Raw genomic sequence first — 113,926 nt, forward strand, 5'->3', positions numbered from 1 at the left:
GCGCCAACATCGTCGTCACGGCGGCCGCCATCGGCTTTTCCACCTTCGTCATGGTGACCTTGGGCGTGATGCTGGGCCGCGTGCTGGGCACGGTGGCGGGCCGGCGCGCCGAACTGGTGGGCGGCCTGGTGCTGATCATCATCGGCTGCGTGATCTTGTACGAGCATATCGGCCATCCGGCCTGAATCTGCGGCGCGCACGGCACAGCCGCTGGCGGCGCCGTCGGCCCGCTTTGTGCTACATTGAATGCTCTGCATTCCTGTCTCGCAAGGTGACCATCATGGAAACTCTGGAGCTGCTCTTCGCCTCGCTGGTGCGCGAGACTGCCGAATCGATACGCGACCACCACATTCCCTTTGCCATCAAGCACGATGAGCGCGCCTATTACGAATGGATGGATGCGCATCCGATCAATGGCTATATCCAGGAAGCGTATCGGGAGATCGAAGAAACGGCCCAGCAGATCCGCGCCATTCGCGCTGGGTGATGACGGCTGCCGCAAGCTACTGCGCGGGGGGCTTTGCGACCTGCGATGCTCACCGTACTCATGTACGGTTGCGCTTCTCGGCCACATATCCCCTCCGCTCGCTACGCTTGCGGCAGCCGTCGAGACGTTAGTTGAACCGTGGCTTGAATTAGTGGTCTTGATCCAAATCAAATGGCCCACTATTCCAATCGAATTGATGGTTCAAAGCCGGGACAATCAGGTCTGGAGGCGGGAGACATGGATCAGCAACAAAAACACCGGATCAGGGGTTACGAATTTCATGTGGCGGGGGCGCTGGAGAAGGATGGCCGCTATCGGGGCATGATTTTGATCAGCAAGCGCGGCGATACACAGCAGGTGTATGCCAAGCCCGTGCTGATAGAAACGCCCAGCAGCTTCAAGTCCGCGCATGCGGCCTTGATCGAGGCATCGGCGTATGCCCAGGAACTGATCTATAACGGCGCCATCAAGGCGCTGCTGCCAGCCGATGCGCCGGCGGAGAACAGGCAGGTGCCGCGGCCGCCGGATTTCGTCGGCAACTGACGCTGGCCTGCCCATCCGATCACCGAGGGCGGCGCGTATAATGACGCGCTTTCCCGCATAAAAACTCAACACCATGGAATTTGTGAATCTACCGCTGGTCTTCCTGATTGGCTGCGCGCTGATTGCCTTGCTGGCCAAGAAGAATGGCTACTCGTGGTACCTGTTTTTCTTTGCCATCGCCGTGCCGGCGCCCCTGTTACTGCTGGCCTTGCCGCATCTGCTGGGCGCGGAGACCGCTTCGCTGACTCCCGTACGTCTGGGCACGGCCCTGCTGTTCCCGCTCGCAGGCCTGCTGCTGGCCTTGCGGACCCGGCGCTAGCACTGCTTCAGCGTACCGGTATTCCATCGGCAAGGCGCCAGCCGACGGACAGCGCCAGTTGCTGCGCCTCTTTTTCATTGCTGCAGTCGTCGTAGTCGCAGGTATCCGCATACGCGCCGCGCGCCTGGTTCTGGCTGATATAGGAACCGACCCAGCGGCCGTCGCGGCGCTGACTGGCCGTGGCGCTGATGATAAAACCCTTGTGGATGGTGGGATTTTCAAATGACATACTTCCTCCAATGCAACAATAGCGTCAGAACCTGACTGGCCTTCACTGTGCGCCACATGCCGCCTGCAGTCTGTACGTTTGATCACACACAGAGAGGGCGCGCGCGCCAGCCATCATGGCGCCGGGCGATCGGGTATGATTTCGCCATGTGTGGAAGATTCGATCAAAACGACACGGCGCGCGTGATGGCGTCGTCCTTCGGCTGGACCGACGCGGTGTTCGACAGCGAGGCCGAGCCGCACCTGAACGTCTCGCCCGGCACCTACCGGCCCGTGCTGCATATCGAGGATGGCGTGCGCCGCGTCGACGACGTGTTCTGGGGTTACCGCCCTGCTTGGGCCGCACAGGCCGTGCCCGCGCCCGGCAAGAAAAAAATCCCCATCGCCATCAATGCGCGGCTGGAAAAACTCGCTGGCGCCTACTGGAAACCCTTGCTGCGCGCCGGGCGCGGCATCGTCTGCGTGTCCGGCTGGTATGAATGGACGGGGGAAAAAGGCACGAAGCAGCCGTGGCACATCCACCGCCGCGACCGCGCGCCCCTGTTCCTGCTGGCGCTGGCCCATTTCGGCCCCTGGAAGCACAGCCGCGAGGAAGCGGGCTTCGTTCTGGTGACGGCCGACAGCCTCGGTGGCATGGTCGACATCCACGACCGCCGTCCCGTGGCCGTCAGCCTGGAAGACGCGCACCGCTGGCTAGCCCCCGAGCTCCCCCCCGAGCAAGCGCTGCACCTGGCGCGCAGCTGCATGCTCGACGTGGACTTGTTCGAATGGCATGCCGTGGATAATCCGCTCATACCCACGGCCAGGGCCAAGGCGCCGCCGGCTGCGGCGCAAACCGCATTTGACTGGGGAACGGATTAAGGCAGGCGCGCCAGGCGGCGCCACAGCGCCTCCATGGGACCTTGCCTGAAATGGCGCAGCCAGTAGCGGCTGAGTATCACCTGCCCCGCCATGATCGCTACCGCCAGGCCCAGCATCTCGGCCGGACGCAGCGTGGCGCCCCAGCCCAGGCCCGGCCCCTGCAGCAGCCAGGTGCCGATCAGCGATTGCAGCAAATAATTACTCAGCGCCATGCGTCCCACGGGCGCCAGCCATGACCCCAGCCAGCGCAGCATGCCGGGACCGGCCAGCATCAGCGCGGCCACATAGCCGGCCGCCAGCACGGGGCCGCCGGCGAACAGGCCCACTTCGAACAGGGCCGCGTCCAGCACGGTTTGATACGGATCGGCTACCTGCCACGCGATGGCCCCCGCCGCCAGCAGGTTGAACGGCAAGCCCACGCCCAGGCCCACCGCGCGCACGCGGCGCCACAGGCGCTGGTGGCGCCGCGGCTGCGTCAGCCAGCCGCAACGCACGGACAAGATGCCCAGCAAGAACAGCACGATGATATGCGGCAGCATGACGATGGCGTACAGCAGCGAGACGAGAAAATCGTTGGCGCGCTGCCTGGCCACGGCCCACGCGCCGCCTTGCGTATACATCGCGTGGCGCTCCGCAAAGGCTTGCAGCTCGCGCGCGATGTCCTGCGCACCGCCCTGCTGGCCCACGGGAATCAACAGGCACATGAATAATAGAAAACCGGCCGCCACCAGCCAGGCGCGGTTGCGCACGCGGCTGAGCCTGGCGGACGCCAGCGGCAGGATCAGCATGCCGGCCACCGCATACGAGGTCAGCACGTCGCCGCTCCAGATGAGGAAACCGTGCAGCAGGCCAAACACCAGCAGCCAGCGCAGGCGGCGCCGATAGGCCGCTTGCGCCTGCTCCCAACCGCCCAGCTGGCGCCGCAGGGAACGTGTCTGCAGGGCAAAGCCGGCGCCAAACAAAAACGCGAAGATGGGATAGAACTTGAATTGCGCCAGCGCCGCCACGCCGAAAATGACGAGTTGGTCCAGCACGGGCGGCTGCGCCGGCAAGGTGCCGTAACGCAAGGACAGGCTGCCCCAGGCGAACGACCAGATATTCACCAGCAAGATGCCAAACACGGCGATGCCGCGCAGCACATCGAGCTGCAGCAGTCTGCCGGGTTTGGCGCTCACAATGTTCAGGGCCGCGCCAGAGTCGGGTAGTCCGTCACCTGCAGGCTGAAGCCGGACGCATCCGATTGCAGGCGCGCCTGGCCGCCGAACGGCAAGGTGACGCGGCGGCGGATGTGGCCGAATTCCAGCCCCGTCAGCACGGGCACGGGCAAGCGCTCACGCACATACGCCAGCATGACCTCAAAGTCGTAGCCCCTGTCCATGGGGCTCAATTTATAGGCGGAAAAGTCACCGAGCACGACCGCATTCTGGCGGGCAAGCACGCCCGCGTGCAGCAATTGCAGCAGCATGCGCTCGACCCGGTACGGGTGTTCGTTGACGTCTTCCAGAAACAAAATGCCGCCGTCGACCTGGGGGAAATATGGCGTGCCCAGCAGATGCACCAGCATGGCCAGGTTGCCGCCCCACAAGGTGCCCACTGCCTCGACCTGCGGATTGCCCGCCGCCCTGCCCTCTACCTGATGCGTGGGCCCCGCCAGGCACGACCACAGCTGGTCGAGCGTAAACTGTTCCGTTTCATCGCGCGTAAAATCGTCGCAAAGCATGGGGCCGGCAAAGCTGGCGCGGCCCGTCCTGGCCAGCAAGCCCATGTGGAAGGCCGTGAAGTCGCTGTAGCCGACAAACAGTTTGCGGCTGTCGGCCATGGCGGTAAAGTCGATGTCGGGCAGGATGCGGCTGAGGCCGTAGCTGCCGCGCAAGGCGAGCACCACCTGCACGTCCGGGTCGGCCGCCGCCGCGTTCAGCTGCGCCAGCCGGCCCGCATCCGTGCCGCCGAAGCGCTGGAAGGTGTGCTCGTGGTCATAGTAATTATGGACGGTGGCGCCTTGCGCCTGCAAGCGGGCGATGCCGCGCGCCACGGCCGCGTCATCGGGCGCGCAACCGCCCGGCGCCACGATGGCGATGCCAATCTCAGGTGTTTTCAAAATGCCCGTGCCTTCAAAAATGGTCGGCGCGCCAAGTAACTTGTCAAGCTGGCTGGGAGCGCATCTGGGGCACCATCTTACCTTGCAGATGCACATCGATCAAGGCGAGCAGGCGCTCGATCAGCTGGGGCGGCATGTCGTGTCCCATGCCTTCGATCACTTCCAGCCGGGCGCCCGGAATCAGCGCCGCCGTATCGATGCCGCAGGCGACGGGGATCAAGGGGTCGGCCGCGCCATGGATCACCAGCGCCGGACAGCTGATGCTCGGCAGCAGGGCCGTGCGTTCGCCCGAGGCGGCAATCGCCACCATCTGCCGCGCCACGCCTTCGGGGCAGCTGCCCCGCTGCAGCGCCGCGTCGATGCGCTGGTACAGCAGTCTTTCCGGGACGGGATAGGCGGGGCTGCCGATGACGCGCACGGTGGCGGCCATGTGCGCCATCAGTTCGGCGCGGCTGGCATTGCGTTTCGGCCGTTGCAGCAAGGCGTTGCGCGCCGCCCGCGTGGGGCCGGGCAAGCCGCGCCGGCCGCTGCTCGACATGATGGAAGTCAGGCTGAGCACATGCTGCGGCGCGCGCGCCGCCATCACTTGCGCGATCATGCCGCCCATCGACACGCCGATCACGTGCGCCTGCGCAATACGCAGGGCCGTCAGCAAGCCCAGCGCATCGTCCGCCATGTCATCGAGGGTATAGGAAGTTTTCAGGGGCCAGCCGATGAGGTTTTTCACGTAGGCCAGCGGCAGATACGGCTTACCCGCCAGCGCCATCTTGCTCGACAGGCCGCTGTCGCGGTTGTCGAAACGCACCACCCGAAAACCTTGCTCGACGATGCCTTCGACGAAGTCCGCCGGCCAGGCGATCAGTTGCATGCCCAGGCCCATGACCAGCAGCACGCACGGATCGTCCGGGCTGCCGTGGCTTTCATAAGCTATGTTGAGGCCGTTCGCCATGATGGTTGCCATGATTGCCTCTCTTCCAGGAACCGGCGCGCAGGCACGATCTGCGATCCTGGAATCAGCATACCACTATTGTGATCGCGCCATCGTCACTCATGCGCAAGTCGAACTGAAGTGTTGCCGCGCCGGTACGCCGGGCGGCAACGGTGCTGCTACTTACTTGGCCTTTGGCAGACTGTCAGCCAGATCCACCCACGCTTGCGGCTGCGGTTTGCCGCGCTCGCGCACGCCGAAGAAGGAAACCACTTGCGTGCCATCGTTGTCGAAGAACTCGACCGAGGTGACGCCGCCGCGCTTGACGACCCAGCCGCTGCGCAGGGCCGTGTCGCGAATGTGCAGATTGAAATCCGGGTCCAGCACGTTGAAGAAACCGCCGGCGGCCATGGTTTTCTCGATCTTGCCGCTGTAGATCTGCGTCAAGCCCTCATTACCCAGGAACACCATGATGGCGACCTTGTCCTTCGCCGCGTTTTCCAGCAGGGTGCGCAGCGCTTGCGGCGTCACGCGCTCGGCCACGCCGGCCGGTGCCAGGCGCAGCGCCTGTTCGCGCGTCAGATGGAATTCGCGCATGATTTGCGCAAACTGATGTACGTCCGTCATGTCTTTCCAGGCCAGCTGGAATTCCTTGACGTCGATCTCGCTGTCGGGCTTTTCCGCCGCCTTTGGCGCCACGGCCAGCACGTTCAGCTCGGCGCTTTGCTGGGGCAGGCGGAAGTTTGCCACCAATTTATCGTAGACGGCCACGCCCGGCTCGTTGCGCAGGTAGATTTTGTGCACGGCCGTGCCGTTGGCATCAAAAAATTGCAGGCTGCGCGTGGGCTTGCCGTCGCGGCCCGCTTGCTCCACAGCAAATGCATATTTCCAGTTTTCAAAGTGGAAACGCAGGTCGATCTGGCCGCCCAGGTAGCCGCCGGCGATATTGCGCTGGCGCGCCTCCGTTTCCGGGTCCTTGGCATCGGCTTGCTCGGACTTGTCGCCCGCCTGCTTGAACTTGCTGGCGACGCCCGTCGTTTCGATGACGCCGTTTTCATTGCGCGTGATCGCTTGCACCAGGCCCAGATCCAGCGCGGCGCGCATGATTTCGCGCGGCCCGTTGCCATCGGCCTGCAATCGCGTGACGCCCATGCCGATGTTGGTTGCCAGCAATTGCGCTTCCGACGCACCCAGCGCGCGCGCCGCGTCGCGGATCTGCAGCTTCGGCTGCTCGGTGCGCAAGGTGGACCAGCGTTCCGCCAGGGTGGCTGGGGCCGCGCTTGCGTTTGCAATCAGCAGGCTGCCTAGCAGGGATAGAACGAGTTTGGATAACTTCATAGAGAGACCATTCAATCAAACATGGAAAAAAAGAGGGGCAAGGACCCCTCCCCGGTAAAAATCAGAAATTGACGCTGAGACTGGCTGCGACGTTGCGGCCGGGCTTGGCATAGCGCTCGATCTCGGCGCGGCTGGCCGCCGTGGTGCCGGCAGACAGGCTGCGCGCAGCGGCGTAGTCCCAGTACTTGCGGTCCGTCAAGTTGTACACGCCGACGACGATCTTCGCGTTCTTGTGCACGTTCCAATAGGTCGATAAATCGACGATCGTGTATGACGGCACGGTGAAACGCGGCGCGGTCGTGCCCGTCAGCAAGTCGTTCGGCGCCTGCTTGTCGCCCGCATGCACGGCCGTCAGGGCCAGGCCGAACAGCTCGTTTGCATGGTCGTAGCCGAAGGTCAGCGCCGTCTTGGCGGGCGCCACCGAGGCCAGGCCGCCGCTGTCGCCCGTCAGGGTATTGAAGGAGCGGCCCTTGGCCACGCCCGTCGCCAGGTCGACGTGGTAACCGTGCATGGCTGGCGCCCAGGCGCCCAGCTCCGCGCGCAGGGTCAGCTCGGCACCCCAGGTGCGCGCATTGCCGATGTTTTCCGGACGGAACAAGCCCTGAGTGATGGTGGGGTAGTTGACCGGGTCATCTTCCTGCATCACATACTCGATCATGTTTTTGTATTCCGTCTGGTAGACGGAGGCGTGCATGCTCAAGCCCTTGACGACGTCGCCCTTCAAGCCCAGTTCATAGGCCTGGCTGGTTTCCTTGCGCAAATTCGCATTGCCCAGCACGGCATAACCCCTGCCCGTGCCCGTATAGCTGATGGAATCATAGGTGCCCGTGCGTTCGGCCGCCGTCGGCAGGCGCGTGCCGCGCGTCACGGTGGCGTAGGCGTTCATTTGTGGCACGACTTCCACGGACAGGCTCAGGCTGGGCGTGAAATACGTGTCGCTCTGCTTGCGCACTTCCTTGGCTGCGCCCGGCACGCCGATGGCGTAGTTTTGCAGGTTTTTCGGCGCGTCCTTGCGGTAGTCGGCACGCAAGCCCGGTGTCAGCACGGCTTTCTTGCCAGCAAGATCAAAGCTGAGGTCATCGCGCGCATACAGGGCCAGCCTGGTCGTATCCATGTCGGCCATGCGGTTCTTGTTGGTGATCTGATGCTGGCCCGTGGCGATGATGCGACGGTCTTCACGCCACGGACGGCGCGTTTTCAGCTGTTCCAGTTGCGCGCCATACAACAGCGCGTTGTCGGCGTTGAGCTGCTTGAACGCTTCGGACGTGACGCCAATGCTGTCATTCTTGAAGCTCGTTTCAATGGAGCGCTGCGCCGGGCTGCCAAAGGTGTAGCGACCTTGCGTCTTGTCATCGGTGTTCGCATTCTGCAGATACACTTTCGACGTCAGGCGGTCGAACAGGGCGAAATCCTTGAGCGCCACGTCGTGGCCCAGGCTGACGCGCGTGCGCCGGGTGGTGGAATCCTGCTGCACGCCCGTCGGATAATACGTGCTGACCTTGCTGCGCAGATCGCGCTTGTTCTTGCGCTCGAACATGTCGACAGTCAAGTCGAGCTTTTGTTCGCCAGGCAAGGTCCACACCAGCTTGGACAGCAAGGCGTTCGAATGCCAGTCGTCCGGATTGACGGGCGTGGTGCCGCGGCTGTCCGTCTGCTCGCCATCGCGGTGCACATACACGGCCAGGCCCTGCAGCTGGTCGCCCATCCTGGCGGCGCCCGTCAGGGTGTGCGCATTGCTGCGGTCGGCCGTGGCGCGGGCGTATTTATAGGCGACATAATGATCCTGCCCCTCGCCCAGGTAGTCTTCGGGCGACTTGGTGATGAAGGCCACGCCGCCGCCCAGGCCCGGATTGGCGCCGCTGGCGGCCGTCGTGCCCGAATCGATGCGCACTTCGCGGAACATTTCCGGATCAAAATAATCACGGCCCGTGGCGAAGGCGTTGAGGGTGTTGCCGTCCGGCTTCGGTGCCGCGTCCGGCAGCGCAATGCCATCGAGCTCCAGGCTGACCCGGTTGCCTTCCAGGCCGCGGATGTTGTAACCGGTATTGCCCGAACCATCCCACACGCTGCCGCTGCCCGAGGCCGCCGCCGGCGCGGTAATCAAAGGCAGGTAGCGCACGATGCCGCCCATGTCCGTGACATTGCGGCGCTCCAGGTCGTCCGCCGTGACGACCGTCTTCGTGCCGGCGCGGCGTTCATAGTCCTGCTTGGCATTGACGACGATTTCCGGAAACACGGGCAGCCTGGCCGGTTCCTGCGCCGCCGTGCCCGCGTTGATGGCGGCCGTTTGCGCCATGGCAGGCAGCAGCGGCGCGGCGAACAGGCCCAGCAAGGCGGCGCGCAGCACCAGGTTGTGGCGACGGGCAGGAACGGGAGATACGACGGGCGCAGCGGAGCGCTGCAGAAGCACTGTAGTCATGATGATCCGGTTTAAGAGTGGAAGCTGGCTCTTGAACCCGGATCGATAACGATGCGCAAGGGAAGTTTGCTGGCGAAAACAATACTGTAACACGAATCATTCTCATTTGAGAATGACAAAGTGGTCTAAACAGATGTTATTTCACAACATTTATGAAATGCCAGCCGCGATGGCTGGCATGGCTGGCAAGACCAGGCTAACAAGCCGGCGGATGGGCCAGTTTGCGCGCTTCCGACTGCGCGCGGCGGCGCTCGACAAAGAAACGCTTGAGGAAGGCGCCGCACTCGTCGGCCAGCACGCCCCCGACGATCGCCGTCTGGTGATTCAGCGCCGGCTGCTCGAACAGATTCAGCACGGAACCGCAGGCGCCCGTCTTCGGGTCGCCCGCGCCGTACACTACGCGCGCCAGACGCGCATGCAGCATGGCGCCCGAGCACATCACGCACGGTTCCAGGGTCACGTACAGTTCGCAGCCGGGCAGCCGGTAGTTGCCCAGCTTTTCGGCGGCCGCGCGCAAGGCCATCACTTCCGCGTGCGCCGTGGGGTCGTGACGGCCGATCGGCTGGTTGTAGCCCACGGCGATGACTACCCCATCCTTGACGACGACGGCGCCCACGGGCACTTCGCCCAGGTCCCACGCGTGCTGGGCCTGCTCAAGGGCCAGCTGCATGTAGCGCGCGTCCTGCGCGCCAGCGTGCGTTTCAGTCATCGGTCACTTCTGCCCAGCAATTCGGCGTTTCATGCAACACCAGTTTATGCAGGTGCAAGCCGGTGCCGAAGTGGTCGGTAAACGCCGCTTTCAGGATCTCGAAGGCGATGCGCGCCAGGTTTTCCACGGTCGGGATGCGGTCGATGACGACGGTTTTATGGTCGGGCAGGCTGGCCAGGAAGTCGCGCACGGCCACATCCTTTTCATAGACGAGGAAGGCGTGGTCCCAGACATCGACCAGGTGCTGCTTGGCCAGGGTTTTCACGTCGGAAAAGTCCATGATCATGCCGTTGTCGGAATTGCCTTCCGCTTCGATGACCTTGCCGACCAGCGTGATTTCCACCGTGTAGCGGTGGCCGTGCAGGTTGCGGCACTGGCTTTTGTGGTCGGGAATGCGGTGGCCCGCATCGAATTCGAGCTTGCGTGTGATAGTCAGCATATTGTTTTGTTAAGGTATTTGCAGGAGTTTATGGGTTTGCAGGCTCAGCTTCCACTTCGGGTTGCTTTTGCACGTCTCGATGGCCAGTTGCATGTTGTGCGCGGCCAGGGGCCCGTCCATCGCCTGCACGAAGAAGTTCTCGAAGTCCAGTTGTTCGTAGGCGGCCAGGTCTTGCTGGAACTGGGGAATGACCACCTTGATTTCATTGCCTTTATGTACGACCAGTGTCGAACCCATCTTCGGGCTGACGCAGATCCAGTCCACGCCGGGCGGCACGGGCAAGGTGCCGTTGGTTTCGATGGCGATGGTAAAGCCCACCGCATGCATGGCGTCGATCAGGGCCGTGTCCAGTTGCAGCAGCGGCTCGCCGCCCGTAAACACCACGTATTTGCTGGGCGCATAGCTGGCCGGCCACAGGCTGTCGATCAGCGCGGCCAGTTCCTCGGGCGTCTTGAACTTGCCGCCCCGTTCGCCATCGGTGCCGACGAAATCCGTATCGCAGAACTGGCACACGGCCGTGGCGCGGTCGCTTTCGCGGCCCGTCCACAGGTTGCAGCCGGAAAAGCGGCAAAACACGGCCGGACGGCCCGCGTGCGCACCTTCGCCCTGCAGGGTATAAAAAATCTCTTTGATGCTATAAGTCACTGTATTTCCTAAGAGCTGGCTGGCGTCATCGCGCAAGGCGACCGCAGCGATGCCCGCGCACCGCGCCGGAACCGCAAATGCCGATTGACAACCCTCTATTATATGCCGCCGCGATACTTCCCGTGCAAATGCCGTGCCCGCCACCTGGCGCCGCAGTGTCAACAGGCAAGAAAGCCACAGGGGCAGGCATAACTGCGTAGCTTTTGCGTTTAGACAATATAAGTAACCCAAAGTTAATATATTTTCTGTAAGAACATTGCTTGTTGGAAAACATTTAGGGAGCAAGGACATGCTGCAACGCTGGATACGCCTGCCGTACCGCCTGAGCATTCTGGCCTGCCTGACGGCCTGCGCACTCGCCGCCTTGCACGCCGGCCATGCGGCCGGGACGCTGCCGCCGGCCGGCCCCCCCTCCCCTCTGCTGCTGGTCTGCGCCATCCTGCTCGTTGCACTGGCGCTGTTGCTGTGGCGACAGCACCGCCTGGCGCTGCGCCAGCGGGCGCTGGAACAGCTGCGCGCCGACGCCGAGCAGACGCGCCTGGCCAGCGGGCAGCGCAAGGCGCGCGAACAGGAACGCCTGCGCATCGGGCGCGACATCCACGACGACCTGGGCCAGCATTTGCTGACCCTGAAGATCGACCTGGCCATGCTGCAGGCCAGCACGCATGGCGCCACGCCCCAGCTGGCGCGGCAACTGGCCATGATGGCGCGCAATGTCGACCTCAGCATCGCGGCGCTGCGCCGCGTCATCCACGACCTGCGCCCGCCCGCTCTCGATGCCGGCCTGCAAGCGGCGTGCGACGGCTTGCTGGCGGACTTCCAGCGCAGCACCGGCATCGATTGCCACTGCGATTACCGGCTCGACGCCGCCGCCGGCAGCGCGCACGGCCCCCTGCTATACCACGCGCTGCAGGAAGCGCTGGCCAATATCGCCCGCCATGCGCACGCCACGCATGTCCAGCTGAGCCTGCAACAAGCGGGCGACACCCTGGCCTGCCGCATCAGCGACGACGGCGTCGGGCTGGCGGGTTCGCCGCCACGCCTCGGTTGCGGCCTGTCCGGCATGCATGAGCGCGTGGCCGCCGCCGGCGGCAGCCTGCACATCGCCAGCCACAGCGGCGCCGGCACCACCTTGCACCTGTCGCTGCCCCTGCCTGCCTTCCACGACGAGGCGCTGCTCCACCGCTGAAAATATTGCTCAATATCAACACCCTCCGCCTCGCTGCGCTGCATCATGGCCAAGGAGCCAGCTCCCCCCATTCACGCCCAGGAAGGACGCATTCATGCCGGATAGTCACGCACATGCCAGCGCATCGCCCTGCGATGCAGCCCAGGGTTTCGCCGTCAAGATGATGGAATTGCTGGTGGTGCCCACCTTTGTCCTCGATGCGCAGGGGCGGGTGATGATCTGGAACCGCGCCTGCGAGCAGCTGACGGGCGTGCCGGCGGCCGAAGTACTGGGCACGTGCGAGCCGGGCCGCTGTTTTTACAACGACGAGCGCCCCACCCTGGCCGATCTGGTGCTGGCCGGACGCGGCGGCGACATGCGCGCACTGCATGCCCAGCAGCAATACCGCAGCAGCACGGGCAGCAATCTGTGTGCGGAAAACTGGTGCGACATGCCACGCACGGGGCGGCGCCGCTACCTGGCCGTCGATGCCAGCCCCATCTATGGCAATCACGGCGAGCTGATCGCCGTGGTGGAGACCCTGCGCGACATGACGGAGGAAAAACGTGCGCAGGTGGAACTGGAACGCCTGGCCACGCGCGATGGCTTGACGGGGCTGGCGAACCGGCGCTGCTTCGACGACACCATGCTGGCCGAGTGGCAGCGCGCCCAGCGGCAGGACCAGCCCCTGTCGCTGCTGATGGTCGATGTCGACAATTTCAAGGAATACAACGACAGCCACGGCCACCAGGGCGGCGACCTGTGCCTGCGCAAGGTGGCCGGCGCCGTGGCCAGCGAAATGCGCGCGAACGACATGGTGGCGCGCTATGGCGGCGAGGAATTTGCCGTCATCCTGCCGAACCAGTCGCTCAAGGGCGCGGCCATCGTGGCCGAACGCATCCGCCAGCGCGTGGAGCGGCTGCAACTGCCGCGCAAGCGCCCCGACGGCGCCTGCGTCACCGTCAGCATCGGCGCCGCCACGGCCCTGCCCGGCCCAGGCACGCAACCGGGGCAATTGATCCACACGGCCGACTGCGCCCTGTACCGCGCCAAGCACCTGGGCCGCAACCGCATCAGCCTGCCGGAAACGACGCTGACGTAGGCCACAAGGAAGCACGACCAAATTTGGTGTATATTTGGTCCTGTCGCAGTTTATCTCATTCGGAGCCGCCATGGACCTCAAGGAACGCATCAAGCCGATCTCCTACCTCAAGGCCAATACGACCGAGATCGTCAACAGCTTTGACGCTGGCCAGGACGAGCCCATCATCATCACGCAAAATGGCGAAGCGAAGATGGTCGTGCTATCGATGCACGCCTACCAGGAAGGCAAGCGGCAGGCGCAGCAGATGCAGGAACAGCATGCGTTCATGAAGCTGATCGCCATGGGCAACCAGGACATCGCGCGCGGCGACGTGGTGTCCGAAGAGGACTTCCTGGCCAGCCTCGACCAGGCTTGAGATGGCGCGCATCGTCGTGCTGAAAAGCGCCGCAGCCGATTTCAAGGAATTGCGCAGCGACTTCCAGGCGCGCCATGCGGCAGCGCCATGCGAGCAGTTCACCTCGGACTTTCGCCAACTCTTTGCCGATCTGAAGACCTATCCCGGCAGCGGCGCGCCCATCGAAGCGGCCCGCGACCTCGGCCTGGATGTGCGGCAGCGCCTGTGCCACGACATCCGCGTCGTGTACCACCATGATCGTGCGCACGACACCGTGTACATCCGCATGTTCCTGCCGACCCGGCGCGACTTTCTGGCCCATCTCACCACGCGCATCCTGCGGCCCGACTTTTAGAGCCCCTATGCACGGCGGCACGAATATTCTATGCTGCGGCGTTGCACTTTCCACATTCCAAGAAAAGAAGGAGCCCCCGTGTCAAGAATCATGCCCGCTTTATTACCCGCTTTCGCCCTGGCGCTGTCGGCCATGGCCGCGTCGAACCTGGGCGCCGCGCCCGTCAAACCGGCCGCCGCCCACAGCGCCGCCGCCAGCAAGGCCGATTTGCTGCCGTTCAAGGCCACCGAAAAGACCCTGGCCAATGGACTGAAAATCATCATCGTGCCGACCGGCTTCCCGAACCTGGTCTCGCTGCAGATTCCCGTGCAGACGGGCTCGCGCAATGAAGTCGAGCCGGGCAAGTCCGGTTTCGCGCATTTCTTCGAACACATGATGTTCCGCGGCACCAAGGCGTATCCGCCCGAGAAATACCAGGAAGTCATCACCCGCGCCGGCGCGCGCCAGAACGCGTATACCAGCGACGACCTGACCAATTACCACACGACGTTTGCCAAGCAAGACCTGGAAACCGTGCTGAAGGTGGAGGCGGACCGCTTCCAGCACCTCGATTACGCGGAAGACGCGTTCAAGACGGAATCGCGGGCCGTGCTGGGCGAATATAACAAGAACAGCGCCAATCCCGTCTCGAAACTGTTCGAAGTGATGCGCGACAGCGCCTACACCACGCATACCTACAAGCACACGACGATGGGTTTTATCCAGGACATCGAAGACATGCCGAACCAGTACGCGTATTCGAAGCTCTTCTTCGACCGCTGGTACCGTCCCGAGCGCACCACCATCATCATCGCCGGCGACGTCGAGCCGCAGCAAGCCATCGCGCTGGTGGAAAAATACTGGAGCGCCTGGCAGCGCGGCAAGCAGCAGGCCGCCGTGCCCGTGGAACCCGCGCCGCGCGGCCCCGTCTACAAGCACGTGGCCTGGCCCACGCCGACCCTGCCATGGGTGGCCGTGGGTTTCCACGCGCCCGCGTTTTCCGTGAAGGACAAGGACCAGGCCGCCCTGGCGACGTTGCTGTCGCTGTCCTTCGGCCGCACTTCGCCGCTGTACAAACGCCTGGTGCAAAACGAGCAAAAGGTCGACCAGTTGTTCGAGATGACGCCGGACCGGGTCGACCCGTCCTTGGCCGTGCTGGGCGCGCGCGTGAAAAACATCGATGACGCCGTCTACGTGCGCGATGCGATATTGGCCACCGTGGCGCAGCTGCGCGACACGCCCGTGAGCGAAAAAGACCTGGCGGACGCCAAGTCGGCCGAAAAATATGGCTTGATCCGCTCGCTCGACAACACGGAGCAGATCGCCGGCACCCTGGCGTCCTTCGTGCACTTCGACCGCTCCTACGCGACCATCAACCAGTACTACCGCCTGATCGATACGCTCACGCCGGCCGACCTGCAGGCGGCCGCGCGCAAATACCTGACGGACGACGGCCTGGTGGTGACCACCCTGTCGCATCAGCCGATGGCGGCCGCCATCGCCACCACGCCGACACTGGCCAGCCTGATGCCGGCCGCGTCGAACGCGAAATTTGACGTCTTGGTGCAAAAGTCCGCGCTGCCGCAGATCCGCTACAAGCTGCTGTTTACGGCCGGTTCCGCGCAAGACCCCAAAGGCAAGGAAGGCCTGGCCGCGCTGACGGCCGCCATGGTGGCGTCCGGCGGCTCGTCCGAACGCAAGATCGACGAAGTCAACGCCGCCCTGTTCCCGCTGGCCGGCAGTTTTTCCCAGCAGACGGACAAGGAAATGACGACGTTTACGGGTTCCATCCACCGGGATAACTGGACGCAGTTCAACGCCATCGCCCTGCCCCTGCTGCTCTCGCCGGGTTTGCGCGAAGACGATTTCCGCCGCCTGAAGGATGCGCAAAAGAACGCGCTGCTGCTGGACCTGAAGGACAATAACGAAGAGGAATTCGCCAAGGAACGCCTGCAAACGAATGTGTATGCGGGCACGCCGTATGGTCATCCGGTGCTGGGCACGATGGCCGGCATCGACGCCATCACCCTGGACGACGTGAAACAGTTCTGGAAGAGCGCGTATGCGCAAGGCGCCGTGAAGGTGGGCGTTTCCGGCGACGTGTCGGACGCCATGACGGCCTCGCTGACGCAGGCACTCGGCAAACTGCCGGCCGGCCCAGGCTTGCCGGCCACCGTCAAACCCGCGGGCCGCAAGGCGCAGGGCCTGGAAGTGGAAATCCTCGAGAAAAACACGCGCGCCACGGCCATTTCCTTCGGCCTGCCCTTGGACGTGACGCGCACGCACCCGGACTTCCCCGCCCTGTGGCTGGCGAAGACCTGGCTGGGCGAGCACCGCGCCTCGAACTCCTACCTGTACCAGCGCATCCGCGAGCTGCGCGGCATGAACTATGGCGATTACGCGTACATTGAAGCTTTCCCGCGCGGCATGGTTCAGTTCTTCCCGAATCCGAACCTGGGCCGCAAGGCGCAGCTGTTCGAAATCTGGATACGCCCCGTGGCGCCGGACAACGCCCACTTCGCCCTGCGCGTGGCCCTGACGGAATTGGGCAAGCTCATCGACAACGGCCTGACGCAGGACGACTTCGCCACCACGCGCGACTACCTGATGAAGAACGTCTTCGTCATGACCTCGACGCAGGACCAGCAACTCGGTTATGCGCTCGACTCGCAATGGTATGGCACGCCGGAGTTCACCAAACTGATGCGTGATGGCCTGGCGAAACTGACGGTGCTTGACGTCAACCGCGCCATCAAACAGCATCTGTCGGCGAAGAACCTGTCCGTGGTGATCGTCGCCAAGGATGCGGCCGGCTTGAAGGAAAAGCTCGTCAGCGACGCGTTTTCGCCCATCAAGTACGACGGCAACAAGCCGCAGGCGCTGCTCGATGAGGACAAGGTCATCGGCGCGATGCAGCTGCACATCAAACCGGCAGCCGTCACCGTGACGCCGGCGGCGCAGGCGTTCGCGAAGTAAGCCGGCGCTGTGTCATCCCCGTCCGATGCTGGCCGTCGGATGGGGTTGCCTCCGAGGACAAGCAGGCTTGAACACATCAACGACGCTACGGTGAAGGATCTGCAGTGCCATGCTGCCATATTGACCATATCGCCATCACGGCGCCAACGCTGGAAGCGGGTGCCGAGCTGGTGCGGCTGGCGCTGGGGGTGGAACCTCAGGCTGGCGGAGCGCATGCCCGCATGGGGACGCATAACCTTCTGCTGCGGCTTGGCGATTCTGTCTACCTGGAAGTGATCGCGCCCGACCCCAGGGCGCCGCTACCGTCCAGGCCCCGCTGGTTCGCGCTTGATACCCTGGCCGCCAATGCGGCACCGGCACTCGCCACCTGGATAGCCCGCACTGCCGATATCCAGGCAAGCGTTGCGGCTTGTTCGGAGCCACTTGGTAATATCGAAGCCATGAGCCGGGGTGCCCTGAATTGGCTGATTACCATTCCCGATGATGGCGCGTTGCGCCTGAATGGCGTTGCCCCGGCACTCATCGAGTGGCAGGCGGCAGCGCACCCGGCGGCCAGGCTGCAGGATCATGGACTGTCCCTCATCAAGCTTGAACTGTTTCATCCCGAACCGGAACGCATTGCGCGCTTGCTGCTATCGCTGGGCCTTGATAGCCAGGTGGCTGTGCACCCGTCGACAGGGGAACGCGGCCCCTGTCTGGTGGCCCACATCAACACGCCGCAGGGGCCGCGCCAACTGTAAGACCGGCGGACGATCAAGCGCGCCCGCGCTTGCCAACGTCACTCGAAGGGATTGGCCACCGACGTCACCTCGGGTGGCGGCAACTGGTCGGGCAGTTCCTGCTTTTCCAGTTGCGCCACCACGTCGCCCAGCAGTTTTTGCAGCTGTTTCGCCAGGGCCAGGCCCGGCTTGTCCAGGGTCAGGTCGATGTCGCCGCTGAGGCTGATGCGGTCGATGCGGTTTTCGATGCTCAGATTGCCGATTTCCAGCACATCGCTTTCATTGGCATACGGGACGAATTTCTTTGCGCACATGATATTTCCTTTTTGACGTCTTATTTCTTGGACTTGCTATTGACCTTCGGCAAACTCAGCATGCGCAGCTTTTGCTGGCGCGTCAGCGACGGTAACAGATCGATGCCTATCCTGTCTTCCAGTTGCGCAATGCTCAGCATTTCATATTGTTTGGTATCGGCGTTTTCTATGAAGTAGGCGGCGCCGGCGCGCTGGCGCGGGCTGTACACGGCCTTGTACAGGTGGCTGGGGACAATGACTCTTCCCACCTTGCGCAGGTTGCCGCCAATGAACGCCGGCCCCGTGATCACATACAGGTCGCCCTCTTTCTTCGCCATCTTGCGCACGGCGCCCTCGATGCCGGCCCACACATAGCGGTTGTTGCGCGCATCCTGCGGCACCATATTGGCCAGGGTAAAGCTGTCGTGCTGGCTCTGGCGATCCGGCATGTCGCCGTTGGGCGCCATGTGACCACGGTCGAAGCCGCTGCGCGCATAATCGGCCAGTTCCGCGCGCTGGGCGGCGGGCAGCTTGCGTTCGGCGTGGAAGGAGTTTTCGCGCGACAAGTCCTGCGCCGCTTCCAGGTTGTTCGCCGTCAGGTGTTCAGCCGACCACAAGGGCGTGCGCGTGATCCCCGAGTGCATCACGCCGAACACGTTGTAGCACAGCTCCCTGGTTGCCACGTCCAGCTTGGGGTTGGTGATTTCCGGCTTGCGGCCATCGACATAATGGGCGGGACAGGCATCGGCATGCGCCAGGTTCGCGGCAAAGGCGGACGCCAGCAAGCCGCACGCCAGGGTCAGCCTGGCGATCAATCGTTGAATCATATTTCCCTAAGTGAAATCGTTGCAGGCCAGCATTCTAGCGGACGCCGGCCCGCACCACAAACCGGCACACCCCTGGCGTGCGCGGGTGCGCGCGGCGGCGAACGGGCGTGCAGGCGGCCCTGCGCAGAGCTGGCGCAAATAAAGGCCAGGCGGCTGCGCACAGCGATTCATATCTGCTAAGATTGCCTTGATTCGTTCGCATCGACCATTCAAGATCTGGAGAGCATATGATCAAAAAAACCCTGCTGCTGATCGTCGTCGTCGTCGCCGCCATCCTCGGCTATGCCACCACCAAGCCCGACACCTTCAGTGTCCAGCGCGAAATCACCATCAAGGCCCCGCCCGAGAAAATCGCCGGCCTGATCACGGACTTCCATTACTGGGCCGCCTGGTCGCCGTGGGAAAAACTCGATCCGGCCATGCGCCGCACCTTTACGGGCCCGGCCAATGGCATGGGCGCGCAATATGCGTGGCAGGGCAATGACAAGGTGGGCGCCGGCCGCATGGAAATCACGGAAGCGGCCCAGCCCGAACGCACCGTCATCAAGCTGGACTTCCTGAAACCGTTCGAAAGCCACAACACCACCACGTTTACCATGACACCCGAGGGCGACGGCACCAGGGTAAACTGGACCATGACGGGCCCCAGCCCTTACGTCAGCAAGGTCATGACGGTGTTTGTCAGCATGGACCGGATGATCGGCAAGGATTTTGAAAAAGGCTTGAACAACCTGAAAGCGGCGTCAGAGCGCTAAGCTTTGCTCGCAGCAAGCCGAAACAGGGCCCGCGCGGCCCTGTTTTCTATGGCGCCGGCCCCTTGCGGGGCGCCATGCTCAGAACTGCTCGATCCAGGCCGCCAGGTGGTCCGGCGTGAGCGCCGGTTCCGCCTGCACTACCTTGCCCTGCAAGCCCAGTTCCGTCTTACTGAGCTGCAAGGACCAGCCGCGCCGCGCCAGCCACAGCAAGCTGGCCAGCCAGAATGCGTGGATGGACGAGACGGGCGTGGTGGTCGGCGTTTCCAGGAATTCCGTCAGCAGGCGTCCATCGAGGAACAGCGCCGTGCCGCCGTGGTTTTGCAGCGCCGCGCCAAACACGGGCAACAGCATGTCGATCGCCTGCTCCACGCCGCGCCCCGGATGCTCGCGCTCGAGGGTGTCGAGCTGCTGGCGCACGGCGGCGGCAAAGGCGGTGCCGCGGAAGGCTTCCGAACTGACCAGATCGGCATAATCCATCAGCAGCCAGTCCGGCTCGGGCGGCGTGACGCCGGCCGTCAGGGCCGCCGACAGATACGCTTCCACGGGCAGCTGCTGTTCCGGACCGGCCAGGCTGGCGCACAAGGCGTACAGCGTGCCGATGCGGTTGGCGACGGCTTGCCGCTGGCGCACCATCAGCTTTTCGCGCAGCAACTGGGCGTGTTCATTGCGCAGCCGCGCCAGTTCCAAAGCCTGCTTGAGTTCCATGCGCAGCGCCGCGATATCCCACGGCTTCTGGATGTAGCGGTGGATCTGCCCCTGGTTGACGGCTTCCACCGTGTGCTCCAGCTCGGAATACGCGGTGGTCAAAATGCGCACGATGTGCGGATGGCGGTCCCAGGCATAGGACAGCAGCTCGTTGCCATAGGCGCCCGGCATGCGCTGGTCCGACACCAGCACGGCGATGCGCTCGGCTTGTTCGTCGAGGATGCGCTTGCCCTCCTCGACCGAGGTGGCCGTCAGCACGTTGGCCAGCGGCGCGATGGCGCGCTGGAAATATTTGAGGGCGTTGGCCTCGTCATCGACATAGAGTATCGTCGGCAAGCCTTGCGCCGGCTCAAGCTGAGCCGGCAAACGCAGATTGGCGTCAATCATGCTCGTTCCTTATATGTACTGGAAAATTCAGGGTGACCGTGGTGGCACTGCCAAATTCGGTGGCGATATCGAGGTTGCCGCCGAACGATTGCATCATGCGGTGGCAAAACACCATGCCCCAGCCCTTGCCTTCGTTGCCGCTGGCACTGACGGGGTCGAGCAACAGCTGCGCGACAATCTCGGGAGCGATGCCGGCGCCATTGTCGCGCACCGTGATGCGGCCCGCATCGATGCGGATGCCGATCGCAGGATGGTCTTGCTCGCCGGCCGAACGCAGGGCATTCGCCAGCACGGACGATAAAATCAGCGCGACGCAATTGGGCGACTCGGCAATGGCGAAATCCTCGCCCTGCTCGACCGTGATGGCGGCGCGCTGGGCCGTGCTCAAGGGATAGCTGTCGAGCAAGGCGGCCAGCAGCTGGCGCGCGCTGCCGGCGCTGCGTCCGCCCTGCATGCCCGGCCCGGCGCTGGCCAGGCGCACCGTGTCGACAAAACTGGCCAGCACGGACAAACAATAACGCGCATTGTCGTGCATCAAGGCGGCCGCTTCGCCGATCTCGGCCTGTGCTGGAGAGTCCGCCTGCGCGCGGCGCGCGATGCCGCGCGCAAAATTGGCGATGGCCGCCAGCGGCGTGTTCAATTCGTGCGCCAGGAAGGCCAGCGATTCCTCCATCGCCACCAGGCCCTGACGGCGCGCGGCGCGCTCGCGTCCCGTCTGCACGGCCAGCTGCAGCGCCGTTTGCATGGCGGCCAGGTCGAGCGGCTTTTCCAGCAGGCGGAACAAGGCGCCGCCGTTGATCAGTTCGAGCAGCACGTCCTTGTCCGCATACGCCGTCACCAGCATGCAGACGATGTGCGGATAGCGCTGCGCCACTTCCTGCAGCAGCTCGCTGCCCAGGCGGTCCGGCATGCGGTAATCGGTGACGAGCACGTCGATGTTGGCGGACTCATCTTTCAGCATGGCCAGCGCCGCATCGACGCTGTGCGCCGTCAGCACGCGGTAGCGCGCACCGACGGCGCGCGCGAAATACTTGCAGGCGAGCGCTTCATCGTCCACGTACAGCACACCGGCGCGGCTATCGTTGTCCATTAGCGGCCCTCCCAGTCGGAGCGCTGCAAGTCGAAATTCATGCTGGCCCATTGGCCCAGTTCGCTTTCGGCGGAGAGGGTGCCGCCGTGGCGCTCGATCACGCCATAGCTGATGCTCAGGCCCAGGCCCAGCCCCTGCCCCACTTCGCGCGTGGTGAAGAACGGTTCGAACACGCGCGCCAGGTTTTCCGGGGCGATGCCGGGGCCGTTGTCGCGCACGCTGATGCGCAAGCGGTTCTCGTCCCAGCGGGCCGTGATGCGGATCTCGAACGGTGGCGCATTGCCCTTGCGCATGGACAGCACGGCATTGCCCAGCAAATTGATCAGCACGCCAACGATGGCCGCCTCGTCGCCGCGCACCAGGGTGTCGACCGGCAAATCGTGGCTGATGCTGACATTCTTCGTTTCATGCCCGACCAGGCGGATGGCCGCGTCGAGCGCGCTGCGGAACTGGAAGTGTCCATTTTCCAGCTGGTTGCCGCTCTTGCGGTAGGCAAAGGTTTTTAAATCGGAAACGATGTGCTGCACGCGCAGCATGCCCTCCTTGGCGTCGGCCAGGCATTCGCTGACCAGCGCGCTTTGCCTGGCGGCCGGGTCTTCGATGGCCACCTCGATGGCCATCATGCAGAAATTCACGGGGTTGTTGACTTCATGCAGCATGCCGGCGGCCAGGGTGCCGAGAGCGGCCATTTTCTCCTGCTGCAGCATCTGTCCCTTGATATCGGCCAGGCTTTTGTTGGTTTCCTCCAGCTGGGTGTTCTTTTGCGCCACTTCCGCCTTCAGCTGGAACAGCATGAAGCGGGCACGTTCATTGAAATAGGTAAACACGGCGCTGATGCTGGCCGACATGATCAGGAACAGGCAATTGACGACAAACGTGGCCGGCAAGTCGAAGCCGTCCGCATGCCAGATGCAGGCGGCCACGTACAGCAGGCAGGAGATGGCGCCGAAGACCATGTTTTGCCACAGGCCGAAGGCCAGCACGATGCCCGAGGAATAGATGGCCAGGGTCATGCCCACGTAATAGATCGAGGTGGCGCCCTCCGTGACGGCGATCATCCAGGCGATCATGATTTGCGGCAGGATCAGCCAGACAAAAGTCAGCCCCTGGATGCGATCTTGCGCCCAGCGCGTGCGCATGGCCAGCACGACGCAAAAAATCAGCACGGACACGACGATGCGCGCGCTGGTAAACGCCGACTGCTTGTCCGGATACAGGGCCGAATCGAGGCCCATGCCCAGCAGAATCAGCACGATGCCCGTGTAGGCCCCGCCGCGGCTAAATTCCAGGCGGAAGTCGCGCAAAACGGCCGTGTAGCCGGCGTGCAGGCCTGGAGTATCCATCAAGGAATGCTCACTTCCGCAAACACATTCACGCCCGTGGCGTCGACATAGATTTTCGGCGCCGTCGCATGTTCAGGCAGCAAGGCCGACAGGCCTTCTTCATTGCGATAGATCAAATGCCACTCCAGCAAATGCTCCATGCCAAACTTGCCCGGATTGTCGGCGTGCACATTCGTCACCAGCAGGCGCCCGCCCGGCCGCACGCGCGAGGCGAAATGCAGCAGCAGGCGCGCGCACACCTTGTCGGACAGGTAGTCGAACAGGCCGGCGCAATACACGGCGTCGAAACTGCCGGGCAAGCCCGTGATGCCCGCGCCATGGCGGCGCTTGAGCAGGTTGTGCACGGAGTCGTGCACATAATCGATTTCCACCACGCTTCCCGTGCGCTGCATGATGCTGGTCAGGCGCGCGCGCGTCCAGTCCAGGGTCTCGCTGCTGAAGTCGACCAGCTCGAAGGCCAGCCACTGCGCATCGGGGCACGTTTCCAGGAAACGCTGCACCTCGATGGCGGGGCCGCAGCCCACGTTGAGCACTTTATACACGCGCCCGGCAACACGCGCCTCGGCCGCCTTGTGCGCCAAAAATTCCGTCAGGATATCGATGCGGTTGCGGTGCGCCGTGGCGACAGCCGCCTGCAGGAAGGCCGCATTGACGATCTGGAAGTAGGTGCTCGGCCCCTGGCGCGGATCGTCGAGCAGCTGGTTGACCATCTGGTAATCGCCCGCATAGCCGAGCGGTTTGGTAAACGTGCGGAAGACGAACGGCGCGCGCAGGATCAGCGGGTGCAGCGCCGTCTGGGCAAAGGCCCGGTGGGCCGGCGCCCGTTCTTCCTCGACCAGCGAGGCTTCCACCTCGAGCTGGCGCAAGTACAGCTGGGTTTGCTCCATCAGCGGCAAGGCCAGCTCGTCGAAGATGTCGGCGCGCAGGCGGCCATTTTCCTTCGGCAGCGAGTCCGACAAATCGACCTGCTCGACCCAGCGCGCCACTTCCGACAAAAAGGCGCGCATTTCGTTGACGACGATCTGGTAATCGCGGCGGATGCGGAAGCGCTCGCCCCAGCCCGCGACAAAGGCGCTGGACTCTTTCGCCACGGCGCCCTTGACGACCACCACGTCGCTCAGCTCGCGCCACTCGTCGATCAGGGTCACGGAAACGATGGCGGTCAGGCCCGTGTTGACGCTGCTGATGACGACGGCCTTGCCCACATAGGCGTTCTTTGCCCCCATGCGCACCGTCACGTCATTGAGCACCTCGCTGACCTGCACAATCGAGTAGGGATTGTAGATTTCCATGACCAGCGAATTGCGCTGCAAGTTGAAAATCGTACCGCGCACCGCCTCACCCTGGGTGTTACGGAAACTGACGACTGGATCGATCTGCGATTGTGAATACACGATAGGGCATTATCAAGTTGCCCGGCTGCCGGCGCACCACAATGGGCGCGCCAGTTTCCAGGCTGGGTTAAGGCACGGCACAGCGGTCGCCGCCGCCATACCGGAGCGCCTCAAAGCGCGTCTGTTCGCTCTCTGGTCGAGTGTACTATGGATGTAGCAGAACGGGCAATTGTTCCCACTGGAATGACTGCCCGTGGCGCTGGCGCGCAACGCCGCCATTCAACCGGCCACGAACAATGCCAGCGCATGACGCAACAGCTGCGGCGTTTGCCCCGTCCAGCGCTTGAACGAGCGGCGAAAGTTGGTGGCATCATGAAAGCCCAGGTAGGCGGCCACGGCATCGTTGTCGTAGCCATGCGCCTGGAACAGGTAGATGGCCTTGTGCGCGCGCACCTGGTCCAGCTCGGCCTGGAAATGCGTGCCATGGCGCGCCAGGTGACGCTTGAACGTGGCGGGACTGACGCCGAACTCCTGTGCCGTGCGTTCCAGCGTGGGCGCGCAGCGGATGTTGGCCAGCAGGTAGTCGTACAGTGCACCGAGCAGGCTCGTTGCCGGTACAGGTGCCAGCGCGGCCGCCCGCAAGGCCAGCGCGGCCGCCGTGGCATTGCCGCGCGGCCAGGGTTTATCCAGCCAGCTGGAATCGATGAGCATGGCGTCGACCTGGCAATCGAAACGCAGCGCCTGGCCCAGGTGCACTTCATGCTGCTCCACATGACGGGGCCGCGCGCGGTTGAAACAGAAGCGCCACGGCAACGACTCTCCCGCCAGCCAGCGGCACATGGCCGCCAGCGCCGTCATGTGCATTTCCACCAGAAACGGCAGCTGGCTGGGCGCGCCGAACGCATCGACCCAGTACAGCACGTGCAGCTCGCCCGCCTCGCGCAAGCGTGGCTGCAGGAGCGGACACAGCAAGGTGTGGAAGCCGCACAGGATGGTCAGGGCCTGGCGCAGATTCTGCGCCTGCAGCAAGGCATGGCTGGCCGCGCCGTAATGGCCGGGCAGCATTTGCTGGCCCAGCATGAAGCTGGTGTCGGCACTGTCCAGGCCGCGCGCCACATTGGCCAGCAGTTGCAGGTATTGCGCGGCGCTGACCTGGCTTTCCGCACACGGCAGCGCACCACCGTCGAGGCCCGTGCCCTTGAGCAGCGGCGCCACAGCCAGTTCGCGGCTGCGCGCGTAGTCGAGCACCAGCGCCGGCTGGTGATGGGCCGCGATGCTGGGGTCGCCTTGCTGGTTCAGCGGCATCAGGCAGGCGCGGCGGAACTGATGCCGGTACCGGCGCGCGGCGTTTCCACGGCACGGCTCAGCTCGGCCAACACCACTTCCGGCACGCCATCGGTGAGCGAGCAGGCATGCCGCAGGCTCAAACGGATTTCGCGGTTGTCGTTGGCGTGGTGGCGCATCTGCCCCACCATGGCGCACAGGTGGCGCGCCTTCACGGCCGCATCCTCGCGCGACACGCCCGGCATCAGCACGGCAAAGCGGTCGCCCGCATAGCGGCACAGCAAATCGTCATTGCGCAAGTTCAGCAGCAGCATGTGGCCCACGGCTTGCAGCACGCGGTCGCCTTCGCGGTGGCCGTATTCGCGGTTAATCAGGTGAAAGCTGTCGATATCGAGCAAGACCAGCGCGCAATCGAGACCGGGCCGGCGTTCCTGTTCCAGGCGCATCTGCGTGCGCAGATAGCTGGCGTCGGCCAGCTGCGTGATGCGGTCGAAGGCGCGGTGGTCGCGGAACAGGCGTTCGCGCTTTTGCAGGTGTTCGTTCAGGCGGAACTGTTCCTGGCGCCAGTAATACATGCCGATGGTCAGCACCAGCATGCCAAATGGAATCAGCGCTTCCAGCCAGTTGTCCCACACGGCGCTCTTGTCGACGGCAAAGAATTCATCCAGGCAATCGGCCCAGGAGCCCAGCATGATGGCGCACAGGCCGCCGGCGATCAGGCTCGTCACGCGTCCGCGTGGACGGCTGCTGAGGGTAAACAAAAACCAGATGCCCGCCATGACGGCCGTGCCGCCTTCGCAGACGATATCCATCCACTTCCAGATGGTAAACGGTTTAAGGTGGCCTAGTGTGGCGTACAGGAAAAAGAACAGGGGCAATGCCAGCGCGGCGGCAATCAGACTGTTACGGTGCAACGGCAGCATGTGGGGAACCTTTAAAAGTGGTGCTGTCGCCACGATAGCGCCCGCCCATGACGGCACGATGACATACGCCACGCCCCTGCGGCAGGTGCAAACGGCTCATCATGAGCAACGCAACTGAGGCAAATCCGGCAAGCCATTGCCCGTGCGCCCTGCGCTGGCAGGTCATTTCAGCTCACCACGCTTCATTTCCGGCCGGAAAGCGTTCACAGGCCGTTGTTTTCAGGGCGGCCAGCCCTTGCCTGTCACGCAACCGTCATATTTGCTGCCTAGAATCCGCCCGGTTCCCTCCCCCTAACCGAGCTCTTCATGAAAACCATGCACACTTCCTTCCCCTCCCCGCTGCGCCTGACGGCCCTGTCCCTGGCCATCATGGCCGTCTTCAGCGGCCACAGCAACGCCCAAACGCAGGATGCCGACGGCCAGCCGGCCGCCACCGTGGTCGTCAGCGGCCAGCGCGCCAGCCTGCGCAACGCCATCGCGGCGCAAGAGAAAGCCGACAACATCATCAGCGTCATCAGCAGCGATGATATCGGCGGCTTGCCCGATAAAAACGCGGCCGAGGCGCTGGCCCGCTTGCCGGGCGTATCGGTGCAGCGCGACCAGGGCGAAGGCCGCTACATCACGGTGCGCGGCCTGGGTCCGGACCTGAACGCGGTGACCATCAATGGCGCGCTGGTGCCGTCGCCGGAAGCGGGCCGCCGCGCCGTGGCGCTCGATATCCTGCCTGCCGGCCTGATCCGTACCCTGGAAGTCTCGAAGACTTTATTACCGGAAATGGACGCCAACTCGCTGGGCGCCACCGTCGAAGTCAAATCGCTGTCCGCCTTCGACTTGCCCGGCAAGCTGCTGTCGGCCAACGTGGGCGCCAGCCATGATGAAAAGACGGGCAAGACCAGCCCCAGCGGCGGCGCCCTGTGGGCCCAGCGCTTCCTCGATGGCAAACTGGGCGTGGCAGCCGGCCTGAGCGCGGAAAAGCGCTCGTTCGGCTCCGATGACGTGGAAACGGGCGGTGCCTGGAGCAAGGGTAAATTATCCAGCCTGGAATTGCGCGACTACCTGCCCGTGCGCAAGCGCGGCGCACTGGCCATCAACCTCGATTACCGCCCGGAAGCGGGCAACAGCTGGTTTTTGCGCTCGTTTGTCAGCGAATTTTCCGACAATGAAGTGCGCGACCGCCTGACCATCAGCAATATCGCGGGCGGCAGCCTGGCCGAAGGAGCAACAGCCAGCGCGCGCGCCGAGCGCCGCATCCGCCAGCGCAAGTACACGCAGCAAGTGCGCTCGCTGGTGCTGGGCACGCAGCAGAAATCGGGCGACTGGACCCTGGACGTGAAAGGCGGACTGAGCCGCGCCACGGAAGACACGCCGGAATCGTTGAACGACGGCCGTTTCCGCGGCACCAGCAATTTCGCCGGCATCCGTTTCACGGATACGCAAGAACCCAAGCTGAGCGGCCCCGCCTCGCTGTACGATCCAGCCAGCTATGCGCTCAACGCCATCACCCTGCAAAAGCGCTACTCGAAGGACAATGAACACCACGCGCGCATCGACCTGGCGCGCAAGTTCGACATCGCCACCCTGAAATTCGGCGCCAAAATCAGCCGCCGCGAAAAAACCAATGACACGGATCAATGGGCGTACAACAGCAGCAAGGCGTCGAGCGGCAATTACTGGGGCGCCGGTTCCACGTCGATGAACAACTTCGTGCAAGGCCACACCCTCGACTACGACCTGGGCAACATCGGCGTGGCGCTGGACCCGCTTCTCATCCGCGCCCGCGTGGCGGGACTGGACCGCGGCAAGGCGCGCCTGGCCACCGAGTCCGTCATCAACGACTACCGCATGCATGAAGACATCAACGCCATGTATGTGCAGAACAGCTATGACTTCGACGCCTGGCACATCCTCGGCGGCGTGCGCGCCGAGCGCACCAGCTTTGAAGCAAACGGCTCGCAAGTGGACAGCGCCGGGTTGGCCACGGCCTTGACGCGCGAACGTTCGTACACCAACTGGCTGCCGAACCTGCAAGCCCGTTATGACGTCGATCAACATACCAGCGTGCGGGCCGCCTGGACGCAAGCCGTCGTGCGCGCCAACTTCAGCCAGCTGGCGCCCGGCATCAGCCTGGCCAGCAACACGGAAGCCGTCATCGGCAACCCGGACTTGAAACCGCTGAAAGCCAACAACCTGGACCTCGGTATCGAGCGCGTGCTGGGCAATGACGGCGTGATGTCCGCCTACGGTTTCTACAAGGACATCAAGAATTTTACCTACACGACGAACCTGGCCGGCACGGGTCAGTGGGCCAATTACACCTCGGCCACCTCGTATGCGAACGGCGACGCGGCCAAAGTGAAAGGCATCGAACTGGCCTACATGCAGCCGCTGCGCATGCTGCCGGCGCCGTTCAACAAGTTCCTCGTCGGCGTCAACGGCACCCTGAGCACCTCGAGCGCGCAGATCGGCCGCTACGACAAGGCCAGCAAGCAGCAGATGCACCGCGACATCCGCTTGCCGGGCCAGTCGAACCAGGTGATGAACTTGATGCTGGGCTATGAAACGGGGCCGGTGAGCGCCCGCCTGGCCCTCAACTACAAGTCGCCGTACCTGCTGGAAATGGGCAACGACATCCTCGACCAAAGCCAGGACCACATCGTCGACAGCCAGAAACAGCTCGATTTCTCGCTGTCCTACCAGATCAACAAGCAGTTCCAGGTAACGTTTGAAGCGGCCAACCTGAACAACGAAAAATACTATGTCTACCAGGGCACGAAGCAATACAACGTGCAGAACGAACAATATGGCCGCACTTTCAAGGTGAGCCTGAAAGCGAGCGCCTTCTGATGATGATTTCTACTAACATGAAAAAAACCGTACTCTGCGGCGCTTTGCTGGCCGCCTTTTGCGCCACCGGTGCCGTCTTCGCCGCCTCAGCCAACACTTTGCCTTCCTTCACGCAAGAGGCCGAGGAACTGGCGCGCCTGCCCGGCGGCGGCTGGCTGACGTTGGACAAACACGGCTTGCGTTTGTTCAATGCGGCCGGCCAGGAACAAGACCGCATCGCCGTGCGCGCCAAGCAGCTCGACACGCGCATCGATGGCAATCGCGTGCTGGCCGTGTTCCTGGAAGCGGATACGCAGCGCCCTTTGCCCGTGACGGTCGATGTGCAGGCCGGCAAGCTGGTCAAGCTGGCGCCGTTTCCCGTTCCCACCTTTTCCGTGGAAGCATCGTGTTTGTACCGCGACGCGCAGCAGCTAGCCCATCTGTTCTTGATCGGCAAGGATGGGCAAGCGGAACAGTGGGTGATGCAGGGCGAGCAGCGCAGCCTGGTGCGCAAACTGGCGTTGCCGCCGCACGCGAAGCATTGCCGGGTCGACGACGGCGCCCAGCGCCTGCTGGTGAGCGAAGCGAACATGGGCGTGTGGGCGTATGACGCCGAGTCCGAAGGCATGGGCAAGCGCGAAGTGGTGGCGCTGCGCAAGCCGTATGGCCAGCTGGACGGCGGCGCCGGTGCGCTGGCCGTGCTGCCCGGTGGCGTGGCCGTGCTCGATAGCAAGGCGGAAAAGCTGCACCTGTTTGCGCATGAAACCGGCAAATGGACGGCGCAGCCAGCCCAGGCGGTCGCCTTGAACGTGCGCAAAGGCGACAGCCAGCTGGCGCTGGACAAGGAGTCGCTACTGCTGCGCGGCAAGAACGGTTGGCAGGCACGCCCCTTGAAATGGACTGGCCAAGCGGAAACACAGCCTGCGGTGGCCATCATCGCCCCGCAAGCACAGACAGAACCGATGGCGCGCCAGGGCGACGCGGCCGACGATCCGGCCATCTGGCTGGCCAGCGATCCTGCCAATGCGCGCATCATCGGCACCAACAAGAAGCAGGGGCTATTGGTCTACGACCTGCAAGGCAAGCAAACGCAGCTGCTGGAAGTGGGCCGTTTGAACAACGTCGACGTACGTCAAGGTATCCGTTTTGGCGGCAGCAAGGTCGACCTGGCCGTGGCCACCCAGCGCGACGACAACAGCATGATGCTGTTCACCATCAATGCCGGCGGCGACGTGGCGGAAGCGGGCCGCTTCCCTACCGGCCTGAAAAGCATCTACGGCATGTGCTTGTACCAGCCGGCCAGCGGCGGCGTGCAAGCGTTCATCAACGACAAGGATGGCACCTTCCAGCAATACAGCATCGGCATGAGCGGGAACCAGTTCAGTGCGACGCTGTTGCGCAGCTTCAAGGTCGCTACCCAACCGGAAGGCTGCGTAGCCGACGACGCCAACGCCCGCTTGTTCCTGGGAGAGGAAACGCGCGGCATCTGGACCACCTCGGCCGACGCCGCCAAGCCCGATGCCCTGACCATGGTCTTGCCCGTCGGCGCGAACCTGACGGCCGACGTGGAAGGCATGGCCATCTACCGCAAGCCGGGTGGCAAGGCGGACACTGGCTACCTGATCGTTTCCAGCCAGGGCGACAGCAGCTACGTGGTGCTCGACGCGCAAGCCCCGTACAAGGTGCGCGGCCGCTTCAAGGTAGGCTTCAACTTGCCCGCCGGCATCGACGGCACCTCGGAAACGGATGGCCTCGACGTCACGTCCGCCAACCTGGGCGGCGCGTATGCGCAAGGCATGCTGGTGATCCAGGACGGCTACAAGCGCCTGCCCGATGGGCCGCAGAACTTCAAGTATGTGGCGTGGGGCGATGTGGCGAAGGCGTTGGGGCTGGATTAAGTTAGAACAGCAGGGGCCGGTCTCTTTGGGAGCGGCCCCGCCACTATGTGCGCGGCATATCGATATGAAATGGCAGCCGCTTGCCGCACAAGTCCACCATGCCCGATACAAGCAGGCGCCGTGCCGACAATTCGAAAATGTTGACAGCCGATACGTCACCGTACTCCATCATGTAGATACCCGACTCTTCCGCCTCGGGATGCGTATCGAGCATCCCGATCGCCAGCGCTCCTTCCTGCCCTTGCGAAATGCGCAAGCCATGCAGGAAAAAGGCCGGCGGATACAGCGCCCACGACCATTGCGCGTCATCGGGCTCGGTCAAGCGCATGAACACATCGTCGTCCCCATGGATATCGATGTTCAGTTCCACCATGCCAGTGCCGTCTTCTTCCAGACTGATGCTTGATTTCGCGAAATCCACGTCAAAATTGGTGTCGCCGATACTAAAAACAGTCATTCAATACTACTCCCAAGTTACAGGTCAATATGCGGCGCGACAGGCAGCAAGTGGGGATTCAATCGGTGGTTGCAACACTGTAACCTGGATCTGTCGTGACAGAGAAGAGATTGCCGTGAAAACGATCTCAAAACCATTGGACCTTAGGTGCCTGGGTGAGTCTGATGGCAATGATTAACATCGACAGCTTGTCGGTCATCTTTACACTTCCCCTCGACTGCCACGGGCAATCCTGAGCAAGCCTTGATTCAAGCGCGCTCCCACGGCCTGGCATAGTTAATGCATAGCTAATCCCATGATGCCAGCCAGGGGATTTCCATGCTCAATACACTACACAAATCGTTCGGTAGCGCGCTGCTCGCACTCATACTGTTCGCGCTGGCACACAGCGCGCACGCGCTGCCGCTGCTCACGCTCACGTCAACCCGGACCACCATACCGGCCTCGGCCGGTAGCAGCATCGGAATCACCGGCAGCATCATCAACCGGACCAACACGGCGCTGGACGCGACCGACCTGTTCCTGAATTTCGGCAATTTCGATCCGGGCGCGCTGACGCCACAGCAAACGTTGGGACTGGTCCTGTTCAGCATTCCCAGTTTTTCGTTCCGGGACAATGTTGCCCTGTTCACCATCGACGTGGCGGCCAATGCGCTGCCCGGCGTGCATACGCTCGATGTGATGCTGCAGGACCTTGGCGGCAACTTCTCCGACGTCGTCAGCTTCAGCTTCGTGGTCGACCAAGTGGTGACCGTATCGGAGCCGCCCACGCTGGCCATCATGCTGGCCGGCCTGGCCGGCATGACCGGCATGATGCTTTGCCGTACTGCCTCCAACCATGGAGGCAATCATGGCTAGCAAGCCACAGATCGCCACGGGCAACGCCACGGTCATCAACACCGGCGAAGAAGTCATCGTCTCGATCACTGTCAGCAACATCGGTAGCGAGACCGCCAGCAAGGTGTTCCTGACGGGCGCCACATTGGGTGCGGCACGGCGAATCAGCCCGCAGAATTTTCCGGTGTACATCGGTAGCCTGACGAACGAAGGCAGCGGCAGCATCGGCGCCAGATTCAGCACCACCGGGCTGACGCCCGGCCAGCAATACCTGCTGACCCTGCGCGGTACCTACGAGGCCGGCGGCACGCTGGGCTTCGTCGTCAATCGCTACGTGACGATTCCGCAGCCGGCGCCGTATGCCTCGCCACGTCTGCGCTCGCATGTGAACGTACTGCTGAATAACGCCACGTGGACTTACACCATCTTCAACGACGAGCCGCTGGGCAGCTCCTTGTATATCGCCGCCTTCCACCTCGACATCGTGGCACCGACCACCGTCACCGGCACGCCACGCGGCTGGCAGTCCGAGTCCGACCTGATGACCTATGTGGGCTGGATTTCCGGTGATGCCCATATCGCGCCCCAGCAGGCGCTTGGCGGTTTCGAGATCCAGAGTCCGACCGGGCGCTCCGAGTCCACCCCCTACAGCCTGATCTCCTGGGACCATGCGACCAACAATGCCGGACCGGTGGGGCTGGACACGGTACTGTCGCCATCCAGAGCACGATAGGTGAACGACATGAAAACCTCAGACCATAGAGTACTCGACGACATCGCACGCACGCTGGCTGGCGTCACCTCGCGCCGCGCCGCACTGAAAATGGTCGTGCTCGGCCTGGGCGGCATGACCCTGGCCCGGTTCGGTATCGACAATGCCTGGGCGGCGCGCAATTGCCTGTGCAATAACCGCGTGTACGACTCCGCCCTTGCCTGCTGCACGCCCAACGGCGTGGTGCAAAAGCACCCCATTGCCAATCTGGCGGACTGCCCTTCCCGCACCGCCAACCTGGCGCATACCTGCACCGCCAATGGTTGCGGCGCGGCCGGATCGTGGGTATCGCCGCCGCAAAGCTACTTCGGCGTCAGCTTTGTTCCCGCCTGTAATACTCACGATTGTTGCTACGACAGGTGCAACCAGAACAAGACAGCGTGCGATACCAACTTCCTCAGCGACCTTGGCGCCATTTGCACCGCAGCCTTCCCCGGCACGGGCAACATACAGAACATCAAGCGCGGCGGTTGTCTGTCCCAAGCGCAGACCTATTACAACGCGGTGTCCTCGTATGGCCAAAACGCGTATGACGACGCGCAGAAACTCTCGTGCGACTGCTGCCCGCCTGAGGCTTGCCGCACCTGCGCCGGCGGCAGTTGCGGCGCCTTCCCCGCATGCGTCGGCGGCGGCGACTGCGTGTGCTTTACGACGCCGAATGGCTCGGGCGTCTGCGTGCACGGCAATACTCCTTGTGCCGGTTTGCCCACCTGCAGCTCCAACGACGATTGCCCACCGGGATACGGTTGCGCCGGCTCAAATTGTTGCGGCGGCACCGCACTGTGCGGGCCACTGTGCTCCGACCTGACGAACGCATCGATCATCTCGCCGTTTGGCGGCGCTCAACGTTACGACGGACCTACCCTGGGAGGAAAGAGATAATGGACGCGTCTATATGGCCATTCACCGTCTTGCGCCTGCTGTTGGGCGGCGTCTTGCTGATCGCCGCTGTTGGCAAGCTACTGCACCGGCAGGCGTACGCTCAAACGCTGGCGCAATTCGGTATTCCCACTGCGTTGCAGCCGCAGCTGGCGTGGCTGATGCCGACGTGCGAACTGGCGATCGCCTTCATGCTGACGCTGGCGACGTCCACGTGGTGGGGCGCCAGCGCCGGCGCCGCCCTGCTGGCGCTCTACAGCACCGTGCTGGCGTACAAGCTGCAGCAAGGCCAGCGGCCCAGTTGCAACTGTTTCGGTCAGCAGGACGCCACGCCGATCGGCCCCACCACGCTGCTCAGGAACGCGGTACTGCTGTCGATGGCGGGCGCACTGATTTACGCTGGTCCGGCATATGCGCATGCTCCTGTATGGCCGCATCTGGCCGAGATATTGGTCACAGCCCCGGCACTGTCGATATGCATCGCCGTGATAGCGCTGCAATGGTGGCTGCTGCTGCATACGCTGCGCCAGAACGGGCGCCTGATCTTGCGCATGGATACGCTGGAGCTGCGACTCGACGCCGCCAACATTCAGCCACTGCATGCGGTCGACATGCGGCCGCGCGGACTGGCAGTCGGCAGCATGGCGCCGGACTTCGCGCTGCCGGAAATGGGCACTGGCGCATCGATTGCGCTGGCGCAGCTCAGGTCCGTCGGCCTGCCGGTGCTGCTGATATTCTCCGACATCGCCTGCGGCCCTTGCGCCGAACTGACGCCGCGCATCGAGAGTTGGCATCGGCAATACCAGGGCTTGATCAGTATCGCCGTCATCCTGCGCGTCGATGCCGGACAGCTGCACCGTCCACATGCCGCCGGCTCCTGCACCACGCTGCTGCAAGAGGACCGAAAGGTATCCGAGCGCTACGACGCGCCGGTGACTCCGAGCGCTGTCCTGGTGTCCGCCGAAGGCACGATCGCATCGCATCTGGCGCTGGGTGCAAAAGACATATACGATCTACTGGAAGCAACCGCACCGCAGATCCATGAAAACCGGAACATCGCCGCTTAAATCCCCACGACAGGCAAGCCGGCTAGTGCTGACGGTCGGCACTTGCCTGCACCTGATCACCGCACTATTTCAGGCCAACGGTGGCGGCGTCGTCTTTCGGGCGGCGCTGTGCGCCTGGTCGCTGGCGCCCTACCTATTGCTGGCACTTGCGCTACAACGCAGCAAGACTTGCGGCGCTCTGCTGGCCGGCGCCCTGCTGATGCTGCTGCTGGACGCGCACACCTACTGGTCGGTGTTCGTGGCCCCGCAAAGCTCCACTGCAGCATTGGGTCTGCTCATGGCACCGTTGTTCAATCTGTTCTGCACGGCGCCGTTATCGATTGCAGCCAACATGTGGCTGGGCCACAGGCGATAATTTTTACTCATGTTGAGAATCAACATGGGAAAGGCTGTTCGATTAGCAAGGGCTACTTCTGGCCGTTAGTGAATTATTTTGCAATTTTGGCGTATTTTGCAACATGGTATCCAGAAAAGAATCCGCGCTACACCAGCCATGTCAGCAACCGCCCAGTTAAATCTCCCCTGCTTAGCAATCTGCCAGCGACTGCCAGCCTCAGGCATATTAAAATACCGCCGCATGACCTCCCCCGCCTCGACCTCCCCCCTCCCCGACAGCATCTTGCTCCCTTCCCTGGCCGTATTGGGGGGGCAGATTTCCGTCAATCTGGGGGCGGCGATTGCGAAGAATCTGTTTCCTGTCATCGGGGTCGAGGGCATTACGGCGTACCGCGTGGGGTTTTCGGCATTGATTTTGCTGGCCATCTTCCGCCCCTGGCGTTTCCGCCTGACGCGCAAGGATGTGCTGAACTTGCTGGTCTACGGTTCCGTGCTGGGGTTGATGAACTTGCTGATTTATCGCGCGTTTGCACTGATACCGATCGGCATTGCCGTCGCCATCGAGGTGACGGGACCGCTGGCCGTGGCCATGCTGTCGTCACGGCGGCCGCGCGATTTGCTGGCCGTGGCCTGCGCCGTGTTCGGTTTATATCTGTTGCTGCCCCTGCAGGGCAGTCCGGGCAACCTGGACCCCGTGGGCGTGGCGTACGCGCTGGGGGCGGCGCTGTGCTGGGCGCTGTATATCATCTTCGGCAAGCGCGCCTCGACCTTGCAGGGCGGGCAAGCCGTGGCCTGGGGCATGACGGTGGCGGCCATGGTGACGGTGCCCATCGGCGTCGCGTATTCGCGCACGGCCCTGCTGGCGCCATCGATTGCGCTGATGGGCCTGGCAATCGCCATGCTGTCCAGCGCCCTGCCCTACTCGCTGGAAATCTTTGCCTTGCGCCGTTTGCCACAAGGCGTGTTCGGCATGTTCAGCAGCGCGGCACCCGCCGTCAGCGCACTGGCCGCCATGGCCGTGCTGGGAGAACTGCTGAGCCTGACCCAGTGGCTGGCCATCGGCTGCATCGTGTTCGCGTCGGCCATGGCGGCGTTGGGTGCCCAGGGCGCCAAGCGCTAGCGGCATTCCCCCTCCTGCACCGCTGCCTGCACCGCTTCCTCGCATGCATGTCCGTGCTGGCGGGCAGGTTTTGATGTGCACCTGTAAAATGCGTCATCGCTCGCCACACATTGCATGCCCGCCTAACCGATGACATCTACCTTACGCTCTCTCGTCTCTCTTGCCTGCGCAGGTTTGCTGCTGACGCACGCCGCCATCACGCAGGCCGCCACCGCGCCCGCCAGCCTCACCGGCAATGCCGAGGCGGGCAAGGCGGCATTTCGCAAGTGTGCCTCTTGCCACCAGGTGGGGCCATCGGCGCGCGGCGGCTTCGGCCCCAAGCTGACGGGCGTGATTGGCCGCAAAGCCGCTGCCACCACCGATTACAAGTATTCGGCAGCCATGAAAAACGCGAACATCGTCTGGACCGAGCAAAACCTGGCGGCCTTCCTCAAAGCGCCCAGCGATTTCATTCCCGGAAACAACATGCGCTTCTGGGGCATCGGCAATGCGCAGCAAGTGGCTGACTTGCTGGCCTACCTGCGCACGCAATAGGCAACTCCCGATCAAGCCTGCAGCGCTTGCAGCACGCCCTTGCGCTTCTTGTGCGCCGCCCGCGAACGCCCTTCCTGCTTGACGTCCCGTTCCAGCTGCTTGGATGCGCGTTCGCGCCGGGGATGGACACCGACAGGCATGGCTTCTCCTAGGACTTGGCCGGCAGCTTGCGCACGCACAGGTAAATGGAATACAGCGCCGCCAGCCCCACCAGCACATACACGCCGCGCGACGCCGTCGTCATGGCGCCGAGGATGCGGGCCACGATGTCGATATCGAACAAGCCCACCAGCGCCCAGTTCAAGCCGCCCACGATCAGCAGGATCATGGAGATCCAGTCGACCACGTTCAGGCGCCTTGCCGTCATTTCCTCGTTTGCCGCACCGTCCGATCCTGCCTGGATATTCGCCATCTCAGCCTCCTGTAAGAAGATAGGACCCGCCGCCGGGTCTGTGAAAAGATCAGTGTAGGCGCGACACCGCCATTTGCCAGTCGGACGATGCCGGGGTTCGAGGTAGGAAGAGTCTGTAATACGGCGGGTGATTTTATCCGGCAATAAGCTCGACAATCATTGCCCGCTGTTGCTAAACAAGCAGTGACAAATTCCAATATGGAAATATTTATAGATTACTTAGTATTGCACTGCTACACTCATTTCACCCCAGCAACATCAGGGGCAACAGCGCCGCGCCGATCCGCCCGCATGGGGTGCGGCCACCATGGGACAACAGCTGAGGGGACATGAATATTTCAAACATACGCATCGGTGTACGCCTGACAACGGGTTTTTTGCTGGCATCGCTGTTGCTGGCCGTGGTTGTCGGCATCAGTACGTGGCAGCTGGCCACGGTGAGCGGGGAAATCGACAGCAGCGTGAACCAGCGCTATGCGCGCATCGAGCAATTGCAGGCCACGCGCCAGCGCACGCAGGAACAGCCCGCCCTGCGCGACATCGACCAGCAGATCGCCACGCAATCGGCGCAGATGCGCGCGGCGGCCGAGACGGCCATGGCCCGCGCGCACGATACCAGCGTGCTGATCATCGCGCTGGGCCTGATCGGCGGCGTGCTGAGCCTGGTCACGGCCTGGTACATCAGCAGCGGCATCGTGCGGCCCCTGCGGCACGCCGTCAAGGTGGCGCGCAAGGTGGCTGGCGGCGACCTGAGCGGCAATATCCGCGTCGAATCCGGCGATGAGCTGGGCCAGTTGCTGCAGGCGCTGAAAGACATGAATGCCAGTTTGATCACGATCGTGGGCGACGTGCGCGGCGGCACGCAGGACATCGCGGGCGCCTCGGGTGAGATTGCCGCTGGCAACCTGGACTTGTCGCAGCGCACGCAGGCGCAAGCCAGTTCGCTGCAGCAGACGGCCGCCTCGATGGAAGAGCTCACTGGCACCGTCAAGCAAAATGCGGACAATGCGCGGCAAGCCAACCAGCTGGCGCAATCGGCCGCCGATGTGGCCGGCAAAGGCGGCAAGGTGGTGGCAGAAGTGGTCGATACCATGAGTTCGATCAATGCTTCGTCGAAAAAGATCGTCGACATCATCGGCGTCATCGACGCCATCGCCTTCCAGACGAATATCCTGGCCCTGAATGCGGCCGTGGAAGCGGCGCGCGCAGGCGAACAGGGACGCGGCTTTGCCGTCGTGGCCGCCGAAGTGCGCACCCTGGCCCAGAGATCGGCCGGCGCGGCGCGGGAAATCAAGCAGCTGATCGGCGACTCCGTCGAGCGGGTTGACGCGGGCGCGCGCCTGGTCGATACGGCGGGCGCCACCATGCGCGACATCGTGGCCAGCGTGCACCGCGTGACGGACATCATGGGCGAGATCAGCATGGCCAGCGGTGAACAATTGTCCGGCATCGAGCAAGTCAATGCCGCCATCGTGCAGATGGAGCATGTGACGCAACAAAACGCCGCGCTGGTGGAACAGGCGTCGACGGCGGCGGCCAGCATGCAGCAGCGCGCCCAGCAACTCTCGGGCACGGTGGGCATCTTCACCTTGGGCAATGAGGTGGCGCCCCCGCACACGGCACCGGCCATCAGCCTTGTCGCGACGCATGAGAAGGCGGCACCGGCCCTGACACGCTCACGCGCCCCTGCCGTTAGAGCGCGCCTGAAAGCCTGAGTTCCCCGCATGCGTTGCCCGCCTGAATTGCTCGCTATAGCTGCTTGTACAGGATGGTCGTGGCGTCCAGCCGGTCGCCGGCAGGCGCCAGCGCATAGGCGGGGATGCTACCGGCCACCACGTAAGCGAGCGACAAATACAGCGGTTCGGCATGGTCGCCGCTGCGCGTGTCCAGGGTCAGCAGGCTGCGCGGCAAGAGGCGCGCCTGCTCTTCCAGCGCCAGCATCAACTGGCGCGCGAGGCCGAGGCGGCGGTAAGCGGGCGCGACCAGCAGCTTGCGCACTTCGGCCCGGTGCGCCTGGTTGGGATTGGTGTCCCAGTCCAGCTGCACGGCGCCGGCCACCTTGCCATCGACTTCGGCCACCAGCAGCAGGCGCACGCCGCGCGCCACGGCGGGCAGCACATTATCCGTCCAGAACGCCTGGCTGGCCGCCACGTCGAAGGGCAGAATAAAACCGATGCTGGCGCCGTCGTGCACGCACGCCTGCAGCAGCGCGCCCAGTTCCGGCAGGCGTGCACGAATATCGGCGGGTGTAAAACTGCGCAGCGATGCGGGCATGCTGACCTCAGACAAGAAAGAGAAAATAGCGGGCGCCGCTGTCTGGCGGCGTGATGAACGCGCTGGCGCCCTGCAACTGGTAGCGCAGGCTGTCGCCGGCCAGCAAATCGTGGGAGCGGCCGTCGACGGTCACGTTCAGCTGGCCTTCCTGCAGCAACAGGTGGTGTTCCATGCCGGAACGGGGCGACGCCGCGTAGGTGATCGTCACCCCCGCGCCCAGCTCGCATTCGAGCGCTTCGCCGGCCAGGGCGCGTGACGGGGGCGAGACGGAACGGCGGATAAAACCGCTGTCCGGGTCCGTCCACACGCTTTGCTCGGCCCGCCGCAGCAGCGGTGGAAAATCGTCTTCCACCATGCGCAGCAGGCGCGACATGGCCAGGCCATACGCGGCGCACAGCTTGCCCAGCACGACCGTCGTCGGGCTGACCTTGCCATTTTCCAGGCGAGACAATGTCGAGCGGCTGACCTGGCTGGCACTGGCCAGCTGGTCCAGCGACCAGCCCCGCTCCACGCGCAACTGCTTTAAACGCACCGCCAGACGCTGTTCCGTATCATTCTCTGTGCTTGCCGAATTTTCCATATACGGGAATTTATTCCTCATATGGAAAACAGTCAAGCGGTTTGCACCTTACCCCGCCATGCGTGACGCGTGGCGGCACAGTTCCAGGAAACCCGTCAAGCGGGGCGAGAGGATCTTTTTAGACTGGCGGATCAGATAAAAGTTGCGCTCCAGGGGCGGCAGCATGGTGTCCAGTTGCACCAGTTGCCCGCTGGCCAGCAGATCGGCCACGACGACCCGCGACAGGCAGGCGATGCCGAGACCGGCCGCAGCGCCATATTTGATGGCTTCCGAGTTGCTGAATTCGCCTGCGGCGCGCAGGTAGTGCAGGTACGGCACCAGTGCCTGCTCCACCGCTTCGCGCGTGCCCGAGCCCGCTTCGCGCAGCAGCCAGCCCGCCTGGTTCAGCTCCGCAAAGCTGAGCAGATGATGCAGCTGCGCCAGCGGATGCGTGGGCGCGGCCACGATCAGCATCTGGTCCGTCAGCCACGGCTCCACCAGCAAGCCCGCTTCGTGGCACGGCCCTTCGATCAGGCCGATATCGACACGGAACTCCGCCACGGCGGCGGCGATGTCGGCCGTGTTGGCAATCGTCACCTGGGGAATGCTGCGCCCGTACTGCTGCGCCGCCTGCGCCAGGATCTGCGGCAGCAAGTAGATGCCGATCGTCGTGCTGGCGCCGATTTGCAGGCTGACGGGCACGGACGGGTCGGCGCCCGCGAACTGGCGCTCGATGCTGGCGGCCCCGTCGCGCATCTGCCGCGCCTGCGGCAACAGCAAACGGCCATTGTCGTTGAGCAGCAATCGCTTGCCCACGCGGTCGAACAGTTGCGCACCGAGCAAGGTTTCCAGTTCATTCAGGGCCGCGCTGGTGGCAGATTGCGACAGCGCAATGTGTTCGGCCGCCGCGCTGGTGCTGCCCGTGTCCGCCACGGCGAGGAAAATCTGCAGTTGCCGCAAGGTCAAAGCCATCTCATCTACCTATTAAATTGGTTAAACATACAAAAACAATCCGTTTTACCATTTAATCGGCGAACTGTACAGTCATGCCATACGAACCAGGAACCATGGAGTACGGCATGTCTTCTCTCTCAACAAGCAACACAACAAATTTCAGCGACCGCTATGGCCGCCTGCTGCCCGGCCTGCTGCTGAGCGGCATGATCGCCTGGGGCGCCATTCAACTGGGCAAGCTGGAATGGATGCAAAGCCACGGCATGAGCGCCCTGACCCTGGCCATCATGCTGGGCATTGTGCTGGGCAACAGCGTGTATGGCCGCCTGGCGCCCGCCTGCGGCGCGGGCGTGACCTTTTCCAAGCAGACTTTATTGCGTCTTGGCATCATCCTGTACGGCTTCCGCCTGACGTTCCAGGATATCGGGCAAGTGGGCCTGGCCGGCATCGCCATCGACGCGCTGGTACTGGCGTCCACGTTCGGCCTGGCGATGTTGCTCGGCACCACAGTGTTCAAGCTGGAGCGCAACTGCGCCATTCTGATCGGCGCGGGCAGCTCGATCTGTGGCGCGGCGGCCGTGATGGCGACGGAACCCGTCGTCAAGGGGCGCAGCGAAGACGTTACCGTGGCCGTCTCCACCGTCGTCGTGTTCGGCACCATCGCCATCTTTTTGTACCCAGTGCTGTACCAGCTGAACCTGGGCTGGCAGGTGCTGGGCGCCACGCCCACGGCGTTTGGCGTGTATATCGGCTCGACCGTGCATGAAGTGGCGCAAGTGGTGGCGGCCGGCAAGTCGATCGGGCAAGAGGCGGCGAATGCGGCCGTGATCGCCAAGATGGTGCGCGTGATGATGCTGGCGCCGTTTCTCGTCATCCTGTCGGCGGTGCTGGCGCGCGGCAAGGCCAGGAGCGGCAGCGGCGACGGCAAGGCCAGCAAACTGGCCATGCCCTGGTTCGCCTTCATCTTCATCGGCGTGGTCGCCTTCAATTCGCTGGGCCTGCTGCCAGCGGGCATGGTGGCCACCATCACCGAACTCGACACGGCCTTGCTGGCCATGGCCATGGCGGCCCTGGGCTTGACGACGCACATGTCGGCCATTCGCCGCGCCGGCATCAAGCCCCTGCTGCTGGCCGGCCTGCTGTTCTGCTGGCTGATCGCCGGTGGGGCCGCCATCAACCACGTGGTCGCCAGCCTGTTTGCATGATGTCAAGCCGGGGCCGCCGACGCGGGAGCCAAAAACTTCGTACAATAAGCGTGTTTTGACTCTCCATCCGGCTTCGGCCCCACCCAGGAACACCCATGCATCTCTCGAACTGGCTGCTTTTCTGCAGCGTCGCCCTGCTCGTCACGTTTTCTCCCGGTCCGGCCGTCCTGCTGGCCATCTCGAATGCCATCGCCGTCGGCCCGCGCCGCGCGATGATCAGCAGCATGGGCAATGGCTTTGGCTTGTTCATCATTTCCGGCGTGGCCATGGCCGGCATGGGCGTCGTACTGGCGACCTCGGCCACCGCCTTCATGCTGCTGAAACTGGCTGGCGCCCTGTATCTGGTGTACCTGGGCATCAAGCAATGGCGCAGCAAGACCAGCATCGTGGCCGATGCGCCCGTGGCGCTTGGCGCGGCCAATCCAAATTCCTTCTGGAAACTCTTCCGCCAGGGCTTGACGGTGGCGCTGACCAATCCCAAGGCCATCCTGTTCTTTTCGGCGCTGTTTCCGCAATTCATCACGCCGGGCGAACCGGTCGCCATCCAGTTCACCGTGCTGACGACCTCGTTTGTCGCCTGCGCCATGCTGGCCCACTTGTTCTACGCCAACCTGGCGCGCCTGCTGAAAACCCAGCTGGCCACGCCGGGGCGCGCCAAGCTGTTCAACCGCATTTCGGGCGGCGCCTTCGTGCTGCTGGGCCTGAGCCTGCTGCGCCTGCGCGCCAAGACGGCGTAAGGTCACTGCGCCGATAAAAACGCCTCGATGCTGGCCGCCAGGGCCAGCGGCGTTTCATTCATCGGATAGTGTCCCGCATTGGCCAGCACTTCCAGCCTGGCTTGCGGGTACCAGGCCAGATACGTGCGGCGCATCAGGGCCGCATCGAAACGGGGGTCGTACTCGCCCACCAGCGCCAGCAGCGGCAATTCCACGCGCGCCGCCTTGATTTCTTCACTGAAATCCGTCCCGCTCCACGCGAGGAAGTAGCGTGCGAACGCGGCCGGATCCGCACTTTCCCACGAATATTGCGCCTTCCAGTCCAGCCAGCTTGCAGGCAAGCGCCCGCCCGTGCTGCGATCGATGATGGCGCGCCGCGCTTGCTGGTTGCCGCTGGCGTCGAGAAACAACGCGCGCGCCGCCGCATCCATGCTCACGCCGCAGCTGGGCACGGGCGCCACGGCCACCAGTTTGCGCACGCGCAAGGGCGCCAGCAAGGCCAGCCGTTCCAGCGCCATGCCGCCCATCGAGTGACCGATCACGCTGAAGGTGGCAAAGCCCAGCGCATCGGCCAGCGCCAGCGCGTCGCGGGCGACCTCTTCCATCGAGTAATTTCCTGCCGCGCCGCGCATGCCGCCATAGCCGCGATTGTCCATGAAAACATAGCTGAAAGCGGCGCCATCGAGGGCCGTTTCCATCGGCGCGAATGCGTGCGCGTCGCCAAACCAGCCGTGCAGGACGATGACGGCGTGGGGACCATGGCCCAGGCGATGATAGGTATTGTGCATCTACACTCCTGAAAAAGAGTGCATGGTAAGTGCGGATCAAACGGCCCGCCTCCGATGCCAGGTCAAATACTGTAGAGTACGGGCCATGGATGATTTTTATACGGAAGTGCCGCGCGAACTGATCGCCACCGCGCGCGAGCATGCTGCGGGAGAAATGTTTCCCGAGCATCAACATGCGCGCGGGCAATTTGCGTATGCGGCGCGCGGCGTCATCAGCGTGCACACGCCGCAAGGCAACTGGCTGGTGCCGCCGCAGCGCGCCTGCTGGGTACCGGCCCAGCTCTCCCACGGCATGCGCATGCATGGCGCCGTGAGCATGCACAACGTGTTTATCGCCCCAGACGCCATCATCAGGATGGGCTTGCCGTCCCACTGCCAGGTGCTCGATGCCTCGCCGCTGCTGCGCCAGCTGCTGGCCGAGGCCGTGAGCGTGGAAGCCTTGTATGCGGAAGCATCGCGCGCCGGGCGATTGATGGCCCTGCTGCTCGACGAGATCGCCGCAGCCCGCCCCCTGCCCCTGAGCGCGCCCCTGCCGCAGGAACCGCGGCTGGCGCGGCTGTGCATGGACATGCTGCGGCACCCCAGCCTGGACAGCAGCCTGGACGCGATGGCGGCGCAGGCCGGCATGAGCCGGCGCACCTTTACGCGGCAATTCCGCGCCCAGACGGGACTGGCCTTTGCCCAATGGCGCCAGCAAGCGTGTCTGCTGGCGGCCATCACGCGCCTGGCCGAAGGGCAAGCCGTCACCCGGGTCGCGCTCGACCTCGGCTATGCCAGCCCCAGCGCCTTCACGGCCGCCTTCCGCCGCGTGCTGGGCCGGGCGCCCAGCGAGTATCTGGAGCGCGCCACATAGAAAAAGCGAGACCAATGCAGAAAATTTCTACATGGCTGAGCTGAACTCGCTGTCTCAAAGAGGGACTAAGCAACATGGCAAGCAAGAAAGCTTCCATTGCTGCATCAATAAATCACGAAAATAAACATAAATATTTCCGCAAGGTAATATTTATGCATTTTTATCATATGATCCCGGTATATCCACCTTCGCGCCCAGCATGAACAAACTCAATGCAATACTGGACTTCCTGGGCCTGATGACTATCGGGCATCACACCACTTTATTAACACAGGAAAAAAAGGAGCAGGCGGCGCGGCGTTCACAGGAACAGAGAACCGTTGAACGCGAGCATGGCACGGCTTTGGCTGAAGGCAAGGCTGTGGCCTATCAGCATGGTTTTGAAGCAGGACGAGCGTATGAAGCTGACGCGCAAGCGGCGACGCTGGCAGCGGAGAGAGCGCACCAGGCGCAACTCCAACGCCAAGCCGAGGAGGCGCGCAAAAACTGGCTGGTCAGCGCCATGCCCCTCGGATTTACACCGCGTATCAGCCGTGAATTCAAGACGGAGGTGACCGCGCGCTTCCCGCATCCGCCCACAGCGGACCAGTGGAAGATGATCCTGGCCAACGACCCTGCCACCTACGTCATTGCCGGTGCCGGCTCCGGCAAGTCCACATCGCTGGTCTTGCGCGTGATCGCGCTCAACCTTTACCTGGGTATAGACCGCAACCAGCTCTCCGTGTTCACCTTCACCAAGGCATCTCGCTTCGATTTCATCGAAAAGCTGCAGGCGAGCCTGTCAAAATGGCAAATTGAGTTATCGGAACAGGAGGCAAAGCGCATCGTGCGTACCTTCCATTCCATGGTGCTGACGATGGCACGCGAAAGTATGCCGGTACGCCCCAAAGTGCTTGAGTTGCTGGATCGGGAGAAAAAGGGCGAAGTCGACGCACTCGATGTTGAAAACATGCTGGAGCTGGCAGAATCGGACGATCTGCAAGACGAGAGCGACAGTGAAGATGCCTCCCCCGCTATGCTGACCGAAGAGTCGGACGACACGCCAACGCTTGACGACCTGCTCGGCATCGCCTACGAACGGGCCTTCAATCGAGATCAAGTTTTTTACGCGATGGCGATCCAGCTATACAAACGCAGCCTGACCCAGGCTCGCCAACCGACCGATGGCAAGACGCAAGGCAACATCAAGTGGATCAACGATATCGACCAGAGGATGACAGCCGCCCTTGAACACGCCTGGCGCCACGACATCGCCCCCGGCATCTGGCCGCTGGACGGTATCAATGCCCGTCTCGCCGCCATCGACGTATCGTCGCAGACAAACAAACCCTTCTGGGTGAATGGCTACGTGCCGCAAATCGGCGCCTACATTATTCTGGGCGGGGCCGAATTTTATGCCGGGGCGAGCTACAACAGCATTCCTAGCGCCGCCGCGATCTACACCAAACGCAAAGTGCTGGCGGGTATCAGCGACAAGCCCTTGCTCTGGATTGATACGCTTGAACAGTTGCTGGAGCTGAAAATCCAACTGAGCTGGCTAGCCGCACATGCGGAAAGACGCGCCGACAAACTCACGTTCAAGATGATCGCACCAGGTGACTTCAAGAGAAAACCGATCACCAAGTGTTTTCATGGCATGGCGCAGTTTGTGGAAAATCTGGGCTTGCCGGTCACTGCTACGCTCTCCAGCGCCATCGCCAGCCAGCAAAACAAGCTTGGCGGCGATGCCGTGTTCATGCAGGCCACGGCGCGTTTCTGGCCCTATTTTGAAGCCGTGCTGAAGGAGCGCGGCATCTGCTCATTCAATCAGCTGTTCGCGCACTATTCCGAAGACCATCCAGAAAATTTTGCTGCGGTGCCACTGCACGTGCTCGGCGCCATGCGGCATCTGATGGTGGATGAGTTCCAAGATGTATCTCCACAGATTGTCAAATGGATTAGAGGTTGCCAACGAGAACTAGTCAGACGTGACATGGCTGGCTCCCTCACCTGCGTCGGTGACGACTGGCAATCAATCTATGGCTGGCGCGGCAGTTCGCCGGACTTCTTCGTCCAGTTCAAACAGCACTTCCCTGCCGCCAAGCATGGCAAAGTCATATTGAAGGAGAATTTCCGCAGCAGCGACTACCTGATCCGCTGCGCCGAGTCGGTGCTGGTTGGCGTGCCTGGCATGGAGCCGAAAACCTGTGTGGCCGAGGGAAAATGGGCCGATGCCAACCTTCCGGTACAGATTCATGGCGTGAAAGGCGAGCTGCCATTTGAGGCAATCGGACAATATATCGGCATGGAAGTTGCGCGCACCGAAGCCTGCGAGGAGCGCCCCATGCTGGTACTCTCACGCGAGAGAAGACACCTCGAAAAGCTCAAAAGGGTGTCGCGCCACGATTGGGGCAAGGCAGTCCGGTACATGACCTTCCATGGCGCCAAGGGATTGGAAGCACAATCCGTCGTATTGCTCGGCGATTGCCACTACACCGGTTCCACGCCCTCGAAAAATTTCTTGTACGAAAAAGCAGGCCTGGGCAGCTATGACGATGCGCAGCGAGCGGAAGCGCGCCGACTGGCCTATGTCGGCATCACGCGGGCAATGGAAAAGTGTCGCTGGTTCGCCGTCAGGAAAGACAATGGCGCAATCGCCAGCCTGCCTGCTTCCCGTCCCTATGTCACATACGCCACTATCGATGCCAAGCAGGCGAACACTGTCTGAACGTATCGAAGGACAGGCCGGTACGCTAGGCTGAAATGATGGCGGCGATGCGCTGTGCGAGCGCCTGCGCCAGCTTCTGTACATGGTAGCCGTCGACAAAGCCGTGGTGCGCCTGCGCGGAAAACGGCACCCGCATGCGGCCGTCTTCCTGCGCGGGGCCAAACTTGCCCCAGGTAAAGGTCGGGATATCGGCGTCGCGGTGGCGATAAATCGGGTGCTCGATGGCCGCCAGCTCCAGCCAAGGCAGGCAGGTGATAAAGACATTGTTGCGCTGCTCGCGCTCGCTCTCTCCCTCGCCTATGTTGATCAGCGCGGAACTCGCTTCGGCAAGGCGCTTCGCTGCCAGGCTGCGTTCGATGAACAGGTCAAGCTGGTCCGTCATCGTAAAACGCGTGTAATTGAGGTTCTCGTCGCCGTTGATGACGGTGTAGGATGCGGGGAAATCGTCGATCCTGATCACTTCGCCCTGGTAGATGCGGTACATGAAGTTGTCGATCTCCCTGACCGTATTGAGCAGGCAAAACAGGAAGAAGTGGAACACGGGGATGTTCCGTTCCTTGCACCAGGGCCGGAAGTCAGGCACGTCGAGCTGGAAATTGATGTTGACGAGAGGATTGTCAAACGCCCGGAACAAGTCATAGCGGTCGCGCCGCTTTTCAAAATTTTTCATGCGGCGAGTGTAGACGATGGACGTACTGCCCGGCAAGTCACGCCGCATCGGCGCCGCCGCGCGCCAGGCCCCGCTGCACCTTCCACGCCAGCGGCAAGGTCAGCAGCAATACGGCCGCCAGCGCCAGCAAGGCCGTATTCACGCTGGTATGGTCGCCCAGCGCGCCGAAGAGCATGGGCGACAGCGCGCCGCCGCCGATGCTGCCCGTATAAAACAGGGCGAACGCGTGCTCGCGCTTGCCGGGCTCGGCCAGCTCCGGCACCGTGCCATACAGCACGGACGACGTGCCGTTCAGCGCCAGCCCCAGCAGGGGCAGCATGGCCATGATGCCGGCCAGCGGCAGCCACAGGCCCACGACGATCAGCACGGACGTCATCGATTCCGTCAGCCACACGGTTTTCATCATGCCGATGCGCGCGCCCAGGTAGCCGCACAGCAACTTGCCGAAGGCGCCGCCCACGAACAGCAGAGATAAGGCCACACCGATGCCTGCCGTGCCCGCACCCTTACTTTTCAACAAGAATGGCAAGAAGGTGAGAAAACCCATGCGCACGGCGCTGTCCAGCGTGCCCGTGGCCAGCAGCGCGCGAAAGCTGCCTTTCGAGCCGCCGCCAGTGCTGGGTTTGGCCGCTGTCTTCTGGCTGGCCTGGATGTCACCCGGCTTGGGCAGCAGCCACCACAGCAAGCCGGCCGCCGCCAGGCCCAGCAAGCCCAGCAACGAGACGCTGGCTTGCCAGCTGCACACCAGCAACAGCAAGCCCACCAGCGCGGGGATCAGGGTCTTGCCGATATCGCCGGCAAAGTTGTAGTGCGACAGCGCCTCTTTGACGCCGCCGCCCGCCTCGTGCGTGTCGGTGACGATGGACGAGGCCAGCGGATGCTGGGTACTGGCGCCCAGGCCGCCCAGCAGCAGGGCCACCAGCAGCACGGCCAGGCCGCCCGCCTGCCCGGCGATCAGGTAAGCCATGCCGGCCAGGGCCGTGCCGCCCACCAGCATGCGTTCGCGTCCCCAGCGCCTGGCCATGCGGCTGGCCAGCAGCTGGAAACCGGCCATCATGCCCGAGTACGATCCGCGCAGCAGGCCCACCATGGCGTAACTGATGGCAAACTGCGCCTGCCAGATGGGCAGCAGCACATAGATCACGTCCGTCAAGCCGTCATGCACGGCATGCGCGCTGCAGGCGGCGAACAGCGAGCGGCGGCGGATCGATTTGTCGGAGGGATGTGCTGCGTGGGACAGCGTGGCGGCGGACGGTTCGGTCATGACTGTGCATGCAAGAAATCAGGAGGCTGCCAGCTTACTACACATTGCGTTGGCATCCTGCTTGCATCGCCTGTTGCTTGCTCACCATAACATCGTCCTCCGTCCAGCTTTTTGCGCCACCAATAACGCTGCGCCGACGCCATGCCGTGGTATAACTGCCATGTACACCTTGTACCTTTTATCTGAGGCCAGCGCGACCATGACGTCCTCCAGCGACACCCCGGGCCAGACCGGGAAAAAGGCAGGCTGCAGCCAGTGCAGGGACGCCGGGCCGCTGGGCTTCGACTTCACCTTTGCCTACCAACCGATCGTCGACCTGTCCACGCGCTCGATCTTTGGCCATGAAGCGCTGGTGCGCGGCCCCAACGGCGAGTCGGCTTATTCGGTCTTGTCGCAGGTGAATGACGAAAACCGCTATGTGTTCGACCAGGCCTGCCGCGTGCGCGCCATCGAGGGCGCGGCCCGGCTGGGCATCGAGGAATATCTGTCCATCAATTTCCTGCCGAATGCCGTGTATCGCCCCGAGGCTTGCATCCAGGCCACTCTTGCCGCGGCGCGCGCATACAATTTCCCCATCCGCCGCATTATCTTCGAGGTGACCGAGGGCGAAGAAGTGCGCGACCGGGCCCACCTCGTCAACATTTTTCATGAGTATCGCCGCTTCGGCTTCCAGACGGCCATCGACGATTTCGGCGCCGGCTACGCGGGACTGACCTTGCTGGCGGAATACCAGCCGCACATCATCAAGATCGACATGGAACTGGCGCGCGGCATCGAGGCCAGCGCGCCCAAGCAGGCGATCGTCAGGGGCATCGTCGCCATTTGCAAGGAACTCAACATTCAAGTCCTGGCCGAAGGTATCGAAACGGCCGCCGAGCGCGATTGCCTGAGGGAGATGGGCATCGACTTGATGCAGGGATATCTATTTTGCAAGCCGGCACTGATGGCCATCGGCGTGATCAATCCGGCAGCGTGGTGACCGGCAGTCACCCCGCTCCGGTCTGCTCCGGCCTTACTTGCCCATCGCATCCTTTTTCATCTCGTCCTTTTTCATGTCATCCTTCTTCATGCCGTCTTTCGCCATCGCATCTTTCGCCATGCCATCCTTGGCCATGTGATCCTTCTTCATGTGTTTCTTGGCCATCGGCTTGTGCATGCCGTCCTTGTCCATCGCATCCTTGTGCATGGCGGCCGAAGCGTCCTTGGCCATCGCGTCTTTCTTCATGGCGTCCTGGGCGAACGCGGCGCCCGACATGAGGATGGCGGAAGCGAAGATGGCGGTGATGGTAGTTTTCATGATGTGTCCTTGTCTCTGGGTTAAATGGGCAAGTGCCCGGTGTGAAAGCGACTGCGGTGCTGCAGGTGTTGCCAAAAATGTTCAAGAACCGCCGAACCAGTTATATCCTTGGTTTTCCCAATACCCTCCCGGATACGCGTTCGTGACAAAAATGGCCTGGATATGCTTGGGATTCTTGTAGCCCAGCTTGGTCGGCATGCGCAGTTTCATCGGGTAGCCGTATTTCGGCGGCAATTGCTGGCCGTCATACGTCAAGGCCATGATGGTTTGCGGATGCAGGGCCGTGGCCATGTCGATGCTCGTAAAATAATCGTCGGCGCACTGGAAACCGATGTATTTGGCCGTCGTGTCGGCGCCCACGCGCTTGAGGAAGTGGGAAAACGGCACGCCACCCCACTTGCCGATGGCGCTCCAGCCTTCCACGCAGATGTGGCGCGTCACCTGCGTTTCCTGCGGCAGGGCGCGCAGCTGCGGCAGGCTCCACGGCTTCTTGTCGGCGATCAAGCCGCTCAATTCCAGCCGCCAGGCGTCGCCATCGACCTCTTCCACCTCGTCTTCGCCGTAATACGCGTTGAACGGAAACGGCCGCGTGATCATGGAATCGGGATACGTCGGCGCCAGTTTGTTCGGGTCGAACAGCCAGCCCTGCACCCGGTCATTCATGCGCGAGACGGCCGTCAAGGCGGTCTCGATGCTGGACGGGTCATTGATGTTGCAACCGGTCAGCAGCGACAGGCCGCCCAGAGTCAGGCTGCGCTGCAGGAACAGGCGGCGCGACGGCTGCTGGATCCGGCGCAGGGCGTCGGCCAGCATGGCCTGGCCCTGCTCTTGCACGATGATGGTTTTTTTCATGATGGTTTCCTTTAACGTCCGCGCAGCATGGCGACCAGGGTGCGCGGCACCAGCGCCACCATCAGCAGGTGCACGCCGACAAAGCCCATCAGCAGCGCCATGGCGATGAAGTGGACTCGGCGCGCGCTCTCGTAGCCGCCGATGAGCTCGCGCAGCAGGGGAAACTGCACGGATTTCCACAGCACCAGGCCGGACAGCACCAGCACGATGCAGTCAAGCATGACGAACAGGTAGGCGGCGCGCTGCACCATGTTGTAATGGCGCGGGTCCGCATGGGCCAGCTTGCCCTTCAGCGCGGCGGCGGCATCGGCCAGCAGCGCGCGCGGCGACAAGGGGAAGAACTGGCGCCGCAGCCGTCCCGAGACGATATTGATGATGAGATACAGCAAGCCATTCGCCACCAGCAGCCACATGGCGGCGAAATGCCATTGCAGCGCGCCACCGAGCCAGCCGCCCAGGGTCAGCGCGCGCGGCAGTTCGAACGGGAAGAATGGCGCCGCGTTATAGATGCGCCAGCCGCTGGTGGCCAGCACGACCACGGCCACGGCATTGAGCCAGTGCGTCAGGCGCAGCCAGGCGGGGTGGATCACGCTCGCTGGTGCGTTCATCACAACACTCCTTTCGTACATTGCGCCGTGCTGACCGCTTGCAGGATGGCGCTGCTGTCGGCCCGCTGCACGAAAGCCACCACTTGCAGCTGCTCCGGGCGCCAGCTGGCGGGAAGTTGCACGTCGCGGCGCAGCCGGGCGCGGCCCTGCGCCAGCGCAACCGGCCCCAGCCACAGGCGGACGGCCGCATCGTGATGCAGGGTGACGCCGCGGTTTTCGCCGCGCAGCACGGTCGAGACGATGGCGCTTTCGCTGATGGCCACATACAGCTGGCCGCCCGTCTGCGCATCCGGTGCGCTGGCATCGGCTTCAATCACCAGTTTTCCGCCCGGCCCCGGCGTGGCGGACAGGCCGATGGCGACGGGCGCGGCGGTCGCATTGATGCGGCGGATGGCGGCCGGCAGTTGCGTATGCCAGCTGCGCAGCTCCGTGCCGCCGACGAAAAACTGGGGCGTGTAAGCCACATGGCGCGGCTGGTGGCGCAGCAGCTCGGCCTGGCGCACATCGAATTGCGCCTGCGCCAGCGGGTCCGTCCAGCCGATCTGGTCCCAGTACGTGACGTGCAGGGCCAGCGGCACGATCAGGCTGGACGCGCCCGCTTCCTGGCGCAAGGCGCTCAGGCGCTGGTCGGCGGGCGGGCAGCTGGAGCAGCCTTCGCTGCTGTACAGCTCCACCAGCGCCGCCGTCCGCGGCCCGCTTTTCACCGTACAGCGCTGGCTGGAAGCCATTTGCGCCATGGCAGGGGCGGCCACAGCCGTGCTCAGCACGGGTAAAAGCAGTGTTGCAAGGCGGTGCTTGATGTCCATGGTCTTTCACCGGTATAGTAAATTAAAGGCGGAGAAGTAGAAGCGTGCTTGCCTGTCAATTCGCCGCACCATGCGGATTGGTTACAGCCGCCAGCAAATAATTCGATATTTATTTTTTTCAACGCCTGTCACCAAAGGCCTGCATGCAACGAATACCTGTCAGTGAGCACCTGCATGGCACGGAATTGCGGCTGCATGGCTTGATGCTGCGCGGGCTCGAAGGCGATGCGGCGGCGTACCGCAGTTTTTTGCAGGCAAGTAGCGCCCATTTGCGCGCGTTTTTCCGGCGCCGCCTGCAGCGCTGGCCGGACGAGGTGGAAGACCTGGTGCAGGAATGTCTGCTGGCCATCCACAACCAGCGCTTGACGTACGACACGGGCGTGCCGCTGACGTCGTGGATCCATGCGATCGCGCGCTACAAAATGATCGACTGGCTGCGCCGGCATGGGCGGCGCGAGGCGCAGCACCAGCCGTATGACGAAGAAGATAGCGCGCAGGAACTGTTTTCCAGCGCCGATGCCGAGGCGGCCGAAGCCAGCCGCGACCTGGGCAAGCTGCTGGCCACCTTGCCGGCGCAGCAGCGCGACGCCATCGTGCATACCAAGCTCGACGGCTGGTCCGTGCGCGACACGGCGGCCGCCATGAGCATGTCGGAAGCCAGCGTCAAGGTGGCCGTGCATCGCGGCTTGAAGGCGCTGGCGGCCAATTTAAGGATAGGAAGCACATCATGAAAACCGATGACTTGATCGCCATGCTGGCCAGCGGCCCCGACGTGGCCGCCGCAGCGCCGCCCGGCACGCACTGGCGCGCCGCAGGCACTGTGGGCGCCGGCCTGCTGGCCAGCGTGGCGCTGATGGCCATGCTGCTGGGTGTGCGCCCCAACCTGGAACAGCTGGCCCTGCTGCCCGATTTCTGGATCAAGGTGGGCTTTGTCGTCTGCCTGTGCCTGGCGGCCTGGCACGTCAGCCGCCGCCTGTGCGTGCCGGGCGCCAGCACACGCGCCCTGCCCCTGCTGCTCGCCATGCCCCTGCTGTTGATGTGGGCGCTGGGCGCCATCATCCTGCAGGAAACGCCGCCCGAACAGCGGGCCGAACTGTTCTGGGGCGCCACCTGGCGCAGTTGCCCCTTGCTGATCGCCACCCTCTCGCTGCCCATCCTGGCCGCCGTGCTGCGCCTGATGCGCCAGCTGGCGCCGACCCGCCTGCGCCTGGCCGGTGCGGCTGCAGGCTTCGCCGCAGGCAGCCTGGCGGCGCTCGTCTACTGCCTGCACTGCCCCGAGCTGGCGGCCAGCTTCGTCGGCTTCTGGTACGTGCTGGGCATGCTGGTGCCGGCCGCCATCGGCGCAGCCATCGGCCCCACAGTGCTGGCCTGGTAAGCGGCCGGCAAGGTGACATGACTACTTTGACAAAGAGTTGAATCCGTTTTTTTCCCCCGTTCGTATAAGTCAGGCAGCCTGCAGTTTCTTGGACTTGTCTGTCAACGCCAACAACAATCGGGAGAATCGAAATGTCTTTGTCACTGTCAAAAACCACCGTGGGCGCCGCCCTGCTGGGCAACCTGCTGGCCTTCGCCATCGCGCCAGCGGCCCATGCCTCCAGCCACCGCGAAGCGCCGTTCATCACGCAAGCCCCGAAAGTCGACGCCACCGACTTCTATATGTTCCGCAGCTATGAGGCGGGCCGCGGCGCCTACACCACCCTGGTGGCCGACTATATTCCCCTGCAAGACGCCTATGGCGGCCCGAACTACTTCGCCATGGACCCCAATGCCCTGTATGAAATTCATATCGACAACAATGGCGATGGCAAGGAAGACCTGACCTTCCAGTTCCGCTTCACCAACACCATCAAGGATGGCCAGTTCACCGTGGGCGGCAAGAAAGTCTCGATTCCGCTCGTCATCAACGGCGGCGCCATCGATTCCGTCAACCCGGCCGGCCTGAACGTGCGCGAAACCTACAGCGTGACGGTGGTGCGGGGCGACCGCCGCACGGGTACGCGCAGCAGCGTGACCAACGCCAGCGGTGGCGGCACGACCTTCGACAAACCCGTCGACAATATCGGCAACAAAGCCATCCCCAACTACGCCGCGTATGCCGCGCAGCACGTCTACGCGGTCAACATCCCCGGCTGCGCCACGCCGGCGCGCATGTTCGTCGGCCAGCGCAAGGACCCGTTCGTCGTGAACCTGGGCGAAACGTTCGACTTGATCAACATCAAGGCGCCCGCCACGGAATTCGCCGCGAATGCGGAATCGGCCGCCAGGGATGACCTGGCGCGCAAGAACGTCACGGCCATCGAGATGGAAGTGCCGACCGCCTGCCTGACGGCCGGCAGCGACCCCGTCATCGGCGGCTGGACCACGGCCAGCCTGCGCCAGGGCCGTCTGCTGAACCCGGCGCCGGGCACGAGCACCACGGCGTCGAAGGAAGGCGGCGCGTGGGTGCAGGTGTCGCGCCTGGGCATGCCGCTGGTGAATGAACTGGTGATCGGTCTGAAGGACAAGGACCGCTTCAACGCCAGCAAGCCGTCGGGCGATGCGCAATTTGCCGACTACGTCACCAACCCGACGGCGCCGGCCCTGGTGGAAGTGCTGTTCGGCTCGGCAGGCGCCAAGGCGCCCACCAACTTCCCCCGCAACGATCTGGTGGCCACCTTTTTGACGGGCATCAAGGGCGTGAACCAGCCCGTCACCGTGACGGCATCGGAAATGCTGCGCCTGAACACCTCGATCGCGGCCACCAATGTCGGCGCGCAAAACCGCCTCGGCGTCATCGGCGGCGATAACGCGGGCTTCCCGAACGGCCGCCGCCCCGGCGACGACGTGGTCGACGTGGTGCTGCGCGTGGCGATGGGCAAGCTGTGCACGCTGAACATCGGCTGCGCCCCGGCCGACGCGCCCGCCGGCGGCCTGCACTTCACGGACGGCGCCTTCCTCGATGAAACCTTCTTCACGGCAGGTTTTCCTTACCTGAAAAATCCCGTGGCCGGTTCGCCGCAGCTGTAACCAGGAGAACGCGATGAAAAAGCTCTATGTAGTCAGCGCCCTGGCGCTTGCCTCCCTGCTGGCCGGCTGCGGTGGCGGTGGCAGCAGCCATGGCGGCGATAACGGCAACGGCGGCACCACGCCGCCGCCCGTGGTCCTGCTCGATGCGTTTTATGTGGCCGTCAGCAACGTCATTGTGACCACCAGCGATGACAAGGATGGCGTGGCCATCGACGCCATCATGGCGACGTCGCCGGAAGACACGGAGCCGGTGCCGCTGTAAGCCCCTTGCGGGCGCCGGGAAGTCCGCTCTCCGGCGCCCACATCAATGACTGTTGATGGCATCCATGATGAAAACACTGATCCCCCTGCTGTGCGCCTGCCTGCCCTTGCTGGCAGGCGCCGCGCCCTACACGCCGAAGGATGGCGGCGCCGTCATCGAACAACTGCCGCGCCGCGCCGACGCCACGCAGAGTGAGCTGCGCGGCCTGCGCCAGCGGCTCGATGCCACGCCGCGTGACCTGGACCTGGCGGCAAGCCTGGCGCAGCGCTACATCGCCCTGGCGCGCAGCGAAACGGACCCGCGCTACCTGGGCTACGCGCAAGCGGCGCTGGCGCCCTGGTGGCGGCAGGCGGCGCCGCCCGTCCCCGTGCGACTGCTGCGCGCCACCATTTTGCAAAGCACCCACCATTTCGGCCCCGCCCTGCAAGACCTTGACGCCGTCATCGCGCAGCAGCCGCAAAACGCCCAGGCCTGGCTGACGCGCGCCACCGTGCTCACCGTGCAGGGCGACTACGCGCAAGCGACAGCGGCCTGCGCCCGCCTCTCCACCCTGACGACGCAGCTCGTCACCGTCACCTGCCTTGCCAGCATTGCCAGCGTCACGGGCCGCGCCGCCAGCAGCGAGCGCCTGCTGGACCTGACCCTGCAAAGGAGTGCCGGCGCGGCGCCCGAACTCGATAGCTGGGCCGCAACCCTGCTGGCGGAAATGGCCGCGCGGCGTGGCGAGAACGCCATCGCTGAAGCGCGCTACAAAACAGCGCTGGCGCGCCAGCCGCGCGACAGCTACCTGTTGGGCGCCTATACGGATTTCCTGCTCGACCAGCGGCGCCCGCAGGAAGTCGTCAGCTTACTCAAAGACCAGCAGCGCATCGACGCCCTGCTGCTGCGCTACGCGCTGGCCCTGCAAGCGCTGCCCGGCCAGCAGACGGCCTTCCTGGCGGCGAAAGCGGAACTGGCGGCCCGCTTCAATGCCGCCATGCAGCGGGGCGACACCGTGCACCAGCGCGAGCAGGCGCGTTTCGCCCTGTTCCTGCAGCAGGATATTGCCGCCGCCGTGCAGCTGGCGCAGCAGAACTGGGCCATCCAGAAGGAAGTGCCCGACATGCGCATCGTGCTCGAAGCGGCCCTGGCCGCGCGCAATGACGGCGCGGCCCAACCGGTGCTGGCCTGGATCGCGGCCAATGGCGTGGAAGATGTGGCACTGCAGCGCCTCGTCAGGCAGCTGCGGCCGCAGGATGGACAGAAAATTAGTACCGAGAAGAAAGCAGGTGTCCTGTGAAACGCTGCCTTGTCATCCTGCTGCTGTGCGCCTGGCTGGCTCCCGCGCAAGCCCACAAGCCCAGCGACAGTTATCTGAGCCTGGCGGTGCATGGCCAGCAAATCGAAGGGCAATGGGATATCGCCCTGCGCGACCTCGATTTCGCCATCGGCCTCGATGGCAATGGCGACGGCGCCCTGACCTGGGATGAAATCCGCGTGCGCCACGCGGCGATCGCCGCCTATGCGCTGCGGCGCCTGCAAGTGGCCAGCGACCGGGGCGCGTGCCCCTTGCAAGCCGTCGAGCAGCTGATCGACAAGCACACGGACGGCGCCTACAACGTGCTGCGCTTTCGCGCCGACTGCCCGGATGGCGCCGCGCCAGCCAGTGTGACCATCGGCTACACCCTGTTCGCCGACCTCGATCCGCAGCACAAGGGCTTGCTCAAGATCAATAGCGGTGGCACGACGCAAACGGCCATCTTCGACCCGGACAGCCCGCGCCAGACGCTGTCCCTGGCCGCGCCCGACCGCCTGGCGCAGTTCGGCGCCTACGTGAAACACGGTATCTGGCATATCTGGATCGGCTATGACCATATCCTGTTCCTGCTGTCGCTGCTGCTGCCGGCCGTGCTGCTGCCGGGCTTGCGCGAGCAGCAGCAGCAGCGATTGAAAGCGGCGTTCCATGACGTGCTGAAGGTCGTCACGGCGTTCACGCTCGCCCATTCCATCACCTTGAGCCTGGCCAGCCTGTCGCTCGTGTCCCTGCCGTCGCGCTGGGTGGAATCGGCCATCGCCGCTTCCGTGATCCTGGCCGCCCTGAACAACCTGCTGCCGCTGTTCCGCGGCAAGCGCCCCGTGGCCGCGTTCGCCTTTGGCCTGATCCACGGTTTCGGTTTTGCCAGCGTGCTGCGCGACCTGGGCTTGCCCCAGGGATCATTGCTGGCCAGCCTGCTGGGCTTCAACGTGGGCGTGGAAATCGGCCAGTTGGCCATCGTCGCCGCCTTTTTACCCGTCGCCTGGCTGCTGCGCAAGACCTGGCTGTACCGGCAGGTGCTGACAATCGGTTCGCTGGCCATCGCCGTGGTGGCGGCCGTGTGGCTGGTCGAACGGCTGGCTGATATCAAGCTGATCAGCGCATGAGCGCGCCCGATTCATTAGGGCATAAGCTGTTCGTCACCAGCAAGCCGTGGGTGCAGGATACGGGCTGCGAGCGCACACGCCAGGCCATCGCGCAGTCGCTGCGGTGCCTGCAGCTCGATTATCTGGACCTGTTCCTCATCCACCAGCCATTCGGCGACGTGCACGGCTCCTGGCGCGCCATGCAGGATGCGTATCGCAGCGGCAAGCTGCGCGCCATCGGCGTGAGCAATTTCCAGCACGACCGCCTGATGGACATCATCGCCTTCAACGACATCGCGCCCGCCGTCAACCAGATCGAAGTGAACCCTTTCCACCAGCAGGCGGTCGGCGTGGCCTTCATGTTCGAGCAAGGCGTGCAGCCGAAGGCCGCAACCATCTGTTCACGAATGAGCTGCTCCAGGGCATCGCCGGCAAACACGGCAAGTCCGTCGGCCAAATCGTCCTGCGCTCGCTGACGCACCGGGGCGTGGCCGTGCTGGCCAAGACCCTGCGCCCCGAGCGCATGGCGGAAAACCTGGCGATTGTCGATGTTGACCTTGACGAGGGGGACATGGCCGCCATCGTCCCCCTGGAAGCGGGCACCAGCAGCTTCTTTTCCCACCGCGACCCCGCCATCGTGCAATGGATGGCGGGACGCAAACTAGAGATTCAAAAGAAAGCCAAGCGGTGCAGCTATATCATCACGAGCCAGCAGCTAAGTAGGTCGTGGGAAATTATTGTGAAGTTATGACGAACAGAAGCGGATGCTTTGCAAGGCGCCCGCTGCGACGCAGTGCGAGCACTGCTAGCAGCGGGCAACACCGCAGAGCGCCGGTTATGCAAGTCAGAAATCACAATAATTTATTGCGACCTACTTGGCTTTGCTTCCTGCACATCCAATTGCCTTACTCCCTCCAAAATACCGTCTTGATACTGGAAAAGAAGACGAACCGGCTCATCGTGCTTGAGCAAAAGCCCGGCACTATCATCAACGGCATCTTTTACAACGGCCTGACTCTGCCTGATTTTCAAAACCATATCGGCCAATTGTTTGCTCAAGGCATCGCGCCTGCGTTTGAGTGTATTTTGGGAATTAAATAAAGAAGATATATTTTGAATTTCCAGGCTGATCGACGCGCATAATCTGGGGGCCAATCCGCCGAAATCCTCAATCGCTTGTTGAAGATCGGCATGTCGGGCTTCCTTGAGTTTTGGCTCTCCCGGAAAGAGGGAAAAAACATGCCAAGCGCAGATGCGAGTACGGATGCACAGTGCCAGATGTTGTAGCAAATTTTCCTGCTCTCTGATTTTTTTGGAAATATTCAATGCCAGTTCTTCTGTCCCCACTGTCTCAGCGTGCGGAACCGTTTTTTCGAAGCCCTGTATTAATTCCATGTACATATGGTTACTTATCGAAAGTAGATCTCTTTCGCATCGTTCAAGTTCGGTTCTTACGCTTGCCGGAATCTCCCCTGCTTCCAAGGCAAGGCGTGCCTGATCGAGATAACGGTAAGTGCCCTGTATCTGTGACGTGCGCTCCTGGTCCAGGAATCGTGAGAGATGCTCGACACCTTCACCAATCTTATCGAGCTTCTTGCTTATATCGGCAAGATGTTTTTGCGCCACCACGACAGATGCGATCTGCCAAACGGCTCCGGCATTGACCATGTTCTGTAATTTTTCAGTAGTAAACAGTCGCGCATGCTCACTTACGCCTTTGCCACCCATGGTAAAAGCCCGGAAGCCATTGCCATCGGAAGCGCGGACCAGATCACCATTCACAACAACTTCCATTAACTGTTTGCCGTTCACTTCCTTCGCCGCAAGCACCGCTGGCAATGCCTGAAGCATACTGCCAAGGTGACCAATCGTGGCTGCTCCCGTTGAGATACCTCCACGTAAAACCTGATCAAACACGGAAAATTGCTCGCTGGACTTAATAGTGATAAGCGCATGATCGAACTGGTCTGCAATAACAAGTACGGCATCCTGCTGCAATGGCACCTCTTCAGCGATGGCATCTGATCGATTGCCGGATGATGTCTTTCTTTTCGGGTTTTTCATAAATTCAAGTCCGTTGAGCAGTAATTTTCTTACCCAAGGTAAGAGCTACAAAATGGCAGCATCAATAAGTAGAGATAAGCATACTCCCAAGAGTATTTATCAAGGTAAAATGCCGGGTTGCAACGGGTGACAGTTTACAGATTATTGGCCTACCTATGCAACGAATAGCTTTACACATATCGACATTTTTTGACAAGGAAAATTATGGCATACCGGTATGATCCAGATCTGGAGTTTCTCGAAAAAATTGATTCTATCGACCTTAACGACCTGGTCTCGTGTCTGACGCATGACAAGGATGGCTCAGCTAGACTAACAGAAGAACTGACCGGCACGCAATTGTATAAAAAACATCACCCTGATCATCATCAATACTGGGAATTGATCGCAGCTGAAATTCAGTGTTTTGGAGCAAATACCTTCGTGACCTTGTTCCGAGGTGGCAAGGGAGTCGAATATCGCGAGATACTGATTGACGTATGTGACAAAATGAAAGTCAACTATAACAAAGACTCTTCTGTCGAAGTCATTGAAAACAATCTTTTGCTGAAAGTTTTGAAGGATGCACTTGACAAAATGCCGGCCGATGAGTTGCGCAAGCTTGCAGAATCCGTGGGCATGAAGAATATTCATCTTTTCACACCAGAATCCATGCTGGGCGTGTTTCAAGCCGTTTTCCGTGCAGGCGGATTCAAATCCTACCAACTGACGCTGGTCATTGTTAATGCTATTCTGAAAGCAATGATTGGACGCGGACTCAGCTTTGCCGGAAACGCCGCTTTGACACGGAGTGTTGCAGTTCTAACAGGGCCAATCGGGTGGGCAATTACCGGCGCTTGGACAGCTGTGGATATTGCAAGTGCAGCATATCGTGTGACGATTCCTGCTGTGATACAGATCGCCGCCTTGCGTCAAAAACATCTGTACGGAAGCCAAGCTGACGATACTTCATTCAGCTAAGAGCTATCAGATGCACACCGCGCCCGCCTGGTGTTATTCACAAGGCGCTATCCGGCGCTCTGGCTGGCGCGGGATCGTACAAGGCGGCATCGAGACGCAGGCGGGTGACCACGCACAGCGGTTCGCGCACGGCGGCAAGCAGGTTCAATGCCGCAAAGCTGCTGTCCGCGACGACCACGATGGACCACTCTGGCAACCATCGCTTGACCATCCATAGTAATTGCCGAGCCCGGTCGGTGAGCTTGTTGGGGCGGCGTTTACGGACCAGGTAGTAACGCTCGGACGGCGCCAGCACAAAACCGAACTTCGGCCATGCCCATGACGCGCTGTACGGCGGCGACAGTGCGCGGACCAACGACCAGGATGGTACCGCCCAGCAACATCTGCGCCAGCGGCCAGGTTCGCGTGGAAAACAGATCGGAAAATCCGACAATGGACTGCGTAAGCCCGGATGGTAAAACTGCCATGATGAACCTCTCGTGGTGAAGTTGGTCAATCAATGACAGTGCATCCAGGGCTTACGTTCCCACTATCCAGATTCAAAATTGGATAAAGTCCAGCTAAGTTATCGGTCATGCCCCAGTCTACCGTTGTCAGAACGCGTACGACAAGGTCAGGCGCGCGGACCGGGGTTCGACGGGATGGAAATGCCGGTCGTTCACGCCATCTTGCGCCTCGCCAGGCAGGCGCGACGCATAGTAATAGTCGATGTCGCTGGCGCGCTTGTTGAACAGGTTGAACACGTCGAGCGACAGCCGCGTCCTGCGGTTGAGCTGATACGCGAGGCGCGCATACGCCAGGGTGGTCGAGGCGGAGCGCACGCTATTGTCCTCGATCAAGGGCCGGGGGCCAAAGTAGCGCAATTGAAACGCGCCCGACCACGGACCACGGTCCGTCACGGTCACGCCGAACGAGGCCACCTTGTCGATGGCGCCCGGGATATGGTTGCCGGCGGGATCGTCTTGCGTGTAGCGCGAGCGCGAAGCGGCCAGGTCCAGGTCGAACAGCAGCCACGGCGCGGCAATATAATGGTTGTTCCACTCGATGCCATGGCGGCGGCTGGCGCGGCTCGCTTGCGTTTCGCCCGCGTCGCCGACGAACAGCAGTTCGGACGCGAGATCGAGGCGCCACAGGGCCAGCGAACTTTGCAGACCCGGCAGCCATTCCGTGCGCGCGCCCAGTTCCATGCCCTTGGTGGGCACCAGCGGCGTGACGGGCGTGGACGGCCTGCCGTCCGGCAAGCGTGTCTGCGTCGTGCCGCGCGCATCGTTGCTGTGGAATCCCTTGCCATAATTGGCAAAAAACTCCCACTTGCTCCATGGCCCCAGGATCAAGGACAGCTTGGGCGAGACCACATGATCGCCCGCCGCGCCGCTGTTGCCCTCCACGCTGCTGTCGACCTTGAAACGGTAGGCGTCATAGCGCACGCCCGCCACGGAACGCAGCCAGGGCAGCCATTGCACCGTGTTTTCGCCATACACGCCGATGCTGGCCTCGCGCACCCTGTCTTCGCGCACGGTGGCTTGCCGGATGCGCTCCACCGTGCTATACAGGCCCACGGGCGACAGCCGGTCGACACGGCCCTGCACGCCGAGCTTGTTGCGCAGGGGAAGACCGAACAGCTGCATGGTCCAGCTTTCGCTGGCGTTCACGCCCGCCAGCGTGCGCCGCTCGCTTTGCTGGAACTGGTCGCCGGTGGCCGGATTGGCCAGGAAATACGTGAAATCGCTGTTCAGTTCCAGCTGCGAGCGGATCAGGTAGGCGTCCAACTCGAACAGGCGGTTCTGCGTGCGCTGGCGCATGGCGTAGGACAGGCTGGTGCGCGAGGTGTCGCCGCCGTCGCTGGGCGCCAGCGAGCCGAAGCGGCCGATCTGGCCGGACGCGACGGCGCGCAGCGGCACCTGGTCGGTGGCGTTCCAGCTGTTTTTGTAGGCCATGGCCGTCACGCTGAAGCCGTCATTGGCCGTGCCCTGGCTGTAGCGCAGCACGCCGCTGTATTTGCGCACGCGCTCCGGCACGTCCCAGGGACCGTGGTTGCGGTGTACTTCCAGCCCGTACAGCAAGGTGCCCGGCCCGGCAGCGACGGAATCGGCCACGACGCCGCGCAGATAGCCGTGCTGGCCGATGGACACGCTGGCCTGGCCTTGCGGCAATTTGTCGGCCAGGCGGATGCGCGCGCTGCCTGCCGAGGCAAAATCGCCTTCGCCGGCGAAATACGGCCCCTTCTTGTAGTCGATGCGCTGCACCAGCTCGGGAATGAGGAAATTGAGGTCGGAATAACCCTGTCCATGCGCGTGCGTGCGCATGTTGACTGGCATGCCGTCGACATGGGTGGCGAAATCCGTGCCGTGGTCGAGGTTAAAGCCGCGCAGGAAATACTGGTTGGCCTTGCCGTCGCCGCTGTGCTGGGTGACGATCAGCCCCGGAACGAATTCCAGCAACTCGGCCGTGCGCAAGGCGGGCCGGTTGACGATCAGCTCGTTGGTGATGACGCCCTGGCTGGCCGCGTCCGAGGTGCCGACGGCGTTGTCGTAGTGGCCCGTCACGCGCACGGTGCGCTGCTCTTCCGTGGATGGGGCGGCCTGCGGCGTGGCCCCCGCCCTGGACGCTGCGGACAGCAGCGCCAGCGCACAAGCTGCCAGCTGTTTGCGTTTTCTCAATGGCATGGCGTCTCCCCTTTTTATGATGTCAGTACAGGCTCCTGCGGGATATATACGCGGCAGGCTGGCTGACTGGATTCAGCTATTTTCAAGGAGCGAGCGTGGACCTGAGCGACAGCAGCGGCAAGCCGAGCAAAACCGCGACGGCGGCCGTGCGCAAGCGCGACGTGCTGCCGTATATCCTGCTGTTCATCTTGCTGGCGGGCTTGCTGGCCGTGCTGGCGGGCGCCCTGCTGCCGCCGTACTACCACGCCGTGCCGGCGATGCTGTGGAGCCTGGGCTTTTGCGTCAGCGGCATGCTGCTGGGCTTTTTGTTCGGCATCCCGCGCAGCCTGCCATCGGGCACCGTCAACGCCGCGCCGCCCGACGAGCGGACCAATGGCAAGAGCCGTACCACGGACGAGCCGCCGGCCGCGGCGGCCGATGCAGTGGCCAGCAGTACCCTGTTTTTGGGTACGCCCACGCCCATGGAAATCAATTCCAACCTGGTGGAAGTATCGGACTGGCTGACGAAAATCATCGTCGGCGTGGGTTTGATCGAGCTCAAAAGCCTGCCTGGCAGCGCGCGCAGCGTGGCCGCGTTCATCGCGCCCAGCCTGGCCGTCGATGCGCCCACGGCCATGGCGGTGGTGGGCGGCATCATGCTGTTCTTTTCCGTGCATGGTTTCCTGATCGGCTACCTGCTCACGCGCATTTACCTGTCCATCATGATCAAGCGCGCCGACAGCCTCGTCAAAAATGAATCCGTGCGCCTGGAAAGCGGCAAGGAAATCGAAGTGACGGAGCTGAGCCGTTTGCAGCAAAAGTCGCTCGAGGACATGCAGGAAGCCGTGACGCAGTTGCTGCTGGCCCATCCGCCCGACGAGGGCGCGGCAGTCACGGCCCTGGCCGGCGTGCCGGCGGCGAAAAAGCCCGCCAGCCTGGTGCTGTGGCTTGACGACCATCCGCGCAACAATACCTTGCTGGTGGAACAGCTGGAACGGGAAAATATCAAGGTCGAGCAGGCCGTGTCGATGCGGCAGGCGCTGGCCATGCTGCAGCAGAAGCACTATGCGCTGTTCATCACGGACATGGCCAGAGTGGAAAACGGCCGCAGGATCAAGGATGCGGGCGTGCACACGGTGCGCGAGGTACGGCAAGTGCAGCCGGAGCTGCCCATCATCGTGTATTGCAGCAAGGATACGGTCGCCAGCTACGGCACGGAAGCGGAAGCGGCCGGCGCCCGCGTCATCACCACCTCGGGCACCAGTTTGCTGGCGGCAATCAACAAGCTATTGCACGAGGGACGCGGGGATGGCGCTCAGCCACCGGCGCCGGCGTAGCTGCCCACGTAATGCAGCGAACTGCGCTGCGGGTGCGCCAGTTGATTTGGCGCAAACACGCACACGCTCGTGTCGGCCAGCACTCCCTGCGCCGCCGCGTCGGCGCAGGCCTGCGCCAGCCAGCTGTCGCCATACGACACGCCATCGAGCAACTGCGCCAGCGGCGCGGGCGACGCCAGCATGGCGCTCTCGACGCAGGCGGGCTCGTACTGCGTCAGGCCCGTTTCCAGGAAGAATGGCGACGGCACTTCATCGCCATCTTCCGTGTACGTGGGCGCCAGATAGGCCTGCAGCGCTTCACGGCTGGCGAAGCGGCCGCTGCAGGTGAAGACGTGAACCATGGGCAAAGTATTGGCCAACTATAGCTTCTCCATCTTTAGCCGCACGGCCGGCGCCGTCGAGGCCGTAGGCGCCAGTTCCAGATAGGTTTTGTACGCGGCCTTGGCCTTGGCCGCATCGCCCGCCTTGGCATACGCGTCGCCCAGGTTCAAATAGGCGATGGCGCGCGACGGGTCCATCCTGACCGTGTTTTCAAACCAGCGCGCCGCTTCGCGGTATTTTTCCTGCTTGTAGAAGACAAAGCCCAGGTTGTTGGCGGCCAGCGCGAAGTCGGGACGCAATTTCAGCGCTTCCGTAAATTGCGCTTCCGCCGCCGCATACTGTTTCTCCTTGTACAGCTGCAAGCCACGGTCGTTGGCCCGCTGCGCCAGCTGGCGCGTGGAGGTCGGCACGGCGCCCGGCGTGACGATCTTCTGTTCGCCGCCCTGCAAATCCTTCACCGTCACGCTGGCCGCTTGCGGCTTGGCGTCGAGCTTGCTGTTCAGGGCGATGGCTTCCGTCGACAGCTGCGTCGTGTTCGGGCTGAGGAATTCCGTTTCGCCCGGCAATTCAAAGACGAAATCGCCCCCTTCCGAGCCGGGCAAGCTGCCGAACGCGGGCGTCTGGTTCGAGACGCTGGAGACGGCCGGCGCCACGTAGGCCGCCAGTTCCGTGGCCGTAATCAAGCCGTCGCCGTTCAGGTCGCCCTTGCCCGCCAGGCCTTGCAGCAGGGTCCAGGTGAACACGGAGTGGCCGTTCGGCCCGCCATCGGCCACCAGCTGGTCGCCGCCGCCGGCCGTCAGCATTTGCCGGCCGATGCGCCTGGCGTTGTCGCGCAAAAACGAACTGGAACCGGCGCCACGGGTCAGGCCCAGGCCGCTGTAGCAGGCGTCCATGACGAAGAATGCGTGCTTGGCCGTCAAGGACTCCGCGATATTCTGGATTTCCGTCATCGGAATCGCATCCGTGGCGAATTGCGCCGGGTCGGAATCGACGGGCACGATGTAGCCCAGGTCGCGCCCGGAGCTGAGCTTGCGCGTGGCGCCGTGGCCGGCGAAAAAGACGAAGATGCGGTCATTCTTTTGCACGCCGCCATGCGCCAGCTTGTCGTGGAAGGCGGCCAGGATGTTGTTGCGCGTCGCTTCGCCATTTTTCAGGGTCACGACGCGTTCGGGCGCGAACGCGAATTTCTCGATCAGGGTTTCGCGGATGCCTTGCGCATCGCGCACCGCATATTGCAGTTTCGGCCACTTGGCGTAATCGTCGATGCCGATCACCACGGCCCAGGAATTGGCGTAGCCCGTGGTCACGGGCACTTTCTCGGGCACGGGCGCCGTGCTTTTTGCTACTTGGAAACTTGTGCCATCCCAGCCCGCGAATTGATAGCCTTCGGCGATCAGCTTGTCGAGCACGGCCGGCAAGGCTTTCACCGTGCGCTCGTGGATGTCGTGGAACAGGACGATGCCGCGCCCCGCCTTGTCGACGGAGGCCAGCACCCGGTTGGTGATCGAGCTGGGCACGGGGTCGGCCCAGTCCAGCGAATCGATATTCCACATCACGGATTTCAAATGGGCGTCGGCCAGCGCGGCCATGCCTTCGCTATTGCGCGCGCCATACGGAAAGCGGAACAGCGCGGCCCGCTCGGGGCTGATGGCTTTCAACAAGGTGTCGGTGCCGAGGATTTCACCTTTCAGCTTGTCGCCCGACTGCTTCGACAATTGTGCGTGGCTGAAACTGTGGTTGCCCACGGCATAGCCCTCTTTCATCAGCTTGCGGCTCACTTCCGCGCCCGCACCCAGCTTGGCGTGGCCTTCCGCGTCCAGGCTACCCAGGTTGCGGCCCACGTTGAAGAACACGGCCGGCACGCCATACTGTTTCAGGATGGCGCTGATCTCTTCCGTGTAGCGGCGGTGCGGGCCGTCGTCGAAGGTCAGCACGATGGTCTTCTTCGGCAAGCCCAGGCCGAAGATTTCCGCCTCGTCCTTCTTTGGCGCCGGCTTGGCTTCCGGGACGGAACCTGCTGGCGGTACCGCATATGGCACGACGATGCCGTTTTCCTTCAGAATCTGCTCGCGGCTGTAGAGCTTTTTCAGCTGCGCCACGTAATCGTCCCAGCGTTCGCGCTTGAGTTCAATGGACCGCTGGCCCAGGTTGCCGAAGATTTGCCGGATTTCCTTCTCGTAGTTGCGCTCGATCTCGCCCAGCGCATCGAGGTCTTCGGAAATACGCTTGTGCAGCTTGATCGCCGGCAAGGAAGAATCCTTGGCCACATCGGCCAGCATGCTTTGCAGCAATTCGCGGAAAGCCAGGCGGTCCGCGTCGTACAGACCGGGGTCCGATTCGATATACGTCAGTAGACTGTCGAGCGCTTCGAAGCGCCCCGGATTGGTCGGTGCCGTCAATTGATCCAGCGCAAGATCGAGCTTGGCGATGCGTTCCTGGTTGTCATGGAACAGCGCCTGCCCCACTTTACGCGCTTCGTCGCGCGCGCCTTCCGGCAAGCCTTGCTCGTCGGCCAGCAACACGATGATCTTGCGGAAATTGCCCAGCAAGTCGCGGAACTGGCTGGCCACGGCGGCCGTATCGACGGCGGATTGGGGCGCGGCGGCCGGAGTGCCCGAGGCGGGAGCGCCCGGCGTGGCGGTGGCGGCGGGACGGGTATAGGTATAAATGCCGGCCCCAGCGGCGAGGGCCACGACGACGGTGGCGGCGATCTTGATCGGCTTGGAAGTCACAGACTTGTTTTTCCCTTCAACTACGGAGTAAGGCGGCGCACGTGCGCCGACAGTTTCTTATTCCGTAATTGTAGAGCACGCCTGGCAAGTTGGGCCGTACGATTATTGCCAGGCAGCCAAAGGGTTACAACGGGTCCGGGGCGAACTGCTTGCGCAAGCCTTGCCAGCACGCGAAATAGTCGTTCTGCAGCAAGCCGCCGTCCAGCGCGAACGGCGTGGGCTTGAGGATGGTGCGCGTCTCGAACATGAAGGCCATGGTGTCGGCCACCTTCGCGGGCGCGGACGTGTCGCTGTGCGACGCCTTCTCGAAGGTTTGCGCATCGGGGCCGTGGCCGGACATACAGTTGTGCAAGCTGGCGCCGCCCGGCACGAAACCGGCCGCCTTGGCGTCGTACACGCCGTGGATCAGCCCCATGAATTCGCTGGCCACGTTGCGGTGGAACCACGGTGGCCTGAACGTGTGTTCGGCGGCCAGCCAGCGCGGCGGGAAGATGGCGAAGTCGATGGCGCCGAACAGGGGATTTTCGCCGGGCGCCTGCAGCACGAGGAAGATCGACGGGTCGGGATGGTCGTAGCTGATCGAGCCGATGGTGTTGAAGCGGCGCAAATCGTATTTATAGGGCGCGTAATTGCCATGCCACGCCACCACGTCCAGCGGTGAATGGTCGAGCGTCGTGCGCCACAGGTGGCCGCCGAACTTGGCCACCAGTTCGCATTCGCCATCGATATCTTCATACGCCGCGTGCGGCGTGAGGAAATCGCGGGCGTTCGCCAGTCCGTTCGAGCCGATGGGTCCCATGTCGGGCAATCGGAAGGCCGTGCCGAAGTTTTCGCACACATAGCCGCGCGCCTGGCCATCCGGCAGGGTCACGCGGAAGCGCACGCCGCGCGGAATCACGGCGATTTCCTGCGGTTCCAGTTCGATCAAGCCCAGTTCCGTGGCGATCGCCAGCCGCCCTTCCTGCGGCACCACCAGCAATTCGCCATCGGCCGAATAAAAGAAGCGCCGCATGGAACAGTTGGCCGCATACACGTGGATGGCGCAGCCGCTCATCGCTTCGGCGCTGCCATTGCCGGCCATGGTTTGCCAGCCGTCGATGAAGTCGACCGGCGTGCCGCTGTCGGGCAGCGGCAGCGGGTCCCAGCGCAGCTGGTTCGGCGGCGTGGGGGGCATGGCGTGGAAATCGCTGACGATGCGCGTGTTTTCAGCCAAGGTAAACGGCGGATGCTGGCTGGCGGGACGGATGCGGTACAGCCACGAACGCCGGTTCTGCGCGCGCGGCGCCGTGAAGGCCGTGCCCGACAATTGTTCCGCATACAGGCCCAGGGGCGAGCGCTGCGGCGAATTTTGCCCCTGCGGCAAGGCGCCGAGAACAGCTTCCGTGGCAAATTCGTTGCCGAAGCCGCTTTGGTAGCCGGCGCCTGTCATGCGCTCTCCGCCAGGCCATCGGCCGCGTCGCGCAGCAAGCCCTGCACCACGTCGGCCTTGCCGATGGCGCCCATGGCCAGCAAGGCGAAACGGGCCAGGAACAGCGGCGAGCGCTGTTCGCCCAGGCCGCCCATGGTGTGGCACAGCTCGGTGTAAAGATTGTCCAGTTCGATGTCGGTCATGCTGTCTCCTTAATAACTTTTACTGACCCGCTGCGCAAAGTGCTGGGGTCAGACCCGCCGGGGGTGCACGCCCCAATGGGGCGCGTACCGCTCCCGAAGGGACTGACCCCCGCTTTTGCCAGCGCCTCAAGCACCTGCCCCGCCCGCACTTGCCGCCAGCGCCCCAGCACGTGGCCATCGGGACGCACGAGGTAAAACGTGCCGGGCTGCGCGTCGAACAGCGAGCATACCTGCGCCGTGTGGTCCCAGGCGCCCCCTTGCGCCCCGCTGCGGGAAATCGCCACGGTATTCAACGGCAAGGTGTCGCCCAGCGCCAGCAGTTCGGCTGGCACGGCCCCATCCTCGCTGAAATACAGCCCCGTGAAATTGCCATCAGTACGGTTCACCAGATCGGTAATATACCCCGCTTTTTGCCCGCCGTTGTGCGGCAGCGCCAGCGGACACTCGGGCAAGACCGTGCCCGGCGCGGGGCCGGCGGCAAACGTGTCAAGCTCCGGCGCATTCAGGGCCGACTGCGCATACGCGATGGCGCTGGTCTGGCGCGGGTTGATCAGCGAGCGCACGTGCGCATGCTTGCCCGCCAGGCCCAGCACGGCCGTGCGCATCAACTCGAAGGCAAACGTGGGCGGCGCCATGAATTCCGTACTCTTCGTGCCGTGGCGCAGGTTTTCATGGGCCGCGTACACGCGCTCGTCCGAATAGCTGTCCAGCAAGGCCTGCGGCGCCTGGCCCTTGACCACATACGCGAGTTTCCAGGCCAGGTTGTCCGCGTCGTCAATGCCCGAGTTCGCGCCACGCACGCCGAAGATGGGCACCAGGTGGGCCGCATCGCCCGCGAACAGCACGGGACCATGCCGGTATTTGTCCAGGGTCAAGGCATTCGCCTTATAGATGGTGATCCACACGGGATGCCATGGCGCCGTTTCGCCCATCATGGCCAGCAGGCTGTCCACGCGGGGCGCCACGTTTTCCAGCAGCACGGCCGCCTGCGCATCCTCGTCGTCGCGCAGTTGATAGTCGATGCGCCAGATATCGTCGGGCTGCTTGTGCACCAGCACGGTCGAGCCGGGATTCGACGGCGGGTCGAAATACGCGAGGCGCTCCGTCGGACGCTCGCTCTTCAAGTGGATGTCGACGATCACATAGCGCCCTTCATAGCTGGTGCCTTGCAATTTGAGGCCCAGCGCCTCGCGCACGGCGCTGCGCCCGCCATCGGCCGCCACCAGCCAGTCCGCCTCGATTTTGTAGCTTGCATCGGGCGTGGCGACCGTGACCGTGGCGCCATCGGCGCGCCGCTCCACGTGTGTGACTTTCGTTTGCCAGCGGATATCGATCAATTCCGGCAGGCGTTCGGCTGCGTCGAGCAGGAATTGCTCGATATGGTATTGCGCCAGGTTGACCATCGGCGGCAGCTTCTGGTTCGCGTCTTGCGGCATCGTGAAGTGCAGCACTTCCGCGTCGCGGTAAAAGCTGCGTCCGCCCGCCCACGGCAAGCCCTTGGCTAAAAAGCCGTCGAGCGCGCCCAGCCGTTCGATGATTTCCAGGCTGCGCCGCGAGATGCAGATGGCGCGGCTGCCCGTGCAGACGCCATCGTCCGCTTCGATCAGCACCGAGCGCACGCCGTGGCGCGCCAGGCCCAGGGCCGTGGCCAGGCCCACAGGGCCGCCGCCGACGATGAGGACCGGGACGTGCTGGGTGCCGGCACCGGCCGGTTTGCCGGGTGGATACACCTTCGGCACATGGGGGTAAGGGTGAAACGTGTCGCGCATGATGGTCTCCTCTCAAGAATGTGTTTTGCCGCCGCGCTCGATGGGCAGGGTCAGCACGATGGCCGCGCCGACCACCAGCAGCACGCTGGCGTACAGCAAACCCGTGGCAAAGCTGTGCGTGACATCCTTCAGCCAGCCCACCACGACGGGGTTCAGGGCCGAGCCGATATTGCCCGTGGCATTGATGACGGCGATGCCGATGGCGCGCGCGCCCAGGCTCAGGGCCCGGTCCGGCGTGGTCCAGAAGACGGACATGGCGGTATAGGCGCCCGTCGAGGCCATGCACACGCCCAGCAGTTGCAGCACGGGGTTGCCGGCATAAGCGGTCAGCAGCCAGCCAAAGGCCGACAGCAGCATGGGCCAGACGATGTGCCAGCGGCGTTCCTGCAAGCGGTCCGAGCGGCGGCCCCAGGCAATCATGCCGATGACGGTGCACACTTGCGGAATGGCGGCCAGCAAACCGATCTGCGTGTTGCTGGCGTTGCCATTGAAACTTTTCACGATCAGCGGCGTCCACACGGCCACCATGGCCAGGGTGTTGACCAGGCAAAAATAGGCGATGCCGAATTTCAGCACGGTGGGCGAGCACATTTCCGCCAGCACGGAGGTCTGATGCTGCGCGGTGTGTGCTACGGCAGGCTTGTGCTCGGCCGCCAGCATGCGCGCCAGCACCTGCTGTTCCAGCTTGCCCAGCCAGTTCGCCTTGGCGGGCGAGTCGTCCAGGTAGCCATACACGGCCAGGCCCAGCAGGACGGAAGGCATGCCTTCGAGCAAGAACAGCCATTGCCAGCCCTTCAGACCCCAGTGGCCATCCAGGCCCAGGATCAGGCCCGACAGGGCCGAACCGATGGCGGCCGTGACGGGCATGGCGATCATGAACAGGGCGTTGGCGCGCGCCCGGTAGGCGCTGGGAAACCAGTAGGTCAGGTACAGCAGCATGCCGGGCAGGAAGCCCGCCTCCGTCACGCCGACCAGGAAGCGCAACGCATACAGGCTGGCCGGGCCGCTGGCGAACAGGGTCGCCGTCGAGGCCAGGCCCCAGGCGATCATCATGCTGCCGATCCACTTGCGCGCGCCGATGCGGGCCAGCACGATGTTGCTGGGGATGCTGCAGGCGATGTAGGCGATGTAAAACAGCGTGGTGGCAAAGCCGAACTGGGTACCGGACAGGCCCAGGTCTTGCATCATGGTCAGCCCGGCGAAGCCGATGTTGATGCGATCCAGAAAGGAAAACACGAACAGCAGGAACAAGAATCCCAGCAAATGGCGCGATACCTTGCGCATTACCTGCTGTTCCAGTTCGATGGTGGCCGCGTCAGGAACGGGCGCATGGGTGCCGGGGGCTGCCCCTTGGGTGATGGTCATGCTGGTCTCCATAAGGTGTCGCCCTCCCCTTGTTATTGTTCTTGGGTGAGAGCGGCCGGGTGATCCCGGCTTGCAACACAGTATGCAGACCTCGATGCCAGCGGCTGTCCCCATTTTGGGGACATTTTGCGGGCAAAACAGTCAGAAAGACGGAGCCATCCCTACGCCGAAGGGACTAGGCGGGTGCTGGCACCATGCACAGGGCGAACAACTGGCGCTGGCTGGAAATGCCCAGGCGCTTATAGGCGCGCTTCTGGTACGTGATCACGCTGGACGGCTGCACGCCCATGGTCTCGGCGATTTCGACGGCCGTGAGGCCTTCGAGCACGCAGCGCAACACGTCCAGTTCGCGCTTGCTCAAGGCGGGGCAATGCTGGCGCAGCCTTGCCAGCATCATCGGCGCGACACCTTGCGTGGCCTGGCCATTGACGCTGTAGTGGTGTTTGGCCGCATACGCGAACAGCGGCGAGAGGGTTTCGATGGCGGCCACTTCGCCGGGCTGGAACTGGCCCTGGCTGCTGTCGCGGTAAAAATTGACGGATAGCCAGATATCGCCGGCCGGCTGTACCAGCAGGGACAGCCGGTCCGACACATTCGGTCTTTGATAGCAGGTGGCGCGGTAGCCGGGATGGTCGATCTCGTCGCTGGCCTGCTGGTGCAGCACGATGGCGGGGTCCAGCTTCGGCCGGGCGGCGGGGGCGATCACGCTCTGGTTGCCATCGAGCGCATAGTAATGGCGCGCGTAGCTGTCGGCGATATCCTGCAAGAAACGCCCGCCGCGCCGGTCGGCCACGGCCACCGTACGGGGCCGGTTGCCGAATTCATACGCGAAGATCGTGCACTGGGCGATGGATGCGGCCGCGCCGGCCGTTTTCAGGATGGCGCCCGCCATGGCGTTGACGTCGGCATGGCCGATGGCGGCCAGCAGATCGAGCGCGCGCCCCAGGTCCAACTGGCCTTCCGCCTGCCGCCGCTCCACCCGCCAGTAACGCATGGCCGTCTCCCGTGATGCTTATGGTTGACGCTGCGGCAAGACCCAGTCCGGCCGGATGTAGTGGCAGGTGTAGCCGTGCGGCAAGCGCTGCAGATAATCCTGGTGCTCCGCTTCCGCTTCCCAGAACGGGCCGGCCGGCGCCACTTCGGTCACCACCTTGCCTGGCCACAGGCCGGAGGCGTCGACGTCGCGGATGGTGTCTTCGGCGACCCGTTTTTGCTCGTCGCTGGTGTAAAAGATGGCCGAACGGTAGCTGGTGCCGCGGTCATTGCCCTGACGGTCCGGCGTGCTGGGGTCGTGGATCTGGAAGAACAATTCCAGGATCTTGCGGTAGCTGATGGTGTTCGGGTCGAAGATGATCTCGATCGCTTCCGCATGCGTGCCATGGTTGCGGTAGGTGGCATTGGCCACGTCGCCGCCGCTGTAGCCCACGCGCGTGGCGAGCACGCCCGGATAGCGGCGCAGCAAGTCTTGCACGCCCCAGAAGCAGCCGCCGGCCAGGATCGCGGTCTCGTTGTCGTGTGCCATGGTGTCTTTCCCGTTGTAGTCAGAAGCAGCTATCTTACCGCGTCGCGCCATTTCCTTCAGGCCGCGCCAAAAGGCGCTTGAGCTGCGCCGCCTGGTAGGCGCCGATGGCGTCGTTGAACAGGCAGCGGATCAAGGGGTCGTCGACGATGTCGGCCTCTTCCAGTCCTGCCCGCGTGGCCGCATCGAAAGGGCCGTCGTTGATGCGCATGTACATCGAGGTCAGCGATTCACCGAGCGCCAGCGCCGCATGGCATTTCACCAGCGGCACTTCCGTCGTCCAGTCGGGCGCCTCGCCCGTGTCGGGCACCAGGTCGATCAAGTCGCCATGCGTGCGGTAATGCAGGACCGTGGCCGCGCCGTCATGGCCATACAGCGACAGGCGCCACAGGCGAGGGCTTTGGAAATAACTGTCTTCGGGCAGCTCCATGTCGCGGTAGCGTTCGAGCAAGCCATGCTGGCAAAAATCGAACACCAGCGCCGCATCGGCGTCGATCAAGGGCGCGAAACGCCGGGCGATGTCGGCGGTCGCGGGCGCAAGCGCATCGGGGCGGTAGTCGAAATCCACATCCTGCGGGCCCACGGGGATGACCCAGGGCAAGGGTTCGGCGCTGCTCACGCCGTGCGCGTCGAGCAGCACGGCCGTGGAAGGATCGAGGCGGAAGATGTGCGCCTCCGGCAGCGCGGCGCCGATTTCATCGGCAAAGCGGCGGTAGGTAATCGGGAACATCGCGTGGTTGTACCAGGACCAGTCTTCCTGCACGAACTGGCAAGAGCTGGGCACGAGGTAACGGGGCGCCAGCGCGCGCAGCTGGGCAATCCAGTCGTCGGGAAGCTCGACTGGCCCCCGCACTGCCTGCGACGGCGCGATGACGGCGATCTCGCGCATGGTCTGAAATGGCCACAGCACCAGGTCCCACGGCGCGAAGGCGGCCAGCTGCGCCAACGTCTCGGGGCCGATCCAGGAATCGACGACGTTGAGCACATTCAGGCCGGCGGCGCGCACCTGGAACAGCGAGTCGACATCGTCATCGAGCGCGCGGCGCGGGATCACCTCGATGGCGCCCACGCGCACGGGCACATCGACGTGCAGGCGCTCGACGGACGTAAAACCCAGCGCGCGTATCATCGCGAACAGTTCGTCGAAGACGCAGTACAGGTAGATGGGCGTGGCGCGGTCGAGCGCATCGAGGCTGTCGAGCGAGCAGTGGTCATCGTGGAAGTGCGAGATGAAGACGGCATCCCAGCGCAGCCGGCGCACGGCATCGAGGTCGAAGCGCACGGGAGGAAACGCGTGGCAGTTACGGCTGAACGGGTTTTCGACGATGGGATCGAAGGCGATGGCCGTGCCTTCGCATTCGAAGACATAGCCGGCGTGCAGGATGCGGGAGATTTTCAGGGGCATGGATAAGCTAAATAAACCCAACGGCAAATTCCGGGGTCAGACGGGGACGCCGAGTCCCGCCGGGTCTGACCCCAGCTCTTGCTTTGGGGTTGAAAACAAGCACTAACTTGATGGGAAATGTTTAATACGGATTATTCAGCACATCCATCGCGAAATACGTAAAGATCATGTCCGCGCCCGCGCGCTTGATGGCGCCCAGGGTTTCCTGCACCACGCGGCGCTCGTCGATGGCGCCCGCCTGGGCGGCGAACTTGATCATCGCGTATTCGCCGCTGACCTGGTAGGCGCCGATCGGCAAGCGCGTCACTTCGCGCAGGTCGCGGATGATGTCCAGGTAGGCGCCAGCCGGTTTCACCATCAGCGCGTCGGCGCCTTCGGCTTCGTCGATCAGCGACTCGCGGATCGCTTCGCGGCGGTTCATCGGGTCCATCTGGTAGGTTTTGCGGTCACCCTTCAGGGTGCTGCCGGCCGCGTCGCGGAACGGGCCGTACAGGCCGGAGGCGAATTTGGTCGAATACGCCATCACGGGCGTGTCGTGGAAGCCGGCCGCGTCCAGCGCCGCGCGGATGGCCGCCACTTGGCCATCCATCGCGGCCGATGGCGCGATGATGTCGGCGCCCGCCTGAGCCGCGATGACGGCCTGCTTGCCCAGGTTCAGCACCGTGCTGTCATTGTCAACCGTGTCGCCATGCAGGATGCCGCAATGGCCGTGGTCCGTGTATTCGCAGAAGCAGGTGTCGGACATGACCACCATTTCCGGCACGGCGTCCTTGATGATGCGCGACATGCGCGCCACCAGGCCGTCCGGATTCAGGGTGTCCGTGCCGTGACTGTCCTTGTGGTGCGAAATGCCGAAGGTCATGACGGAGCGCAGACCGGCGCGCGCATAGCGTTCGACTTCCTGCGCCAGCTTCGCTTCGGGAATGCGGCGCACGCCAGGCATGGACTTGATGTCGATGAAATCGCTGGAACCTTCGTCGACGAAGATCGGCAGGACCAGGTCGCGCGGATTGATCTCGGTCTCGCGGAACAGCTCGCGCAGTTGCGGTGTCGCGCGCAGGCGGCGCATGCGCGAAGTGGGGAATTGTGCTGGCATGGGATGACTGGCTTCAGGTTGAGAACGCCGACAAGTATACGCCGATCGCGCCGCTTGCGCCGGGCCGTGCGGCAAAAAAGCCGCGCAGGTCAAAAAATGCCGTCGGGTGCAACGAAGGGCCTTACCAGTTGGTAATGTACCGCTTAGCCGCGCTAGCGCAGCAGCCGCACGCGCAGGCGCAAGCCCGGCGCGGCATCCTCGATGTCCAGGCTGCCGCCGTGCAGGGCCGCGATGGCCGCCACGATGGACAGGCCCAGGCCATTGCCGGGCAAATGGCGGCTCTTGTCGAGCCGGTAAAAACGCTGCGTCAGCTTTGGCAACTCGTCCCTGGGCACGCCGGGGCCGTTGTCGCGCACGGCCAGCCAGCGGCCCTGTTCATCGCTGCCGGCCGACACTTCCACCGTGGCGCCCGGCCCAGCATACTTGATGGCGTTGTCGACCAGGCTGGCCAGCGCGCTGCCCAGCAGGTTGCGGTCGCCGCGCGCCGGCACGCCCTCGCCAACCATCTGCACCAGCAGCACGCCCTGCTCGTCGGCCGTCGCTTCGTACATTTCCACGATGTCGGCGCCGATCTGGTGCAGGTCGACGTCGTCGAAATTCTCCGGGCGCATGCCCGATTCGGCCGCCGCGATCTGCAGCAGCTTGTCGAACACGCGCGTCAGGTCGTCGATATCGTCGATGGCCGCCTGCGCCGCGCTCGCGTAGCCGGCCACGCCCGGCTGCTGGCGCAAGGCGCCATCGAGCTTGTTGCGGATGCGGCCCAGCGGCGTACGCAAATCGTGCGCGATGGCGTTCGAGACGTGGCGCACGCCTTCCATCAGGTGTTCGATGCGGTCGAGCATGCGGTTGATGTCGCGGCTCAGCAAGCCGAATTCATCCTCGCTGGCGACAGGAATACGACGGCTCAGGTCGCCCGCCTCGATTTCCCCCGCCGTGCGGCGGATCTGCCCGATGCGCGCCTCGAGCTGGCGGCGGAACAGCCACGCGCCCGCCACCACCAGCAGGATGGCCACCGCGCCGCCATAGGCCAGCGAGCGCAGCACCAGGGTGCGAATCGACTTGCCCTCTTCCATGTCGCGTCCGACGAACAGGCGCGCGCCGCCCGCCAGGTCGCGGATCAGCATGCGCGCGGGCACCCTGCGCCCTTCGCGCGTGACGTCGCGGTGCAGCAAGCGGCCCACGGGACTGGCCACGTCGGGCCAGGACGACAGATTGCCCGCCACGCGGCGGCCATCGGCGTCCACCAGCAGGAAGATCTCCGTGTCGCTGTCGGTGCGGTCGGTGAGCAGATGGGCGATTTCCGCCGTCGTGCGGCTGCTGCCCGCCTGCTGGTACAGCGCGGCGAGGCGCTCCGAGAGCAGGGTCAGCTTGCGGTCCACGCTGCGATCGAGCACGCCGATGGTGCCGAAATAGAAGACGGCGCAGACGATGCTGATCGAGACGACCACCAGCACGCCATAGCCGAGCGCCAGGCGGGCCGCGATCGAGCGGTGCAGATTACGCACCGTCGAGCACGCCCAGCGTATAGCCGACGCCGCGCACCGTGTGGATCAGCGGCGGTGAAAACTCCTTGTCCACCTTGGTGCGCAAGCGGCTCACCTGCACATCGATGACGTTCGTCTGCGGGTCGAAATGGTAGTCCCACACGGCTTCGAGCAGCATGGCGCGCGTGACGGACTGGCCCTGGTGGCGCATCAGGTATTCCAGCAGGCGAAATTCGCGCGGCTGCAGGGCGATTTGCCGGTTGGCGCGCGTCACGCGCATGGTGCGCATGTCGAGCACCAGGTCGGCCACCTGCAGCTGCGTCGCTTCGGGCACGGGCGCGGCGCGCCGCAGCAGCGCCTCGATGCGCGCCAGCAGTTCGGCGATGGCGAACGGCTTTGACAGGTAATCGTCGCCGCCGCTGCGCAAGCCGCGCACGCGCTCGTCGACGCTGGACAGGGCCGACAGCACCAGCACGGGCGTGTTGCGACCCATGCCGCGCAGGCGCGCGACGATGGCCAGGCCGTCGATCTCGCCGGGCAGCAGGCGGTCGAGCACCAGGGCATCCCAGTCTTCGCCACAGGCCAGACGCATGCCGTCGATGCCATTGTCGCAGGCGGTGACGTCGTGGCCCGCCTCGCGCAGGCCGGCACAGATATAGCGGGAAGTTTCGGCTTCGTCTTCGATGACCAGGCAGCGCACGGGAGATTCCTTGTAAAGATCAGGCAGCAAACAGGCGCAGCATACGCCAGGCGCGCGCCACTTGCCAGCCCCGTCGCGCAGGTGCCGCCCCGCGGCTAGCCGCCTAGTTGCATTTTCCGCGCAGCTTGGCAATCGCCACGAAGGGCAAGGCATACACGCCACCGATGGCGAGCGGGCCGATGCCGGTGGGCTGACGCTTCAAGCCGTCGGGGTGCAGGCAGTCGGGCACCTTCGCTTCGGCAAAGGCGGCGGCAAACTGCTCGTACTTTCTGTCGGCGCGTATCGTCACCTGCTGCATGGCTGGCTGCGGCAGAGCGTCGCGCACCTGCGCCTCTTCCGCCAGCACGGCGCGCACGGCCTCGCGTATCGTCGCTTGCGTCAGCGGCGGTACTGGCGCGGGCGGCTGCGCCAAGGTCTGCGCGGCCACGCACGAACATAGCAACACAGCAAGATTCCTAACAGTTTTCATGGTCGATGCGAGCACATGGCAGGTTGGCAAGATTGCCCTGACTATAGCAGTTTTCAGACATGCCGCCGCGTGCGGCGGGCGAGGCAAGGGTCGGGTACAATACAGCCTCGACAATGTTTGGCCGCGCCCGCGCGCGCACGTACGCATGTTTTTATCTGCGCCGCCCCGATTGCTGCGGCCTGCATCGACACCACCGCCACTAACGAACCGCAGGCGCGCCCGGCGCGCGCCATAGACAAATACAGCCATGAAATCGACCCACTCTCTCGCGCTGGCCATGGCCATCACCTGCGGCAGCGCCGCCGCCGCAGACGTAAAACAAACCATGCTGTTCGATGAAATTCCCATCGGCAGCTGGAGCACCTCCGCCGAACTGGGCGCCATCACCACCTCGGGCAATACGGTCGGCACCTCGGTGACGGGCAAGATCGACGCGCGCCAGGAACTCGATGACTGGAGCAACCAGTACATCTTCAGCGGCTACTTCAAGGAAGATGAAACGACGAACGACGACGGGCAGAAAGTGCGCGAGCGCTCGGCCGAACGCTTTTCCGCTTCCGCCAAGGCCGCCTACAAACTGATGGCCGATCATGAAAAACTGTTCGTGCTGGCCTCGCACGTGAACGACAAGTTCGGCGCCTATACCAAGTACTCGACCCTGGCCGTCGGTCATGGCTCGCGCTGGTACCAGTCGAGCGACAAGAGCGTCGACGTGGAATTCGGTCCTGGCTATTTCAGCGGCACCAACGACGCGGGCGAATCGGAGCACGGCCTGACGGTGCGCGGCGCGGCCGCCATGAAGTGGAAGATCAGCCAGTCAGCGATGTTTTCACAGACGCTCAGCGTCGAACGTGGTACGTCGAACACCCACTCCATCGCCGAAACGTCCCTCAGTACGAAGATCAACGGCACCATGCAGATGAAAGCCGCCTTCAGCGCCCGCAACGACACGCGCGTACCGGACGACAAGAAGAACACGGATACGCAGACGTCGCTGACCCTGGTCTATTCGTTCTGAGATGCCGGCCACGCTGATGCGGCGACTGCGCCTGGCTGCCCTGCTGTGCGCCGCGGCGCTGCTGAGCGGCTGCGCCGCCGTCACCGTCAGCGCGATTTCCCCGGCCGACTACCTGCAGCAGCGGCGCGGCGACATCCTCACCACGGGTAAATTGAGCGCCGCGGCCAGCGAAGTGCTGCGCATTATCGGCAGCGACATCGCCGCCTGCGAAACCAATACGGGCAGCTGCCGCGCCGACCTGGCCCGCTCCGAACTGCTCAGCGACGAGCAGCGCCTGGCGACGCTGTCCGAACTGTGGCTGGAGAGCGCACTGGCGGAAGAGAAGCAAGGTGGCCATGCCAGCGCCGAATTGCTGGCCGCCTGGCTCGAATCGGCCCGCTACGCCTACGCCTACCTGTTCTACACGACGCGCACGCCGGGCCAGCGCGCCTTCGAGGAACGCCAGACGCAAATCCGCGACTACTATAACTATGCCGTGCAAAAGGCCGTCGGCAACCTGTTCCGCCACCATGGCGAATACCGCCCTGACGGCCATGTGATCCGCGTCGCCGGCTGGCAGATCGACAGCGAATTGTCGGCCCTGCGCCTGCCCGAGGACGGCACCCTGCCCGAAGAATTGCTGCCGGCCACCTCGCTGTCGTTTTCCGGCCTGCGCAATGTGTACCGGCGCGACGGCTTCGGCGCCGACCTGGTCGCCGTCATGCCCAGGCCAGGCGCATCGCAAGGCGAGTATGTGCCGTACCAGGAAACCCGCTTCCCCGTCGTCACGGCGCTGATCCGCTTCGACGGCAACAGCCTGCAAGAGGTATTGGCCACGCAGCAGTTGATGGTGATGCTGGTCGATCCGACGCGCAGCGAATCGACGCGCATGGCAGGCCAGGAATTGCCCGTGGCGGCCAACTTCACGGCCGGCTATGGCCTGTGGCTGGCCCGTTCCGGCTTCGGCGTGCAGGCGCTGCGCACCCTGTTCGGCCGCGCCGATGGCATCTCGCGCCCGCAGGTGCACCTGATGCAGCCCTACGACCCGAACAAGCGCACCATCGTCATGCTGCACGGCCTGGCCAGCAGTCCGGAAGCGTGGATCAATGTGGCGAATGAATTGATGGGCGACGAGCAGCTGCGGCGCCGCTACCAGATCTGGCAGGTGTACTACCCGAGCAATGCGCCGCTGGCCGCCAACAACGTGGCCATCCGCCAGGCGCTGGCCGCCACGCTGGCGCATTTCGACCCTTCGACCAAGGCGGATGCGGCGAACGACATGGTGTTGATCGGCCACAGCATGGGCGGCGTGCTGGCGCGCCTGATGGTGTCCGACGCCAGCAACACCCTGCTCGACGCCATCACGGAAGAATACCATTTGAAGGGCAAGAAGGCGGAAAAAGTACGCGCCGGACTGGCGCCCTACCTCAATTTCACGGCCATGCCGCAGGTCAACCGCGCCATCTTCATCGCCGCACCGCACCGCGGCACCTCGTTCGCCAACCACAAGGTGGCGCGCTGGATCGCCAACCTCGTCACCCTGCCCATCAACATGCTCGAGCAACTGTCGGACGCGGCCGGCAGCCTGGCGCAGCTCGACACGGGCAGCAGCGAGCCGCTGCGCATCCCCAACAGCATCGACAACCTCAGCGACAAGGACCCGTTCGTGCGCCTGGTGGCGGACCTGCCGATCAGCCCCAAAGTGCGCTACTACTCCATCATGGGCAACGACACGCCGGACCTGCCGCTGGCCGAATCGAGCGACGGCGTGGTGCCCTACGCCAGCGCCCACCTCGACGGCGCCCTGTCGGAAAAAGTCATCCCTTCGTGGCACAGCGTGCAGGAAAGCCCACAAGCGATTCTGGAGATACGGCGGATTTTGCGTCTGCCTGACACTTTGCCTTAAGGCACTTGGCATGCTCCCCGCATGGCCTAACGCTGGATAAGAAAGTTGCGTCGCATGATAAAGTTGCGAAACATGAGAATCTTGTATATGATGTTCTTTACCACGCTACTGTAAAGGATTCATCATGACAGCGCATCTGCATCACGATACTCTGGCGCCCGAGCGTCAGGCCTTAACAGATAGCGACCTGCGGGTGGTGGAACAATTCTCGCAGCTCGTGACCGCACAGCTCGACATACTGGCGCAAGGGCCCGAGCGCCAGCGCCTGATCGACGTGGCCACGCGCGCACTCCATCAGGCGCGCGCCTCGCTGGGCGCCGCGCCGTCAAGCATACCGCTCCAGCTTCCCGTGTCAAAACTCAAGGTATCCGATGTCATTGGACAAGGATGGGTGGAACTGTCGCAGGCGTCCCTGTATCGCGCAGTGGAAAGCAGGCGGTTTTATTGCGTGACACCCAAGGGGCGCAGCATCGGCAAGGAGTTTCCAGCCTGGCAATTTATCCAGCCGGTGCCGGAACTGATTGGGCCGGTACTGGCCGTCCTTTCCGACCAGCCGACTAGTGAAATCCATGCCTTCTGGGTCAGCAGTGTCGACGAATTTAACGAACTGTCGCCGGCAGAGATGCTTGCAGGCAAATCATTCGAGACTCGGGCCGGGGTACATCCCAGTCAGCAAGCGCTGCTGGATCTGCCTGCAAACGAGAGATTGCGCAAGGTGCTGGCGGCGGCCAAGTGGCAACATAGGGGCATGGCCGACATCGTAGGCTAGCTTCGCATGACACTTGAACTGGAAGAAACGCCGATTCCACCAGAAATGGCTGCGCGCCTGCCGGCATTGGCATCGCTGCGCGCTGAATTATTGAGTCATATCATCACCCATCCAGCAGGCCAGGCCCTGGTGCGCGCAGCGTGGAACGCGGCCTCCATCTGGCCGTTGAAAGTCCAGCGCACGTACCGCTTCGGTCCGCCTGCCGAACTGGCCGGCCCGGACGGTTTCCCCTATCACTGGGTGTATATTGCAGCCGATGCCTACACGGCTGCCTGGGAAGCCCAGCTTTGCCAAAACGACGTCACGCGCCCGGGTACCTTTTATATTGCGCATGGCGCGCAACAAGCGCTGATCGCAACCTTGTCATTCGCCACCTCTCTGAACTTGCTCGATCTGACAGGCTTGGCCGCCAGCCGGCTGGGCATCTATGATCAACTGCGCAGCCCCGATCACGGCTGGTATCAATGGCTGGGTTGGCAACCGTAGGTCAGATTAGGCGGAGCCGTAATCCGACAACATTGTTAGCTTCACTTTGGGCAACGCCAACAACGTTGTCGGATTACGCGGGGCTTTGCCCCGCTAATCCGACCTACCAGGCTACGGGCACAGCATCACACCGGCTCGCGCCACTTGTCCTTGATCTCCAGCATGGCCGGCAAGTGTTCCACAAACAGCGCCAGCAGGGTCGGGTCGAAGTGCGTGCCGCTGTCGCGCTGCATGGTGGCGATGGCTTCTTCGACCGTCCAGGCGCGCTTGTAAGGGCGCTCGCTGGTGAGCGCGTCGAAGACGTCGGCGATGGCGACGATGCGGCCTTCGTGGGGGATGTCTTCGCCTTGCAAGCCTTGCGGATAGCCGCTGCCATCCCATTTCTCGTGGTGCGTCAGGGCGATGGTGCGCGCCATTTTTAAAAGGCCGCCCGCGTGCTCGCCGATGATGGCCGCGCCGATTTCCGCGTGGCGGCGCATGACGTTCCATTCGTCCGCATCGAGCTTGCCCGGCTTTTGCAGGATGGCGTCGGGGATGCCGATCTTGCCCACGTCGTGCATGGGCGCCGCGTTGAGCAGGTCTTCCGCCCTGGCCGCGCTGTAGCCGGCCGCCAGCGCCAGCTGGCGCGCGTAATAGCTCATGCGGATGACGTGCATGCCCGTTTCGTTGTCCTTGTATTCGGCCGCCTGGCCCAGGGTCTGGATCACCTGCAGGCGCGAGCGGCGCAGTTCCTCGGCATCGACCAGCGACAGATGCGTGCGCACGCGGGCGCGCACGATGGACGGGCTGACGGGCTTGGTGATGTAGTCGACGGCGCCGGCGTCAAAGCCGTCCGCCTCGTCCTTCACGTCGCACAGGGCCGTCACAAAAATGACGGGGATGGACGCGGTGGCCGGCATGGCTTTGAGCTGGCGGCACACTTCATAGCCCGTCATCGCGGGCATCATGATGTCGAGCAGGATCAGTTCGACGGGATTGTTCTGCGCCAGTTCCAGCGCCTTCTCGCCATCCTTGGCATACAGCAGGCGGTAATCATCCTGCAAAATTTGCCGCAGCACCTGCAGATTCGTCGCTTCGTCGTCCACCAGCAGCAGGATCGGTTTGTCTTCGTGTAAGGTCATGGTTCGCCCAATATCAGGAAAGGTCGGCTGGCGCTTCCAGCCACGCCAGCAGCTGGCGCAGCACGTCCGCGGCGCGCGCAAATTCAAAATCGTCGATGGCGCCGGCCAGCGCCTGCAGGCGCTGCTGCTGGCCGTGCGGCGCCAGCATGGCCGCGATCCGCGCCATCAGGGCGTCGTCGAGCTGTCCGCCTTCCAGGCTGGCGATGGCTTGCCGCAGCAAGGCGCCAGCGGCGGAGGCATCGAGCGGCGCGCTGGCGGCCGGCGCGGCATCGACCGGCGCCAAAGGCGCCCCGGCATCGACCTCCAGCTCGCCGGCCAGCGCCATGAAGGCGGCGGCCAGCTGCACCAGCAATTCGGTGGCCGGCAACTGGCGCGCGATCGCTTGCTCGACGCGTCCCAGCAGGCTTTCGACCTGCACCAGGCACAGGTTGCCCGCCGCGCCCTTGATACGGTGCAGCAGGTGGCCCGCTACGCTGCCATCGCCACGTTCCAGCTCCGCCGCCAGCATGGCGGCGCAATCGCCATTGGCCTGCACGAAACGCGCGATGGCGCGCTGCAGGGTCTCGCGGCCACCCCACAGGGCGATGCCGCGCTGCCAGTCCACCTGGCCTGCGGCCGCACGCGCCGCCGAGCCGGCCGCCGACGGCATGGCCACGGCGATGTCGAGCAGGCGGGCGATTTCCGCCGTCAGCTTGTGCATTTCCAGCGGCTTCGAGGCAAAACCGTTCATGCCCGCCGTCTGCGCGGCGCGCCGGTCCTGTTCCAGCACGCTGGCCGTCAGGGCGATGATGGGCGTCGCCTTCAAGCCCTGTTCGCGCTCGTGCACGCGGATCAGGCGCGTCGCTTCCAGGCCATCCATGCGCGGCATCTGCACGTCCATCAGGACGATGTCGAAGCTGCCACGGCTGAACTCGCGCACGGCGCTCTCGCCATCGCTGGCGGCGATCACCTGGTGGCCGGCCACGCCCAGACTGATCTGCAGCAGCTCCACGTTCTGCGGCACGTCGTCGGCCACCAGAATGCGCAGCGGCGGCAAGGCCACCACGGGCTGTTCGCTGCGGCGCGCCACGGCCTTGCCCGGCGCCAGCGGCAGCAATACATGGAACACGCTGCCCACGCCCAGGGTGCTTTCCACCGTGATGGTGCCTCCCATCAGTTCAACCAGCTGCAGCGAAATCGTCGTGCCCAGGCCCGTGCCGCCAAAGCGGCGGCTCATCGAGGAATCGGCTTGCGTAAACGGCGCGAAGATCTTGTCCAGGCGGTCGGCGGGGATGCCGATGCCCGTGTCGTGCACGGCGATATGCACCTGCTCGCCCTGCATGCCGACGGCCACGCGCACATGGCCCACTTCCGTGAACTTGACGGCGTTGCCGATCAAATTCGTCAGCACCTGCTGCACCCGGCGCGCGTCGCCCAGGAAGAACTGGGCCATGCCCGGATCGACATCCACATGCAGCACCAGGTCGCGCGCCTGCGCCGTGATGCGCAGCGATGCCGCCACATGGTCGACCAGGTCCGGCAGCGAAAAGTCCACCAGTTCCAGCTCGGTGGCGCCTTTTTCCAGCTTGGCCGTGTCGAGGATGTCGTTGAGCAGCTCGAGCAGCGAACGGGCCGACTGGCGCACCGTGCCCAGGTGGCGGCGCTGCAGGCTGTCCAGGGCGGTCCCCAGCAGTACTTCCGTAAAGCCGATGATGGCGTTCATCGGCGTGCGGATTTCATGGCTCATGTTGGCCAGGAAGCTGGTCTTCGATTCGGCGGCCAGCTCGGCGCGGTCTTTTGCCGCGCGCAGGTTTTCCTGCATGGCGCGCCGCTCGCTCACGTCGGTGGCCAGCTTGACCACCTTGAACGGCTTGCCGTCCGCGTTGAAGATCGGGTTGTACGAAGCCTGTATCCACACTTCGCGGCCATGCTTGTCGATGCGCTTGTACTCGCCCGTATTGAATTGGCCCTGCGCCAGCTGCTGCCAGAAGGCGATGTAGTCCGGCGAAGTGACATAACCGGGTTCGCAGAAGATGCTGTGGTGCAAGCCCAGCACGTCGTCGAGCCGGTAGCCGACCAGATCGAGGAAGTTCTGGTTGGCCGCCAGGATGCGCCCCTGCAGGTCGAACTCGATGACGGCCGTCGCGCGCGAGATGGCCGTCACCTTGCCTTCGTATTCGGCGTTGCGCAATTCGCTTTCCGTGATGTCGAGGATGACGCCGTCGATCCAGCGCACCACGCCATCGTTGTCGAGCACGGGGCCGCTGCTTTCGCGCACCCAGCGCTCGCGCCCGTCGCGGTGGATCAGGCGGTAGACGTTCTCGAAATCGCGCTTTTCATTGGCCGCCTGCACGCAGGTATCGTTGACGCGCTGGCGATCGTCCGGATGCACGAGCTCGAACAGCCTGACCCGCCCTTCGATGAAGTCCTGCGGCATCCAGCCCGTCAGGTTGAAGACGGCGTCGCTGATGAAGATCATCTTCCATTCGGGCGCGAAGCTGCAGTGGAAGGACACGCCGGGAATATTGCGGATCAGGGTGCGGTACTGGCGCTCGCTGTCCTTCAGCGCCTGCTCCATGCTGCGCGACGAGCGCATGTCCGTGACAAACGCCACGAACAGGGGCTGGCCCGGCGTGTCGATCTTGCCGATCGCCACGCGCATGGGCAGCACGCCGCCATCCTTGTGGCGGCCATCGAGTTCGCGTCCGCTGTCGAGGATGCGCGAGATACCCGTTTCCAGGTAGTCGCGCAAATAGCCTTCGTACGCGGCCGCATCGGCTGCTTGCAGCAGCACGCTGGCGTCGCGCCCCACGATCTGCGCTTCGGACCAGCCAAACAGGCTTTCCGCGGCGGGATTGAAGGAACGCACCTTGCCCTGGCCATCGATGGTGATCAGGCCATCGGCGGCCGTGTCGACGATGGCGCGCAGGCGCGACTCGCTGGCGCTGGCATGGCGCAACAACTGGCGGTAGCGCAGCAAGCCGTTCGCGGCGACCACGAAGACGGTCAGGGTCACGGTGATCAGGGCCACGGCCAGGGCCACGAACGAGGCTTGCACCGTGATCGTGTTCTCGCCTGCCGTGGGCGTGCCGGAAAAGCGCGCCGCCAGCATGCCCGTGTAATGCATGCCGGAAATGGCCAGGCCCATCACCACGCTGCTGACCAGCAGCGCCGTCAGCGCACTGAGGCGCTGGCGCATGGCGTTCAGGCCGAAGCGTATCCACAGCGCCAGCATGGCCATGGTGACGGCCACCAGCAGCGACAGCGCAAACAGCCACGGCTCGTAGTGCAGGGTCAGCGACGTTTGCATGGCGGCCATGCCGCTGTAATGCATGGAGCCGATGCCCAGCCCCACCAGCACGCCGCCCACCACCAGCTGGCGCCAGCTGATGCGCGGGCGCGCCAGCAGGTGCAGCGCCACCCATGACGCGGCCACGCCGGGCAGCATCGACAGCAGGGTCAGACCCGGCTCGAAGGACACGCGCGTGCAGATGTCGAACGCCAGCATGCCGATGAAGTGCATCGACCAGATGCCGCCGCCCAGCGCGATGGCGCCCGTGATGATGGCCGTCTGGCGCTGAAAGCCGCGCTCGCTGCTGCGCGCCATGCCGGCGATCTGCAGGGCCATGAACGAGGCAAAGATGGCGATGCCGATGGAAAACAGCACCAGCCAGGCATCGTGCGTGCCGTAGATATACGGCACGGTATCGGTCGAAAAGGCAAAGATGGAACTCAGCATACTGTCGTGAACTACATAGAGTGAAACGTGACGTCGCAAAACATGACAGCGCACCGCGCGCCGGTGCCAGGCCTTTTTTGGTAAAGCGGCAACACAGCGAAAATGACAACGGCAGCAATCGACCAGGGCAAGGCTCGGTCATCACGCCCGCGCCTGCCGCGCGGGGGAAAGGTGCCCGTTCAGAGAGAACGAGCGAAATACGTACGAACTCTGGCGCGGATAACTGGCCGCCAGCGTGACGATGATTTTTTAAAGAGCCATGAGTATAGTTGCTTTGCAAACATATTCATAGGACTTCAGCAATACAGTTATCAAAAGTGATAGTTATTGCGGTGGCGATGCGACACTGGCCCGCCGCTCAAGCGTTCTGCGCCAGCATGGCGCGGAACCAGGCCAGCTGCTCGCGTGTCAGGTAATTGGCGCCGTCGCCATGCAGGATAACGATCTCGATCTCGGGCGGAATCGAAGCGACTAATTGAGCGCCCGTGACGGGAAGCTTGGGAAACGCGATGCCGGCCAGGAAGGCCGGGTCTTCCGCCACCGTCACGCACTGGCGCTCCGGATTCGGCGACGGCACGAGGAACAGGTCGATCTGCTCGCTTTGTCCGCCGATGACCACGTGCAATTGCGCAGCCAGCAGTTCGGGCAGGATCAGCTCGATGTTATTCTCGGTGCGCGATTGCTGGAAAGCGCTTTTCAGGGGCGTCAGGACGGGCGTGGCGGACATGGGAGCGGTGTGAAAGTGAAGACGGCGGCAGTGTAGCAGAGGCGCCCGCCCGGGCGCGCTCCGCTGGTGCGCTGGTGCGCTGGTGCGCTGGTGTAAAGGCTACAGCTTGTAGTTCAGGGACAACAGCACGCTGCGCGGCGCGCCGTAGCGTTCCAGCCCGCCCGACCAGGCATAGCCGAGGCCCTGGTAGTAGCGGCGATCGAGCACGTTGTCGACACTCACGCGCAGCTGTACCTGCTCGCTGAGGCGGTAGCCGGCCGTCAAGCCGACGATGGCGTAGCCACCCTGCTGCGTCAGGTAAGCCGTGTCGCGGCGGTCAATCTTGTCCTGGGCGTAGACGGAGGCGCCGAGGTTCCATTTTGCCAGGCTGCCGCTCAGCTGCACCGTCGTGTACAGCTTGAACAATTGCTTCGGCTCATCGGTGGCGATGCGCTGGCCGATGTTCGCCGCCACGCTGTCTTTCGTGTACTTGGCCAGCACATAGGTGTAGCCGCCCGCGATCTGCCAGCCCGGCAGAGGCGAGCCCGACAACTGCAAGTCGACGCCTTCGCTTTTTACCTGCCCGGCCGCGCGGGCGCAATAGATGGCGCCGCCCGTGGGGCAATTGACCTCGTCGGCCATGGCGCGGTTGTTCTGCTTGATGCGGAACAGGGCGCCGCTGGCATTGAGCCTGCCGCCGAAATACTCGCCCTTGATGCCCGCTTCCAGGTTGGTGCCGCTCAACGGTGGCAAGCCATTGCCGTCGACATCGAGCACGCTTTGCGGCTGGAAGATCTGCGTGCCGCTCGCATATACGGAATGGTGCGCGTCCAGGTCGTAGACCAGACCCGCGTACGGCGTAAACTTCGCGTTTTCCGTCAGGTCGCGGCGCCACGTCGGCTTGGCGGCATACCAGCCCGTGACATCCTGCGCATACCAGCCGAAGCGCCCGCCCAGCACCAGGCGCAGCGGATCGGCCAGGCTGAAGTTGCCGGCCGCATAAATGCCCTTCTCGTCCGTCTTGCGGCCCCAGTTGTAGGGCTCGAACGGCGCGCCGCGCATCGGATAGGCACGGGGATTCCACTGGCGCAGATCGAACACGCGCTTTCCCGCACCTTCCCAGCTCTGGGCCGCGTCCGAATCGTCATGGCGGTAGCTGGCGCCGACGATGACGTCATGCTGGCGGCCGAACCAGGTGACGGGGCCGCTCAAGCGCCAGTCGGCCACCACTTGTTGCGTGTTGTACTTCCAGCCCGTTTCCGACTGTTCCAGCAGATACGTTTCGCCCTCGATGCGGCTGTTGGTGGTATTGCGCGTCGAGGATGAAGCATCGATGTGCGTGATGGCGAAGCGGCTGCGCCAGCCCTGCTCCAGCTTGGTATCCAGGTCGGCAAAGACGACGTTGTTGTCGCGTTTCTGGAACGAGTCGGCATTGTTCAGGAAAGTCGAGCGGGGCAAGTCCATGTGGCGGCCGTCGGGCAAGGTCGGCAAGCCGACGAACACGCCGTCGGTGCGGCTGTGCTGGCGCGAAAAACCGATGCCGGCCGTGGTCGACGGCGTCAGGTCCGCCTCGACGATCGCATATACGGTGCCATTGCTATTGTTGACCACGTCGACAAAGCTGTCGCTGTCGCGCCAGCTGGCCGCCACGCGCCCGCGCACGCTGCCCGAGTCGTTCAGGGCATTGCTGGCGTCGACCGTCAGTTGCCGGTCCTTCCAGCTGCCCAGGTGAGCGGAGGCATTGAGCAGGGGCGTGGCCGTGGGGCGCTTGCGTATCATGTTGATGCTGCCCGATGGCGCGCCCGCCCCTTCCATCAGTCCGGTGGCGCCGCGCACCACTTCCACGCGGTCGTACATCAGCATGTCGGCCGAAACGTTGCGCTCATTGAAACCCGTGACATCGAGCGGCAAGCCATCGACACTCACGTGGCTCAAGGCAAAACCGCGCGCGAAATACGTGGTTTCCTGGTCGGACACGCCCTGCGTCTTGCCATACAGGCCAGGCGTGGCGCGCGCCACGTCCTGCAAGGTGGTCAAATCGAAATCTTCCATTTGCTGGCGCGACATCACGCTGACCGTTTGCGGCGTGTGGCGCTGCGACAGGTTCAAGCCCGTCGCCGTCGACATATTGCGTGACGTATACAGCCCCGTGCCTTCCGTGGCGCGGTCCGCCTCGGCGCTGACGATCACGGCGGGCATGCTGGCCAGGCCGCCATCGGCCGTGCTGCTACTGATTTTACGCAACAGGTAATTGCCATTGCCGTTTGCAAGCACTTCGAGTCCGCTGCCCTGCAGCAGTTGTTGCAGGCCAGCGGAGATGCCATGGCGGCCCTGCAAGCCCGGCGTCGCCAGGCCGTCGAGCGCCACGCCCTGCGTGGACAGGTTGATCCCGGCGGCGATGGCAAACGTGGACAGCGCATCGCGCAGGCTGCCGGCGGGAATATGATAGTCGCGCACGCTGGCGGCCGGGCTGGACTCGGCGGCCAGCGCTGCCTGCGGCAAACCGGCGCCGGCCGCGCCTACGGCCAGGAACAGGACCAGCGCGGCGCGCACGGCGCCGGTGGTGGGATGGAGCGTCATGCGTGCTGTTGTCAAACTGCGGTGCTGCAAAGCCATGTGGACCCTTTCGATGGTTCGGATTGTTCGTTCTCTACCTGGTATGACGAAGCAATCTGAAAAAAGGGACAGGGAAAATATAAATAAGCGGCGTTTGTCGGCTTGACGGAACATCGTAGGTCGGCTTAGCGGGGCGCAGCCACGCGTAAGCCGACAAGGCCAGCCAGCGTTGCTTGTCGGCTTACGCCCTGCGGGCTAAGCCGACCTACACAAACACGCCAAGCTGCCCATACCCGACAGGCGTAGGTCGGCTTAGCGGGGTGCAGCCACGCGTAAGCCGACAATCTCAAGCCGCCTCGACACTGATCCAGTAGCGCGTGCGGCGCGCCAGCCGGATCGGCAAGGAGCGTTGCAGCAAGAGCAGGATGTTGTCCGGGTCGTTCAATTGAAAAATGCCGTCCACGGGCAGGGCGGCCAGCGCCGGATCGCAGCGCAGCACGCCGTGGCGATAGCGCGCCACCTGTTGCAGCACCTCGCCCAGCGGCATGCGCTCGGCGATCAGCACGCCCTGCAGCCAGCCGGCAGCGTGCGGCACCAGCGGTGACAAGGGGGAAACGGCGCGCTCATCGAAACTGCCCTGCCGGCCCGCATCGACCCTGCGCAAGGCATCGGGCGCTTGCGCCGGTCGGATCTCGACGGCGCCTTCGCTGACAGCCACCTGCGTGCGCGGCGCCAGCACGCTGCCGCCCTGGCGCAGGCTGAAGCGCGTGCCCAGCGCGCGCACGATGCCATTGCTGCTGCGCACGAGGAACGGACGCGCTGGCACGGCCGCATCGTGCGCCGTGGCGACATGGAGTTCCCCGGCATGCAGCACGACCTGCCGCGCCGCATCGTCAAAGCGCACGTCGATGGCCGTGTCCGTATTGAGCACCAGTTGCGTGCCATCCGGCAAGGTCATGTGGCGGATCTCACCGCGCGCCGTGCGGATCGCGGCGCGCCACGCTTGCCAGGGCGCCGACTGGCTGGCCAGCCACAGCGCCGGTCCGGCCGCGATCAGCCCGGCCAGGCCGTAGAGCACGGCACGCCGCTGCGGCGAGCGCGGCGCCGCGTCCGCCGTCTGGCGCAGCGCGGGCGGCACGCTGGCAAGGGTGCCGCACACCAGTTCGGCCCGCTGCCAGGCCGCTGCGTGCGCGGGATCGCCGGCGCGCCAGGCCTGGAACGCTTGCTGCTCATCTGGGGTCAAGGCGCCCCCATGCAGGCGCACCAGCCACTGCGCCGCCGCGCGGGCGGCGCGCGGATCGATGGCGCTCACAGGATCAAGAGGATGCAGCGCTCGAACGCCTGCACCATGTAGCGCTTGATGCTGCGCTCGCTCACGGCCAGGCGCCGCGCGATGTCCCCGTAAGCGAGGCCGTCCACATGCGCCAGCAAAAAAGCGCTGCGCACCAGCGGCGGCAAGCCGTCGAGCATGGCATCGATGCGCTGCAAGGCCTCCAATACCAGCAAGCGCTCTTCCGGCGACTGCATCAGCAGATCGGGCTGCTGCGCCAGGGTTTCCAGCCATGCCCGCTCCAGCGATACGCGCCGGTAATGGTCGATCAGCAGGCGCTGCGCCACGGTGGTCAGGTAGGCGCGCGGTTCGCGCAAGGTCTGCCGGCCTTCCGGCGGCGCCGTCAGCAGGCGCAGGAAAGTGTCCTGCGCCAGGTCGGCCGCATGGTCGGCGCACTGCAGCTTGGCGCGCAGCCAGCGCATCAGCCAGCCGTGATGGCTGCTGTAGATGCCGGCTATGGACTCGCTGGACTGCGCAATGTTCACTGGGGACTCCGATGCGCACAAGGCAAGGCGCGGCTAATTGATAATAATTCTCATTATCACAAATCATTGCCTCCGGCGTCAATGCCGGCGTCTGCCTCTCCCTCGAAACTGTTGTTTCAGCGTGGCTTCTATCGCTTGATATACAGGCTCTGCATCACCATGCCGCCACGCATTTTCTTCGCGCCCGGCGCCAGCCCTGCCGGACAAGCGCCCTGGAACAATCCTGCCAGTTCCGTGTGCTGCACCTCGCTCTTGCCATTGACTTGCACGGTGGTGTCGGCGCTCAGGGTATATGCCTTGGCCAGGTCGCCCTTGAACGTAACGGCCAGCCTGGTGTCCGGGCAGCTGGACTGGAAGTGGTAACTGTCGCCCTGGCGGCTTTGCGACTCGATCTTGCATTCCTGCTCGAAGTCGGACCACAGATCGTCGTCGATCAGGCGGTCGCGCTCGTGGTCGACGCAGATTTCCCAGGAAAATGGCGAGGTGGCGGGCGTCACCTTCCACAGCCCCGTGGCGCGCTGCAGGCGCTGCGGGGGCTCGGCCGCCGAGGCGAACGTGGCCGCGCACAGGGGAAGGATAGTCATCAGGAACAAGGTCGCGCTGCGCTTCATGGGCATACTCTTTCGGCTAAAACTTGAATATAGCAAAGAGAAATGCCTGCAGGCCGCACGCTTAGCCATGCATGACGGCCGCGTGGATTTACGCCAGATCGGGTTTCCCGGGCTTTGCGGCCAGCACGAAGGGGATGGCAAACGGCCCAAAAAAGGTCACCAGGACGGCCCGGACGGCCGTTGTCCTGACGAGGCGGCGTCTGGCAATGAACATGCAAGCGAAGGCCGACAGCGACCAGATCAAGGCAGGCAAGTATGTAGTCATCATGAACTCCGGAGGCGCCTGGGAAGGCAGGAAATGCATGCTGACACGGAAAGGAGGTCACCGCAACGGCAGATGGGGCGTCTGCCGTTGCGGTGGGAGGCCAAGCGCCCCGCTTTCAGTCGTTTTTAAGACTGCGGGCGGCGGGCGGCCAGCGATGTGCTCAATAATATACGGTCAGTGCTGGCCGATCTTCATGATTTTCAGCGCGTTCGTGCCGCCCACCTTGCCCATCGGCTCGCCCCAGGTCAGTACGACCGTGTCGCCCTTGGTCACGACTTTATGTTCCAGCAGCAAGTCTTCCGCCTGCTGCAAGACCTTGTCGCGGTCCGTGCCCGAGGTCAATTCCAGGGTGCTGACGTTGCGGTACAGGGCCAGCTTGCGGCGCGTGCCGACGCTGGGGGTCAGCGCGACGATGGGGATGTCGATGTTACAGCGGCTCATCCACAGGGCCGTGGAACCCGATTCCGTCAGGGTGGCGATGGCTTTCACGCGCAGGTGATGGGCCGTAAACAGGGCGCCATAGGCGATCGACTGGTCGATGCGCGAGAACGTGGCGTTGAGGAAATCGGCGTCCAGCTTGCAGGTATCCCATTTTTCCGCGTCCAGGCAGATGGCGGCCATCGCTTCCACCGTCTCGATCGGGTAGCGGCCCGAGGCCGTTTCCGCCGACGTCATGACGGCATCCGTGCCGTCGAGCACGGCATTGGCCACGTCGGACACTTCGGCGCGCGTCGGCACGGCGTTGACGATCATCGATTCCATCATCTGCGTGGCCGTGATGGCCAGCTTGTTCGACGCGCGCGCCATCTTGATCATGCGCTTTTGCAGAGCCGGCACGGCCGCATTGCCCACCTCGACCGCCAAATCGCCACGCGCCACCATGATGCCGTCGGAGGCGTCGAGAATTTCTTGCAGCGCGGGAATGGCTTCGGCGCGCTCGATCTTGGCGATCATCATCGGCTTGTGGTCCCACGCTTCGCCGGCGATATTGGCCAACTGGCGCGCCATGACCATGTCGGTGGCGTTTTTCGGGAACGACACGGCCACGTAATCGGCCTGGAAGCTCATCGCCGTTTTCACATCTTCCATGTCTTTCGCCGTCAGCGCCGGCGCGGACAGGCCACCGCCCTGGCGGTTGATGCCCTTGTTGTTCGACAGCTCGCCGCCGATCTTGACGGTGGTGTGGATTTCACTGCCGACGACCTTGTCGACCGTCAGGACGATGAGACCGTCGTTCAGCAGCAGCACGTCAGCCGTGCGCAAGTCGCGCGGCAATTCCTTGTAGTCGAGGCCGCAGCGTTCGATGTTGCCCAGTTCACCGTTTTCGCCCCATTTCGCGTCAAGGATGAACTTCATGCCGTTTTCCAGGAAAATCTTGCCTTCTTCGAACTTGCCGACGCGGATTTTCGGGCCTTGCAAGTCGGCCATGATGGCCACTTCGCGGCCGCACAGGGCTGCCGCCTCGCGCACCATGCGGGCGCGGTCGATATGGTCTTGCGCCTTGCCATGCGAAAAGTTCAGGCGCACGACGTCGACGCCGGCCTTGAACATGCGGACCAGGGTATCGATATCGTTCGAAGCGGGGCCGATGGTGGAAACGATCTTGGTGGCGCGTTGCTGTACTTGCATGGTCATGGTGTGCTGCTTTCTATAATGAGTTGCTACAAGGGCCGGCCTTGTGGGCCGGCCGTCCTGGTGCGCTGGATCAGCGGTGGTTCTTGTTACTTGGCCGCCATCAGGGCGACCGTGGTGTCGAGCATGCGGTTCGAGAAGCCCCACTCGTTGTCGTACCACGACGACACTTTCACGAGGCGGCCCGAGACCTTGGTCAGCGTCGCATCGAAGTTCGACGAGGCCGGGTTATGATTGAAATCGATGGAGACGAGCGGCTCCGTCTGGTACGTCAAAATCCCTTTCAGCGCGCCTTCCGACGCCGTTTTCAGCAAGGCATTGACTTCCTCGACCGTCGTATCGCGCCTGGCGATGAAAGACAGGTCGACCAGCGAGACATTGATCGTCGGCACGCGGATGGCGAAACCGTCCAGCTTGCCATTCAGTTCCGGCAAGACCAGGCCGACGGCGGCCGCGGCGCCCGTCTTGGTCGGAATCATCGAATGCGTGGCCGAACGGGCTCGGCGCAAGTCTTCATGCATCACGTCCGACAGCACCTGGTCGTTGGTGTAGGCGTGCACGGTAGTCATCAGGCCCGATTCGATGCCGATGGCGTCGTTGAGCGGCTTGACCAGTGGCGCGAGGCAATTCGTCGTGCACGAGGCATTCGAGATGACCGTGTCCGAGGCTTTCAGCACGTGCTGGTTGACGCCGAACACGATGGTGGCGTCCACGTCCTTGCCGCCCGGCGCGGAAATAATGACTTTTTTCGCCCCGCCCTTCAGGTGGGCCGAGGCTTTTTCCTTGGTGGTGAAGAAACCCGTGCATTCGAGCACGACGTCAACGCCCAGTTCGCCCCACGGTATCAGGGCCGGGTCGCGCTGCGCGAAGACGCGGATGCGGTCGCCGTTGACGAGCATATTCTCGCCATCGATGGTGACGACGCCGGGAAACTTGCCGTGCACCGTATCGTAGCGCGTCAAATGCGCGTTCGACTTGGCGTCGCCCAGGTCGTTGATGGCGACGATCTCAATATCCTGCTGCTTGCCGCCTTCATAAAACGCGCGCAAGACATTGCGGCCGATGCGGCCATAGCCATTGATGGCAACTTTGATGGTCATGCTGTCTCCTTGTTGTTTTCTACTGAGTTCGTAAAGCCAACCCAAGTGCAAAGCTGGGGTCAGACCCGGCGGGTCTGACCCCGGAATTTCGGCAACTCTGCCCTAAAAGTTAACCGCTGTTGCGCAAACCCGCCGCAATCCCATTGATCGACAAATGAATCCCCGTGCGCGCCGCCGCATCCTGTTTACCCTCGCGGAAACGTTTCAACAGCTCCACCTGCACGTGGTTGAGCGGGTCGATGTAGGGGAAACGGTTGCGTATCGAGCGCTGCATCAGCGGGTTGGCTTGCTGCAACTCTTCCTGGCCCGTGATCAGCTTCAAGGCGTCCAGGGTGGCCGCGTATTCGGCGCGGATGCGCGTGAAGATGGCGTCGCGCAAGGCCTTGTCCTTGACCAGTTCCGCATACTTGCCGGCAATGGCGATGTCGCTCTTGGCCAGCACCATATCCATGTTCGATAGCAAGGACGTGAAGAAGGGCCAATCCGTGTACATGCCGCGCAGCACGTCGGCGCCATCGGCCGGATGGGCGGCCAGGTAGGCTTGCACGGCGGAACCGAAACCGAACCAGCCCGGCAGCATCAAACGGCATTGCGCCCAGCTCAGGACCCAGGGAATCGCGCGCAAATCCTCGATGGACGTGGATTTCTTGCGCGAGGCGGGACGGCTGCCGATGTTCAGCGCGGCGATTTCCGCGATCACTGTCGATTCCCAGAAATACTGCTCGAAGCCTTGCGTGCCGTAGACGAGGTCGCGGTAGGCGTTCAGGGCCGTGCCGGACAATTCTTCCATCGCGGCCAGGTGGCCCGCGCCGGCCGAGGCCTTCGGCTGCAATTGCGCCTGCGGCAGCAGGGTCGACTGGATGGTGGCGGCCACCAGCACTTCCAGGTTGCGGCGCCCCACTTCCGGGTTCGCATACTTGGCCGTGATGACTTCGCCCTGCTCCGTCAGACGGATCTGTCCCTGCACGGCGCCAGCTGGCTGGGCCAGGATGGCTTCGTAGCTGGGACCACCGCCACGTCCGACGGAGCCGCCGCGGCCGTGGAACAATCGCAGCTTGATTTGATATTCTTTAAACACCGTTACCAGCTCGATCTCGGCCTTGTAGAGTTCCCAGCCGGAGGTGAGGAAGCCGCCGTCCTTGTTGCTGTCCGAATAGCCGAGCATGACTTCCTGCTGGTCCGCGCGCGACGCCAGCAAGCCACGGTAGAACGGCAAGCCGAAGGCGCGCGCCATGATGGCGGGGCCGGCACGCAAGTCGTCGATGGTTTCAAACAGGGGAATGATGTTGACGTCCACTTCGCGGCTGTCCTGGCGCAGCAAGCCCACTTCTTTCAGCAGCAGGGCCACTTCCAGCAAGTCCGAGACGCTGGCCGCCTTCGAGATGATGCAGTTCGGCACCGATTCACGGCCATATTTGACGTGGGCCTCGCGCACGGCGCGGAAAATGTCGAGTTCGGACGTGGTTTCTTCCGAATACCGCGCATACGGCGACGTCAGCAGGCGTGGCGACTCCAGCTCGGCCAGCAGCACGGCGATGCGCTGCTCTTCATCGAGGTCCAGGTAAACCAGGCCCGGCTGGGCGCCGGCAAACAGTTCGCCCACGACGCGCTCGTGCACGTCGGAGTTCTGGCGCAAGTCCAGCGGCGCCAGCGAAAAGCCGAAGACCTTGACGGCGCGGCGCAGCTGGCGCAGCCGGCCACGGGCCAGCGCGCGCAAGCCATTGCTGACGAGGGAATGCTGGACCACGTCCAGGTCGGCCAGCAGCTCAGCTGCCGCGGCATACGGCTGCACGCCTTCGGCCTGCTTGCCCTTGCCAGAGAGCACCACGCGCGTCGCTTCCAGCCGTGCATGGATGCCGTGCAAGGCGCGGCGGTACGGCTCGTCGACGCGGTGCGGCGAGGCATCGGCCGAACGTTCGGCCAGCGCGCGCAGCGGCTCGCTGCAGGCGTTCAAGATTTGCGCCAGCGACAGTTGCGAAGCGAGCTTGCGCAATTCGCCGAGGTAAAAGTCGAGCACCTTGTCGGCCTGCGTCTGCAGGGTGCTGCGCAGAATGTCGGCCGTGACAAACGGGTTGCCGTCGCGGTCGCCGCCTATCCAGCTGCCGACCTTCATGAAATTGGGCAATTCCGCATCTTCCCAGCGGGCATCGCGCTGGGCCAGCATGGTTTCCAGCGAGGAATACAATTTCGGCAATTCGCGCAAGATCGTGTGGTCGTAGAACGACAGGCCATTGGCCACTTCATCCATGACGGACAGTTTGCTGGTGCGCAGCAGACGCGTCTGCCACAGGGTGACGATGCCGCGTCCCAGCGCTTCTTCGTTTTGCTCCGCCTCTTCCGGCGTCATTTGCACGCGGTCGCGCTCGCTCAGCAGGCGGGCGATGGCCATCTGGCAATTCTGGATGCTCTTGCGCTGCACTTCCGTCGGGTGTGCCGTGAAGACAGGGCTGACGAAGGCATCTTCAAAGAACGTTTCCAGCGCATCGGCCTTGCCCGCGTCAAACACGTTGCCGACGGCATGGCTGAGGCTACCCTGGCGCGGCGGCGAGCCGGCGATCAGATGGGCGCGCGTACGGCGGATGTGGTGTTGGTCTTCTGCAATGTTGGCCAGCAGCGAGAAATAGCTGAAGGCGCGCGTCAATTGGGTGGTTTCTTCCTGCGACAGCGCTTGCAGCGCGTCCGACAGCTGCGCGCGCGCCGCTTCGTCATTGTCGCGGCGGAAACGGATGGCCAGCTGACGAACATGCTCGATGCGCTCGAAGGCGGGGTCGCCCAGATGGTTGCGGATGGCGTCGCCCAGCAGACGGCCCAACTGGCGGATATCGCTGCTCAGCAGCTCGTCTTTCACTTCATTCATTTGCATGGTATTCATTTCCTGGGGCGGCCACGGCGGCACCGCACAGATTGCGTAGTACGCGCTTCCCGGCCCGGGAAACGCCCATCATCCATTTTGTAGTAAATTTACCTTACTGTCTCACCATCCTCTTGATTTTCATCAATAAAATCCACGTCGAAAGGGCCTTAAAGGGCTTGCGAGCTGTTTGCCAGGGCAACAATATGAAAATTTACTACGCATTTAAGCGAAAGGCAACCAACTTTTCTCGTTCCAGGCTGAAAAGTGACGGCGCAAGTCACATGGCGGTGGCGATGGCCAGGCACTCTCCTGTATGCTGGCGGCTTGAAACAAGGATGTAATCCACATCTTATGAACGATATCCCATGCGACTGACTGCCTATACCGACTACACCCTGCGCACCCTGATGTACCTGGGCGTGCACCGCGACCGCCTCGTCACCATCCAGGACATCGCCGACCTGCATGCGATTTCGAAGAATCACCTGATGAAGGTGGTGCACCAGCTGGGCCTGTCAGGCATCGTGGAAACGGTGCGTGGACGCAACGGCGGCCTGCGCCTGGCGCGCGACCCGGCCGAGATCAATATCGGCACGGTGGTGCGCGAGACGGAAAACGATTTTTTCATGGCGGAATGTTTTAACAAGGAAAACAATACCTGCCCGCTGACGCCCGATTGCCTGCTGAAAGCCAAGCTGGGCCAGGCCACGGCCGCCTTCCTGGCCGTGCTCGACACGGTGACCCTGGCATCGATACTCGAAGCGACGCCGGGCGTGCCGGCGCTGGCGGCGGGCGTGATTGCGCTGCGCGTGGCGAAGTAAGCGCGCGCCAAAAACAACAATGCCCGGCAAGCCGGGCATTGTTTCCTGCAGTAACTATCTAAAACATCAATGCGCGCTGGCGCCTGCCGCGCCGATGCCCGTTTCCGAACGCATTTGCTGCGCTTCGTAGCCGGCACGGTCGATGCGCGCGCGCGGGCTCTTGTCGAGCACCGAGAACAGCCAGATGCCGACAAAGCCTGCCGTCATCGAGAACAGCGCCGGCGAGGCATACGGGAACAGCGCCGCCGGATGACCGAGCACGTCGACCCACACGGACTTCGACACCACCGTCAGCGCGACGGCCGTGGTCAAGCCCAGGAAGCCGCCGATGGTGGCGCCGCGCGTGGTGCAGTCTTTCCACAGCACCGACATGAACAGCACGGGGAAGTTGGCCGAGGCGGCAATCGCGAAAGCCAGCGAGACCATGAAGGCGATATTCTGCTTCTCGAAGGCAATACCCAGCACGACGGCGATAATGCCCAGCACGATGGTGGTCACGCGCGACACTTTCAATTCGTTGGCGCCCGTGGCCTTGCCCTTCTTGATGACGGTGGCATACAGATCGTGCGACACGGCCGACGCGCCCGACAGGGTCAAGCCCGCCACGACGGCCAGGATGGTGGCAAACGCGACCGCCGACATGAAGCCCAGGAAGACGTTGCCGCCCACAGCCTTGGCCAGATGCACGGCCGCCATGTTGTTACCGCCCAGCAGCTTGCCGGCAGCATCCTTGAACTCGGGATTGGTGCTCACCAGCACGATGGCGCCAAAACCGATGATGAAGGTCAGGATGTAGAAGTAGGCGATCCAGGTGGTGGCCCAGAACACGGATTTGCGCGCTTCCTTGGCGCTCGGCACCGTGAAGAAACGCATCAGGATGTGCGGCAAGCCGGCCGTACCGAACATCAGCGCCATGCCGAAGGAGATGGCCGAGATCGGGTCCTTGATGAAGGAACCGGGGCCCATGATGGCTTCCTTGGCGGCGTGCACGTCCACCGACTTGGCGAACAGCGCTTCCGGGCTGAAGTTAAATTGCGCCAGCACGGCCACGGCCATGAAGGTGGCGCCGCCCAGCAGCATGACGGCCTTGATGATCTGCACCCAGGTGGTGGCTGTCATGCCGCCAAACAGCACATAAATCATCATCAATGTACCGACCAGGACGACGGCGATCCAGTATTCCAGGCCGAACAGCAGCTTGATCAGCTGGCCCGCGCCCACCATCTGCGCGATCAGGTAAAAAGCCACGACGACCAGGGTGCCGGAGGCCGAGAAAATGCGGATCGGCGCCTGCTTGAAGCGGTAGGCGGCCACATCGGCAAAGGTGTAGCGGCCCAGATTGCGCAAGCGCTCGGCCATCAGGAAGGTGATGATGGGCCAGCCGACGAGAAAGCCGATGGCGTAGATCAGGCCGTCATAGCCGTTGAGGAAGACGGCGGCGGAAATGCCGAGGAACGATGCCGCCGACATATAGTCGCCCGCGATGGCCAGGCCATTCTGGAAGCCCGTGATGCCGCCGCCGGCCGTGTAGAAATCGGAGGCCGACTTGGTCTTCGCGGCCGCCCATTTGGTGACGAACAAGGTAAAAATGACGAAGGCGGCGAACATGATGATCGCCGTCCAGTTGGTCGGTTGCTTGACCGCCTGGCCCAGGTCGGCGCCGGCCGCCAGCACGCTGCTGCTGGCGCCCGCCAGCAAGGTCAGGGCTGCCAGGCAGGAAAATGTGCGTTGCATCGATGGGGCGCGGTTCATGCTTGCACCCGTGCCTGGATGGCGCTGGTCAGATCGTCGAATTGCTTGTTGGCGCGGCGCACATAAATGCCGGTGATCACCACGGTAAACACGATGACGAACAAGCCGATCGGCATGCCCCAGGTCATCACGCCGGTGCCCGTTTTCGTGGCAAGGAATTCCTTGTTGAAGGCGATGAGCAGAATGTAGCCGTAATACACCAGCATCATCAGGCCCGTCAGCGCCCAGCCGAAGCTGGAACGCACCCTGACCAGCCGATGATAATTGGGGTCGCCCTTGATTTTTTGAACCAGATCGTCATGCATGGTGTTGCCTCCTGTTATGTAAAAGCCTGCTCTTTTATGCGAGCTTGGGTTCACAGTACAGCGCGAGGCTTACCCGCCCCTTACGGCAGCGGTTTTTTCTCGCAGAAGCAACACAGGGAGCAACACAAGGCGGACAAGGTCAGTTCAGCGCGGCTGCCGGTCCGAAGAATTCATGATGCGTCTGCCGTTCCGGCACACCCAGCTCGCGCAGATATTGCTTGACGGCCCGCATGAACGGCTGCGGCCCCAGGAAGTAGGCGTCGACATCGCGCGAGGCGGGCAGCCAGTGATTCAGCTGCTCTTTATTCAGCAAGCCGACGGCGTCCGGTGCACCTTGCGCCCCATCATGTTCCGCGTAGCAGTAATAGCGCTGCAGCTGCGGGTGCTGCGCGGCGAGTTCATCGATCTGCGCGCGGAATGCATGCACGCCCTGGTTGCGCGCCGCGTGGATGAAATGCACGGGACGCTTGCCGCGCAGGGCCGCCGTCAGCATGGCCAGGGTCGGCGTGATGCCCACGCCGCCGCTGATCAGCACCAGCGGCTTGTCGCTCTCCATCAGCACGAAGTCGCCCGATGGCGGCGTCAGCTGTACGGTATCGCCCGCCTGTACATGGTCGTGGAAGAAATTCGACACCTTGCCGCCCGCTTCGCGCTTGACGCTGATGCGGTAGGTCTGGCCATTGCTGGCGGCCGACAACGAGTACTGGCGGCGCATGGGCACGCCATCGACCGTGGCCAGCACGCCGATATACTGGCCTGGCGCAAAGTCGAGCACGGGCTGGCCATCGGCGGGCGCCATCAGGAAGGACGTGATCTCGCCGCTTTCCACCGTCTTGCTGCGCACGACAAAATCGCGCGCGCCGCTCCAGCCGCCCGGTGCGGCGGCTTGCGCCTTGTAGATACGCCCCTCTTCGCCGGCCAGGATATCGGCCAGCTGGCCATACGCCGCGCCCCAGGCATCGATGACGGCGTCGCTGGCCACCTCTTCGCCCAGCACTTCGCGGATGGCTTGCAGCAGGCTGGCGCCCACCAGCGGATAGTGTTCGGCGCGGATCTGCAGGGCCACGTGCTTGTTGACGATGGTGGCCACCAGGTCGCCCAGCGCGGCCAGCTGATCGATATGTTTGGCATACATCAGCACGCCATTGGCCAGCGCGCGCTGCTGGTCGCCGCTGTGCTGGTGCGCCTGGTTAAAGTACGGCAGCACTTCGGGATGGTCGCGGAACAGATTCTTGTAGAAGTGGCGCGTCAGCGCTTCGCCGCCCTGCTCGAGGATGGGGACGGTGGCCGTGATGATGGCGCGTTGTTCTTGGGTCAGCATGTGGAACTCCTGTGTCTATATGGGGAAACGGTGTCAGGCCAGCGTTTCAACGGCTGGATACAACTCGTGGTCTTCGCGCCGCATGCGCTGGAACAGCGCGTGCAGCACGGTATTGGCTTCGCTGCGGAAGGCATCCGGCTCGGCCGCCAGGCGCACGGGCGTATTCCAGCGGCCGGCGAAATCGAGGTAGGCGCCGGCGATGCCGTGCATCTCGTTTTCGTACTGGCATCCCAGCTGGGCCACCTTGGCCACGCCGCACGCTTGCGCGGCCGGATACAGGTAGCGCTGCTCGACGGCCAGGTGCAGCTTGATCAAGCCGCTCATGGCGATGATCTGTTCGGCAATGGCCTGCGCCTGCGCGGCCACACCGCCGCGCGCCAACTGACGCAAGGCATCGATGGAGGCCAGGATGGCCAGATGCTGCTGTTTGAATTTGTCGATATTCATGGCGTGTTTCTCTTGTTGAGTGTTGCCAGTGTAGCGGAGTTCGCGTAAACATGCAAACCACATACATCTTTAAAATGGCAGGTTTCTGGCGGAAATCTGGATCGACATGGCCACTATGTGCGGCACAGAACACAAGCCACAATCGTGCTTGCCTATAATTTATTCATCACAGCGCGCCCGTTTGCGGCCGCGCAGCACCCTCCACTTCAGCCAAGGATGAGCATGAAAATCAAAGCGGACTCGGGCCAGGCGCAGCAACTGGCCGCCATCATCAGCGAACACCACACGGCACTGCTGGACGGCTGGATGGCCGGCCTGATCGCCCGCCTGGTGCGGCGCGACAAGATCGCCGAAAACGAGCTGCGCCAGCAGGCGGCGCAATTGCTGCCGCTGCTGGCGCGCGCGCTCGACAGCGGCGACGCATTCGACATCGAAGGCGGCGCCTGGGACGACACGCGCCAGCTGCTGGCGGAAATATCGCAATCGCGCGTGCGCCAGGGCTATTCGCCGATCGACACGGCCAGCTTCATGTTTGCCCTGAAGGAGCCGTTGTTCGCCTACCTGCGCCAGCAAATCACGGCGCAGCCGCAGGAGCTGGGCGACGCCATCATCAGCACCAGCAAATTGTTCGACGAGCTGGGCCTGCTGACCATCGCCATCTACCAGAAGGCGCGCGAACAGGTGATACTGCGCCAGCAGCAGGAATTGCTGGAACTGTCCACGCCCGTGGTGCAGCTGTGGCAAAACGTGCTGGCCCTGCCCCTGATCGGCACCCTCGACAGCGCGCGCACGCAGGTGGTGATGGAAAGCCTGCTGCAAAAGATCGTCGACACGGGCGCGCTGATCGCCATCATCGACATCACGGGCGTGCCCACGGTCGACACGCTGGTGGCGCAGCACCTGCTGAAAACCATCGCCGCCGCGCGCCTGATGGGCGCCGACTGCATCATCAGCGGCATCCGCCCGCAGATCGCGCAAACCATCGTGCATCTGGGCGTGAACCTGGAAGACGTGATGACCAAGGCCACCCTGGCCGACGCCTTCGTCGTGGCCCTGAAACGCACGGGTTCCAGCATCACCTACCAGCAGCAACAACACTGAGGCGCCTATGGAAAGAATCCCCATTTTACGCATGGGCCGGCTGCTGCTGGTGACGATCCAGGTGGACATGCATGACCGCCTGGCGATGACCTTGCAGGACGACCTGACCACGCGCATCGTGACGGACCGCGCCACGGGCGTGCTGATCGACATTTCCGCGCTCGACATCGTCGACTCCTTCATCGGCCGCATGATCAGCAACACGGCGGCGATGGCGAAAATCCTCGACGCGCGCACCGTCGTCGTCGGCATGCAGCCGGCTGTCGCCATCACGCTGGTGGAACTGGGACTGACCCTGGAAGGCGTGAGCACGGCGCTCAACGTGGAACGGGGCATCAAGCTGCTGGAACGGGACGGCGCATGCGCATGACGGGGGGCGCCGTGCTGGGCGCGCAGATACAGGAGAGCGCGCAAATCCTGCCACTGCACAGCGACGAAGACGTCGTGCGGCTGCGCAAGCAGGTGCGCGACAGCATGGTCGCCATGGGGTTTGGCCTGATCGAACAGACCAAGATCATCACGGCGGCCAGCGAACTGGCGCGCAACACCCTGCGCTACGGCGGCGGCGGCGAAGCGCGCATCGCGCGCGTCAGCGATGGCGCGCGCCAGGGCCTGGAACTGCGCTTTGTCGACGCGGGACCGGGCATCGACGATATTGCCCTGGCGCTGACCGACGGCTATACCAGCGGCGGCGGACTGGGACTGGGGCTGGGCGGCGCCAAGCGCCTGGCCGACGCCTTTCACATCGACACGGCGCCCGGCGCGGGCACCACCGTCACCATCGCGAAATGGAAGCTGTTTTGAACCACATCGAGCAAGCCCCTGACATTGCCAGGCAAAGAACTTTTCCCATCGGCGAACCGAGCGAGATCGCCGCGGCCCGCCGCGCCGGCAACGAACTGGCGCGCCGCATCGGTTTCGACGACGTGCGCACGGGCCAGCTGGCCATCATCATCAGCGAAGCGGCCACCAACATCGTCAAGCACGCGCAGCGCGGCGAAATCCTGCTGCGCAAGGTGCTGCGCGGCGGCACGGCCGGCATCGAAGTGCTGGCCATCGACAGCGGCCCCGGCATGGCCAACGTGCGCCAGCACATGCAGGATGGCCATTCCACCACGGGCACCTACGGCGTGGGACTGGGGGCGATCCGCCGATTGAGCCAGGAATTCGACCTGTACACGGCGCCCGGCCAGGGCACTGTGCTAATGATGGTGGTGTGGGGCCCCGACGCCAGCAGCGCCATTCCCGCCCATCCAAACTGGCAGATCGGCGCCGTCTGCCTGCCGCTGGCCTCGGAGCAGGTGTGCGGCGACGCCTGGAACGTCGTGTGCGAAGGCCATGAGCTGAGCCTGATGGTGGCCGATGGACTGGGCCACGGCCCGCTGGCGGCGCGCGCCTCGGAATGCGCCAGCGCGCTGCTGGAACACGCCACGCCGGGCCTGCCGCCCCTGCCCGCCCCCTTCATCGCACTGGCCCACGGCGCCCTGCGCGCCACGCGCGGCGCGGCCCTGGCGGTGGCGCACATCGACAGCGCGCGGCGCGAACTGCGCTATGCGGGCGTGGGCAACATCGCCGCCTGCGCCTTCGACGCGCAGCAGCGCCGGCATCTGCTGTCGCATAACGGCATCGTCGGCAGCAATCTGCGCAAGGTGCAGGAATTCTGCTATCCATGGCAGCCGGGGACGACCTTGATCATGCATAGCGACGGCTTGCACACGCGTTGGGACCTGGAACGCTATCCGGGCCTGGCGCACTGCCACCCCAGCCTCGTCGCCGCCGTGCTGTACCGCGATTTTGCGCGCGGGCGCGACGACGTCACGGTGGTGGTGCTGCGCGAACACGAGGAACAGCAGGCCGCCAATGCGCAAAGGAGCGACACGCCATGACACAACGCATATTGACGGCCCATATCGGCAGCGAACTCGATGTGGTGGGCGCACGCCAGCGCGCGCGGCAGATCGCCGCCCTGTGCGGCTTCGGCGTGCAGGACCAGGTGCGCATCGCCACGGCCGTGTCGGAACTGGCGCGCAACGTCTACAACTACGCCGGCAGCGGCAAGGTGCATTTCGCCATCGATGGCCAGACGGCGCCGCAGGTGCTCAGCATCCGCATCGAGGACCAGGGCCCCGGCATCGCGCAGCTCGACCAGATACTGGCCGGCAGCTACCGCTCGCCCACGGGCATGGGACTGGGCATCCTGGGCGCGCAGCGCCTGATGGACCGCTGCCATATCCACAGCGCGCCGGGTGACGGCACGCAGATCACCCTGCACAAGCTGTTCCCGCGCGACGCTCCCCTGCTCGACGGCAGCATGGTCGGCGCGCTGTCCGGCAGCCTGCAGGCGCTGCCACCGGACATCACGCTCTCGGAAGTGCAGCAGCAGAACCGCGAACTGCTGAGCACCTTGGCCGAACTGAAGACGCGCCAGGACGATTTATTACAGCTGACGCGCGAACTGGAAGACACCAACCGGGGCGTGGTGGCGCTGTTCGCCGAACTCGATGAAAAAGCCGACCACCTGCGCCGCGCCGACCAGATGAAGTCGCGCTTCCTGTCGAACATGAGCCATGAATTCCGCACGCCGCTCAGCTCCATCCGCGCCCTGTCCAAGCTGCTGCTCGAGCGCATCGACGGCGAGCTGTCCGAGGAACAGGAAAAGCAGGTGCTGTTCATCCTGCAAAGCGCCGTCAGCCTGAGCGACCTGGTGAACGACTTGCTGGACCTGGCCAAGATCGAGGCGGGCAAGGTCGACGTGCACGCCAACAGCTTCCAGGTGGCGGACCTGTTCAGCGCACTGCGCGGCATGCTGCGCCCGCTGCTCGTGTCCGACACGCTCACCCTGACCTTCATCGATCCCGACCCGGCGCTGCAGATCCACACGGATGAAGGCAAGCTGTCGCAAATCCTGCGCAACTTCATCGCCAACGCCCTGAAGTTCACCGAGGCCGGCGCCATCATCGTCAGCGCAACACCCTTGCCGCAGAAGGACGCGATCCGCTTTTCCGTCTCCGACACGGGCCTGGGGATCGCCGCCGAAGACGTGCAGCTGATTTTCGAGGAATTCAGCCAGGTGGAAAACCACCTGCAGCGCAAGGTCAAGGGCACGGGCCTGGGCCTGCCCCTGTGCCGCAACCTGGCCACCCTGCTCAATGGCACGGTGGCCGTGGAAAGCACGCCGGGCCACGGCTCGCTGTTTTCCGTCATCCTGCCCGCCAGCTACCATGCGCCCGAGGGCAGCCTGCCACCCTGCGCGCCGGCCAACGACAACGGCAGCGACCAGCGCATACCCGTGCTGGTGGTGGAAGACAATCCGCCCATCCGCCTGCTGTATGAAAAATTTTTGGCCGGCAGCGAATTTCGCGTCGTTCCCGCGCGCAGCGTGCGCGAGGCGCAGGAACGCTGGGAACAGCAGCGCCCCGCCGCCGTCATCCTCGACATCCTGCTGCACGGCGAAACGGCCTGGCACTGGCTGGCCGAACTGAAAAACGATCCGCTGCGGCGCCAGGTGCCCGTCATCGTCGCCACCGAGATCGACGACGTGCGCAAGGGCCTGGCCCTGGGCGCCGACGCCTATTACGTCAAGCCGCTGCCGCGCCAGCAATTGCTGGCGACCCTGCGCGCACTGATCGGCAATCAACACCACCGGCAAGAGCCGGTTCCGCCGCAAGGCACAACCACCTGGGACAATGCGCATGCTACCGGATAACAACAGCGATGCTCTGATCCTCAACGTCGATGACAGCGACGGCGCCCGCTACGCCAAGTCGCGCATCCTCCAGCGCGCCGGCTTCAAGGTCATCGAAGCGTCGAACGGCGGCGACGCGCTGCTGCGCGCCCGCCAGGACCGCCCCAACCTGATCCTGCTCGACGTCAAGCTGCCCGACATCAACGGCCTGGAAGTGTGCCGCCAGTTGAAGGGCGGCGCCGAGACCAACACCATCCTGGTGCTGCAGACGTCCGCTTCCTGCATCGGCACGGCCGACAAGATCCGCGCCCTCGACGGCGGCGCCGACAATTACCTGGTCGAGCCGATCGAGGCCGATGAACTGATCGCCAACGTCAAGGCGCTGCTGCGCCTGGGCCGCGTCGAGCGCGCGCTGCGCGAGGTGGACCGCCGCAAGGATGAATTCCTGGCCACCCTGGCGCACGAATTGCGCAATCCTCTGGGCCCCATCCGCACGGCACTGGCCCTGCTGTGCAAGCTCAATCCCGTCGTGCCGGCCGTGCAGGACAATGCGCGCCGCACCATCGGCCGCCATACGGACCACCTGGTGCGCCTGGTGGACGACCTGCTCGACGTGTCGCGCATTTCACAGGGCAAGATCTCGCTGCAATGGGAAAGCGTGCACTTGGCCAGCGTCATCCGCAGCGCGCTGGAAACGAGTTCGCACAGCATCGAGGCGCGCGGCCATGCGCTCGACGTGCACCTGCCCCAGGAAGAACTGTGGGTCTGCGGCGACGCCGTGCGCCTGTCGCAGATCGTCGCCAACCTGCTGCTCAACGCGGCCAAGTTCACGGCGCCGGGCGGACGCATCGCCATTTCCGCCGCGCGCGAAGGCGATAACGTACGCATACGCCTCTGCGACAACGGCATCGGCATCGCCGCCGCCAGCATCGACAGCATCTTCGGCCTGTTCGAGCAAAGCGGCCACTCGCCCGACCGGGTGCAGGACGGCCTGGGCATCGGCCTGTCGCTGGTGCGCAAGCTGGTGACCCTGCACGGTGGCCAGGTCAGCGTGAGCAGCCCTGGCGTAGGGCTGGGCAGCACCTTCGAAGTCATCTTGCCGCTCGACGCCAACGTGCCGCAGCCGGTCGCGCCGGCGCCCGAGGCGCCCGCGGGCGCCAGCCAGCGCATCCTCGTCGTCGACGACAATTGCGATGCGGCCGACACCCTGGCCGAACTGCTGGAAATGTACGGCCACACGGTGCGCACGGCCTACACGGGCGCGCAGGCGACCGAGCGCACCCTGGAGTTCAAGCCCGACATCGTCTTTCTCGACATCGGCCTGCCGGACATGAGCGGCTACGAGGTGGCCGTCCAATTGCGCCAGTTGCCGATCCCGCAGCAATTCCTGCTCGTCGCGCTGACCGGCTATGGCCAGGAACACGACCGCCAGGCGGCCCTGCAGGCCGGTTTCAACGAGCACTTCGCCAAGCCCGTCGATTTCGGCAAGCTGGCCATGCTGGGATTGCATATCGGATCATGACGCTGGACTGGCTGCGAAATTGCTCATTTACATAACGCGTCGGCTATAATCGGCCGTGCGAAACGCGACTGTTTCGGGCCAACCGGGATGAACAATTGCAGCAAAAAACAATAGGCAATGGCGCTGCTGTGCCTTTTTTTCCATGGCTGCGGCCCGGTGCCTGGCTGGCCGCCTTGGCCGCCACGGCCTTGCTGGCAGCGCCGGCCAGCAAGGCCGTGGCGGCCAGCACCGAAGCCGGATTACCAGCCAGGCTGGTATGCCATGACGACCTCTTCGCACCCTACTTCATGCAGAACCACGGCCGCATCGAGGGGTTGAACGTCGATGTGCTGCGCGAGGCGGCAGCCCGCCTGGGCATCGCCATTGAATTTCGCGCCATGCCATGGCGCCGGCTCGAAAGCGAGCTGGCCAGGCCGCAGGGCACGGTCGATTGCGCCTTCGCCATGAGCCGCACGCCGGCACGCGAGCAATATCTGGAATTTGGCAAGGTGCCGCTGCAGCCGACCGAGTATGCGCTGTTCGTGCGGCAGGCCGATATGCTGCTCGCCATCGGCAAGCTGGACGACCTGACAGGCAAAGTAATCGGCGTGCGCGCTGGATTCCGCCTGCCCGAAGACATCGCCGCCGGCGTGGCACAGGGCCGCTGGAGCATCGCCGAAGTACCGACGGATGCCGCCAACTTCCAGAAACTGGCGCTGCGCCGTATCGATGCCGTGCTGGCGGACGGCGTCGTCGGCCAGTACACGGTCAAACAGCTGAAACTGGAAGGCATCGTCCGCGTGGCGCCGCCACTGGCCCGCTTCGACACCTATATCGTGTTTCGCAAGAATGCAGGCTCGCCCGCGCTGGCCGCCGCCTTCGACCGCGTATTCCGGCGCATGCGCCAGGACGGCAGCTTCACGCGCATCACTTCCGCCTATCTGGGCGCCCCACTTCTGGAACATTGACATGACAACCCGCACGCCGCTGCTGCGCATCACCATGATATTGGGCGCCCTGCACGCCCTGCTGGGCTGGCTGCTGCTGCCTGCGCTGCCCGTCGGCCTGGCCGGCTGGCTGCTCGGCGGCGCCGTCTTGCTGGCCTCGACCATGCTCATGCCGATGACGATCTTCGCGCGCGCCGTCACGGGCGATGCGCGCCTGGCCGACCGCCTGAGCTGGGCCGGCTCGCTGTGCATGGGGTTTTTCTCCTCGCTGTTCGTGCTGACCGTGCTGCGCGAGCTGCTGATGCTGATCCCCGCCACCCGCCCCCACGCGCAGGCGTCCGCCGTGGCCGTGCTGCTCCTGGCGCTGCTGGCCACCGTCGTCGGCTTCATCAACGCGCGCAGGGTGGCGCGCGTGCGCGAAGTGACGGTGCCGATCGCCGGCCTGCCGGCCGCCTTGCAGGGCTACACCATCGTGCAACTGAGCGACATCCATGTGGGCGCCACCATCCAGCGCGCCTACGTGGACGCCATCGTCGCGCGCGCCAACGGCCTGCAGGCGGACCTCATCGCCATCACGGGCGACGTGGTCGACGGCACGGTGGCGCAACTGGGCAGCCACACGGCGCCGCTGGGCGCGCTGCGTGCGCGCCACGGCGTGTTTCTGGTGACGGGAAACCACGAATACTATTCGGGCGCCGCGCCTTGGGTGGCGGAGTTCCGCCGCCTGGGCTTGCGCGTGCTGATGAACGAACATACGATCCTTGAACACGACGGCGCGCGCCTGGCGCTTGCCGGCGTCACCGATTTCAATGCCGCCGCCTTCGATCCGGCGCAGGCAAGCGACCCGCAAGCGGCCATCGCCGGCGCACCGGCCGATATCCCGCGCATCCTGCTGGCGCACCAGCCACGCAGCGCGCCCGAGGCCGAAGCGGCCGGCTACGACTTGCAATTGTCGGGCCACACGCACGGGGGACAATTCTGGCCGTGGAATCTGTTCGTGCCGCTGCAGCAGCCGTATGTGGCAGGCCTGCACCGGCGCGGCCGCCTGTGGATTTACGTCAGCCGCGGCACGGGGTACTGGGGCCCGCCGAAACGCATCGGCGCGCC

Annotated in this window: 108 protein-coding genes and 1 pseudogene (2 of these 109 running past the window's edge); 49 read left to right on the forward strand and 60 right to left on the reverse strand. The window is 63.7% G+C overall.

What is annotated here, in order from left to right:
- From mntP to ACP7DW_RS05670, 4 genes are all read left to right on the forward strand, one after another.
- On the forward strand, positions 1-185 hold the final stretch of the coding sequence (gene mntP / locus ACP7DW_RS05655) for a manganese efflux pump MntP (RefSeq protein WP_099763654.1). Its footprint begins 385 nt before the window's first position; only the last 185 of its 570 coding nucleotides appear in the window; its start codon lies beyond the left edge, outside the window; the stop codon is at positions 183-185.
- Between the two features lie 95 nt (positions 186-280).
- Entirely contained in the window at positions 281-487 is a 207-nt protein-coding gene (locus tag ACP7DW_RS05660) for a hypothetical protein (protein WP_298400260.1), read from the forward strand.
- A gap of 171 nt (positions 488-658) precedes the next feature.
- Entirely contained in the window at positions 659-1,030 is a 372-nt protein-coding gene (locus tag ACP7DW_RS05665; RefSeq protein ID WP_426054273.1) for a hypothetical protein, read from the forward strand.
- A 73-nt stretch (positions 1,031-1,103) separates the two neighbouring features.
- Positions 1,104-1,349, forward strand: a complete 246-nt coding sequence (locus ACP7DW_RS05670; RefSeq protein ID WP_426085193.1) for a hypothetical protein — start codon at positions 1,104-1,106, stop codon at positions 1,347-1,349.
- Positions 1,350-1,356: 7 nt separating this feature from the next.
- On the opposite strand, the gene ACP7DW_RS05675 is transcribed toward ACP7DW_RS05670, so the two are convergent.
- Positions 1,357-1,578 carry a hypothetical protein gene (locus tag ACP7DW_RS05675; protein WP_426054275.1) on the reverse strand — a complete coding sequence of 74 codons (222 nt, stop codon included), beginning with the start codon at positions 1,576-1,578 and terminating at the stop codon, positions 1,357-1,359.
- 146 nt (positions 1,579-1,724) lie between these two features.
- Here ACP7DW_RS05675 and ACP7DW_RS05680 point away from each other — a divergent pair, with 146 nt between their 5' ends.
- Complete coding sequence (locus ACP7DW_RS05680) at positions 1,725-2,438, forward strand: SOS response-associated peptidase (RefSeq protein ID WP_426054276.1); 714 nt, start codon at positions 1,725-1,727, stop codon at positions 2,436-2,438.
- Here ACP7DW_RS05680 and ACP7DW_RS05685 read toward each other — a convergent pair.
- From ACP7DW_RS05685 to queE, 8 genes are all read right to left on the reverse strand, one after another.
- Complete coding sequence (locus ACP7DW_RS05685) at positions 2,435-3,613, reverse strand: DUF418 domain-containing protein (RefSeq protein WP_426054277.1); 1,179 nt, start codon at positions 3,611-3,613, stop codon at positions 2,435-2,437. The genes ACP7DW_RS05680 and ACP7DW_RS05685 overlap by 4 nt on opposite strands.
- A 5-nt stretch (positions 3,614-3,618) precedes the next feature.
- Positions 3,619-4,536 carry a muramoyltetrapeptide carboxypeptidase gene (gene ldcA / locus ACP7DW_RS05690; protein WP_426054278.1) on the reverse strand — a complete coding sequence of 306 codons (918 nt, stop codon included), beginning with the start codon at positions 4,534-4,536 and terminating at the stop codon, positions 3,619-3,621.
- Positions 4,537-4,579: 43 nt separating this feature from the next.
- Positions 4,580-5,497 carry an alpha/beta fold hydrolase gene (locus ACP7DW_RS05695; protein WP_426054279.1) on the reverse strand — a complete coding sequence of 306 codons (918 nt, stop codon included), beginning with the start codon at positions 5,495-5,497 and terminating at the stop codon, positions 4,580-4,582.
- Between the two features lie 150 nt (positions 5,498-5,647).
- On the reverse strand, positions 5,648-6,802 hold the full coding sequence (locus tag ACP7DW_RS05700) for a hemin-degrading factor (RefSeq protein ID WP_426054280.1): 1,155 nt from the start codon (positions 6,800-6,802) through the stop codon (positions 5,648-5,650).
- A 61-nt stretch (positions 6,803-6,863) separates the two neighbouring features.
- The gene (locus ACP7DW_RS05705; protein ID WP_426054281.1) at positions 6,864-9,221 is read right to left on the reverse strand and encodes a TonB-dependent hemoglobin/transferrin/lactoferrin family receptor; all 2,358 of its coding nucleotides are present in this window, start codon (positions 9,219-9,221) and stop codon (positions 6,864-6,866) included.
- 196 nt (positions 9,222-9,417) lie between these two features.
- Entirely contained in the window at positions 9,418-9,930 is a 513-nt protein-coding gene (tadA, locus tag ACP7DW_RS05710) for a tRNA adenosine(34) deaminase TadA (protein ID WP_426054282.1), read from the reverse strand.
- A complete protein-coding gene (queD, locus tag ACP7DW_RS05715; RefSeq protein ID WP_071077189.1) occupies positions 9,923-10,369 on the reverse strand; it encodes a 6-carboxytetrahydropterin synthase QueD in 447 nt (148 codons plus the stop codon). Before queD ends, tadA begins: the two co-directional genes overlap by 8 nt.
- A 9-nt stretch (positions 10,370-10,378) precedes the next feature.
- Entirely contained in the window at positions 10,379-11,014 is a 636-nt protein-coding gene (gene queE, locus ACP7DW_RS05720; RefSeq protein ID WP_141169416.1) for a 7-carboxy-7-deazaguanine synthase, read from the reverse strand.
- 289 nt (positions 11,015-11,303) lie between these two features.
- Here queE and ACP7DW_RS05725 point away from each other — a divergent pair, with 289 nt between their 5' ends.
- The 6 genes from ACP7DW_RS05725 (at position 11,304) to ACP7DW_RS05750 (ending at position 17,671) form a co-directional block, all read left to right on the forward strand.
- Positions 11,304-12,203 (forward strand): sensor histidine kinase, encoded by a 900-nt coding sequence (locus ACP7DW_RS05725; protein ID WP_426054283.1) that lies wholly within the window; start codon positions 11,304-11,306, stop codon positions 12,201-12,203.
- A gap of 94 nt (positions 12,204-12,297) precedes the next feature.
- Entirely contained in the window at positions 12,298-13,284 is a 987-nt protein-coding gene (locus ACP7DW_RS05730) for a sensor domain-containing diguanylate cyclase (protein WP_426054284.1), read from the forward strand.
- A 70-nt stretch (positions 13,285-13,354) separates the two neighbouring features.
- Entirely contained in the window at positions 13,355-13,642 is a 288-nt protein-coding gene (locus tag ACP7DW_RS05735; protein WP_426054285.1) for a type II toxin-antitoxin system Phd/YefM family antitoxin, read from the forward strand.
- A gap of 1 nt (position 13,643) precedes the next feature.
- The gene (locus tag ACP7DW_RS05740; RefSeq protein ID WP_426054286.1) at positions 13,644-13,976 is read left to right on the forward strand and encodes a type II toxin-antitoxin system RelE/ParE family toxin; all 333 of its coding nucleotides are present in this window, start codon (positions 13,644-13,646) and stop codon (positions 13,974-13,976) included.
- A gap of 78 nt (positions 13,977-14,054) precedes the next feature.
- Entirely contained in the window at positions 14,055-16,931 is a 2,877-nt protein-coding gene (locus tag ACP7DW_RS05745; RefSeq protein ID WP_426054287.1) for a M16 family metallopeptidase, read from the forward strand.
- A gap of 104 nt (positions 16,932-17,035) precedes the next feature.
- Positions 17,036-17,671, forward strand: coding sequence for a VOC family protein (locus tag ACP7DW_RS05750; protein WP_426054288.1), 636 nt, complete (start codon positions 17,036-17,038; stop codon positions 17,669-17,671).
- 38 nt (positions 17,672-17,709) lie between these two features.
- Here the strand turns inward: ACP7DW_RS05750 and ACP7DW_RS05755 are convergent, their stop codons facing one another.
- Both ACP7DW_RS05755 and ACP7DW_RS05760 read right to left on the reverse strand, forming a co-directional pair.
- Positions 17,710-17,964 carry a hypothetical protein gene (locus ACP7DW_RS05755; protein WP_282407178.1) on the reverse strand — a complete coding sequence of 85 codons (255 nt, stop codon included), beginning with the start codon at positions 17,962-17,964 and terminating at the stop codon, positions 17,710-17,712.
- 20 nt (positions 17,965-17,984) lie between these two features.
- Positions 17,985-18,770 carry a DNA/RNA non-specific endonuclease gene (locus ACP7DW_RS05760; protein ID WP_426054289.1) on the reverse strand — a complete coding sequence of 262 codons (786 nt, stop codon included), beginning with the start codon at positions 18,768-18,770 and terminating at the stop codon, positions 17,985-17,987.
- Between the two features lie 227 nt (positions 18,771-18,997).
- On the opposite strand from ACP7DW_RS05760, the gene ACP7DW_RS05765 reads away from it, so the two are divergent.
- Positions 18,998-19,525: an SRPBCC family protein gene (locus ACP7DW_RS05765; protein WP_426054290.1), complete on the forward strand. Its 528-nt coding sequence runs from the start codon at positions 18,998-19,000 to the stop codon at positions 19,523-19,525.
- A 78-nt stretch (positions 19,526-19,603) separates the two neighbouring features.
- On the opposite strand, the gene ACP7DW_RS05770 is transcribed toward ACP7DW_RS05765, so the two are convergent.
- The 6 genes from ACP7DW_RS05770 to ACP7DW_RS05795 all read right to left on the reverse strand — a co-directional run bounded on the left by ACP7DW_RS05770 (position 19,604) and on the right by ACP7DW_RS05795 (position 26,591).
- The gene (locus ACP7DW_RS05770) at positions 19,604-20,617 is read right to left on the reverse strand and encodes a response regulator (protein ID WP_426054291.1); all 1,014 of its coding nucleotides are present in this window, start codon (positions 20,615-20,617) and stop codon (positions 19,604-19,606) included.
- Positions 20,610-21,707 (reverse strand): hybrid sensor histidine kinase/response regulator, encoded by a 1,098-nt coding sequence (locus tag ACP7DW_RS05775; protein WP_426054292.1) that lies wholly within the window; start codon positions 21,705-21,707, stop codon positions 20,610-20,612. The genes ACP7DW_RS05770 and ACP7DW_RS05775 overlap by 8 nt, the downstream gene beginning before the upstream one ends.
- Positions 21,707-23,050: a sensor histidine kinase gene (locus ACP7DW_RS05780; RefSeq protein ID WP_426054293.1), complete on the reverse strand. Its 1,344-nt coding sequence runs from the start codon at positions 23,048-23,050 to the stop codon at positions 21,707-21,709. Before ACP7DW_RS05780 ends, ACP7DW_RS05775 begins: the two co-directional genes overlap by 1 nt.
- The gene (locus ACP7DW_RS05785) at positions 23,050-24,444 is read right to left on the reverse strand and encodes a class I SAM-dependent methyltransferase (RefSeq protein ID WP_426054294.1); all 1,395 of its coding nucleotides are present in this window, start codon (positions 24,442-24,444) and stop codon (positions 23,050-23,052) included. The genes ACP7DW_RS05780 and ACP7DW_RS05785 overlap by 1 nt, the downstream gene beginning before the upstream one ends.
- 219 nt (positions 24,445-24,663) lie before the next feature.
- Positions 24,664-25,689, reverse strand: a complete 1,026-nt coding sequence (locus tag ACP7DW_RS05790) for an AraC family transcriptional regulator ligand-binding domain-containing protein (protein ID WP_426054295.1) — start codon at positions 25,687-25,689, stop codon at positions 24,664-24,666.
- Positions 25,689-26,591, reverse strand: coding sequence for a GGDEF domain-containing protein (locus tag ACP7DW_RS05795; RefSeq protein ID WP_426054296.1), 903 nt, complete (start codon positions 26,589-26,591; stop codon positions 25,689-25,691). The genes ACP7DW_RS05790 and ACP7DW_RS05795 overlap by 1 nt, the downstream gene beginning before the upstream one ends.
- A gap of 306 nt (positions 26,592-26,897) precedes the next feature.
- Here ACP7DW_RS05795 and ACP7DW_RS05800 point away from each other — a divergent pair, with 306 nt between their 5' ends.
- Both ACP7DW_RS05800 and ACP7DW_RS05805 read left to right on the forward strand, forming a co-directional pair.
- The gene (locus ACP7DW_RS05800; RefSeq protein WP_426054297.1) at positions 26,898-29,435 is read left to right on the forward strand and encodes a TonB-dependent receptor; all 2,538 of its coding nucleotides are present in this window, start codon (positions 26,898-26,900) and stop codon (positions 29,433-29,435) included.
- Positions 29,436-29,452: 17 nt separating this feature from the next.
- Positions 29,453-31,312, forward strand: coding sequence for a phytase (locus tag ACP7DW_RS05805; protein WP_426085194.1), 1,860 nt, complete (start codon positions 29,453-29,455; stop codon positions 31,310-31,312).
- A gap of 43 nt (positions 31,313-31,355) precedes the next feature.
- Here the strand turns inward: ACP7DW_RS05805 and ACP7DW_RS05810 are convergent, their stop codons facing one another.
- Positions 31,356-31,769, reverse strand: a complete 414-nt coding sequence (locus ACP7DW_RS05810) for a hypothetical protein (protein ID WP_426054299.1) — start codon at positions 31,767-31,769, stop codon at positions 31,356-31,358.
- Positions 31,770-32,087: 318 nt separating this feature from the next.
- Here ACP7DW_RS05810 and ACP7DW_RS05815 point away from each other — a divergent pair, with 318 nt between their 5' ends.
- The 7 genes from ACP7DW_RS05815 (at position 32,088) to ACP7DW_RS05845 (ending at position 37,314) form a co-directional block, all read left to right on the forward strand.
- Positions 32,088-32,627: a hypothetical protein gene (locus ACP7DW_RS05815; RefSeq protein WP_426054300.1), complete on the forward strand. Its 540-nt coding sequence runs from the start codon at positions 32,088-32,090 to the stop codon at positions 32,625-32,627.
- The gene (locus tag ACP7DW_RS05820) at positions 32,620-33,339 is read left to right on the forward strand and encodes a hypothetical protein (RefSeq protein ID WP_426054301.1); all 720 of its coding nucleotides are present in this window, start codon (positions 32,620-32,622) and stop codon (positions 33,337-33,339) included. Before ACP7DW_RS05815 ends, ACP7DW_RS05820 begins: the two co-directional genes overlap by 8 nt.
- A gap of 9 nt (positions 33,340-33,348) precedes the next feature.
- A complete protein-coding gene (locus ACP7DW_RS05825; protein WP_426054302.1) occupies positions 33,349-34,260 on the forward strand; it encodes a hypothetical protein in 912 nt (303 codons plus the stop codon).
- The gene (locus ACP7DW_RS05830) at positions 34,260-35,324 is read left to right on the forward strand and encodes a peroxiredoxin family protein (protein WP_426054303.1); all 1,065 of its coding nucleotides are present in this window, start codon (positions 34,260-34,262) and stop codon (positions 35,322-35,324) included. The genes ACP7DW_RS05825 and ACP7DW_RS05830 overlap by 1 nt, the downstream gene beginning before the upstream one ends.
- Positions 35,299-35,679 (forward strand): hypothetical protein, encoded by a 381-nt coding sequence (locus ACP7DW_RS05835; protein ID WP_426054304.1) that lies wholly within the window; start codon positions 35,299-35,301, stop codon positions 35,677-35,679. The genes ACP7DW_RS05830 and ACP7DW_RS05835 overlap by 26 nt, the downstream gene beginning before the upstream one ends.
- A 222-nt stretch (positions 35,680-35,901) precedes the next feature.
- Entirely contained in the window at positions 35,902-36,780 is an 879-nt protein-coding gene (locus ACP7DW_RS05840) for an EamA family transporter (RefSeq protein WP_426054305.1), read from the forward strand.
- 129 nt (positions 36,781-36,909) lie between these two features.
- Entirely contained in the window at positions 36,910-37,314 is a 405-nt protein-coding gene (locus ACP7DW_RS05845; RefSeq protein ID WP_426054306.1) for a c-type cytochrome, read from the forward strand.
- A gap of 11 nt (positions 37,315-37,325) precedes the next feature.
- Here ACP7DW_RS05845 and ACP7DW_RS05850 read toward each other — a convergent pair whose 3' ends face one another.
- Both ACP7DW_RS05850 and ACP7DW_RS05855 read right to left on the reverse strand, forming a co-directional pair.
- Positions 37,326-37,454 carry a hypothetical protein gene (locus ACP7DW_RS05850; RefSeq protein ID WP_426054307.1) on the reverse strand — a complete coding sequence of 43 codons (129 nt, stop codon included), beginning with the start codon at positions 37,452-37,454 and terminating at the stop codon, positions 37,326-37,328.
- Positions 37,455-37,462: 8 nt separating this feature from the next.
- Positions 37,463-37,726 carry a DUF378 domain-containing protein gene (locus ACP7DW_RS05855; protein WP_426054308.1) on the reverse strand — a complete coding sequence of 88 codons (264 nt, stop codon included), beginning with the start codon at positions 37,724-37,726 and terminating at the stop codon, positions 37,463-37,465.
- 329 nt (positions 37,727-38,055) lie between these two features.
- On the opposite strand from ACP7DW_RS05855, the gene ACP7DW_RS05860 reads away from it, so the two are divergent.
- On the forward strand, positions 38,056-39,441 hold the full coding sequence (locus ACP7DW_RS05860; RefSeq protein WP_426054309.1) for a methyl-accepting chemotaxis protein: 1,386 nt from the start codon (positions 38,056-38,058) through the stop codon (positions 39,439-39,441).
- 34 nt (positions 39,442-39,475) lie between these two features.
- On the opposite strand, the gene ACP7DW_RS05865 is transcribed toward ACP7DW_RS05860, so the two are convergent.
- The 3 genes from ACP7DW_RS05865 to ACP7DW_RS05875 are packed head-to-tail and all read right to left on the reverse strand — an operon-like array spanning position 39,476 to position 41,531.
- Positions 39,476-40,000, reverse strand: coding sequence for a GNAT family N-acetyltransferase (locus ACP7DW_RS05865; RefSeq protein WP_426054310.1), 525 nt, complete (start codon positions 39,998-40,000; stop codon positions 39,476-39,478).
- Between the two features lie 7 nt (positions 40,001-40,007).
- Positions 40,008-40,580: a helix-turn-helix domain-containing protein gene (locus ACP7DW_RS05870; RefSeq protein WP_426054311.1), complete on the reverse strand. Its 573-nt coding sequence runs from the start codon at positions 40,578-40,580 to the stop codon at positions 40,008-40,010.
- Between the two features lie 48 nt (positions 40,581-40,628).
- Positions 40,629-41,531 carry a LysR family transcriptional regulator gene (locus tag ACP7DW_RS05875; RefSeq protein ID WP_426054312.1) on the reverse strand — a complete coding sequence of 301 codons (903 nt, stop codon included), beginning with the start codon at positions 41,529-41,531 and terminating at the stop codon, positions 40,629-40,631.
- Positions 41,532-41,638: 107 nt separating this feature from the next.
- Here ACP7DW_RS05875 and ACP7DW_RS05880 point away from each other — a divergent pair, with 107 nt between their 5' ends.
- Positions 41,639-42,718 (forward strand): YeiH family protein, encoded by a 1,080-nt coding sequence (locus tag ACP7DW_RS05880; protein ID WP_426054314.1) that lies wholly within the window; start codon positions 41,639-41,641, stop codon positions 42,716-42,718.
- 95 nt (positions 42,719-42,813) lie between these two features.
- Entirely contained in the window at positions 42,814-43,455 is a 642-nt protein-coding gene (locus ACP7DW_RS05885) for a LysE family translocator (protein WP_096235620.1), read from the forward strand.
- A gap of 2 nt (positions 43,456-43,457) precedes the next feature.
- On the opposite strand, the gene ACP7DW_RS05890 is transcribed toward ACP7DW_RS05885, so the two are convergent.
- Entirely contained in the window at positions 43,458-44,222 is a 765-nt protein-coding gene (locus ACP7DW_RS05890; protein ID WP_426054315.1) for an alpha/beta fold hydrolase, read from the reverse strand.
- A gap of 85 nt (positions 44,223-44,307) precedes the next feature.
- Here ACP7DW_RS05890 and ACP7DW_RS05895 point away from each other — a divergent pair, with 85 nt between their 5' ends.
- Both ACP7DW_RS05895 and ACP7DW_RS05900 read left to right on the forward strand, forming a co-directional pair.
- Complete coding sequence (locus tag ACP7DW_RS05895; RefSeq protein ID WP_426054316.1) at positions 44,308-45,075, forward strand: AraC family transcriptional regulator; 768 nt, start codon at positions 44,308-44,310, stop codon at positions 45,073-45,075.
- 199 nt (positions 45,076-45,274) lie between these two features.
- Positions 45,275-47,782, forward strand: a complete 2,508-nt coding sequence (locus tag ACP7DW_RS05900; RefSeq protein WP_426054317.1) for a UvrD-helicase domain-containing protein — start codon at positions 45,275-45,277, stop codon at positions 47,780-47,782.
- A gap of 25 nt (positions 47,783-47,807) precedes the next feature.
- On the opposite strand, the gene ACP7DW_RS05905 is transcribed toward ACP7DW_RS05900, so the two are convergent.
- Positions 47,808-48,452 carry a CatA-like O-acetyltransferase gene (locus tag ACP7DW_RS05905; protein ID WP_426054318.1) on the reverse strand — a complete coding sequence of 215 codons (645 nt, stop codon included), beginning with the start codon at positions 48,450-48,452 and terminating at the stop codon, positions 47,808-47,810.
- Between the two features lie 37 nt (positions 48,453-48,489).
- Positions 48,490-49,716: an MFS transporter gene (locus tag ACP7DW_RS05910; protein ID WP_426054319.1), complete on the reverse strand. Its 1,227-nt coding sequence runs from the start codon at positions 49,714-49,716 to the stop codon at positions 48,490-48,492.
- A 199-nt stretch (positions 49,717-49,915) separates the two neighbouring features.
- Between ACP7DW_RS05910 and ACP7DW_RS05915 the strand changes: the two genes are divergently transcribed.
- Positions 49,916-50,695 carry an EAL domain-containing protein gene (locus tag ACP7DW_RS05915; RefSeq protein WP_426054320.1) on the forward strand — a complete coding sequence of 260 codons (780 nt, stop codon included), beginning with the start codon at positions 49,916-49,918 and terminating at the stop codon, positions 50,693-50,695.
- A 33-nt stretch (positions 50,696-50,728) separates the two neighbouring features.
- On the opposite strand, the gene ACP7DW_RS05920 is transcribed toward ACP7DW_RS05915, so the two are convergent.
- The 4 genes from ACP7DW_RS05920 to ACP7DW_RS05935 all read right to left on the reverse strand — a co-directional run bounded on the left by ACP7DW_RS05920 (position 50,729) and on the right by ACP7DW_RS05935 (position 53,279).
- Positions 50,729-51,013 (reverse strand): pentapeptide MXKDX repeat protein, encoded by a 285-nt coding sequence (locus ACP7DW_RS05920; RefSeq protein ID WP_426054321.1) that lies wholly within the window; start codon positions 51,011-51,013, stop codon positions 50,729-50,731.
- An 81-nt stretch (positions 51,014-51,094) separates the two neighbouring features.
- The gene (locus ACP7DW_RS05925) at positions 51,095-51,826 is read right to left on the reverse strand and encodes a molybdopterin-dependent oxidoreductase (RefSeq protein ID WP_426054430.1); all 732 of its coding nucleotides are present in this window, start codon (positions 51,824-51,826) and stop codon (positions 51,095-51,097) included.
- 50 nt (positions 51,827-51,876) lie between these two features.
- Positions 51,877-52,473: a cytochrome b/b6 domain-containing protein gene (locus tag ACP7DW_RS05930; protein WP_426054323.1), complete on the reverse strand. Its 597-nt coding sequence runs from the start codon at positions 52,471-52,473 to the stop codon at positions 51,877-51,879.
- The gene (locus ACP7DW_RS05935) at positions 52,473-53,279 is read right to left on the reverse strand and encodes a DUF1223 domain-containing protein (RefSeq protein WP_426054324.1); all 807 of its coding nucleotides are present in this window, start codon (positions 53,277-53,279) and stop codon (positions 52,473-52,475) included. The genes ACP7DW_RS05930 and ACP7DW_RS05935 overlap by 1 nt, the downstream gene beginning before the upstream one ends.
- A gap of 143 nt (positions 53,280-53,422) precedes the next feature.
- On the opposite strand from ACP7DW_RS05935, the gene ACP7DW_RS05940 reads away from it, so the two are divergent.
- The 7 genes and pseudogenes from ACP7DW_RS05940 to ACP7DW_RS05970 all read left to right on the forward strand — a co-directional run.
- Positions 53,423-54,010, forward strand: coding sequence for a sigma-70 family RNA polymerase sigma factor (locus tag ACP7DW_RS05940; RefSeq protein WP_426054325.1), 588 nt, complete (start codon positions 53,423-53,425; stop codon positions 54,008-54,010).
- Positions 54,007-54,654 (forward strand): NrsF family protein, encoded by a 648-nt coding sequence (locus ACP7DW_RS05945; protein ID WP_426054326.1) that lies wholly within the window; start codon positions 54,007-54,009, stop codon positions 54,652-54,654. Before ACP7DW_RS05940 ends, ACP7DW_RS05945 begins: the two co-directional genes overlap by 4 nt.
- A 131-nt stretch (positions 54,655-54,785) precedes the next feature.
- Positions 54,786-56,285 carry a DUF4331 domain-containing protein gene (locus tag ACP7DW_RS05950; protein WP_426054327.1) on the forward strand — a complete coding sequence of 500 codons (1,500 nt, stop codon included), beginning with the start codon at positions 54,786-54,788 and terminating at the stop codon, positions 56,283-56,285.
- Positions 56,286-56,298: 13 nt separating this feature from the next.
- Positions 56,299-56,547 carry a hypothetical protein gene (locus ACP7DW_RS05955; RefSeq protein WP_426054328.1) on the forward strand — a complete coding sequence of 83 codons (249 nt, stop codon included), beginning with the start codon at positions 56,299-56,301 and terminating at the stop codon, positions 56,545-56,547.
- A gap of 67 nt (positions 56,548-56,614) precedes the next feature.
- Positions 56,615-57,826 (forward strand): hypothetical protein, encoded by a 1,212-nt coding sequence (locus ACP7DW_RS05960; protein ID WP_426054329.1) that lies wholly within the window; start codon positions 56,615-56,617, stop codon positions 57,824-57,826.
- Complete coding sequence (locus ACP7DW_RS05965) at positions 57,823-58,947, forward strand: HupE/UreJ family protein (RefSeq protein ID WP_426054330.1); 1,125 nt, start codon at positions 57,823-57,825, stop codon at positions 58,945-58,947. The genes ACP7DW_RS05960 and ACP7DW_RS05965 overlap by 4 nt, the downstream gene beginning before the upstream one ends.
- A 23-nt stretch (positions 58,948-58,970) precedes the next feature.
- Positions 58,971-59,596 (forward strand): annotated as a pseudogene (locus tag ACP7DW_RS05970) (aldo/keto reductase); the annotation flags it as partial.
- Between the two features lie 191 nt (positions 59,597-59,787).
- Here ACP7DW_RS05970 and ACP7DW_RS05975 read toward each other — a convergent pair.
- Complete coding sequence (locus tag ACP7DW_RS05975; RefSeq protein ID WP_426054331.1) at positions 59,788-60,990, reverse strand: hypothetical protein; 1,203 nt, start codon at positions 60,988-60,990, stop codon at positions 59,788-59,790.
- Between the two features lie 204 nt (positions 60,991-61,194).
- Between ACP7DW_RS05975 and ACP7DW_RS05980 the strand changes: the two genes are divergently transcribed.
- Positions 61,195-61,950: a DUF3944 domain-containing protein gene (locus ACP7DW_RS05980; protein ID WP_426054332.1), complete on the forward strand. Its 756-nt coding sequence runs from the start codon at positions 61,195-61,197 to the stop codon at positions 61,948-61,950.
- 37 nt (positions 61,951-61,987) lie between these two features.
- Here the strand turns inward: ACP7DW_RS05980 and ACP7DW_RS05985 are convergent, their stop codons facing one another.
- Together ACP7DW_RS05985 and ACP7DW_RS05990 are read right to left on the reverse strand one after the other, a co-directional pair.
- Positions 61,988-62,446, reverse strand: a complete 459-nt coding sequence (locus ACP7DW_RS05985) for a hypothetical protein (RefSeq protein WP_426054333.1) — start codon at positions 62,444-62,446, stop codon at positions 61,988-61,990.
- Between the two features lie 97 nt (positions 62,447-62,543).
- On the reverse strand, positions 62,544-64,616 hold the full coding sequence (locus ACP7DW_RS05990; RefSeq protein WP_426054334.1) for a TonB-dependent receptor: 2,073 nt from the start codon (positions 64,614-64,616) through the stop codon (positions 62,544-62,546).
- A gap of 95 nt (positions 64,617-64,711) precedes the next feature.
- Here ACP7DW_RS05990 and ACP7DW_RS05995 point away from each other — a divergent pair, with 95 nt between their 5' ends.
- The gene (locus tag ACP7DW_RS05995; protein WP_426054335.1) at positions 64,712-65,932 is read left to right on the forward strand and encodes a response regulator; all 1,221 of its coding nucleotides are present in this window, start codon (positions 64,712-64,714) and stop codon (positions 65,930-65,932) included.
- Here ACP7DW_RS05995 and ACP7DW_RS06000 read toward each other — a convergent pair.
- From ACP7DW_RS06000 to ACP7DW_RS06060, 13 genes are all read right to left on the reverse strand, one after another.
- Positions 65,911-66,291, reverse strand: a complete 381-nt coding sequence (locus ACP7DW_RS06000; RefSeq protein ID WP_426054337.1) for an immunity 22 family protein — start codon at positions 66,289-66,291, stop codon at positions 65,911-65,913. The genes ACP7DW_RS05995 and ACP7DW_RS06000 overlap by 22 nt on opposite strands.
- Positions 66,292-68,985, reverse strand: a complete 2,694-nt coding sequence (locus ACP7DW_RS06005; RefSeq protein ID WP_426054338.1) for a polysaccharide deacetylase family protein — start codon at positions 68,983-68,985, stop codon at positions 66,292-66,294.
- A gap of 124 nt (positions 68,986-69,109) precedes the next feature.
- Positions 69,110-70,414: a homogentisate 1,2-dioxygenase gene (gene hmgA / locus ACP7DW_RS06010; RefSeq protein WP_426054339.1), complete on the reverse strand. Its 1,305-nt coding sequence runs from the start codon at positions 70,412-70,414 to the stop codon at positions 69,110-69,112.
- Positions 70,411-70,596 (reverse strand): DUF2783 domain-containing protein, encoded by a 186-nt coding sequence (locus ACP7DW_RS06015; protein ID WP_096235651.1) that lies wholly within the window; start codon positions 70,594-70,596, stop codon positions 70,411-70,413. Before ACP7DW_RS06015 ends, hmgA begins: the two co-directional genes overlap by 4 nt.
- On the reverse strand, positions 70,593-72,365 hold the full coding sequence (locus ACP7DW_RS06020) for an FAD-dependent oxidoreductase (protein ID WP_426054340.1): 1,773 nt from the start codon (positions 72,363-72,365) through the stop codon (positions 70,593-70,595). The genes ACP7DW_RS06015 and ACP7DW_RS06020 overlap by 4 nt, the downstream gene beginning before the upstream one ends.
- A gap of 12 nt (positions 72,366-72,377) precedes the next feature.
- A complete protein-coding gene (locus ACP7DW_RS06025; protein ID WP_426054341.1) occupies positions 72,378-73,730 on the reverse strand; it encodes an MFS transporter in 1,353 nt (450 codons plus the stop codon).
- 175 nt (positions 73,731-73,905) lie between these two features.
- Positions 73,906-74,724: a helix-turn-helix domain-containing protein gene (locus ACP7DW_RS06030; protein WP_426054342.1), complete on the reverse strand. Its 819-nt coding sequence runs from the start codon at positions 74,722-74,724 to the stop codon at positions 73,906-73,908.
- An 18-nt stretch (positions 74,725-74,742) separates the two neighbouring features.
- Positions 74,743-75,252 (reverse strand): peptide-methionine (S)-S-oxide reductase MsrA, encoded by a 510-nt coding sequence (msrA, locus tag ACP7DW_RS06035; RefSeq protein ID WP_426054343.1) that lies wholly within the window; start codon positions 75,250-75,252, stop codon positions 74,743-74,745.
- Positions 75,253-75,286: 34 nt separating this feature from the next.
- Positions 75,287-76,654 carry an MBL fold metallo-hydrolase gene (locus ACP7DW_RS06040; RefSeq protein ID WP_426054344.1) on the reverse strand — a complete coding sequence of 456 codons (1,368 nt, stop codon included), beginning with the start codon at positions 76,652-76,654 and terminating at the stop codon, positions 75,287-75,289.
- Positions 76,655-76,775: 121 nt separating this feature from the next.
- Positions 76,776-77,750, reverse strand: a complete 975-nt coding sequence (gene hemB / locus ACP7DW_RS06045; protein ID WP_426054345.1) for a porphobilinogen synthase — start codon at positions 77,748-77,750, stop codon at positions 76,776-76,778.
- A 152-nt stretch (positions 77,751-77,902) separates the two neighbouring features.
- Positions 77,903-79,255 carry a sensor histidine kinase gene (locus tag ACP7DW_RS06050; RefSeq protein WP_426054346.1) on the reverse strand — a complete coding sequence of 451 codons (1,353 nt, stop codon included), beginning with the start codon at positions 79,253-79,255 and terminating at the stop codon, positions 77,903-77,905.
- Positions 79,248-79,934, reverse strand: coding sequence for a winged helix-turn-helix domain-containing protein (locus ACP7DW_RS06055; RefSeq protein ID WP_152253375.1), 687 nt, complete (start codon positions 79,932-79,934; stop codon positions 79,248-79,250). The genes ACP7DW_RS06050 and ACP7DW_RS06055 overlap by 8 nt, the downstream gene beginning before the upstream one ends.
- Positions 79,935-80,037: 103 nt before the next feature.
- Positions 80,038-80,379, reverse strand: a complete 342-nt coding sequence (locus ACP7DW_RS06060; RefSeq protein ID WP_426054347.1) for a hypothetical protein — start codon at positions 80,377-80,379, stop codon at positions 80,038-80,040.
- Between the two features lie 271 nt (positions 80,380-80,650).
- Here ACP7DW_RS06060 and ACP7DW_RS06065 point away from each other — a divergent pair, with 271 nt between their 5' ends.
- From ACP7DW_RS06065 to ACP7DW_RS06080, 4 genes are all read left to right on the forward strand, one after another.
- Positions 80,651-81,421, forward strand: a complete 771-nt coding sequence (locus tag ACP7DW_RS06065; protein ID WP_426054348.1) for a DUF481 domain-containing protein — start codon at positions 80,651-80,653, stop codon at positions 81,419-81,421.
- Positions 81,422-81,437: 16 nt separating this feature from the next.
- Complete coding sequence (locus ACP7DW_RS06070) at positions 81,438-83,306, forward strand: esterase/lipase family protein (protein ID WP_426054349.1); 1,869 nt, start codon at positions 81,438-81,440, stop codon at positions 83,304-83,306.
- Positions 83,307-83,430: 124 nt separating this feature from the next.
- Positions 83,431-84,075, forward strand: coding sequence for a hypothetical protein (locus ACP7DW_RS06075; RefSeq protein WP_426054350.1), 645 nt, complete (start codon positions 83,431-83,433; stop codon positions 84,073-84,075).
- A 6-nt stretch (positions 84,076-84,081) separates the two neighbouring features.
- Positions 84,082-84,561 (forward strand): hypothetical protein, encoded by a 480-nt coding sequence (locus ACP7DW_RS06080; RefSeq protein WP_426054351.1) that lies wholly within the window; start codon positions 84,082-84,084, stop codon positions 84,559-84,561.
- 125 nt (positions 84,562-84,686) lie between these two features.
- On the opposite strand, the gene ACP7DW_RS06085 is transcribed toward ACP7DW_RS06080, so the two are convergent.
- The 10 genes from ACP7DW_RS06085 to ppc all read right to left on the reverse strand — a co-directional run bounded on the left by ACP7DW_RS06085 (position 84,687) and on the right by ppc (position 100,948).
- Positions 84,687-85,682, reverse strand: a complete 996-nt coding sequence (locus tag ACP7DW_RS06085; RefSeq protein ID WP_426054352.1) for an HD domain-containing phosphohydrolase — start codon at positions 85,680-85,682, stop codon at positions 84,687-84,689.
- A gap of 13 nt (positions 85,683-85,695) precedes the next feature.
- Positions 85,696-89,400 (reverse strand): PAS domain S-box protein, encoded by a 3,705-nt coding sequence (locus tag ACP7DW_RS06090; RefSeq protein ID WP_426054353.1) that lies wholly within the window; start codon positions 89,398-89,400, stop codon positions 85,696-85,698.
- A 358-nt stretch (positions 89,401-89,758) separates the two neighbouring features.
- Positions 89,759-90,127 carry a hypothetical protein gene (locus ACP7DW_RS06095; protein WP_426054354.1) on the reverse strand — a complete coding sequence of 123 codons (369 nt, stop codon included), beginning with the start codon at positions 90,125-90,127 and terminating at the stop codon, positions 89,759-89,761.
- A 99-nt stretch (positions 90,128-90,226) separates the two neighbouring features.
- Entirely contained in the window at positions 90,227-92,686 is a 2,460-nt protein-coding gene (locus tag ACP7DW_RS06100; RefSeq protein WP_426054355.1) for a TonB-dependent siderophore receptor, read from the reverse strand.
- A gap of 322 nt (positions 92,687-93,008) precedes the next feature.
- Complete coding sequence (locus ACP7DW_RS06105; RefSeq protein ID WP_426054356.1) at positions 93,009-93,974, reverse strand: FecR domain-containing protein; 966 nt, start codon at positions 93,972-93,974, stop codon at positions 93,009-93,011.
- Positions 93,971-94,477 carry a sigma-70 family RNA polymerase sigma factor gene (locus tag ACP7DW_RS06110; protein ID WP_426054357.1) on the reverse strand — a complete coding sequence of 169 codons (507 nt, stop codon included), beginning with the start codon at positions 94,475-94,477 and terminating at the stop codon, positions 93,971-93,973. Before ACP7DW_RS06110 ends, ACP7DW_RS06105 begins: the two co-directional genes overlap by 4 nt.
- A 128-nt stretch (positions 94,478-94,605) precedes the next feature.
- On the reverse strand, positions 94,606-95,088 hold the full coding sequence (locus ACP7DW_RS06115; RefSeq protein ID WP_426054358.1) for a DUF3617 domain-containing protein: 483 nt from the start codon (positions 95,086-95,088) through the stop codon (positions 94,606-94,608).
- A gap of 439 nt (positions 95,089-95,527) precedes the next feature.
- Positions 95,528-96,982 (reverse strand): pyruvate kinase, encoded by a 1,455-nt coding sequence (gene pyk / locus ACP7DW_RS06120; protein WP_099764572.1) that lies wholly within the window; start codon positions 96,980-96,982, stop codon positions 95,528-95,530.
- Positions 96,983-97,074: 92 nt separating this feature from the next.
- Entirely contained in the window at positions 97,075-98,085 is a 1,011-nt protein-coding gene (gene gap, locus ACP7DW_RS06125; RefSeq protein ID WP_426054359.1) for a type I glyceraldehyde-3-phosphate dehydrogenase, read from the reverse strand.
- Positions 98,086-98,194: 109 nt separating this feature from the next.
- Positions 98,195-100,948 (reverse strand): phosphoenolpyruvate carboxylase, encoded by a 2,754-nt coding sequence (gene ppc, locus ACP7DW_RS06130; RefSeq protein WP_426054360.1) that lies wholly within the window; start codon positions 100,946-100,948, stop codon positions 98,195-98,197.
- 356 nt (positions 100,949-101,304) lie between these two features.
- Here ppc and ACP7DW_RS06135 point away from each other — a divergent pair, with 356 nt between their 5' ends.
- Positions 101,305-101,760 carry an RrF2 family transcriptional regulator gene (locus ACP7DW_RS06135; protein WP_298404788.1) on the forward strand — a complete coding sequence of 152 codons (456 nt, stop codon included), beginning with the start codon at positions 101,305-101,307 and terminating at the stop codon, positions 101,758-101,760.
- Between the two features lie 66 nt (positions 101,761-101,826).
- On the opposite strand, the gene ACP7DW_RS06140 is transcribed toward ACP7DW_RS06135, so the two are convergent.
- The 4 genes from ACP7DW_RS06140 to ACP7DW_RS06155 all read right to left on the reverse strand — a co-directional run bounded on the left by ACP7DW_RS06140 (position 101,827) and on the right by ACP7DW_RS06155 (position 105,585).
- A complete protein-coding gene (locus ACP7DW_RS06140; protein WP_426054361.1) occupies positions 101,827-103,512 on the reverse strand; it encodes a cation acetate symporter in 1,686 nt (561 codons plus the stop codon).
- The gene (locus tag ACP7DW_RS06145; RefSeq protein WP_141169483.1) at positions 103,509-103,817 is read right to left on the reverse strand and encodes a DUF485 domain-containing protein; all 309 of its coding nucleotides are present in this window, start codon (positions 103,815-103,817) and stop codon (positions 103,509-103,511) included. Before ACP7DW_RS06145 ends, ACP7DW_RS06140 begins: the two co-directional genes overlap by 4 nt.
- A gap of 139 nt (positions 103,818-103,956) precedes the next feature.
- The gene (hmpA, locus tag ACP7DW_RS06150; protein WP_426054362.1) at positions 103,957-105,138 is read right to left on the reverse strand and encodes an NO-inducible flavohemoprotein; all 1,182 of its coding nucleotides are present in this window, start codon (positions 105,136-105,138) and stop codon (positions 103,957-103,959) included.
- A gap of 33 nt (positions 105,139-105,171) precedes the next feature.
- On the reverse strand, positions 105,172-105,585 hold the full coding sequence (locus ACP7DW_RS06155) for a hemerythrin domain-containing protein (protein ID WP_426054363.1): 414 nt from the start codon (positions 105,583-105,585) through the stop codon (positions 105,172-105,174).
- A 216-nt stretch (positions 105,586-105,801) separates the two neighbouring features.
- Between ACP7DW_RS06155 and ACP7DW_RS06160 the strand changes: the two genes are divergently transcribed.
- From ACP7DW_RS06160 to ACP7DW_RS06195, 8 genes are all read left to right on the forward strand, one after another.
- Entirely contained in the window at positions 105,802-106,686 is an 885-nt protein-coding gene (locus tag ACP7DW_RS06160; RefSeq protein ID WP_426054364.1) for an STAS domain-containing protein, read from the forward strand.
- A 7-nt stretch (positions 106,687-106,693) separates the two neighbouring features.
- On the forward strand, positions 106,694-107,056 hold the full coding sequence (locus ACP7DW_RS06165) for an STAS domain-containing protein (RefSeq protein WP_099763575.1): 363 nt from the start codon (positions 106,694-106,696) through the stop codon (positions 107,054-107,056).
- Positions 107,053-107,490, forward strand: a complete 438-nt coding sequence (locus ACP7DW_RS06170) for an ATP-binding protein (protein WP_426054431.1) — start codon at positions 107,053-107,055, stop codon at positions 107,488-107,490. The genes ACP7DW_RS06165 and ACP7DW_RS06170 overlap by 4 nt, the downstream gene beginning before the upstream one ends.
- Positions 107,487-108,572: an ATP-binding SpoIIE family protein phosphatase gene (locus ACP7DW_RS06175; RefSeq protein WP_426054365.1), complete on the forward strand. Its 1,086-nt coding sequence runs from the start codon at positions 107,487-107,489 to the stop codon at positions 108,570-108,572. Before ACP7DW_RS06170 ends, ACP7DW_RS06175 begins: the two co-directional genes overlap by 4 nt.
- Positions 108,569-110,392, forward strand: coding sequence for an ATP-binding protein (locus ACP7DW_RS06180; RefSeq protein WP_426054366.1), 1,824 nt, complete (start codon positions 108,569-108,571; stop codon positions 110,390-110,392). Before ACP7DW_RS06175 ends, ACP7DW_RS06180 begins: the two co-directional genes overlap by 4 nt.
- On the forward strand, positions 110,379-111,893 hold the full coding sequence (locus ACP7DW_RS06185) for an ATP-binding response regulator (RefSeq protein ID WP_426054367.1): 1,515 nt from the start codon (positions 110,379-110,381) through the stop codon (positions 111,891-111,893). Before ACP7DW_RS06180 ends, ACP7DW_RS06185 begins: the two co-directional genes overlap by 14 nt.
- 128 nt (positions 111,894-112,021) lie before the next feature.
- On the forward strand, positions 112,022-112,840 hold the full coding sequence (locus ACP7DW_RS06190; RefSeq protein ID WP_426054368.1) for a substrate-binding periplasmic protein: 819 nt from the start codon (positions 112,022-112,024) through the stop codon (positions 112,838-112,840).
- A 1-nt stretch (position 112,841) separates the two neighbouring features.
- On the forward strand, positions 112,842-113,926 hold the 5' portion of the coding sequence (locus ACP7DW_RS06195; protein WP_426054369.1) for a metallophosphoesterase. The gene runs 37 nt beyond the window's last position; only the first 1,085 of its 1,122 coding nucleotides appear in the window; it begins with the start codon at positions 112,842-112,844; its stop codon lies beyond the right edge, outside the window.

Source organism: Janthinobacterium sp. PSRC1-1 (assembly GCF_049897525.1).
Taxonomy (GTDB): Bacteria; Pseudomonadota; Gammaproteobacteria; order Burkholderiales; family Burkholderiaceae_D; genus Janthinobacterium; species Janthinobacterium tructae.

Coding starts and splice junctions, on each gene's coding strand:
- ACP7DW_RS06135 (WP_298404788.1), top strand. CDS start 101,305: ATGCGACTGACTGCCTATACCGACTACACCCTGCGCACCCTGATGTAC.
- ACP7DW_RS05910 (WP_426054319.1), bottom strand. CDS start 49,716: ATGACCGAACCGTCCGCCGCCACGCTGTCCCACGCAGCACATCCCTCC.
- ACP7DW_RS06065 (WP_426054348.1), top strand. CDS start 80,651: ATGAAATCGACCCACTCTCTCGCGCTGGCCATGGCCATCACCTGCGGC.
- ACP7DW_RS06090 (WP_426054353.1), bottom strand. CDS start 89,400: ATGCTGAGTTCCATCTTTGCCTTTTCGACCGATACCGTGCCGTATATC.
- ACP7DW_RS05755 (WP_282407178.1), bottom strand. CDS start 17,964: ATGTGCGCAAAGAAATTCGTCCCGTATGCCAATGAAAGCGATGTGCTG.
- queD (WP_071077189.1), bottom strand. CDS start 10,369: ATGCTGACTATCACACGCAAGCTCGAATTCGATGCGGGCCACCGCATT.
- ACP7DW_RS05860 (WP_426054309.1), top strand. CDS start 38,056: ATGAATATTTCAAACATACGCATCGGTGTACGCCTGACAACGGGTTTT.
- ACP7DW_RS05740 (WP_426054286.1), top strand. CDS start 13,644: ATGGCGCGCATCGTCGTGCTGAAAAGCGCCGCAGCCGATTTCAAGGAA.
- ACP7DW_RS06155 (WP_426054363.1), bottom strand. CDS start 105,585: ATGAATATCGACAAATTCAAACAGCAGCATCTGGCCATCCTGGCCTCC.
- ACP7DW_RS05670 (WP_426085193.1), top strand. CDS start 1,104: ATGGAATTTGTGAATCTACCGCTGGTCTTCCTGATTGGCTGCGCGCTG.
- ACP7DW_RS05935 (WP_426054324.1), bottom strand. CDS start 53,279: ATGGACATCAAGCACCGCCTTGCAACACTGCTTTTACCCGTGCTGAGC.
- ACP7DW_RS06075 (WP_426054350.1), top strand. CDS start 83,431: ATGACAGCGCATCTGCATCACGATACTCTGGCGCCCGAGCGTCAGGCC.
- ACP7DW_RS06025 (WP_426054341.1), bottom strand. CDS start 73,730: ATGACCATCACCCAAGGGGCAGCCCCCGGCACCCATGCGCCCGTTCCT.
- ACP7DW_RS05810 (WP_426054299.1), bottom strand. CDS start 31,769: ATGACTGTTTTTAGTATCGGCGACACCAATTTTGACGTGGATTTCGCG.
- ACP7DW_RS06145 (WP_141169483.1), bottom strand. CDS start 103,817: ATGCATGACGATCTGGTTCAAAAAATCAAGGGCGACCCCAATTATCAT.
- ACP7DW_RS05930 (WP_426054323.1), bottom strand. CDS start 52,473: ATGAACGCACCAGCGAGCGTGATCCACCCCGCCTGGCTGCGCCTGACG.
- ACP7DW_RS05915 (WP_426054320.1), top strand. CDS start 49,916: ATGACGTCCTCCAGCGACACCCCGGGCCAGACCGGGAAAAAGGCAGGC.
- ACP7DW_RS06020 (WP_426054340.1), bottom strand. CDS start 72,365: ATGCGCGACACGTTTCACCCTTACCCCCATGTGCCGAAGGTGTATCCA.
- ACP7DW_RS06015 (WP_096235651.1), bottom strand. CDS start 70,596: ATGACCGACATCGAACTGGACAATCTTTACACCGAGCTGTGCCACACC.
- ACP7DW_RS05725 (WP_426054283.1), top strand. CDS start 11,304: ATGCTGCAACGCTGGATACGCCTGCCGTACCGCCTGAGCATTCTGGCC.
- ACP7DW_RS05815 (WP_426054300.1), top strand. CDS start 32,088: ATGCTCAATACACTACACAAATCGTTCGGTAGCGCGCTGCTCGCACTC.
- ACP7DW_RS05735 (WP_426054285.1), top strand. CDS start 13,355: ATGGACCTCAAGGAACGCATCAAGCCGATCTCCTACCTCAAGGCCAAT.
- ACP7DW_RS05730 (WP_426054284.1), top strand. CDS start 12,298: ATGCCGGATAGTCACGCACATGCCAGCGCATCGCCCTGCGATGCAGCC.
- ACP7DW_RS05770 (WP_426054291.1), bottom strand. CDS start 20,617: ATGATTGACGCCAATCTGCGTTTGCCGGCTCAGCTTGAGCCGGCGCAA.
- ACP7DW_RS05950 (WP_426054327.1), top strand. CDS start 54,786: ATGTCTTTGTCACTGTCAAAAACCACCGTGGGCGCCGCCCTGCTGGGC.
- msrA (WP_426054343.1), bottom strand. CDS start 75,252: ATGGCACACGACAACGAGACCGCGATCCTGGCCGGCGGCTGCTTCTGG.
- ACP7DW_RS05805 (WP_426085194.1), top strand. CDS start 29,453: ATGAAAAAAACCGTACTCTGCGGCGCTTTGCTGGCCGCCTTTTGCGCC.
- ACP7DW_RS05780 (WP_426054293.1), bottom strand. CDS start 23,050: ATGGATACTCCAGGCCTGCACGCCGGCTACACGGCCGTTTTGCGCGAC.
- ACP7DW_RS05760 (WP_426054289.1), bottom strand. CDS start 18,770: ATGATTCAACGATTGATCGCCAGGCTGACCCTGGCGTGCGGCTTGCTG.
- ACP7DW_RS05775 (WP_426054292.1), bottom strand. CDS start 21,707: ATGGACAACGATAGCCGCGCCGGTGTGCTGTACGTGGACGATGAAGCG.
- ACP7DW_RS05790 (WP_426054295.1), bottom strand. CDS start 25,689: ATGCCGCTGAACCAGCAAGGCGACCCCAGCATCGCGGCCCATCACCAG.
- ACP7DW_RS06030 (WP_426054342.1), bottom strand. CDS start 74,724: ATGCGTTACTGGCGGGTGGAGCGGCGGCAGGCGGAAGGCCAGTTGGAC.
- ACP7DW_RS06095 (WP_426054354.1), bottom strand. CDS start 90,127: ATGTCCGCCACGCCCGTCCTGACGCCCCTGAAAAGCGCTTTCCAGCAA.
- ACP7DW_RS05895 (WP_426054316.1), top strand. CDS start 44,308: ATGGATGATTTTTATACGGAAGTGCCGCGCGAACTGATCGCCACCGCG.
- ACP7DW_RS05680 (WP_426054276.1), top strand. CDS start 1,725: ATGTGTGGAAGATTCGATCAAAACGACACGGCGCGCGTGATGGCGTCG.
- ACP7DW_RS05695 (WP_426054279.1), bottom strand. CDS start 5,497: ATGGCAACCATCATGGCGAACGGCCTCAACATAGCTTATGAAAGCCAC.
- ACP7DW_RS05845 (WP_426054306.1), top strand. CDS start 36,910: ATGACATCTACCTTACGCTCTCTCGTCTCTCTTGCCTGCGCAGGTTTG.
- ACP7DW_RS05955 (WP_426054328.1), top strand. CDS start 56,299: ATGAAAAAGCTCTATGTAGTCAGCGCCCTGGCGCTTGCCTCCCTGCTG.
- ACP7DW_RS05885 (WP_096235620.1), top strand. CDS start 42,814: ATGCATCTCTCGAACTGGCTGCTTTTCTGCAGCGTCGCCCTGCTCGTC.
- ACP7DW_RS05880 (WP_426054314.1), top strand. CDS start 41,639: ATGTCTTCTCTCTCAACAAGCAACACAACAAATTTCAGCGACCGCTAT.
- ACP7DW_RS05925 (WP_426054430.1), bottom strand. CDS start 51,826: ATGCTGGCCGACGCCCTGCGCCGGATCCAGCAGCCGTCGCGCCGCCTG.
- ACP7DW_RS06115 (WP_426054358.1), bottom strand. CDS start 95,088: ATGAAGCGCAGCGCGACCTTGTTCCTGATGACTATCCTTCCCCTGTGC.
- ACP7DW_RS06185 (WP_426054367.1), top strand. CDS start 110,379: ATGCTACCGGATAACAACAGCGATGCTCTGATCCTCAACGTCGATGAC.
- hemB (WP_426054345.1), bottom strand. CDS start 77,750: ATGCCAGCACAATTCCCCACTTCGCGCATGCGCCGCCTGCGCGCGACA.
- ACP7DW_RS05675 (WP_426054275.1), bottom strand. CDS start 1,578: ATGTCATTTGAAAATCCCACCATCCACAAGGGTTTTATCATCAGCGCC.
- ACP7DW_RS06070 (WP_426054349.1), top strand. CDS start 81,438: ATGCGGCGACTGCGCCTGGCTGCCCTGCTGTGCGCCGCGGCGCTGCTG.
- ACP7DW_RS05870 (WP_426054311.1), bottom strand. CDS start 40,580: ATGGAAAATTCGGCAAGCACAGAGAATGATACGGAACAGCGTCTGGCG.
- ACP7DW_RS05700 (WP_426054280.1), bottom strand. CDS start 6,802: ATGAAGTTATCCAAACTCGTTCTATCCCTGCTAGGCAGCCTGCTGATT.
- ACP7DW_RS05665 (WP_426054273.1), top strand. CDS start 659: ATGGCCCACTATTCCAATCGAATTGATGGTTCAAAGCCGGGACAATCA.
- ACP7DW_RS05990 (WP_426054334.1), bottom strand. CDS start 64,616: ATGCCATTGAGAAAACGCAAACAGCTGGCAGCTTGTGCGCTGGCGCTG.
- ACP7DW_RS05765 (WP_426054290.1), top strand. CDS start 18,998: ATGATCAAAAAAACCCTGCTGCTGATCGTCGTCGTCGTCGCCGCCATC.
- ACP7DW_RS05920 (WP_426054321.1), bottom strand. CDS start 51,013: ATGAAAACTACCATCACCGCCATCTTCGCTTCCGCCATCCTCATGTCG.
- ACP7DW_RS05975 (WP_426054331.1), bottom strand. CDS start 60,990: ATGAAAAACCCGAAAAGAAAGACATCATCCGGCAATCGATCAGATGCC.
- ACP7DW_RS05940 (WP_426054325.1), top strand. CDS start 53,423: ATGCAACGAATACCTGTCAGTGAGCACCTGCATGGCACGGAATTGCGG.
- ACP7DW_RS05840 (WP_426054305.1), top strand. CDS start 35,902: ATGACCTCCCCCGCCTCGACCTCCCCCCTCCCCGACAGCATCTTGCTC.
- tadA (WP_426054282.1), bottom strand. CDS start 9,930: ATGACTGAAACGCACGCTGGCGCGCAGGACGCGCGCTACATGCAGCTG.
- ACP7DW_RS06180 (WP_426054366.1), top strand. CDS start 108,569: ATGACACAACGCATATTGACGGCCCATATCGGCAGCGAACTCGATGTG.
- hmgA (WP_426054339.1), bottom strand. CDS start 70,414: ATGACAGGCGCCGGCTACCAAAGCGGCTTCGGCAACGAATTTGCCACG.
- ACP7DW_RS05905 (WP_426054318.1), bottom strand. CDS start 48,452: ATGAAAAATTTTGAAAAGCGGCGCGACCGCTATGACTTGTTCCGGGCG.
- ACP7DW_RS06160 (WP_426054364.1), top strand. CDS start 105,802: ATGAGCATGAAAATCAAAGCGGACTCGGGCCAGGCGCAGCAACTGGCC.
- ACP7DW_RS05890 (WP_426054315.1), bottom strand. CDS start 44,222: ATGCACAATACCTATCATCGCCTGGGCCATGGTCCCCACGCCGTCATC.
- ACP7DW_RS06140 (WP_426054361.1), bottom strand. CDS start 103,512: ATGAACCGCGCCCCATCGATGCAACGCACATTTTCCTGCCTGGCAGCC.
- gap (WP_426054359.1), bottom strand. CDS start 98,085: ATGACCATCAAAGTTGCCATCAATGGCTATGGCCGCATCGGCCGCAAT.
- ACP7DW_RS05830 (WP_426054303.1), top strand. CDS start 34,260: ATGGACGCGTCTATATGGCCATTCACCGTCTTGCGCCTGCTGTTGGGC.
- pyk (WP_099764572.1), bottom strand. CDS start 96,982: ATGCAAGTACAGCAACGCGCCACCAAGATCGTTTCCACCATCGGCCCC.
- ACP7DW_RS06100 (WP_426054355.1), bottom strand. CDS start 92,686: ATGACGCTCCATCCCACCACCGGCGCCGTGCGCGCCGCGCTGGTCCTG.
- ACP7DW_RS05875 (WP_426054312.1), bottom strand. CDS start 41,531: ATGGCTTTGACCTTGCGGCAACTGCAGATTTTCCTCGCCGTGGCGGAC.
- ACP7DW_RS05900 (WP_426054317.1), top strand. CDS start 45,275: ATGAACAAACTCAATGCAATACTGGACTTCCTGGGCCTGATGACTATC.
- ppc (WP_426054360.1), bottom strand. CDS start 100,948: ATGCAAATGAATGAAGTGAAAGACGAGCTGCTGAGCAGCGATATCCGC.
- ACP7DW_RS05980 (WP_426054332.1), top strand. CDS start 61,195: ATGGCATACCGGTATGATCCAGATCTGGAGTTTCTCGAAAAAATTGAT.
- ACP7DW_RS05835 (WP_426054304.1), top strand. CDS start 35,299: ATGAAAACCGGAACATCGCCGCTTAAATCCCCACGACAGGCAAGCCGG.
- ACP7DW_RS06040 (WP_426054344.1), bottom strand. CDS start 76,654: ATGCCCCTGAAAATCTCCCGCATCCTGCACGCCGGCTATGTCTTCGAA.
- ACP7DW_RS05960 (WP_426054329.1), top strand. CDS start 56,615: ATGAAAACACTGATCCCCCTGCTGTGCGCCTGCCTGCCCTTGCTGGCA.
- ACP7DW_RS06170 (WP_426054431.1), top strand. CDS start 107,053: ATGACGGGGGGCGCCGTGCTGGGCGCGCAGATACAGGAGAGCGCGCAA.
- ACP7DW_RS05660 (WP_298400260.1), top strand. CDS start 281: ATGGAAACTCTGGAGCTGCTCTTCGCCTCGCTGGTGCGCGAGACTGCC.
- ACP7DW_RS05800 (WP_426054297.1), top strand. CDS start 26,898: ATGAAAACCATGCACACTTCCTTCCCCTCCCCGCTGCGCCTGACGGCC.
- ACP7DW_RS06085 (WP_426054352.1), bottom strand. CDS start 85,682: ATGACCTTACACGAAGACAAACCGATCCTGCTGCTGGTGGACGACGAA.
- ACP7DW_RS05705 (WP_426054281.1), bottom strand. CDS start 9,221: ATGACTACAGTGCTTCTGCAGCGCTCCGCTGCGCCCGTCGTATCTCCC.
- ACP7DW_RS06165 (WP_099763575.1), top strand. CDS start 106,694: ATGGAAAGAATCCCCATTTTACGCATGGGCCGGCTGCTGCTGGTGACG.
- ACP7DW_RS05825 (WP_426054302.1), top strand. CDS start 33,349: ATGAAAACCTCAGACCATAGAGTACTCGACGACATCGCACGCACGCTG.
- ACP7DW_RS05865 (WP_426054310.1), bottom strand. CDS start 40,000: ATGCCCGCATCGCTGCGCAGTTTTACACCCGCCGATATTCGTGCACGC.
- ACP7DW_RS05795 (WP_426054296.1), bottom strand. CDS start 26,591: ATGCTGCCGTTGCACCGTAACAGTCTGATTGCCGCCGCGCTGGCATTG.
- ACP7DW_RS05820 (WP_426054301.1), top strand. CDS start 32,620: ATGGCTAGCAAGCCACAGATCGCCACGGGCAACGCCACGGTCATCAAC.
- hmpA (WP_426054362.1), bottom strand. CDS start 105,138: ATGCTGACCCAAGAACAACGCGCCATCATCACGGCCACCGTCCCCATC.
- ACP7DW_RS05945 (WP_426054326.1), top strand. CDS start 54,007: ATGAAAACCGATGACTTGATCGCCATGCTGGCCAGCGGCCCCGACGTG.
- ACP7DW_RS05855 (WP_426054308.1), bottom strand. CDS start 37,726: ATGGCGAATATCCAGGCAGGATCGGACGGTGCGGCAAACGAGGAAATG.
- ACP7DW_RS06080 (WP_426054351.1), top strand. CDS start 84,082: ATGACACTTGAACTGGAAGAAACGCCGATTCCACCAGAAATGGCTGCG.
- ACP7DW_RS05850 (WP_426054307.1), bottom strand. CDS start 37,454: ATGCCTGTCGGTGTCCATCCCCGGCGCGAACGCGCATCCAAGCAGCTG.